Here is a 113020-nt window from a genome sequence, read left to right on the forward strand (position 1 = left end):
TCGTGCCAGCCGCGGTCGACGGAGATGACCGTCGACCACCGCCGGTCCGACGAACTGGCTCCCGTGCCGCGGGTGTACGAGTCGCCGTAGAACGACACGACCGGACCATCGGCGGGCATCGGGGTCGACACCTCGGCGGAGGGTGAGGCGGGCGCGCACGCGACCAGACCGAGCATGACGGATGCCGTGACGGCGGCGATCCGCAGGAGTCTGGTGCGCATCTGACCATTCTCGTCGGCGCCGCGGGACGCGGGGCCTTCTCAGGTCGGCTGCGGATCGCCCTCGCCCGCGAGCCGTGCCACGTGCTTCTCGATGCGCGCGGCCCGCGTCTTCGCGGTCGCGGCCGTGACGACCGGGTGCAGCACCGAGTACCGCTCCGCCTTCGTCAGCGCGGCGAACGCACGGGCCGCCGCGGGGGAGGCGTCGAGCGCGTCCTGCAACTCGGGCGGCACCTCGATGTCGGCGGAGCCCGCGTAGGCGCGCTCCCATCTTCCGTCGGCCTGCGCGCGCGCGATCTCGTCGGCGCCGCGCGGTCGCAGGCGCCCCTCGTCGGCCAGTCGGGCGACGATGTCGACGTTGCGCTTCGACCACATCGACCGGGCACGGCGGGGAGTGAAGTGCTGGCGGAAGGTCGCGGCATCCCGAGACTGCTTGCGCCCATCGATCCAGCCGCTGCAGAGAGCCTCGTCGAGGGCCTGCGCGTAGGTGAGGGTGGTCGGCTCGACGGTGCCCTTCTTGGCGAGAACGAGCCACACGCCGTCGCTGGTGGCCTCGTGCGCGTCGAGCCACGCGCGCCACGCGGCGGCGTCGTCGACGGTGAGCTCGGGTGCCTCAGCCATGATCTCTCCTCGGTGCGCGTGTACGTCGGACCCTAGCGGTCGCCTCCGACATCGCCCTATCGGAGTGCGGTCGCCGGGGCAACCGGCCTCCTGCCGCGCCCCCAAGCAGCGAGCATGTGGGAATGCGATGTGTGACCTACGCCGGCGAGACCGTGACCACGACCGACGACGTGGCGGAGGCGCTCGTGCAGCTCACCGCATCGATCGCCGCCGAGGGGCAGGCCGAGGCCGTGAGCATTCCCATCGTCACCGAGCACGGCGAGCAGGAAGAGGCCGAACTCGTGATCGGCGTGGGCAACGACGTCTTGAGCGCCCCCAACGACGACTGGTCGGGAGACGAACCCGATTTCTCGTGGGCCGCGCACGAGCTGCGCCAGCACAAGCGTTTCCCTCAGGCGCCCGCGGTCGCCGTCGAGCCGCTCGATGAGGGCGCCAACCCCGACGCGTTCTGGGACCCCGACCTCGAGGGCTTCACCCGCGCCTGACACCCATCTGCCGGGGGAGCTCGTCAAGCCCACCTCGGGCGCCCGATGCAGTCGTAGCGTGAGGCATCCACGTCGGAGGCGACCGGTTCATCGTCCCGACGGCGGAGCCCCGGACAGTCCGGGTGGTGCAGCCGTTTCGCGGTACCGCCCGGACGCTCTCCGGCATCCGGCACGATGGACCCATGCAGCACTCTCTCGTCACCGGCGCCTCGCGCGGAATCGGCCGGGCCATCGCCATCGCCCTCAGCACGCGCGGTGACCGCGTGGCCGTGCACTACGGCAGTGATCGCACCGCCGCCGAAGAGACGCTCGCGCAGCTGCACGGCGAAGGGCACGTGCTCGTGGCGGGAGATCTGTCCGACCCCGCCGTGGCCGCAGGGGTCGTCGCCGAGGCGCTGTCGGGTCTCGGGCGCATCGACGTGCTCGTCAACAACGCCGCGATCGCGCCGAACGCCGAGACGTCGCACCCGATCGCCACGACCGACTTCGACGCGTGGCATCGCGTGTGGGAGCGCATGGTGGCCATCGACCTGGTCGCCCCGGCCGACGTCTCGTTCCTCGTCGCACGCTCGATGATCGACCGCGGCATCGAGGGCGCGATCGTCAACGTCGGCTCGCGCGGGGCGTTCCGCGGAGAACCCGAGTTCCCCGCCTACGGCGCGGCGAAGGCGGGACTGCACGCGATGGGTCAGTCGCTCGCGGTCGCCCTCGCGCCGCACGGCATCTCGGTCACCACGGTCGCGCCGGGCTTCGTCGGCACCGACCGGCAGCAGACGAAGCTCTCGGGCGAGGGCGGCGACGGCATCCGGTCCCAAAGCCCCTTCGGCCGCGTCGCGGAGCCCGAAGAGGTGGCGGATGCCGTGGTCTACCTCAGCTCACCCGGCTCGCAGTGGGCGTCGGGTGCGATCCTCGACCTGAACGGGGCGTCGCACCTGCGCACGTGAGCGTTACTGCGACATCTCCCGGTCGAGGCGGTCGAGCAGGGACTCGAGGGCGACCTCGAACTCCTCGTCGGCGCGATCCTCGCTGAGCAGCGGGCGCAGGCGCATCACCTGCGGCAGGTCGTCGACCTCGCGCTCGCCGTCGCCCTGCGGAAGGTCGGCATCGCCCTCGTCGAGGGGCTCCTCGATCGGCCCCGTCTCGGCGCCGCGGACGGCCGCCTCGAGCAGCAGCTGACCCAGCAGGAAGCTGCTGAACGCCCGGTAGGCGTCGACGGCCTGCTGGTCGCTGAAGCCGAAGTCGATCAGCGACGCGAGGAAGATCTCGACCACCTCGACGCTGCGCAGCGGCGGTCGCAGCCAGGGCGCGGCGGGGTGGCGGGTCGCGATGAGCGGGAAGGCCCGCGGGTGCTCGACCGCGACGCGGCGCACCTCGTGCGCGGTCACCTGCATGAATCGCTGCCAGCTGTCGCCCCGGGCATCGCGCAACGCCGCGGTGAGCCCCGTCATGAGCACGTCGACCACGCCCTCGAGCAGGTCTTCGCGCCCGTTCACGTAGCGGTAGAGCGACATGGCTTCAACGTCCAAGGCTTTGGCGAGGTTGCGCATCGACAGCCCGGCCAGGCCATCGTCGTCGATCCGCTCCAGAGCGCACGCGATGATGGCCTCGCGGCTCAGCCGGGGCGTGGCCGAGTCGGTGACATCTCGTGTGTGGCGGATCATGTGGCTTCCCGATGGTGTGGGTATCCATGGTGACGCGTCGAGGGGGCAGGCTCGGGTCTGCTTGCGCGATGCCGCATCCGTGGGCTAGACCCGAGCCTACCGCCGCGTTCAGAGTCGTCATCCGGCTCACGCGGCCTGGACGACCCGTCGCCCGAGCGCGCGCACGATGAGCCCCGCCACCGCTGCGCCGACGATCGGCGCGACGATGAACACCCATAGCTGCGACACGGGCAGCGCGCCGCCGTACACGGCCGTCGCGATCGAGCGCGCCGGGTTCACCGAGGTGTTCGAGATCGGGATGCTGATGAGGTGGATCAGCGTGAGCGTCAGGCCGATGCCGATGGGGGCGGAGGTGACGTACTCCTTCTTCGCGGTGATCGAGAGGATGACGGCGACGAACACACCCGTCAGCACGGCCTCGACGACGAAGACGGAGGGCAGGCCGTAGCCGCCCGGGCTGCCCTCGCCGAAGCCGTTCGAAGCGAAGCCCGACGACTGCGCCGCGGCGAACGCGCCGTCCTTGCCCGAGAGCACGAGCGCGAGCACGCTCGTGGCGACGACGCCGCCGAGCAGCTGCGAGAGCAGGTAGCCGGGCACGTGACGGGCGTCGGTGCGGCCGGCGATGAGCAGACCCAGCGTCACCGCCGGGTTGAAGTGTCCGCCGGAGATGTGGCCGACCGCGGCGATCCCGGCGACGAGCGTCAGACCGAACGCCAGAGCGACGCCGAGGAATCCGACGCCCGCTTGGTTGTCGTCGGCGCTCGGGAAGTTGGCGGCGAACAGCGCCGTGCCGACTCCGCCCAGCACGAGCAGGAAGGTTCCGAAGAACTCGGCGGCGTAGCGAGCCAGTGACGACCACTGCGGGGCGTGCTGGGCGCGTTGCTCGACCGTCGAGTCCTCGACGGCGACCGGTTCGTTTCGTTTTTCGATCTTCTTCTTACCCATGACCGGGCGCTCCTTCCGTGGCCGGCGGTGCACCGGCATCGCGTTGTGGACGTGGCCAGCCAGGGATTCGTCACGCGCGGATTTCTCTTCCGCGCGCCACTGCCACACGACCACGATGACCGCCCGCGGCGCGATGGTCGCGGTCTTGACCGTCGCGCCAGCGCTGGGATATACACCGTAAGCCTATTCAGTTCGATGCACACACGCGAGCGCCGTGCAACCCCCGCGTGACGTATCGGGCACCCGGTACGTCTGATCTGTGTAAGCGAAATCGTCGCCTCGGATCCCCGGGTCGTCATGCTCGAAAGGAACCGCCATGGCTGAGAACACCCCCGCCCCCACCGACACCCCCGCTGCGCGCAACGTCCCCCGCGCCGCCTCCCGCGTGAACCGTCCGCTCGGCGGTCGCGGCCCCGAGGAGCGCACCGAGGGCACCACCACGATCGCCGACGGCGTCGTCGCGAAGGTCGCCGGCATCGCGGCCCGCGAGGTCACCGGTGTGTACGCCCTCGGTGGTGGTGGAGCCCGAGCGTTCGGCGCGATCCGCGACGCCGTCAACGCCACTGACCTGACGCAGGGCGTCAAGGTCGAGGTGGCCGAGACCCAGGCCGCCGTCGACGTCACGATCGTCGTGGAGTACGGCGCGCAGATCCAGGAGGTCGCCGACCAGGTGCGCGCCCGCGTGGCCGGATCGGTCGAGCGCATCGTCGGACTCGACGTGGTCGAGGTCGACGTGGCCGTCGACGACGTGCACGTGCCGGGCGACGAGGACGACGACGACGAGTCGCGCGTCCACTGACCCCTCGGGGGCGGAGTCGTCCGGCCGCCAGGCCACGGCATCCGCCCCCTCCCTCTTCTCGGGTTCGCCCCGCGCGCCCGTCACCGACCTCGCCGATCGAAAGGACTCGACATGATCGACCCGTCTTTCCCGTCGCTTCTGATCCCGGATGCCGCGACCGCACGCCCCGCGCGCTGGACGCGCAGCGAAGGAGGCCTGTCGTGAAGACGTCGAGCCGTGTCTTCGTTTGTCGCCCGCGCGGCGTCTACATCGCCACCGGTGTGGGCCTGGTCGTCGTCGTGCTGATCGCGCTCGGGCTCTTCCTGCCGCTGACGGGACTCCTCGCCGCCACCACCGCCAGCACGGCGGGACTCGTGCCCTTCCCCGTGTTGAGCGTCACGGGCGTGACGCTGCTGGGTGTCCTGCTCGTGGCGGGTGCGCTGCTGCTCGCCCTCACCCGCCGCCGGCCCGCCGCCGCGTGGGTGTGGAGCGTGCTGGCTGTGCTGGTCGCCCTCGCGGTGACGGTGTTCCCCCTCGTGGCCGTGGCCGTGGGGTCGGCCGACCGCGCCGCCGACATCGGGCCGATCATCGGCGACCTGTGGGGCCGGCTGTCGGGTCTGCTCCCCTCGTAAGCGGGACAGGTCTGCGCGAATCGGTCGCGACCGGTTGCGGTTCGCCTCGGCACGGGGTTGCCTGGAGCGATGGCCGTCGCGTTGTGGATCACCGCCCTGTTCATCGGGGCGACCCTCTGGCTGGCGTCGGTGCTGGTCGTGACGACCGCCGCTCCCGACGAGCGGTTCCCGTGGGAACGCAATCCGTCGAACCGACGTGCGGCCAGCATCTCGCTGCGCGTCGCGGGCATGCTCTTCATCGTGTTCTCAGTGTCGTGGGGCATCGCGCCCCTCGCGGGCTACTGGGGGGCGTTGCCGTTGCTGGCGGCGTTCGCCCCGGCGACACTCGCGATCATCCTGCACAACACGTCGGTGTCGCGGCGGGCGGCGCGGGTGGATTGACGCCCACCGCGCCGGCTGATCGACTGGACAACGTGCCGCATCGGCGCGGAGAGGCGTGACCCATGAACCCCGTGCTCGTCATCATCGACATCCAGCGCGACTACTTCCCCGGTGGTCGGCATCCCCTCGTCGGTCCGGATGCCGCGGCCGAGGCGGCCTCCGCGGTGCTCGCCCATCAGCGCGACCAGGGCGACCCCGTGATCCACGTGCGCCACGAGAGCCCCGAAGGCGGCGGCTTCCTCGAGGTCGGCACGCCCGGCGCCGAGATCGACGACCGCGTCGCCCCGATCGGCGAGGAGGCCGTGATCGTCAAGCACGCCCCCAACTCGTTCGTCGGCACCGACCTGCACGACCGGCTGCAGGGGCTGGGCGAGCGCCCCGTGCTCGTGGTCGGCATGATGACGAGCATGTGCGTCGATGCCACGGTCCGCGCCGCCATCGACCTCGGCTACTACGTGTCGGTGGTGGCCGACGCGTGCGCCGCACCCGACCTGTCGTACGGCGGAACCGACGTCGACGGTGCGACCGTGCACGCGGCGTTCGTCGCCGCGCTGGCGGGCGCCGGGGCGACGATCGTGACGAGCGCGGAGGTCGTCGCCGCGGCGTGAGTCGCTCAGCGTCGAGAAGCCTCCGCAGCCAGCGAGCGCTGGAGTGGTCCGTAGTGGGCCACGACCGCGCGGCGGTAGGCCTCGACGTCGCCCGCGAGTGCGGCGTCGAGCATCTCCCCGTGCGCGACGGCCGTCTGCCGGATGTCGTCGGGCATCGGGATCTCGAGCAGCGGGATGACCGCGGTGTGCACGTCCCAGAAGGCCCCCACCAGCTGCTCGGCCAGGCGGTTGCCGGTGGCGGCGAAGAGCTTGGTGTGGAACGCGCGGTCCGCCTCGAGGAAGCTCTCGCCACGCTCGGCGCGCTGCACCATCTCGGCGACCAGGGCCCGAAGGGCGTCGGCATCCGCCTCGCCCGCATGGGTCCGCTCGACGACCAGCTCGGCGAGAGCGAGATCCAGGGCGACGCGCACCTCGACGACCTCGCGTAGGGCCTCCATCGAGCCGTCGGGCGAGAGAACGCCGCGGAAGACCAGTGCTTCGACCATGGGGTCGAGTGACATGCCTCCGACGAACGTGCCGTGGCCGTAACGCACCTCGACGATGTCGAGCGTCGCAAGGGTGCGCATCGCCTCGCGGACGGACGACCGGGAGACGCCGAGGGTCTCGCACAGCTCCGCTTCCGTCGGGAGCAGGTCGCCGGGCTTGAGGTCGCGGGTGAGGATCAACTGCTTGATCTGATCCGCTGTCGTTGACCTGCGCATGCGCGACGCGTTTCGGTCGGCCATGACCATTCGGTGCTCCATCCCCCTGAAAGGCACCGCCCGAGGGCGGCTTCGATTCGGCTTTGTGTTTCGCCGACATTCGTGAGTATAGTGCGTCAGACGTCAGATGTCCTCACGACGCCCGAACCATCCACACAGGAGTGACCATGTTCCGAAACCCCCTGCGCCGACGCACGCGCCGGGCGACCGCGCTGCTCGCCGGCGCGGTCGTGGCCAGCGTCGCGCTCGCCGGGTGCGGCGCGGGCGGCACCCCCGCCGCCGACACTGCGACCGATGCCCCGATCGACCCGAACGCCACCATCGAGGCCGGCATCTCGTACTCGCTCAACGGCAGCTTCGACCCGATGGTCGCCTCGGGCGCCGTCACGGTCGCCGCCAACTGGCACATCTTCGAGGGTCTGGTCGACCTCGATCCCGTCACCAAGCAGCCCTATGCCGCGCTCGCCGCCGACCTGCCGGTGCAGAAGGACGACACGACCTACGACATCGACCTGCGCGAGGGCGCGACGTTCCAGAACGGCGAGCCCGTCACCGCCGACGACGTCGTCTTCAGCTACCAGCGGGTGCTCGACCCGGCGAACGGATCGCTGTTCACTTCCTACGTCGACTTCATCCAGTCGGTGACCGCGGTCGACGCCGACACGGTCGAGATCACCACCAAGTACCCGTTCTCGCTGCTCAACGAGCGGCTCGGCATCGTCAAGATCGTCCCCAAGGCGCTGGTCGAGAGCGAGGGGGCCGAGGCGTTCGGCAAGACCCCCGTCGGCTCGGGCCCGTACTCGCTGGTCTCGGCCGTTCCCGAAGACAAGATCGTCTTCGCGAAGTACGACGGCTACAACGGCCCGCGTCCCGCGAAGGCCGCCGGGATGAACTGGAACCTGCTCTCCGACTCCGCCGCGCGGGTGACGGCGATGTCGTCCGGCACGATCCAGGCCATGGAGGACGTGCCCTATATCGACGCCGACGGGCTGGCATCCACTGCCGACGTCGAGAGCGTCCAGTCGTTCGGCCTGCTGTTCATGATGTTCAACACCCAGGCGGCACCGTTCGACGACGTGCGCGTGCGTCAGGCGTTCCACTACGCCCTCGACATGGACAAGATCATCGCGACCGGCATGCTCGGCAACGCCACCGCGGCGACCTCGTTCCTGCCCGAGGGGTACGCGAACTATCACGAGGCCTCGACCGTCTACTCCTACGACCCCGACAAGGCGAAGGAGCTGCTCGCCGAGGCCGGCGCTCAGAACCTTTCGATCACCCTGCTGTCGACCGACACCGGCTGGGTCAAAGAGGTCGCGCCCCTGATCAAGGAGTCCCTGGATGCCGTGGGCGTGAACGTCACGCTCGACATCGGTCAGTCCTCTGCGCAGTACGCGAAGGTCGACGCGGGCGAGTACACCGCCATGATCGCGCCCGGCGACCCCTCGGTCTTCGGCAGCGACCCCGACCTGCTCATGAACTGGTGGTACGGCGCCAACGTGTGGACGCAGAAGCGCACGCACTTCGCGGACCAGCCCGAGTACGCCGAGCTCCAGGGCCTTCTCGACCAGGCCGTGCAGCAGACCGGCGACGAGCAGCAGCAGACGTGGAACAAGGCGTTCGACCTGCTCGCCGACCAGGCCGTCCTCTACCCGCTGTTCCACCGCAAGCTGCCCACCGCCTGGAACGGTCAGCAGCTCGTCGGCTTCCAGCCGGTCCCCACGACCGGCCTGTCGTTCCTCGACGTGGGCGTCGCCGCCCAGTGATCCCGGTGGGGGCGCGCCCTGCGCGCCCCCACCCCTCCCCGCTCAGGAAGGAGCGGTCCGTGTCGCACACGCTCCGCCTCATCGGCCGCCGGCTGCTGCAACTGCCGCTGATGATCCTCGGCATCACGTTCCTCGTCTTCTTCGTGATGTCCTTCTCCCCGGTCGACCCGGCGCGCAATGCGCTGGGCGAGACCGCCTCCCCGGATGCCCTCGAGGCGTACCGCGACGCCAACGGTCTGAACGATCCGCTGTTCGTGCGCTACGTCGCTTTCCTGCTCGGGCTCCTGCGCGGAGACCTCGGCACGTACTCGGCGCGATCGCTGCCGGTGGGCGACGAGGTGGCCCGTGCGTTCCCCGTGACGTTGTCACTCACCTTCTTCGGCCTCGCCATCGCCGTCGTGCTGGCGTTCGTGCTCGGCGTGCTCGCGGCGGTCTACCGCGACCGGTGGCCCGACCAGCTCATCCGCGTGATCAGCGTCTCGGCCCTGTCCACGCCGTCGTTCTGGCTGGCCATCCTCATGATCCAGCTGTTCACCCTGCAGTTGCGTCTGCTGCCGGCATCCGGTCCCCTTCCGAACTTCCTCGACGATCCCGGGGGATGGGTCGCCCGCATGACCCTGCCCGCCGTCGCTCTGGCGATCCCCGTCATCGGACAGCTCTCGCGCGTCGTGCGCACCTCGATGGTCGAGGAGCTCGACCGCGACTACGTCCGCACCGCGCTCGGCGCCGGGATTCCGCGCGTCATCGTCGTCGCGCGCAACGTGCTGCGCAACGCGCTGATCACCCCCGTGACCGTGCTGGGTCTGCGCATCGGCTACCTGCTCGGCGGGGCCGTGGTGATCGAGGTCATCTTCGCCATCCCCGGCATGGGCACCCTCATCCTCAACGGCGTGACCAACAACGAGCCGAATCTCGTCCAGGGCGTGACCCTGGCCGTCGCCCTCGCCTTCGTCGTCATCAACATCGTCGTCGACCTGCTCTACGTCCTCATCAATCCCCGAATCCGGGCGGTGTAACCCCATGCGTCGCACATTGACCGAGCGCTTGTCGCTCCCCGGGCTGCGGTTCGGCCGCCTCCCGATCGGCACCACCATCTGCCTCGCCGTCATCGCGGTCATCGCGCTCGTGGCCGTCTTCGCGCCCCTCGTGGCGCCCTACGACCCGCTCGCGTCGGGGCCGGCTGTGCAGCCGCCCGGGCCGGAGCACTTCTTCGGCACCGACCGCCAGGGCCGCGACATCTTCTCGCGCCTGGTCTACGGCGCGCGCTACTCGCTCTCGATCGGACTGGGCGCCACCATCGCGGCTCTCGTCGCCGCGGCGGTGCTCGGCACGATCGCCGCGACCGCTCCCCGCCTCATCGCCGAGACGCTGATGCGCGTCATGGACGTCATCATGTCGTTCCCCGGCATCGCCCTCGCCGCGGTGTTCGTGGCCGTGTTCGGTCGATCGCTCCCCGTGCTGATCCTGACGATCGCCTTCCTGTACGTGCCGCAGCTGACGCGCATCGTGCGCGCCAACATCCTCGACCAGTACGGCGAGGACTACGTGTCGGCCGTCCGGGTGATCGGATCCTCGACGCCCCGCATCATCGTCAAGCACGTCGCCCGCAACACCCTGGCACCCGTGCTCGTGTTCGCGACCGTCCTCGTGGCCGATGCGATCGTCTTCGAGGCGTCGCTGTCGTTCCTGCAGGCGGGCGTGCCCGATCCCGAGCCCTCGTGGGGCAACGTGATCGCCGCCGGCCGCAACCTGCTGATGGCGGGCGCGTGGTGGGCGACGTTCTTCCCCGGCATCCTGATCATGCTGACGGTGCTGTGCCTCAACATCGTGTCCGAGGGACTGACGGATGCCATGGTCTCGCCGAGAGCACGCAAGATCACCGCCGACGCCGCCTCCACCGACGAGGCGACGACCGACCTCGAGAAGGCGGAGGCCCCCGGCCCCGATGACGTCGAGGCGCAGCCCGTCGATCCGCTCGAGGAAAGGGTCACGGCCGGCACCTCCCTCGCGGCGACGGCCGCACTCGACCGTCGGCTCGACGACCTGCGCGAACGAGAACTCGAGCGCGGCGAGCGGATGCCCTTCCGCTCCGACGCCGCGCCCCTGCTCGAGGTGCGGAACCTCTCGATCGGATTCCCCCGTCACGGCGACGTGAACGTCGTCGACGACGTGTCGTTCACGGTCCGCCCCGGAGAGACGATGGCGCTGGTGGGCGAGTCGGGCTGCGGCAAGTCGATCACCTCGCTCGCGATCATGGGTCTGCTCGACCCGAAGGCGCGCATCGCGGGTCAGATCCTCTTCGACGGCAAGGACCTGCTGACGATGACGCCGGGCGAGCGCAACGCTCTACGCGGCCACGACATCGCGATGATCTACCAGGACGCGCTCAGCTCGCTGAACCCGGCGATGCTCATCCGCTCGCAGATGAAGCAGCTCACCTCGCGCGGCGGCACCCGCAGCGCCGAAGACCTGCTGCGACTGGTGGGACTCGACCCCGAGCGTACGCTCGCGTCGTACCCGCACGAGCTCTCGGGCGGTCAACGTCAGCGCGTGCTCATCGCGATGGCGCTCACCCGCAACCCGCGCCTCGTGATCGCCGACGAGCCGACCACCGCGCTCGACGTCACGGTGCAGGCGCAGGTCGTCGAGCTGCTGAACCGGCTGCGCGAAGAGCTCGGCTTCGCGATGGTGTTCGTCTCGCACGACCTGGCCCTGGTGGCCGAGCTCGCGCACCGCATCACCGTCATGTACGCCGGCCAGGTGGTCGAGCAGGCGCCCACGCACGATCTGCTCGTGCAGCCCCTGCACGAGTACACCCGGGGACTGCTCGGATCGGTGCTCTCGATCGAGTCCGGCTCCGACCGTCTGCACCAGGTGCCGGGCACCGTGCCCTCGCCGCGCGACTTCCCGAAGGGCGACCGCTTCGCCCCGCGGTCGTCGAATCCGGAGCGCGGTCGCGGCGTCAGCCCCGTGCGCCGCCGGGTGGACGGTACCGACCACTACTACGCCGCGCATCCCGACGATGCGCCCGTCGCCCCCGTAGGAGGTGTGCGATGACCGATCCCGTCATCGAACTGAGAGACGTGCACGTGCGCTTCTCGACCCGTCAGTCGGGACTGTTCCGCAAGAGCTACGTCGACGCCCTCGCCGGCGTCTCCCTCGCGGTGCACCGCGGATCGACCCTCGGCATCGTCGGCGAGTCGGGCTCGGGCAAGTCCACGGCCGCGAAGGTGCTGATCGGCCTCGAGAAGCCGACCTCGGGAGAGGTGGTGTTCGCCGGTCGACCGGTGCGCGACTTCTCCACCCGGGTGCGGCGCGAGCTCGGCGGCATCCTGTCGGTGGTCTTCCAAGACCCGGCGACGGCTTTGAACGCCCGCATGACCGTGCGCGATGCGCTGCTCGATCCCATGCAGGTGCACCGCATCGGCAGCCCGAACGAGCGGCAGAAGCGCGTGAAGGAGCTGATCGGCCTGGTCGGGCTGCCCACCTCGGCGCTCGACGCCCTGCCCGGCCAGCTCTCGGGCGGTCAGCGCCAGCGCGTCGCGATCGCCCGCGCCCTCGCCCTCAACCCGCAGGTGATCGTCGCCGACGAGCCCACCTCGGCGCTCGACGTGTCGGTGCGCGCACAGATCCTCAACCTGCTCACCGACCTCAAGCGCGATCTGGGCCTGGGCATGGTCTTCATCTCGCACGACATCCAGACGGTGCGCTACCTCTCCGACGAGATCGCCGTCATGCACAAGGGCCGCGTCGTCGAGTTCGGCTCCGCCGCCGACGTCTTCGACGCCCCCGCCGACCCCTACACCCGCTCGCTGCTGGGCGCCGCGCCTTCGCTGCTCGCCTGACCACAGAAACACGGATCCCCTCATGAGCCACTCGTCCTCCACGACCCGCTTCTCCGGCGTCGTCCCTCCCGTCGCCACCCCCCTGCGCGCCGATCGCTCGATCGACCACGCCTCGCTCGAGCGTCTCGTCGACCACCTCATCTCCGCCGGCGTCCGCGGCCTGTTCGCCCTCGGCTCGACGGGCGAGACCGCCTACTTCACCGACGACCAGCGCGTCGAGATCGTCCGCACGATCGTCAGCGCCACCGCCGGTCGCGTGCCGATCATCGCGGGCGCGATCGAGCTCACCGCTCCGCGCATCACCGAGACCGCCCGCCGGCTCACCGCCGAGGGCGTCGACGCGATCGTCACGACCGCCCCGCTGTACACGCTGAACTCTCCGACCGAGATCGCCGGTCACTTCCGCGCGATCGCCGCGAAGATCGACGCGCCGCTGTGGGCCTACGACGTGCCCGTGCGCGTGCACACGAAGCTGCCCCTCGCCCTGCTGCTCGAGCTCGCCGCCGACGGCGTCGTGCACGGTGTGAAGGACTCCTCGGGCGATGACGTGGGCTTCCGCCGCCTGGTCGCCGCCAACGCCGAGGTCGGTCGCCCCCTGCAGCTGCTCACCGGCCACGAGGTGGTCGTCGACGCGATGGCCCTCGCGGGTGCCGACGGCGTCGTGCCGGGTCTGGCGAACGTCGAGGCGGAGGGATACGTACGCCTGTGGGATGCCGCCGAGCGCGGCGACTGGGACACCGCCCGTGCCGAGCAGGAGCGCCTCAACCGCATCTTCGACATCGTGTTCCAGCCGCGCGGGCTCTCGGGCGACGCCACCGGCGTGGGCGCGTTCAAGGCCGCGATGGCCGCGCGCGGGCTGATCGACGAGGCCTTCATGGCCGACACCGTCGAGAGCCTCGACGCCGACGCCGTGGCATCCGTGCGCGAGGTGCTCTCACGCGCCGGAGTCCTCCCCGTCGCGGTCGCGTGATGGCCGACGCCGTCGCCGCCGTCGACATCGGCGGAACGAAGACGACCGTCGCCCTCGTCGACCCCCGCGGCGAGATCGTCGACCGGGCGACGGCGACGACCCCCGGCCGCGTGGGCGGGGCGGCGATCGTCGGCCTCGTGGCGGCTTTGGCCACGTCTCTCGCCGAACGGCACGGCGCCTCGCTCCGCGGCGTCGGCGTGGGCACGGCCGGCGTGGTCGACACCTCGACCGGCACGATCGTCTCGGCCACCGACACCCTGAGGGGATGGGTCGGGATGCCGCTGCGCTCCGCCCTGCGCGCAGCCCTCGGCGATCACCTCGAAGCGTCGGCTCCCATCTCGGTGCAGAACGACGTCGATGCGCACGCGCTGGGCGAGTACCGTTTCGGCGCCGGCCGCGAGGCGTCGAGCCTGCTGACGGTCGCCGTGGGCACCGGGGTCGGCGGCGGAGTCGTCATCGACGGCCGGTCCTGGAACGGCGCGCACCACGTCGCGGGCGAGATCGCCCACATGCCCACCCCGGGAGCCGAGCACCTGCGCTGCCCCTGCGGGCGGATGGGGCACCTCGAGGCGATCGGCGGAGGCCTCGGCCTGCTGCGGCACTACCGCTGGCTCGGGGGTGACCCCGCCGTCGCCGACACCCGTGCGGTCGCGGCCCGTGCGGCCGACGATCTCACCGCAGGTCGCGCGATCGCCGATGCGGCCGCGGCCGTGGGCCGGGCTCTCGCGGGGGCGGCGACCCTGCTCGACCCCGAAGTCATCGTGGTCACTGGCGGGGTCGCCGACATCGGTCCGGTGTGGTGGCACCCGATGGAGGCCGCGTTCCGCGCGAGCGTCATCGACGCGCTCGCGGCCGTTCCGGTGCGCCCCGGCGCGCTGGGCGCCGACGCTCCCCTGCGCGGGGCCGCGGCCTCCGCGTGGGCCGACGTGGCGGTGGCGGCATGAGCGCCGGCACCGAAGCGCACGCCACGGGCCCGCGCAGCACCGACCCGCACAGCACCGACTCCCGCGGCACCGACCCGCGCAGCACCGACCCGCGCGGCGGCTCGCGCGCCGAGCTCGGCACGACCGGCCTGCTCGAGACCCTGCGCGACGGGCTGATCGTGTCGTGCCAGGCCTACCCCGGCGAGCCGATGCGCGACCCCCGCACGATGGCGCAGATCGCCCGCGCGGCGGTCGTCGGCGGCGCCGCGGGCGTGCGCCTGCAGGGCCTGGACGACATCCGTGCGGCGAGCGACGTCGGCGTGCCCGTCGTGGGTCTGTGGAAGGACGGCGATGACGACGTGTTCATCACCCCGACCCTCGCTCACGCGCGCGCCGTCGCCGAGGCCGGAGCGCACATCGTCGCGATCGACGGCACGCGCCGCACCCGGCCCGACGGGCGCACCCTGGCCGAGACGATCGCCGAGCTCAAGGCCGCGCACGACGTGCTCGTGATGGCCGACTGCGGCTCGCTCGACGACGCGCTCGCCGCGGAGGCTGCGGGAGCCGACCTCCTCGGCACCACCCTGTCGGGGTACACGGGCGAGCGTCCGAAGACCGCGGGCCCCGACATCGACCTGATCGCCGCCGTGGTGGCCGCCTGCACGCGACCCGTCGTCGCCGAGGGGCGCATCCACACCCCGGCCGACGCCCGCCGCGCGAAGCATGCCGGAGCCTTCGCCGTGTGCGTCGGCACCGCGATCACCCACCCCTCCACCCTGACCTCGTGGTTTGTCCAGGCGCTCGGCGCCCCGGCGGGCGGGACCCCGGCGCGCGACACCTCCGTGCGCGATGTCTCCGAGCGCGATGTCTCCGAGCGCGATGTCTCCGCGAGAGAGAAGAAGAACTGATGGAAGTCGTCATCACCACCCCCGACGAGATCGGCGACCTCATCGCCGACGAGATCGCCGCCCTCGTGGCATCCGCCCCCGAGACCGTCCTCGGTGTCGCGACCGGCTCGAGCCCCCTGCGGGTCTACGAAGCCCTGGGCCGCCGGGTCTCCGCGGGCGAGCTCTCGCTCGCTCGAGCGCGTGCCTTCACCCTCGACGAGTACGTCGGCCTGCCCGCCGGACACCCGGCGCGCTACGACGCCGTGATCCGCGAGGAATTCGTCGCCCGCGTCGACATCGACCCCGCGGCCGTCCGCGGACCCGACGGCGACGCCGACGACCTCGACGCGGCGTGTCGGCGGTACGAGCACGAGATGCGCGATGCCGGCGGCATCGACCTGCAGATCCTCGGCATCGGCACCGACGGGCACATCGCCTTCAACGAGCCCGGATCCTCGCTCGCCTCGCGCACCCGCGTGAAGACCCTCACCGCGCAGACGCGTCTCGACAACGCGCGGTTCTTCGACGGCGACCTCGACGCCGTGCCTCGCCACTGCCTCACGCAGGGACTCGGCACGATCCTCGAGGCGCGACGCATCGTGCTCGTGGCGACGGGAGAGGCGAAGGCGCCGGCCGTCGCCCAGCTCGTCGAGGGCGCCGTGTCGGCGCGCTGGCCAGGCACCGTGCTGCAGCACCACCCGGACGTGACGGTGTTCGTCGACGAGGCGGCCGCATCGCAGCTCGAGCTCTCCGACTACTACCGCGACACCCGCGCGCACCGGTCGCTGGTCCAGTGACCCCCGTCCTGGTCAGCGCCTACGCGGCATCCCCGGCGTTCCGCGCGTGGGACCCGCACCTCGAGGGCGAGCTCATGGCGGGGCTGTGCGCCCTGCCCGAGGTCTCCGGTCTCGAGGTGCCGTGGCTCGGCGGCATCCATCCCCACGACGAGGAGTGGTTCCTGCGCGAGCTGCCGGCGATCGAGCTGGCGGTCACGCCCCTGCCCTGGGTGATGGGCCGCTGCGCCGCCATGCCCGGGTACGGTCTGGCCTCGCCCGACGACGCCGGTCGGCGGGCTGCCCTCAACGACCTCCAGCGCGTCCGCGGCGACGTCCATCGACTCGCGGAGCGCAGCCGCGCGCGGGTTACCACCGTCATGCTCCACTCCGCGCCGCGCGGGGGCGGCTCGGTGGAGGCCCTGAGATCCGCGCTCGACGAGCTCGCCGCGTGGGATTTCGCGGGCGCCCGGCTCGTGATCGAGCACTGCGACGCCGACACCGGGGTGCACCCCTTCGAGAAGGGCTTCTTGTCGGTGGATGCCGAGATCGACGCGATCCGCGCGAGCGGCGCCCCCGTCGGGGTGTGGATGAACTGGGGTCGGTCGCTCATCGAGACCCGCGACCCCGCGGCGGTCAGCGCGCAGATCGCGCGGGCGGAGTCATCGGGCCTGCTGGCGGGGCTCTCCCTGTCGGGAGCCGCAGCCGTCGACGGGCCGTACGGAGCCGCCTGGGCCGACGCGCACCTTCCCTTCGCTGAGGTCGATCCCTCCTCGCGGTCGCTGCTGACCTGCCCCGCCGCGGTCGACGCCCTGGGCGCCGCCGGCGCGGTCGACCGCCTCGGCCTCAAGGTGAGCCGTCACCCCGACGACCGCAATTCCGTCGACGTGCTCGGCACGGTCGCGGCGAACCTGGGCGCGATGCTCCGGACCGCGGCATCCGCCCCCACGCCGACCGCGGCATGAGCCTGCTCCTGCGCGACGCCCGCGTCGTCACCGGTGCCTCCGCCGAGATCGACCGTGGCTGGGTGCACCTCGCCGACGGCCTCGTACACGAGGCCGGGGCGGGGGATCCGCCGCCCGCGGTGGTCTCGGCAGCCGTCGACGTCGTCGACGCCCGAGAGGTGGCCGGTCCCGGGGCTCTCGTGACCCCCGGCCTCGTCGACATCCACGCCCACGGTGGGGGCGGCTCCGCCTTCGAGGATCCGGATGCCGCGGCCGCGGTCGACCGCATCCTCGGGGTGCACGCGGCTCACGGCGTCACGCGGGTGGTCGCCTCGCTCGTGAGCGCAGCGCCGCTCGCCCTCGAGCACACCATCGGTGGGCTGAGCGCCGCCGCCCGGCCCGGGCTCCTCGGCATCCATCTCGAGGGCCCCTGTCTCGACGTCGACCACCGCGGCGCGCACGCCCCCTGGGCGCTGCGGAATCCGGCCTCCCTCGACGTCGAGCGCCTGACCGCCGCCGGGACCCTCGTGCAGATCACGATCGCGCCCGAGCTTCCGGGCGCCCTCGACCTCATCCGGGCGTTCGTCGCGGCGGGGGTGCGCGTCGCGGTCGGGCACACGGGAGCCGACACCGCGACGACCCGCCGGGCGATCGCGGCCGGGGCGACCCTGCTCACGCACGCGTTCAACGCCATGCCGCCATTGCACCATCGCGCCCCGGGGCGGGTGGGTGCCGCCCTCGCCGACGAGGCCATGACCCTCGAGCTCATCGCCGACGGCACCCACGTCGACCCGTCGCTATTCGCCCCGCTCTTCCGCGCGGCCCCCGGCCGCATCGCCCTCGTCAGCGACGCCATGGCGGCCGCCGGTTCCCCCGACGGCGACTACCGGCTCGGCGACCTCGCGGTGACCGTCTCGGGCGGGATCGCGCGCCTGCGCGACACCGACACGATCGCCGGTTCGACCCTCACCCTCGACCGCGCGGTGCGTGGCGTCGTGGCAGCGGGCGTCCCCCTCGTCGACGCCGTCGCCGCGGCGACCCGCGTGCCCGCGGGCGCGATTGGGCGCGACGACCTGGGGCTCTTGCAGCCCGGATGCCGCGGCGACGCCGTGCTGTGGAGCGAGGACCTCGAGCCGGTCGCCGTCTGGCGCGACGGCATCCGCCTCTCCTGACTCCGAGACGACGAATCGCCCCCGACCAGCGCCGGGGGCGATTCGCGTATGCGCGTCAGCGGACGGCGACCTGTCCGCCCGTCACCGAGATCGAGCGCGTGGTCGCTCCCGAGGCCGACAGCGACCAGACGGTGTCGGCGACGAAGTAGCCGCGGTCGAGGTCGGCTTGCGTCACGGTGTGCCGCGGGGTGGTGCAGCTGTAGGCGGCGTTCGCGGCGAGGTTCGTCCAGCGGCAGTTGCCCGCGTTCGGCGGCAGGAACGGCGAGAAGTCCCCGCTGGTCGGGGTGACGGTGATCGTCGCCGACGACGTGTTCTGCACGCGGAACGTGTAGGGCACCTGCTCGCCCACCTGATACGGCGAGGTCGCGAGGTTGCGCGAGCCGTCGGCGCGGGCGCCCGTGATCGTGGCGGTCAGCGCGGCGGCCGGGGCGGTGACGGAGACGGCGGTCTGGCTCACCCGGCCGTCGCTCGCGGTGAACACGGCGGGGATGCTCTGCGCCCCCGCGGCGCCGGATGCCGCGGTGAGGCTGACGTTCACCGTCCGCGACGCGCCCGCGGCCAGGGTCGACACGGCGGTGCTGCCGGCCGTCCACCCGCTCGGCGGAGTGAGGGTCACGGTCCCCGACAGCGCCGTGGACTCCTGGTTCGTCACCGTGACCGGTACCTGCAGGGTCTGCCCCGGCTGCACCGTCTGCGCGGGTGCCGACAGGGGAGCGCACGCGTAGTTCAGCCAGGCCTCGTCGAACGTCGACAGCTGCATGTCGTTGGTGTAGCTGCGCTCCCACAGCACGCCGAGTCGTCCGGCGTCGAGGACCGTGGCGCTCGAGTAGGCGAAGAACCCGGTCGTGAGGCTGCGCAGGCCGGGCCACGTCTGGCCGTCGTCGCACGACACCCGTACCGCGCCGTTCACGCGGTCTCCGTTCGCGCCGTTGTTCGCGTTCGTGAAGACGAGCTTCTTCGCGTCGGCCGAACCCGCCGGGGCGTCGGGGTGCAGCCGGATGATCGAGGCATTGTTGGTCGGGTCGGGCAGTTCGGCGTCAGCCGTCACCGCACCGAACGTGGCGCCGCCGTCGGTCGAGATCGCGGTCTTGCGCAGGCGCCCGTTCGCGCTGTCGCGCGAGTTGAGCATCACGCGGCCGTCCGAGAGTTCGACGACCTTGTTCTCGTCCATGCCCGTGCCGACGTTCGCGCCCTTGATCCAGCTCGCTCCGTGGTCGTCGGAGTACACCGAGTAAGCCTGGATCGCGGTCGATCCGTTCGACTGCAGCACAGTGCCGGCGTACTGCTGGATCAGGCGGCCCGCGTGCGACCCGTACCGCAGCTGGATGCCCTCGCCCGAGGTCGCGAACGTGCCCTTGATGTCACCGGCGACAGGGCTGGAGGAGCCGCCGACCGCGGGCTTGGTCACGTTCGTGATGAGTCGCGGGGCGCTCCAGGTGACCCCGCCGTCGTCGGAGTGCGCGACGGCGGAGCTCAGGATGTTGCGGTCGCTGTCGTTGTTGCCGTAGCCGCTGCTCTGGAAGCTCACGTCCTTCGAGTACACGAAGAACGCGAAGACCCGGCCGGTCTCGCGGTCGGTCACGTAGCTGGGGTCGGAGTACCCGAACTTCGGCCCTGACGCGTCTGCCGCCTTGCCCGCGGCGATGACCGTCTGCGGGCCCCAGGTCGCGCCGTTGTCGGTGGAGCGCCGCTGCACGATCGAGTTGGGGTTCGGAGCGTCCGCCGCGCTGCCCGGACGCGCGTCCCACGCGGCGAGGACGACACCGTCCCCGAGGTGCGTGAGCGCGGGGATCCGGTAGAAGAAGTTCGCCGAGGTGCGGTCGGCGGCGAGGTTCTGGGCGCTGTACGACCCCGGTGCCGCCGTGGGGTCGGTCGGGTTTCCGGATGCCGCGTGCGCCGGCGCCACGAACGCTGCGGCCAGCAGCGCGCCGATCGTGGCGCCGATGCAGAGGGCTCTGCGGGTGCGAAGGAGGGGGAGGAGGGCGGGCTTCATCGTCGACGCCTTTCGTTGGGGAACTGACATCAGAGGTCAGATGTCCAAAGATAGGCGGATCGTAGATGCCGGGGCAAGGGATCGGCGCGAATCGCGCTCGTCGCTGTCTCGCGTGACGGCTTCGAAGGGGCTGACGGGAATCGTCCCCACCGCCTCTCCACGCGCCGCTGCGCAGCGCGCGGAGCCTCTGGCGGCGTGGGCCCACCCGCTGCGGTTCCGGTTCCTACGGCACCCACGCGAAAGGCCCGCCACACCGCCGATGGCGGTGAGTCGGGCCTTCTGAGGGGCTGACGGGAATCGAACCCGCGCTATCTGCTTGGGAAGCAGAAGTTCTGCCATTGAACTACAGCCCCGTGCGCCTTGCGGCAGCCCGGCCAGCATAACAGCGTCGTGGTCGCATCCCTCGGCATCCGCCCCCGAAACCGCCTCCGCCGGCGAAACCGCACCCGTTCGTCGAGCGCGCATTCCCTTGCGTGCAACGGCATGCGTTCTCGGCGAACGGATACGTCCTCGCGCGCCACACGCGAGACGAATGCCGGTCATGTCGATGCGGCGCAAGCGGGGTGAAACCCGACAGCGCGAGCGCGGGCCCCGCCCGTAGGCTGTGGGCGTGCTGCTCTCCGATCGCGACATCCGGACCGAACTCGACGCGAAGCGCCTCGGCCTCGAGCCCTTCGACCCGGCCATGGTCCAGCCCTCGAGCGTCGACGTACGGCTCGACCGCTACTTCCGGTTGTTCGACAACCACAAGTACCCCTTCATCGATCCGGCCGAGGATCAGCCCGAGCTCACCCGTCTGATCGAGGTCGACCCGGACGAGCCGTTCATCCTTCACCCGGGGGAGTTCGCACTCGGATCGACCTTCGAGCGCGTGACGCTGCCCGACGACATCGCCGCCCGTCTCGAGGGCAAGTCGTCGCTCGGGCGGCTGGGCCTTCTGACCCACTCGACCGCAGGCTTCATCGACCCCGGCTTCTCGGGACACGTCACCCTCGAGCTGTCGAACGTCGCGACCCTGCCGATCAAGCTGTGGCCCGGAATGAAGATCGGCCAGGTCTGCTACTTCCGCCTCACCTCGCCGGCCGAGAACCCGTACGGCTCGGGCCCCTACGGCAACCGCTACCAGGGTCAGCGCGGTCCGACCGCGTCGCGCTCGGCGCTGAACTTCCACCGCACCGACGTCGGCTCGACCGACGCCGGATCCGCGGGACGCTGAGCGCTGGCATCCGCCCCCAGACGCGCCGAGGCGGGTGAGACCCGGCCTCTCACGCCGTGTCTCACCCGCCTGAGCGGTTTCTCGCGGATCACTCCGCGACCGGGCCGCGCCCCGAGTCGGAGGGGGTGCCGGATGCCGTGGACTCGCGCCCGCGGCTGAACCCGGCGTCGAAGCCGCGCTCGTAGGCGCGCTGAGCCGCCCGGTGTCCGCGGCCGTGACCGCGCTCGCCGTCGCCGTGTCCGCGACCGTGGCCGAAGCCCGGGCCGAACCCGTGACCGCGCTCGCCGCGCCCGCGCCCGTGGCCGTGACCGAAGTCGGGGCCGAAGCCGTGGCCGTGGCGGGGGCCGCGCTCGCCGCGGGCGTGCTCGGCGTCGCCGTCGTGCGCGCGGGGTCCGCCGTGTCCGTGACGGCCCTCGCCGTCAGCATCGCGGTCGAAACCGCGCGCGTCGGGGTCGAAGCCGCGGCGCATGCCCGGACCGAAGGGTCCGAAGCCGCCGCGCGGGCCGAACGCCGGACCGAAGCCGCCGCGCGGACCGAACCCGGGGCCGAAGCCACGGGGCCCGCGGTCGTCACCCGACTCCGCGTCGAGGCCCAGTGCACCTTCGAGGGTGTCGAGGGCTGCGACGAGACGCTCGAGGTCGTCGGCCGGGACGTCGGCGAGCAGCGCCGAACGGTCGGCGTCCAGCCGGTCGAGGACCGCGCGGCCCTCGTCGGTGAGCGCCCAGCCGTCGTCGGTGGAGGTGATCCATCCGCGATCGGCGAGGGCGGAGACGCGCTTGCCTCCGCGGGCGAGGCGCTCGGCGACCCAGGGGGCGTCGATGCGGCCGTCGATGGCCCGCAGGAGGAAGACGGTCTTGGGGTGCAGGTCGCTGTCGCGCAGCTGCGCGAACAAGCGGTGATGCAGCGCGTGACCGACCGTCGTGAGGCGATGGGCGAGGCTGCGGGGATCCAGAGGTGTGGAGGTGTTCATCAGGGTGTCCTTTCGTGGGCGGGAGTTCCGCCGATGCATGTCATGTGACAACGGATGTACTGTGACATGTATTCCCGATACTTGTCAAGCGACATGTAAAATCGCGGCATGGCATCCGACCCCGCCGACGAGATCGCGGCCGCCCTCTCCCGACTGCGCGGCCGCCGACCACGTCCGCCGTTCCCGCCCGAGGCGCCGCACCACCACGGAGCGGGCCACGGCGCAGGGCACGGAGGACGCGGCGGACCCTGGGGTCACGGCGGTCCGCCGTGGGCAGACGCCGCCGCGGGCCGCTTCGCCGGACCCGCGCGGCTCCGCATGCTCGACGCCCTCATCGCGGCATCCGGATCGCTCTCGGTCAGCGAGATCGCCGAGGCGGTCGGCGTCGATCAGCCGCGCGCGTCACGCCTCGTGCAGCAGGCCGTGCAGATGGGTCTCGTCGAACGCGAGCCCGACCCCGAAGACGCCCGCCGCACCCGCGTGCGCCTCACCGCGCAGGGAGAGCGCCTCGTCTCCGGATTCCGCGGGCGCCGCCGTGACGCGGTGCGGTCCGCCCTGGAGTCGTTCACCGACGCCGAGCGCACCGAATTCGCCCGCCTGCTGGCGAAATTCGCCGACGCCTGGCCGCGCGACTGATCGCCGGAGCTCCGGCCGGGTTCCCGGCATCCGGATGCCGCGCACCGGGCGTCTCGGCCCGCGTGCACAACTCCTGAAATTCGGTGCGCGCCGGGGTCTGCATCCGCGTGATTCCGGGGCCGCGCCCCGTGTGGCCGACGGATCTGCCGGAGTTGTGTACGGCGAGGGGGCGGATGGACCCGCGGCCGGCGGTTCCGGATGCCGCCGGCTCAGACGATGACGGCGGGCTTCGCCTTCACCGGGAGCAGCAGCAGCAATCCCGCACCCAGGATCAGCACGATGCCCAGGATGCCGAGCCGCGTGTCGCCCGTGATGCCGACGAAGAGGGCGAACAGGCCGGGGGCGAGGAACGACACGGCGCGACCGGTCGTGGCGTAGAGGCCGAAGATCTCGCCCTCGCGCCCCTCGGGGGCGACACGGGCCAGGAACGAGCGACTCGCCGACTGCACCGGGCCGACGAAGGCGCACAGGCCGAGGCCGGTGATCCAGAACGCGGTCTGCGACGTTCCGATGAACAGCACGGCCCCGCCGAGCACGATGAGTCCGATCAGCGAGACGACGATGACCCGCTTCGGGCCGAATCTGTCGTCGAAACGTCCGGCGATGAAGGTGCTCACGCCGGCGACCACGTTCGCGGCCACAGCGAAGTACAGCACCAGGGTGGAGCTGAAACCGAACACCTGCGCGGCGATGATCGCGCCGAAGGTGAAGACCCCGGCGAGGCCGTCGCGGAAGACCGCGCTGGCCACGAGGAAGAGCAGGACCTGACGGCTGTCGCGCCAGAGCGCGCGCAGTGTTCCCCACAGCACCACGTAGGAGCGGAAGAAACCCACGCGCACCTGGCGACGGCGGGCGGGGATCTCCGGAACGCGCAGCAGCACCGGGATCGCGAAAGCGCCGAACCAGACGGCGGATGCCAAGACGGCGAGGCGGATGTTCCACCCGCCCTCCTTTGTCACGGCCAGGAGCCCGCCGGCACCGGGGTCTCCGAAGCTCTGGATGAACAGCACGAGCAACAGCAGCAAGAGCACGATGCCGCCGACGTAACCCATGCCCCAGCCGAAGCCCGAGACCCGGCCGATGTTCTCGCGAGTGGAGACCTGCGTGAGCATCGCGTAGTAGTTGACGCTTGCGAACTCGAAGAAGACGTTGCCGACCGCGATGAGCGCAGCCCCCAGCACAAGGAACGACGGCGTCCCCTCGACGAACACCATCGCCGCCATCGCGAGCACGACCAGGCCGGTGTTGATGCCGAGCCAGAGCTTGCGGCGTCCGGTGCCGTCGGATCTCTGGCCGAGCACCGGGGCCACCAGGGCCACCACGATTCCGGCGATCATCAGCGCCACGCCCACCAGGGTCGCGTTGTCGGCGAGAGCGCGCACGAGGGCCGGGTTCTTGTCGTCGCCGTTCGCCGCCGCCACGATCGCCGGGTCGACGAACAGCTGACTGGCGAGATAGGTGCTGAAGACGAACGTCGTGACCACGGCGTTGAAAGCCGCCGAACCCCAGTCCCAGAGGGCCCAGGCGATCACCGGTCGCCGAGGGGTGGTGGGGGCTTCGGTGGTGCCGGAGGAGGACATGTCGGTCACGCTGGGGTCCTTCGGTGAACGCCCGGTTCGGCGGGCGAGGCAGCCGCGCCATCGTCGGCGCACGCCCTCAGGCTAGACCTCGGCCCGCGCGCGAGCGCGGAGGAGACTACCGTGGAGTCATGGCATCCGAAACCCCCGTCGACTCCGCTGAGGCCGAGACCACTCCCGAAAAGCTCACCTTCGCCGACCTGGGACTGGATGCCGCTGTGCTCAAGGCCCTGAAGGACGTGGGCTACGAGACCCCGTCCGCGATCCAGGCCGCCACGATCCCCGTGCTGCTGCAGGGCCGCGACGTCGTCGGCCTCGCCCAGACCGGTACCGGCAAGACCGCGGCGTTCGCGCTGCCGGTGCTGTCGCAGATGGAGACCGGCCACAAGAACCCGCAGGCCCTTGTGCTCGCGCCGACCCGCGAGCTCGCGCTGCAGGTGTGCGAGGCGTTCGAGAAGTACGCCGCGCACATCAAGGGCGTCTCGGTGCTGCCCGTCTACGGCGGCCAGGGCTACGGCCAGCAGCTGTCGGCCCTGCGCCGCGGCGTCGACATCGTCGTCGGTACCCCCGGTCGCATCATGGACCACCTCGACAAGGGCACCCTCGACCTGAGCGAGCTGAAGTACCTCGTGCTCGACGAGGCCGACGAGATGCTCAAGATGGGCTTCGCCGAAGACGTCGAGACGATCCTCGCCGACACCCCCGCCACGAAGCAGGTCGCGCTGTTCTCGGCCACGATGCCGGCGCAGATCCGCCGCATCTCGGCGCAGTACCTGAACAACCCCGAAGAGATCACGGTCAAGACCAAGACCGCGACTTCGACGAACATCACCCAGCGCTACCTGATCGTGTCGTACCAGCAGAAGATCGACGCCCTCACGCGCATCCTCGAGGTCGAGAACTTCGAGGGCATGATCGTCTTCACCCGCACCAAGAACGAGACCGAGACCGTCGCCGAGAAGCTGCGCGCCCGCGGCTACACCGCCGCCGCGATCAACGGCGATGTCGCCCAGGTGCAGCGCGAGCGCACGGTCAACCAGCTCAAGAGCGGCAAGCTCGACATCCTCGTCGCCACCGACGTGGCCGCGCGCGGTCTCGACGTCGACCGCATCAGTCACGTCGTCAACTACGACCTGCCGATCGACACCGAGTCGTACGTGCACCGCATCGGCCGCACGGGCCGCGCCGGCCGCACCGGTGACGCGATCAGCTTCGTCACCCCGCGCGAGCGCCGCATGCTCACCGCGATCGAGAAGGCGACGCGCCAGCCGCTGACCGAGATGTCGCTGCCGAGCGTCGACGACGTCAACGCCACGCGCCTGACGCGCTTCGACGACGCCATCACCACGGCCCTCGAAGACACCGCCGCGATCGCGACGTTCCGCGACGTCGTCGCGCACTACGTGGCGCACCACGACGTGCCCGAGGCCGACGTGGCCGCAGCTCTCGCCGTGGTCGCGCAGGGTGACACTCCGCTGCTGCTCGAGGCCGAGGCCTTCCGCCAGCAGCGCTTCGACACCGAGCGTCCCGCCCGCGACGGCGGTTCGCGCGACGGCGGATCCCGCGACGCCGGCCCGCGCCGCGACACCTCCGGTCGCTTCGCGACGTACCGCATCGCGGTGGGTCGTCGTCAGCGCGTCGAGCCCCGTCAGATCGTCGGCGCCCTCGCCAACGAGGGCGGCCTGCGTCGCAACGACTTCGGTGCGATCCAGATCCGTCAGGACTTCTCGCTCGTCGAACTGCCCGTCGACCTGTCGAACGACACGATCGACCGCCTCGCCGACACGCGCATCTCGGGCCAGCTCATCGACCTGCGCCTCGACGCCGGCGGTCGCTCGGCCAAGCGCAGCGACCGGCCGCAGCGCCGCGATCGCGACCGCGACTGAGCCGCGTTCGCGGTCGAGACCGCGACTGAGTCACGTTCGCGGTCGAAACCGCGACTGAGTCACAGCATCCGTTCGACGCCCCCGTACCCCGTTGAGGGTGCGGGGGTGTCGTGCGTGATGGGGGTTCGTGGCGCGGGTGGCGGGTGCGGGTGTGGTGGCGGGTGCGTTTTGCGCGAGCCATGTCCCACTTTTGGTTACCTGGGGGCCGCCTGAGCCGCCATTTTTGGGACATGGTCTGCCCAGATGGGGACATGGGTGGGCGGGGGTGACCGCTCCGGTCTTTTCCGACCATGTCCCACTTTTGGCTGCCTGGGGGCCGCTCGGGCCGCCATTTTTGGGACATGGTTTGCGTAAATCGGGACATGGTCTGCACAGATCGGGACATGGGTGGAGGGATGCCGAAACACCGGGGCAGCGCGGGGCCGCCCGGGATCGCCTGGGCCGCGCGGGGCTGGACGCGCAGGGTGACCGCGCCCATCGGCATCCGGAAGTTGAGCCAATTCATATCAAGTCGCCTTGACCTCGCGGAGGGGGTCGGATAACCTTGAGTCATCGCGGCTCAACCCGCGCAGAGACTTTGACCAGAACCCCGAGTGCGGCAACGGCCGTGCTCACAAGCAAGGAGACACATATGCCACGTGCAGTGGGAATCGACCTCGGTACGACCAACTCCGTCGTGAGCGTGCTCGAGGGTGGCGAGCCCAAGGTCATCGCCAACGCCGAGGGTTTCCGTACGACCCCCTCGGTCGTCGCGTACACGAAGGACGGCGAGGTGCTCGTCGGCGAGACCGCCAAGCGTCAGGCCGTCACCAACGTCGACCGCACCATCTCCAGCGTGAAGCGACACATGGGCACCACCTGGAGCTTCGACGTCGACGGCAAGAAGTGGACGCCGCAGGAGATCTCGGCCCGCATCCTGCAGAAGCTCAAGCGCGACGCCGAGGAGTACCTCGGCGACAGCGTGACCGACGCGGTCATCACCGTCCCCGCGTACTTCAACGACGCCGAGCGTCAGGCCACCAAGGAGGCCGGTGAGATCGCGGGCCTCAACGTGCTGCGCATCATCAACGAGCCCACCGCCGCGGCCCTCGCCTACGGCCTCGACAAGGGCAAGGAAGACGAGCTCATCCTCGTCTTCGACCTCGGTGGCGGAACGTTCGACGTGTCGCTGCTCGAGGTGGGCAAGGACGACGACTTCTCCACGATCCAGGTGCGCGCCACCTCGGGTGACAACCGCCTCGGTGGAGACGACTGGGACCAGCGCGTCGTCGACTACCTCATCAAGCAGTTCAAGGACACGACCGGTGTCGACGTCTCGGGCGACAAGATCGCCCTGCAGCGTCTGAAGGAAGCGGCCGAGCAGGCCAAGAAGGAGCTGTCGAGCTCGACCTCGACCAGCATCAACCTGCCCTACCTGTCGCTCACCGACACGGGCCCCGTCTCGCTCAGCGAGACCCTCACGCGCGCCAAGTTCGAGGACCTCACCAAAGACCTCCTCGACCGCACCCGCAAGCCCTTCTCCGACGTCATCCGCGAGGCCGGCGTCAAGGTCGACGACATCGCCCACGTGGTGCTCGTCGGCGGCTCGACCCGCATGCCCGCGGTCGCCGAGCTGGTCAAGAAGGAGACCGGCAAGGACGCCAACAAGGGCGTGAACCCCGACGAGGTCGTGGCCGTGGGCGCAGCCCTGCAGGCCGGTGTCCTCAAGGGTGAGCGCAAGGACGTCCTGCTCATCGACGTCACCCCCCTGAGCCTCGGCATCGAGACCAAGGGCGGCATCATGACCAAGCTCATCGAGCGCAACACGGCCATCCCGACCAAGCGCAGCGAGACCTTCACCACCGCCGACGACAACCAGCCGTCGGTCGCGATCCAGGTCTTCCAGGGCGAGCGCGAGTTCACCCGCGACAACAAGCCGCTCGGCACCTTCGAGCTCACCGGCATCGCGCCGGCTCCCCGCGGCATCCCGCAGGTGGAGGTCACCTTCGACATCGACGCCAACGGCATCGTGCACGTCTCGGCGAAGGACAAGGGCACCGGCAAGGAGCAGTCGATGACGATCACGGGCGGCTCGTCGCTGCCCAAGGAGGACATCGAGCGCATGGTGCGCGAGGCCGAAGAGAACGCGGCCGACGACAAGAAGCGCCGCGAGTCCGCCGAGACCCGCAACCAGGCAGAGACCCTGTCGTACTCGATCGAGAAGCTGATCAAGGAGAACGACGACAAGCTCCCCGCCGAGGTCAAGACCGAGGTGCAGGGCGACGTCGACGCGCTCAAAACGGCTCTCGCCGGTGACGACGACGACGCGGTCAAGACCGCGTTCGACAAGCTGAACGCCAGCCAGGGCAAGCTCGGCGAGGCCATCTACGCCTCGTCGCAGGCCGCGGGTGACGCTTCGACAGGCTCAGCGGGCGACCCGAATGTGGGCCAGCCCGGCAACGGTGAGACGCCGAACCCCGAGGAAGACGTCATCGACGCCGAGGTCGTCGACGATGAGAACCCCGACGAGAAGAAGTAAGCGGAGACCATGGCACACAAGGACGACGAACAGCCCACGGGCTCGGGCGCCGGTCCTGACGAGACGGGGCCGGAGGAGAACACCTCCGGCCCCGCGCCGTCGGGCGACCAGCCTGAGTCTTCGGAATCGGATGCCGATGGCTTGACCATCGACGACATCCTCGGCGCCGAGCAGACGCCCGAGGCGGCCGCAGAAGGAGCCTCCGACAAGGAGGCCTCGCTGCTGATCGACCTCAAGCGTCTGCAGGCCGAGTACGCCAACTACCGTCGGCGCACCGAGGAGCAGCGCGAGCGCGAGATCGAGCGCGCCAAGGGCGAGGCCGTGAAGGGCCTGCTGCCCGTCATGGACGACCTCGACCGCGCCGCCAAGCACGGTGACCTCGTCGAGGGCAGCCCCCTCTCCGCGATCGGCGACAAGGTGCGCGCCGTGGCCGAGCGCCTCGGTGTGGTGTCGTACGGCGCCGTGGGCGACGTGTTCGACCCGCAGCAGCACGAGGCCATCTTCCAGGCCCCCACTCCCGGCGTGACCGAGACCACGATCCTCGAGGTCGTCGAGGTCGGCTACCGCCTCGGTTCGGTCGAACTGCGACCGGCCAAGGTCGTCGTCGCCGTGCCGGCCGACCCTTCGACAGGCTCAGGGACCTAAGGGGAGCTATGGCGAGTCAGGACTGGTTCGACAAGGACTTCTACAAAGTCCTCGGTGTCGACAAGAGCGTCAGCGCTGCCGATCTGAAGAAGACGTATCGCAAGCTCGCGCGCCAGTACCACCCCGACTCGAACCCGGGAGACGCGAAGGCCGAAGCGAAGTTCAAGGAGATCAGCGAGGCCTACTCGGTGCTCAACGACCCCGAGCAGCGCGAGGAGTACGACCAGATCCGGGCCATGGGCTCGGGGGCGCGCTTCTCGGCTCCCGGGGCCGGGGCGGGTGGCGGTTTCGACGACGTCTTCAGTCGGTTCGGACAGGGCCGGCAGGCGCCGTCGGGCGGCTTCGACGACTTCTTCACGATGTTCGATCAGCAGGGCGGGGGCTTCGGTTCCGGCCGGTTCGGTCAGACGACCGGCGGATTCCGCGGCTTCGGCGGGCCTCAGAAGGGCTCCGACGTCACCGCGCGCACGACGATCGACTTCGTCACCGCGGCAAAGGGAGAGACCATCACCCTCGCGGGTGAAGACAACGTGCCCTTCAAGGTGAAGATCCCCGCCGGTGTGTCCGACGGGCAGAAGATCCGGCTGCGGGGCCGCGGCCGCAAGTCGCCCGACGGCGGCGAGAGCGGCGACATCGTCGTGACCGTGGCCGTGCGTCCCCACCCGGTCTTCACGCGCGACGGACTCAACCTGCGCATCACCGTGCCCGTCACCTTCACCGAGGCGGCACTGGGCGCGACGATCGAAGTGCCGACGCTCGGGGGAGACCCCGTGCGTCTGCGCGTGGCCCCTGGCACCCCGTCGGGGCGCGTGCTCCGCGTCAAGGGTCGCGGAATCTCGACCACGAAGGGCACCGGCGACCTGCTCGCCGAGGTCCAGGTCGCGGTGCCCGCCCACCTCGACGACGCGGCGCGCGAAGCCCTCGAGCGTTTCCATGAGCTCGAACCGAAAGAGAACCCCCGCGCCGACCTGATGTCGAAGGCGCGATAAACACACGCGAGTCGCCGAGGTTCTCGGCATCCGATACGACAGGATGCCGAGAACCCGGCACCGCACCCGGCACGACGGAAGAGGTGAAGACGTGTCCGAAAGAGAGATCGACGAAGACGCCCCGATCTTCGCCATCGCCGCAGCCGCCGAGCTGTCGAACATGCACCCGCAGACGCTGCGGCAATACGACAGGCTCGGCCTCGTCGTACCCGCACGCACGCAGGGCGGTTCGCGGCGTTACTCGAGCCGTCACGTGCAGCAGCTGCGCGAGGTCGCGCGCCTGTCGGGTGAGGGCATGAGCCTTCCCGCCATCGCACGTCTGCTGGCGCTCGAGGAGCGGGTTCACGAGCTCGCGCGCCGCGTGAACGACCTCGAGCGTCAGCTCACGATCGAGCGCCAGTCGCGTCCCGGCGCCCGCGTCTTCGCGGCCGGCGCCACCGGTTCGGTCGTCACGCTGCGCCATGGGGCGCGCGTGCGCCGTGCCACCGACATCGTGCTGTGGCGTCCGCGCGACATGCACGACGACTGACCCGACCCGGCGGAGGTCCCTCAACGGGTCGAGGTCCCTGAGCGCGTCGAGGTCCCTGAGCGCGTAGAGGTCCCTGAGCGCGTAGAGGTCCCTGAGCTTGTCGAAGGGACCCGGATGCCGCGGGCGCGCGGCGCTTCGACGGGCTCAGCCACGTCTCTCGCGTCAGGCCGGATCGATCCGCAGCACGGTCGGCGCCTCGCCTAGCTGAAGATCGTCGACCACACGGATCGTGCGTGCCACGGCATCCACCGCGTCGATGACCGTGCCGAAGCGCTGGCGGTCCGAGCACACGGCGGTGACGGTCACGAAGTGCGAGCCGGTGTCCCACGTGTACGTGGCGAACGGCGGCGTCTTCGGATCGCTCGGCAGGGGCATCGCGAGCTTCTCGCCGACGCCGAGGTGCGGATTGCGGAACGACTCGGTGTCGTCGTACTCCATCGGCATCATCGCCCGCGCCGTGCGCAGCTGCGGTGTGGCCTCCTGCAGCTGCGCCATGACGACGAGCAGTTCGGGGTCGCTCTTCCACACCCACACGAGCACGCGCCCGCCCGCGCGGCGCATGAGCAGCGGCGCCGCCTGGCTCAGGATCCACGCGAAAGCCCCGCCGCCGGGGCGGGGCGCAGCGCCGGCGGCCTGATTGGCCTGGCTGAGCAGCATTCCGATCGCCGCCTTACGGTGGCGGCGGCCGCGGAATCCGAGGGAACCGGTCACGGGCACCCAGAGGTCGGCGGGAGCGTCGGCCTGCAGTCGAGACATGCGCTCAGCCTACGATCCGGGGCCTGGGAGACGGATGCCGATCGACCGCGTTCGCGACGGGAGAACGCTCCCACGGCCGGAGGGGTCGCCGATGTCGGAGGTCGGTGCCAGGCTGTAGTCCGCGGTCATCGCGACCGCGTCGATCTCTCGGAGGGCCTCGTGCTCGGCAAACTCCTCATCCGTTACCTCTCGCGCTATCGCTGGCTGCTGGTCGCCATCCTCGTCTTCCAGGCCGCGTCCGCGGTCGCGACGCTGTACCTGCCGCGTCTGAACGCCGACATCATCAACCTCGGCGTCGCCCAGGGCGACACCGGCTTCATCTGGTCGCGCGGCGGGCTCATGCTCGTCATCTCGCTCGGGCAGATCGTGGCATCCGTGATCGCAACGTATTTCGCCGCGCGGGCGGCGATGGCCGCCGGCCGCGACATCCGCCTCGATGTCTTCGAGCGCGTCAGCGGCTTCTCCGAGCGCGAGCTGTCGCAGTTCGGCGCGGGGTCGCTGATCACCCGCAACACCAACGACGTGCAGCAGGTGCAGATGCTCGCGATGATGGGCGCCACCATGCTCGTCAGCGCCCCGCTGCTGGCCATCGGCGGCATCATCATGGCGCTGCAGCAAGACGTCGGACTCAGCTGGCTCATCGCGGTGGCCGTGCCCGTGCTGGTCATCGCCGCCGGCCTCATCATCGCGCGCATGGTCCCGTTGTTCCGCAGCTACCAGACCAAGCTCGACGGCGTGAACCGCGTCATGCGCGAGCAGCTCACCGGCGTGCGCGTCGTGCGCGCCTTCGTGCGCGAGCGCATCGAAGAAGAGCGCTTCCGAGAGGCCAACACCGACATCCTCGTCGTCGGTCGCAAGGTTGGCTCGCTCTTCGTGCTGCTGTTCCCCCTCGCGATGCTCGTGCTCAACGTCACCGTGGTGGGCGTCATCTGGTTCGGGGGCATCCAGGTCGACGCCGGCGGGGTCGAGATCGGCACCCTGTTCGCCTTCATCCAGTACGTCGCGCAGATCCTCGGCGGCGTGCTGATGGCCAGCTTCATGACGGTGATGATTCCTCGCGCCGCGGTCTCGGCCGAACGCATCGGCGAGGTGCTCGACAGCCGCTCGACTCTCGAGCGTCCGGCGAACCCCGTCGAGCGCCTGCCCGAACCGGGTGCGGTCGAGTTCGACGACGTCGCCTTCGCCTATCCGGGCGCCGAGTCGCCGGTCGTCTCGGGTATCAGCTTCACGGCGCGCCCCGGCGAGACCGTCGCGATCGTCGGCTCGACCGGCGCCGGCAAGACGACCCTCGTCTCGCTCATCCCGCGGCTGTTCGACGTGACCTCCGGCGCCGTGCGCGTCGGCGGAGTCGACGTTCGCGAGGCCGACCTCGACGTGCTGTGGAAGAGCATCGGTCTCGTACCGCAGCGTCCGTTCCTGTTCAGCGGCACGGTGGCATCCAACCTGCGTTTCGGTCGCGAAGAGGCCACCGACGACGAGCTGTGGCACGCCCTCGAGATCGCGCAGGGTCGCGACTTCGTCGAAGCGATGGACGGAAAGCTCGAGGGGCGCATCGCCCAGGGCGGAACGAACGTCTCGGGCGGCCAGCGCCAGCGCCTCGCCATCGCGCGGGCGATCGTCCACCGGCCGGCCGTGCTGGTCTTCGACGACTCGTTCTCGGCGCTCGACCTGAGCACCGACGCTCGATTGCGACAAGCCCTGTGGCGCGAGCTCCCCGAGGTGACGAAGATCGTCGTCGCGCAGCGCGTGTCGACCATCACGGGCGCCGACCGCATCATGGTGCTCGAAGACGGCCGCATGGCCGGCCTCGGCACGCACGACGAGCTGCTGGCCACCAGCGCCACCTACCGCGAGATCGTCGAGTCGCAGCTGGGGGTCGAGGCATGAGCACCGCAGACGCCCTCACCGAAGAAGAACGCGCCGAGCTCGAGCTCGCCGAACAGGCGCGCCTGAACTCCGGCAGCTGGGACAGCGTCGCGCCCGGCAAGGCCTCGAACTTCGGGCCGAGCTTTCGACGCCTCATCGGCCTCCTCCGGCCGTACGCCGCCGCTTTCGTGTTCGTGTCGATCCTCGGCGCGATCGGCGTCGTGCTCGCCGTGCTCGCTCCTCGCGTGCTCGGAGACGCGACCAACATCATCTTCGAAGGCGTGGTCTCGAGGGGACTCGCTCAGCAGTTCCCCGCCGGCACCTCGCAGGCCGAGGTCGTCGACGCCCTGCAGGCCGCGGGGCAGAACGACATCGCCAACATCGTCGGCGCGATGGGCAACTTCTCCGTCGGCGCCGGCGTCGACTTCGACGCCCTGCGCGTCGTGATCGTGACGGTGCTCGCGATCTACGTCGGCTCGTCGCTGCTGTCGTGGATCCAGGGCTACGTCATCAACGTCATCATGGTCCGCACCATGTGGCGCCTGCGCGAAGACGTCGAGGCCAAGATCAACCGTCTGCCCCTGTCGTACTTCGACCGCGTGCAGCGCGGAGAACTGATCTCCCGGGTCACCAACGACATCGACAACATCACGCAGACGATGCAGCAGTCGCTCTCCAGCGCGCTCACGTCGGTGCTCACCGTCGTCGGTGTGCTCATCATGATGTTCACGATCTCGTGGCAGCTCGCTCTCGTCGCCCTCGTCTCGCTGCCGCTCATGGCGGTGATCTTCGGCGTCATCGGACCGAAGTCGCAGAAGGCGTTCGGCGAGCAGTGGAAGAAGGTCGGCCGCCTCAACGCCCGCGTCGAGGAGTCGTTCTCGGGCCACGCGCTGGTCAAGGTCTACGGCCGCGAGAAGGACGCGCGCGAGAAGTTCGAGGCCGAGAACGAGGAGCTCTACCAGGCCAGCTTCAAGGCGCAGTTCCTCTCCGGCATGATCATGCCCGGCATGATGTTCGTCGGAAACCTCACGTACGTCGGCATCGCGGTGCTCGGTGGTCTCATGGTGGCCGGCGGCCAGATCCGCCTCGGCGACGTGCAGGCCTTCATCCAGTACTCGCAGCAGTTCACGCAGCCGCTGTCGCAGCTGGGTGGCATGGCCGCGGTGGTCCAATCGGGCACCGCCTCCGCCGAGCGGGTCTTCGCACTCCTCGACGCCGAAGAGCAGGAACCGGATGCCGATGACGCCCCGACCCACACCGAGGGTCGCGGGGTCATCGAGTTCCAGAACGTGCGGTTCTCGTACTCGCCCGACCGCCCGCTGATCACCGACCTGTCGTTCCGCGTCGAGCCCGGCCAGACGGTCGCGATCGTGGGACCCACCGGTGCCGGAAAGACGACGCTGGTGAACCTGATCATGCGGTTCTACGAGCTCGACGGCGGGCGCATCCTGCTCGACGGGCAGGACATCGCCGAACTGCGCCGCGACGACGTGCGCTCGCGCACCGGCATGGTGCTGCAAGACCCGTGGCTGTTCGCGGGGTCCATCCGCGACAACATCCGCTACGGGCGCGAGAGCGCGACCGACGACGAGATTGTCGAGGCCGCGGTCGCCACGCGCGTCGACCAGTTCGTGCACTCGCTGCCCGAGGGCTACGACACCGTGCTCGACGAAGACGCCGCCAACGTCTCCGCGGGTGAGAAGCAATTGATCACCATCGCGCGGGCGTTCGTCGCCCGGCCCTCGGTGCTGATCCTCGACGAGGCCACCTCGTCGGTCGACACCCGCACCGAGCTGCTGCTGCAGCAGGCGATGGCGGCGCTGCGCGAGGGACGCACCTCGTTCGTGATCGCGCACCGTCTGTCGACGATCCGCGACGCCGACCTCATCCTCGTGATGGAGCACGGCGACATCGTCGAGAAGGGCACGCACGACGAGCTCATCGCGGTCGAGGGCGCGTACTACCGCCTGTACCGCTCGCAGTTCGAGCAGGCGGCATCCGACCTCGATGCGGTCGAGGTCGAGGCGCAGCGCGCCGCCGACCCGCAGCACGCCCCGGCGAACGACGATGCCGTGGTGGTGTCGGCGATGGCGGTCGCGGCATCCGAGGTTCCGGCGGCCGCGGGTGTCGACGGCCCGCCGCGCCCGGCACAGGGCTCACCCCTGCCCGACCGACGCCTCGACGGCGAGGGCTGACCGCCCCGCCGCACAGCACGACCACGCCCGCTCGGCCCCGCGCCGGGCGGGCGTCGTCGTGCTCGGGCGCGCGGTGCCGCGGGGGCCGCCCTGTTGCCGCGGTCTCGGTTTGGGGCGGGATCTGCACGTTGGGGCGGGAATTGTCCGCCCCGAACGGCGGAATCCGCCCCAAACCGTGGTTGGACTCACCCCGCCGCACTGCGGCCACGCAGGTCTTCGCCGCGCCCCACCGCGCTGCGGCGTTGCCGCGGTCTCGGTTTGGGGCGGGATCTGCACGTTGGGGCGGGAATCGTCCGCCCCGAACGGCGGAATCCGCCCCAAACCGGGGCTGGGTCCCGACTCTGGCCTCGCCCGCCGACCCGCGCCGCCCCCTTCACCGACCCGCTGCTCCGACCTCCGCCCCCGCCGACCTACCCTGTGGACGGTCCCCGGGAGTGCGAAGGCCGCTCCGGTAGGGTGGACCGCGCATCACCCGTACCGTGCGACCCGTCCGCCGCATAGATAGGCCTCACCCCTCGTGACCACTCCTGCGACGCCCGCCGACACCCCCGCGCCCGCCGCCGATCGTCCTCTGCGCATCCTCATCGGTGCCGACACCTTCTCGCCGCACGTCAACGGCGCAGCGCGTTTCGCCGAGCGCCTCGCCGCCGGCCTCGTGGCCCGCGGTCACGACGTGCACGTCTCCGCGCCGAGCGTCGGGCACGGCAACGCCGGCACCGCGACCGAGGTGATCGAGGGCGAGAAGATGGTGATGCACCGTCTCCCGGCCTATCGCTTCCTTCCGCACGACTGGCTGACCTTCGTGCTGCCGTGGCGCGGCAAGCACTACGCCCGCGTCGTGCTCGACGAGGTCAAGCCCGACGTCGTGCACATCCAGTCGCACATCATCATCGGCCGTGGCCTCGCCCGCGAGGCGCGCAAGCGCGGCATCCCCGTCGTCGCGACGAACCACGTGATGGCCGAGAACATCCTCGACTTCACCACTCTCCCCGACTTCCTCGACCGCATCTTCGTCAAGCTCGCGTGGGCCGACGCCGAGCGCACCTTCAAGATGACACGCGCCGTGACGACTCCGACGCGCAAGGCCGCCGACTTCCTCGAGTCGACGATCGACATCTCGGGTGTGATCCCCATCTCGTGCGGCATCGATCGCTCGAACTATTCGCCCGACCTGACGCCGCGCGATGCGAACCGCATCCTCTTCGTCGGCCGCTTGACGACCGAGAAGCACATTGACGTCGTGCTGAAGGCCCTCTCGCAGCTCGACCCCGCGCTCGACGCGAGCTTCGACATCGTCGGCGGCGGCGACCAGCGCGCCAAGCTCGAGGCGCTCGCCCAGCAGCTCGGCGTGGCATCGCGGGTCACGTTCCACGGCCACGCGTCCGAAGAAGACCTGCGCGCGCTGTACTCGCGTGCCAGCGTCTTCGCCATCGCCTCGATCGCGGAACTGCAGTCGATCGCGACCATGGAGGCCATGGCATCCGGTCTGCCGATCGTCGCGGCCAATGCCGTGGCGCTCCCGCACCTCGTGCACGACGGGGAGAACGGTTACCTCTTCGAGCCGGGCGACGCCGACGAGCTCGCCGCACGTCTGACCGATGTGCTCACGGCCGCCCCGGAGGAGCGCACGCGCATGCAGCAGGCGTCGCTCGACGCGGTCGCCGTGCACGACATCACCCGCACGCTCGACACCTTCGAGGCGCTGTACCGCGGTCGACCCCTGCCGGAGTAAGCCCGTGCACGTCGTCATGTTCGCCGACCAGCACCTGGAGTCGCTCGGCGGCGCGCAGGTGTCGATGCGCCTGCAGAAGCGTTTCCTCGAGCGCGCCGGGCACGTCGTCACCGTCGTCGCCCCGCGTCTTGCGCGCCCGGGTGCGCACGATCCCGCGTACCTCGACCTCCCCTCGATCGCGATCACTCCCGATCGCGAGTACGCGCTCACCTGGCCGGGTGTCCGCACCGATCGGTTCCTGGATGCCGAGATGGGCGCGCGACTGCCGGTCGACGTCGTCCACGTGCAGGCCGACTTCTGGGGAGCCTTCATCGGGCACCGGTACGCGGCGCGGCACGCGCTGCCGGTGGTGCACACGATGCACAACCGCGTCGACGTGGGGATCGAGGCGACGGCTCCGTTCCCCGGCCTCGTGATGCGCGCACTGAACGCCTGGGCGCGACGGGCCCTGCCGCGGGCGGCGTCGGGGCGCACAGCGCAGAATCCGACCTCTTCGGCCCGCTCGCGGACGGACGGGTGGGCGTTCCTCCACCAGCTCGCGCGCCTGTCGCGAGCGGTGACCGCCCCCTCCGGCCACTTCGCCCGCCGTCTCGAGCGCCACGGCGTCGCCTCGCGCGTCGACGTGATCTGGAACGGCATCGACGACGACGTGCTCGACGCCGCCCTCGCCGCCGGGCCCGCCGTGCGCGCCGAGGGGCGTCCGCGCTTCATCTGGCTCGGGCGCATGAGCCCCGAGAAGCGACTGCTCCCCTTCCTCGAGGCGGTCGTGGCGTCGGGCATCGACGCCGAGGTCGAGGTCGTCGGCGGGGGTGCCGAACTCGGCAAGGCGACGCGTCTCATCGAGCGCGCCGCGCCGCGGGCGACCGTGACCTTCGCCGGGCGCCTGTCGTACCCCGAGACCCTCGCCCGCCTGGCCGCCGCCGATGCGGTGGTGCAGACCTCGATCGGCTTCGAGACGCAGGGGATGACCGTCTTCGAGGCGGCCTCGCTCGGAACCCCGGCGGTCGTCAGCGACCCCGACATCGCCGCCGAGCTGGGGTCGGGAACGTGGACGGTGGCGGATGCCACGACCGCGGCCCTCGCCGAGGCGCTGGCCCGCGCGGCGTCCGACATCACCGCCGGCACCCCCGTCGTGCCGGATCCGTCGATCGCCGAGCGCTTCCGCCAGTCGTCGCGTACGGGTGCGATGGTCGCGGTGTACGAGCGGGCGGTCGCGGCCGGCCGCTGACCCGCGCCGACGCACGCGGCGCCCGGGCGTCGGACCGATGGCGGATGCCGTCGGGCCTCAGTCGGCGCGCACGACGCGCAGCGGGGCCGTGGTCGGCGATGCCACGGCGCGCTTCACCGCGGGCTCCGTGGCGACCGGGTCCGCGGCGCGGGCGGGGCGTTCCGCGCGGGAGGCGCGTGAGGGGTCGGTGGGGATGCGGCCGTAGCCGTCGGTTCGCACGACCCACACGGTCGCGACGATGCCGATGAGGGACAGGATGCCGAGAGCGATGAGATATGCCATGGCAGAAAAGCTACGTCTAGAGGAATTGCGCCCGCGAGTGGCATGATGGACGCAGTTCGTAAGATTCCTGCCACACCGGAGGTGCGCATGCGCTCGGTCGCCGTCGTCGTCCAGCCGGGGTTCGCCCCGTTCGAATTCGGTCTTGCCTGCGAGGCGTTCGGCCTCGACCGCAGCGATGACGGCATCCCGAACTTCGACTTCCGCATCGTCGCACCCGACCCCGGCGTCGTGCCCTCGAACATCGGCTTCTCGATCAACGTCGAGCACGGTCTCGAGGCAGCGGCGGGCGTCGACATCCTCGTCCTGGCCCCGATCCCGCGGTCGCAATGGGAGGCCGTCGACGAACGGGTGATCGAGGTGGTGCGCGCCGCCCATGCCCGTGGCTCATGGCTGTTGAGCGTGTGCAGCGGATCGTTCGTGATCGCGGCATCAGGAGTGCTCGATGGCAAACGGGCCACCACGCACTGGCGCTACGCCGACACGATGGCGCGCATGTATCCCGAGATCGAGGTCGATCCCGACGTGCTCTACGTGCAGTCCGGCAACATCATCACGAGCGCCGGCACCGCCGCGGGCCTCGACGCGTGCCTGCACCTGCTGCGGCAGGAGCTCGGTTCCGAGCTCGCCAACCGCATCGCCCGCCGCATGGTCGTCGCCCCCCAGCGCGACGGGGGACAGGCGCAGTTCATCGCGTCGCCCATCCCGATCGACACGTCTCTCTCGCTCGCCCCGGTGACCGAGTGGATGCTGCAGAACCTCGATGCCGAGCTCTCGGTCGACCGGCTCGCCGCTCGCGCCCACATGTCGCCGCGGACCTTCGCGCGCCGGTTCAAGGCCGACCTCGGCGCGACGCCGGCGGCCTGGCTCGCTCGCCAGCGCCTTCTGCACGCGCAGCGTCTGCTTGAAGAGACCGACCTCGGTCTCGACCGCATCGCGGCGGAGTGCGGCTTCGGTTCGGCGGCGGTGCTGCGGCAGAACTTCGCCCGAACGATGGGACTGACCCCGACCGCCTATCGGGCGCGCTTCTCGTGCAGTGGAGAACGCGCGGTGTCGCCGGAGGCCGTCCCGGCCTGAGCCCTGCCGTGCGGGAGCAGGGCGGCGGGGTATCGCGGGTGACCGGCGGGCCACCGCCCTTCTGCATGGGGTGGAACGCCGGTGGCCCGCCGGCGTCAGTTGTATCCGAGGATCACGCTCGACTCGCTCTCCCCCTCGAAGGAGGTGTCGGCGGCGATAGTGCGACTGTCGGATTCATCCACCCCTCGAGCGTGCACCGCGAGCGGAGCGCGTTCAGCGATCCTGACGGAACGCACACAGCCGCGGCGTCGCGCGCGACAGCTGTTCCGTCGTATCCGGCGTCATCTCGGCATCCATTGCCCTCCGCCCGCCGCACTGCTAAACTTGAGTCAACGCAACTCAAGTTTGCGAACAGACTTCCAGGAGACCACATGAACGCCACGCAACAGCCGGGGCAGGAGGACGCGCGTAGCGCCCTCGAGCAATTCGGCATCAACCTCACCGACCGGGCTCGCCAGGGCAAGCTCGACCCCGTGATCGGGCGCGACGGCGAGATCCGCCGCGTCAGCCAGGTGCTCACCCGGCGCACCAAGAACAACCCCGTGCTCATCGGCGAACCCGGCGTCGGCAAGACCGCCGTCGTCGAGGGCCTCGCCCAGCGCATCGTCGCGGGCGACGTCGCCGAGAGCCTCAAGAACAAAGAACTCGTCTCGCTCGACATCTCGGCGCTCGTCGCCGGCGCGATGTACCGCGGCCAGTTCGAAGAGCGCCTCAAGAGCGTCCTCAAAGAGATCACCGAGTCCGACGGACGCATCATCACGTTCATCGACGAGCTGCACGTGCTCATGGGCGCGGGCGGCGGCGAGGGCTCGGTCGCGGCCTCGAACATGCTCAAGCCCATGCTCGCCCGCGGCGAGCTGCGGCTCATCGGCGCCACGACGCTCGACGAGTACCGCGAGTTCATCGAGAAGGACGCCGCGCTCGAGCGCCGCTTCCAGCAGGTGTACGTCGGCGAGCCCACGGTCGAAGACACGGTCGCGATCCTGCGCGGCCTCAAGGAGCGCTACGAGGCGCACCACAAGGTCGCGATCGCGGATGCCGCGCTGGTCGCTGCCGCCTCGCTCTCCAACCGGTACATCCCCTCGCGTCAGCTGCCCGACAAGGCGATCGACCTGATCGACGAAGCGGCCTCGCGCCTGCGCATGGAGATCGACTCGGCGCCCCTCGAGATCGACGAACTGCGTCGCCACGTCGACCGCCTCAAGCTCGAAGAGCTCGCGCTGAAGAAGGAGAAGGACGCCGCCTCGAAGGAGCGCCTCGCCACCCTGCGCGAGACCCTCGGCGCCGAACAGGCCAAGCTCGACGAGCTGCAGGCCCGGTGGGAGCGCGAGCGCGCCTCGCTCAACCGCGTGGGCGACCTGAAGACCCGCCTCGACGCCGCCCGCGTCGATGCCGAGCGCGCGCAGCGCGAGGGCAACCTCGAGCGCGCGTCGCGACTCCTCTACGCCGAGATCCCCGCTCTCGAGCGCGAGTTGATGACCGCCGAGCGCGAAGATGCTTCGACAGGCTCAGCAACCGGTGGGAGTCGAATGGTCAATGAACAGGTGACCGACGAAGACATCGCGGCCGTCATCGCGGCGTGGACGGGCATTCCGGTCGGACGCCTGCTGCAGGGCGAGACCGAGAAGCTGCTCAACCTCGAGCGCGAGCTCGGCAAGCGCCTGATCGGCCAGCGCGATGCGGTGAAGGCGGTGTCGGATGCCGTGCGGCGCTCCCGCGCGGGCATCAGCGACCCGCACCGACCGGTCGGTTCGTTCCTCTTCCTCGGTCCGACCGGTGTCGGCAAGACCGAGCTGGCGAAGTCGCTCGCCGACTTCCTCTTCGACGACGAGCACGCCATGGTGCGCATCGACATGTCGGAGTACGGCGAGAAGCACTCCGTCTCGCGCCTGGTGGGTGCCCCTCCGGGCTACATCGGCTATGAGCAGGGCGGTCAGTTGACCGAGGCCGTGCGCCGTCGGCCGTACTCGGTCGTGTTGCTCGACGAGGTCGAGAAGGCGCACCCCGAGGTGTTCGACGTGCTGCTGCAGGTCATGGACGACGGTCGCCTGACCGACGGTCAGGGCCGCACGGTCGATTTCACCAACGTCATCCTGGTGCTCACCTCGAACCTCGGCTCGCCGATCCTCATCGATCCGACCCTGTCGATGGACACGAAGCGCGACCAGGTGCAGGCGCTCGTGCGACAGGCGTTCAAGCCCGAGTTCGTGAACCGTCTCGACGACATCGTGATCTTTCAGGCGCTGAGCCAGGACGACCTCGCACAGATCGTCGAGCTCGCCGTCGACGCGCTGCACAAGCGGCTCCGCGAGCGCCGGCTGAGTCTCGCGGTCACCCCCGACGCCCGGTCGTGGCTGGCCGAGCGCGGATACGACCCGGTGTACGGCGCCCGTCCGCTGCGGCGTCTGATCCAGACCGAGATCCAGAACCGCCTGGCGATGGCGATCCTCGCCGGAACCGTGCGCGATGGAGACGTCGTGCGGGTCGACGTGGCCAGCGACGGCGACTCGCTCATGCTCGTGAGCACCGGCCCCGCAGAAGACGAGCCGAACGGCGACGACGTGATCGAGGCCGAGATCGTCGAGTAAGACGACAGAGGAGGGATGCCGTGGCGGCATCCCCCCTCTTCGTTCGTGCGAGCCTGTGACGTGCGGAGTCCGCAGCGCGAGGCATGCCGGATGCCGGGACTCAGGCGTCGACGAGCAGCGACTCCGCGACGGTGCGGCGCTCGCGGGGAGCGAGCTCGCGCTGACGCAGGCCCTCTTCGGCGGCGTCGATGTCGCCCAGCGCGCCGACCGCGATCACGGTCACGGGGGTGAAGCGGGGGTCGATGTCGAAGGCCGCGCGCAGGTCGTCGGCAACGAATCCGCCCATCTGGTGGGTGGCGAGGCCCTCGGCGTGCGCCTGCACGGTGAAGTGCGCGGCGGCCTGGCCGGCGTCGTAGAGAGCCCAGGGGCGAGCGTCTCCCTCGGCGGTCTCGTTCTCGGCGAGCACGACCAGCAGCGCACCGGCGGCGGGCGCCCACGCCTGGTTGAAGCCCATCAGGGCCGAGACGACCTTGGCGTGGGCCTCGCCGCCGCGGCGGGCGAGGATCATGCGCCAGGGCTGGTGGTTCATGCCCGTGGGGGTCCAGCGGGCCGCCTCGAGGGCGGAACGCAGTGCTTCTTCGTCGATCGGAGTCTCGGCGTCGAAGACGCGAGTGCTCCAGCGCTCGGCGAGCACGTCGAGGATCGGGGCGTCGGTGGGGGCGGTGCGGTCGAGAACGAGTGACATGGGTACTCCTGAGGAACGGGGACGATGCCGGGACTCCATTGACCCGCACCAGTGAACGCCCACGGGCCGCCGAGTGTTCCCGTGTGAAGTTATGCGTCGCCCATGAGTCCGCGCACGCGCGGCAGGGAGCGCCCGGATGGGGCTCACGGCATCCGCGTCACTTGCTCCACGACGTGGGACCTGCGGTGCCCGCGGGGTACTCGTCGAGCGGCACCTCGTTCGCGCGCCACGCGTCGATGACCGGCTGCACGATGCGCCAGCACTGCTCGGCCGCGTCGCCGCGGACCGCGAGCATCGCATCGCCGTCGAGGATGCCGGAGAGCACCTCGCCGTAGGCCTTGAGTGCGCCCTCGCCGAGGTCGGCCGCCAACGTCACGCGCTCCAGCTCGAGCGGGTCGTCGGCACCGTTGACGTTCAGGCCGAGGCTCATCGTGTCGGGCCCGAGAGAGAAGACCAACTCCGACGGCTCGCTCTCGCCGACGAAGCCTCCGGGCAGGTGCCGCACCGGCTTGAACGTCACGGTGATGGCGCGGTGGCCCGAGCTGAGCGCCTTGCCCGAACGCAGCGTGATCGGAACGCCCTGCCACCGGGCGTTGCGCACCTCGACCGTCATCTCGGCGAGCGTCTCGGTGCCGCGCGCCGCGTCGACCCCCGGTTCGTCGACGTAGGAGGGGAAGTGGCGATCGCCGACGTCGCCGGCGGTGTAGCGGGCGCGACGGGAGTTGTGCACGGGGTCGTCGTCTCGCACGTGGGTGGCGCGCAGCACCGCCGAGGTGGCGTCGCGCAGATCGAGTTGATTGAGGGATGCCGGGGGCTCCATCGTCACGAAGGCCATGACCTGCAGCAGGTGGCTCTGGATCATGTCGACGAGCGCGCCCGCGCCGTCGTAGTAGCCCGCGCGACCCTCGAGACCGAGGGGTTCGGGATAGTCGATCTCGACGGAGCCGATGTCGTCGGCCGACCACACGCTCTCGAGGAGGCGGTTCGCGAAGCGGGCCCCGAGGAGGTTGAGCACGGTCGAGCGACCGAGGAAGTGGTCGATGCGGAAGACCTGGTCTTCGGGGACGAGCTTCGCCAGCTGCTGGTTGAGCCGGTGCGCGCTCGCCTCGTCGGTGCCGAAGGGCTTCTCGAGCGCGAGCACCGTGCCCTCGGGGATCTTCACGTCGCTGAGCGCCAGGCAGGCCTTCTCGGCGATCGCCGGGGGAACGGCGAAGTAGAGGGCGGGGCGGCCCTCGGCGTCGTCGAGGAGCTTCTGCAGGTCGGCGGCCTGGGTGATGTCGGCCTGCGAATAGGTGGTCTGCGAGACCTGGTCGAAGGCCGCCGCGGCATCCGTCGTCTCGAATGACTTCTTCACCGCCTCGCGCCAGTGCTCGCCGGTCCAGTCGTCCATGCCGGCGCCGTGCAGGCGCACCGACCGGCCGGGTTCGCGCGTGAGCAGCTGGCCCAGGGCCGGCAGCAGCAGGCGAGACGTGAGGTCGCCCGAGGCGCCCAGGATGATCAGAGTCGTGTCCGCGGCCATGCCGTCACCGTAGCGCTGTCGTCCGACACCGCCCGGGTGCTTGCAGCAGGTGCATGGATGCCACTAGCGCGACGCTCGGCCACGATGTCGGCCGTTGCTGTCACAATCCGAGGGTGACGACTCCGATCGAGGATTACGCGCTCCTCAGCAACTGCCGATCCGCCGCCCTCGTCTCGTCGCAGGGCAGTATCGACTGGTTGTGCCTGCCGCGGTACGACAGCGGGTCGATGTTCGGCGCGTTGCTCGGCGACGAGTCGCACGGCGCCTGGTCGCTGCGGCCGGCCGACCCCGACGCCCGGTCGACGCGCCGCTACGACGGCGACACGTTCGTGCTCGTCACGCGGTGGGAAACGTCGACGGGGATCGCCGACGTCTACGACGCCATGCCCGTCGACGAGGGCGTCGAGGCTGTCGTCCGCCGGGTCGTGGGGGTGGCGGGCGCGGTCGACTTCGTCAGCGAGGTGCGCCTGCGCTTCGACTACGCCCGCGCGGTCCCGTGGGTGCAGCAGGTCGGCCAGGGCGGCGAGCACGCGATCCTCGCGGTCGCCGGTCCCGACGCCGTGATCATCCGCGGCCCGCGCCTGATCGCGACCGACACCGCCCACCGCGGCCGCTGGACGACGGCGGCGGGCGAGAGCGTCGACTCGGTGCTCATGTGGGGGCCGTCGTGGCAGAAGGCCCCGGCGCCCTTCAACGTCGAGGCCGCCCTCGAGCGCACGCGCGAGTGGTGGGCGGCGTGGGCCGATCGCGTGCAGGCGGCCGGCACCCATCCCGAGCTCGTCACGCGTTCGCTCATGGTGCTGCGCGCGCTCACGCACTCCGAGACGGGTGGCATCGTGGCGGCGGCCACCACCTCGTTGCCCGAGGCCTTCGGCGGCTCCCGCAACTGGGACTACCGCTACGTGTGGCTGCGCGACGCCGCCCTCACCCTCAGCGCCTACATCGAGCACGGCTACCTCGACGCCGCGCACCGCTGGCGCGACTGGTTGCTGCGGGCGATCGCCGGCGACCCGGCCGACGTGCAGATCATGTACGGCATCGCCGGAGAACGCGACCTGCCCGAGCGCGAGATCTCGAGCCTGCCCGGGTACGACGGGGCCGCCCCGGTTCGTATCGGCAACGGCGCGGTCGACCAGTATCAGGCGGACGTCATCGGCGAGGTGATGGTCGCCCTCGATGCGGCGCGCACCGCGGGGGTCGCCGAGACGAAGTTCTCGTGGGCGCTGCAGCGCGCTCTCCTCGCGCAGCTGGTGCAATGGGTCGACCGACCCGACCTCGGCATCTGGGAGATGCGGGGTGATCCGCACTTCTTCACGCACTCCCGCGCCATGATCTGGGCGGCCTTCGACCGCGGCATCCGGGCCGTCGAAGAGGGGGGCCTCGACGGCGAACTCGACACGTGGCGACAGATGCGCGACCGCGTGCGTGCCGAGATCGACGCACGCGGCGTGCACCAGGGCGGCTGGTTCACCCAGCACTTCGACACCGACGAGGTCGACGCCTCGCTGCTCGTGCTGCCGCAGGTGGGCTTCTGCGCCTACGACGACCCGCGCATGCTCGCGACAGTGGCCCGCATGGAAGAGACGCTCATGCCCCACGGGTGGCTGCTGCGGTACCGCACCACCGGCGTCGACGGGCTGGTCGGTGACGAGCATCCGTTCCTCGCCTGCTCGTTCTGGCTGGTGGGTCAGTACGCGCACAGTGGCCGCCGCGACGACGCCGAAGCCCTCATGCACCGTCTGACCTCGGTGGCCAACGACCTGGGCCTGCTGTCCGAGGAGTACGACCCCGTGACCGGTCGACAGGCGGGCAACACCCCGCAGGCACTCTCGCACCTCGCCCTCGTGGGCGCCGCCGATGCGCTCGACAAGACCGCCCCGGGCGGGGCGTCCGGGTCGTAGAGTCGCGGCATGGACGACGACGGCGAGCTCGGAAGACTCCGGGAGCGCGTCTACGGCGCAGACGGGGGCAGTGCGACCCCCGAGATGATTGCGCGTCTCGTCGAACTCGAAGATGATGCGCGCCGGATGCCGTCGGGGGGCCCCGCCGCGGCCGACGACGTCCCGCCGCACCCGTCCACCCCGGTCACGAAGCCGGATGCCGCGGCACCGGACGCCCGGCCGAGCCCGCCCCGCGACGAGACGGGTAACCCATCCGTCGAGACCGTGGGCGCCCCGCTCGCCGGCCCCGCAGACCGCCCGCCCCGCCGCATCCTGCGCTGGACGCTCACCGCGGTCGGCGCGGCGGCTCTGGTCGGCGTGGGCATCGCGATCGGGTCGAGCATTGCCATGCCCGCGGCGACCGCTGATCCGGCCGTCTCCGACCTGCCCGAGATGGCGTTCCCGCAAACGACGGAAGACGTCATCTCGGCCGACATCATGCGCGACAGCGGCATCGACGCCGCGAGCACGCGCTACATCGCGACGATCGACGACTTCCGCATCTATCTCGCCCGGCCCGACGACGGCGACGGCCGCTGCATCGTCGCCTTCACCTCGAGCGACAACCGCCCGTGGTCGGCGGGGTGCGCCAGCGGAGCGCAGACCGGCGCCGCGGTCTTCGGCATCGATCAGAGCCTCACGGTCGCGATCGGTCAGCCCAGCGGCGACCAGGTGGCGGGCGAGCCCCTCCGCCTGTCCGACAGCGTCACGGCCTACGTGGCGCCGTAGCCCCGCGTCGCGATGCCCGTGACGCGCTGAACGAAGGAGAACGACGATGTTCCACCCCGATGGTGCGTACTCGGGTCTCGCGGTCGACGACCTCGAGGCCGCACACCGCTTCTACGCCGACACGCTCGGCATCCGCGTCGAGGTGCTCGAGGGCTCGGGCTTCCTGATGATGCACCTCGCCTCCGGCGGGCGCGTGCTCGTCTACGGCAAGCCCCACCACGAGCCGGCGTCGTTCACGGTGCTGAACTTCCCCGTCGCCGATGTCGAGGCGGCCGTCGACGATCTCCGCTCACGCGGCGTCGACACGAAGATCTACGACGACGAGAACTTCCCGACCGACTCCCGCGGCATCATGCGCGAGGGCGGACCGCTCATCGCGTGGTTCCGCGATCCGGCCGGGAACGTGCTCGCCGTGCTGGAGGAATGACCCGCGCACAGAGAAAGCGGACGGATGCCGAAGACTCCGGCATCCGCCCGCTCGAAAGACCGCGCCGGGGCCGTCAGCCCTTCAGCGCCTCGACCAGCTTCACACGGGCACCCATGCGCAGCAGCGAGTTGCGGTAGATGCGCGAGGCGACGCCGATGGCGAGCACGCACGAGACGAGCAGCACGATCAGCGACAGCACCGGCTCCCACCACTGCGCGTCGCCGAGGTACATGCGAAGCGGCATGCCGACGGGGGCCGAGAAGGGCACGTACGACATGATCGTCAGCACGACGGGGTTGTCGTTGAAGAAGATGACGAGGAAGTACGGCGCCATGATCAGCATCGTGATCGGGGTCGTCGTCGCACCGATGTTTTCCTGACGCGAGACCATCGCGGCCGCGGCGGCGAACAGCGACGCCAGCAGCACGAAGCCGAACAGGAAGAAGATCGCGAACCAGGCGATCGGCGCACCGAGGGTGTCGAGCACACCCGCCTGACCGGTCACGGCGAGACCCACCACGGCGACCGCGGCCAGCAGCACGATCTGCGCCATCGCGAGGATCGTGTTGCCGAGCACCTTTCCGGCCAGCAGCACCCGCACGGGGATCGCCGAGATGAGGATCTCGACCACGCGCGTCTGCTTCTCTTCGACCACGCTCTGCGCGATGGTGCCGCCGAAGGTCGATGCCGCGATGAGGAAGACGAGTCCGAAGCCGAGCGCGATCAGGTAGCGCAGCGCATCGGCGGCGCCCGCGCCGGGGTCGATCATGTCGACGGGCGGGGTCTCGCTCAGCTTCTGCAGCAGCGTCGAGGGCACGCTGTCTTTCACCACGACGGTGTAGTCGAACGCGGCGTCCGACGATCCCGAGACCAGGGCGGCATCCACCGTCCCGTCTTCGACGAGGGCGCGGGCGGCGTCATCGCTGTCGGCGACGGTGACGTCGAGACCCTCGAGCCCCGACACAGCGCTCTCGGTCTGAGAGGTCACGGCGACGGGGGTGCCGCTGTCGGAGGCGTTGTTGGCGGCGAAGCCGCCCCACACAACCGAGGCGAGGGCCGCGAGCACGAGGATCGCGGTCGAGATGACGAAGGCCTTGCTCCGCAGCTTCGAGCCGATCTCGCGTTCGGCGACGAGCCAGATGCTCTGCAGCTCGCTGGGGGCGGGGCGCGCAGTGGTCGGCGCGGGCGAGGGCGTGCGGGTGGGAGTCGAGGTGCTCACTGGATGACCTCCTTGAAGATCTCGGCCAGGGTCGGCCGCTGGGGAGAGAAGCTGGCGACGTCGCCGCGCTCCACCGCGCCGCGGAGCACCCGCTGCGCGATGGTGTCGTCGGCGGCGTCGAAGAGGGCGTATCCGCCGTCGAAGTCGAGCACCGTCACGCCGGGCTCTTCGCGCAGCCACCCGGCATCCGCGCGCGAGACGAGCTCGTAGCGGTGGGTCGCGTGCTGCGCGCGGAGGTCGTCGCGCGTGCCGGCGGCGCGGATCGTGCCCCCGGCGATGATCACGAGGTCATCGCACAGCCGCTCGACGACGTCGAGCTGGTGCGACGAGAACAGCACCGCAGCCCCCGCTGCCGCCTTCTCCTGCAGCACGCCCGCGACGACGTCGACGGCGAGCGGGTCGAGGCCCGAGAACGGCTCGTCGAGGATCAGCACGTCGGGCTCGTGCACGAGAGAGGCCGCGATCTGGGCGCGCTGCTGGTTGCCGAGCGAGAGCGTCTCGACCAGGTCGCCGAGGCGCTCGCCGAGTCCGAGCCGCTCGAGCAGGGCGGTGGCCTTCTGGTTCGCCTCCGCCTTGCCGAAGCCGTGCAGCCGCGCGAGGTAGGCGATGTGCTCGGCGACCTTCATCTTCGGGTACAGCCCGCGCTCTTCGGGCATGTAGCCGAAGCGCCGCCGATCCGCCGTGGTCACAGGGGAGCCGTTCAGCTCGACGCTGCCCGCGTCTTTCCCGAGCACGCCGAGGGCGATGCGCATGGTCGTGGTCTTGCCGGCGCCGTTGCCGCCGACGAAGCCGGTCAGTCGCCCGGGGGCGACGGTGAATCCCACCTCGTCGAGCACGCGGCGTCCGCCGTAGCTCTTGGTGATGCCGTCCAACTGGAGCACGGTGCATCCCTTCTCTCGATGCCTCCACGCTAGAGACGCGGATGCCGCGGCACCTCCGCCCCGAGAAGGGTTCCCGCGCTCCACCGTGAGGGGGAGGGGGCTCGACGGGGGTCCCTGAGCCTGTCGAAGGGCCCCGGAGCGCGCAACCGAGGTCCCTGAGCTTGTCGAAGGGCCCGGGACCCGAACCGCGAGGTCCCTGAGCTTGTCGAAGGGACCGGGCCCCGCGGGACCCCGCCCGTCAGGCCAGCCCGTGCCGGTGCGCGAGCACCACGGCCTGCACGCGGTCGCGCGCGCCGAGCTTCTGCAGCACGTTCGACACGTGCGTCTTCACGGTCGCCTCGCCGATGAACAGGCGCGCGGCGATCTCGGCGTTGCTGAGGGCTTCGGCGACGAGGGCGAGCACCTCGCTCTCACGCTCGGTCAGCGGCTCGCTGAGGTGCAGGGTGTCGGCGCGGCGGACGGCGGTCTCGGTGACCGTCGAGGTCGGCGCGGGGCTCGCGAAGGAGCTCCCGGATGCCACGTCGCCGGCGCCCTGCGCGGCGAAGCGTTCGATGACCCGGCGGGTGACCTCGGGGGCGAGCAGCGCGTCGCCCGCGCCGACGATCCGCACCGCCGAGACGAGCTCTTCAGGGCCGGCGTTCTTGAGCAGGAATCCGCTGGCTCCCGCCGCGAGCGCGGCGAACAGGTAGTCGTCGCGGTCGAAGGTGGTCACGATGAGGATTGCGGCGTCGGAGGCGGGATCGGCCGTCAGCAGGCGCGTCGCCTCGAGCCCGTCCATGTCGGGCATCTGTACGTCCATGCAGATCACGTCGGGGCGCAGCTCGCGCGCCGCGTCGATGGCCGCGCGACCCGAGGCCGCCTCGCCGACGACCGTGATGTCGTCTTCGAGCGACAGGATCGTGCGGAACCCCGCGCGCATCATGGCGTGGTCGTCGACCAGCAGCACCCGCAGCTCAGACACGCGACACCTCCGGGGTCAGCAGGGGCACCCGCACGCGCACCAACCATCCCCCGCGCGCGCGGGGACCGATCTCGATCGTCCCGCCCGAGGCCGCGGCGCGCTCGCGCATGCCGAGCTGGCCGAGGCCCGGCGTCGACGAACCGCGGCGTCCGGTGTTCGCGACCTCGAGCTCCACGGCATCCGGATCGAACCGGAGGCGCACGTCGGCCGTCGCATCGGGACCGGCGTGACGCCGGGCGTTCGTGAGCGCCTCCTGCGCGATGCGGTACAGGTTGACCTGCACGAGCGGCGGGGGATCGCTCGCGGCCTCGCCGATGACGGTGAGGGTCGTGGGAAGACCCGCCGCGGTCGCCTCGTCGACCAGTCCCGCGATCGAGGTGAGCCCGTGCGTGGTGGGGGCGGTGTCGGGGGCGGAGTCGCCGTCGGGCGTGCGCAGGGTCTCGAGCAGTTGGCGCAGTTCGTGCAGAGACGACCGGGCGGATCCCTCGATGCCCGCGAGGTTCTGCCGCGCGGCATCCGGATCACGATCCAGCAGCGACCGCGCCACCCCGGCCTGCACGCCCATCAGCGATACGTGGTGGGCGACCACGTCGTGCAGCTCGCGCGCGATGCGCACGCGGTCGAGGGCCACGGCCTGGGCGGCGGTCACCTCGCGCTCGGTCTCGAGTTCGGCCGTGCGCTCCTCGAGGGCGGCGCGCTCGCGCATCTGCTGGTACGAGCGGTTGCCGAAGTAGTACGCGCCGCCGAAGTACAGCGCGTTGATGAGGATGTTGAGCAGTTGGTAGGCGACGAACGGCGAGAACGCCCCGGCGCGCGAGAAGGGTCCTTCCACGCTCGGGTCGACCGGCTGCGTGGCCTCTTGGAACATCACGACGAACAGCCACGCGAACATGCCCACGATGAGGGCGATGCGCACGATCGTCGCCCGGCGACGGTTGGTCTCCCACGCGCCCACCGTGTACAGCGCGATGAACATCGCGATGTTGCCGGCGTACAGCTCGGGGATGCGGAAGGTCACCGCGAGGAAGTACGCGACCGCGACGATGACCGCGGCGATCGAGGGCCACCGCCGGCGGAAGGCGATCGGGATCGCGAGCACGGCGACGTATCCCAGCGCGACCGCGAGCGACCCCTGCTGGTCGCCGTAGATGCCGGAGACCGACGAGAGCACGGCGCTGGTCAATCCGCCCAGGAACAGCACGGCGGCGAGCACGAGGTCGTTGCGTTGCTGCGTGCGGGTGAGCCGGGCCATCCCTCCACGGTAGGGGGGAGCTCCGACACCTGCATCCCCCGTGGGGTGGAGTCAAGAGGGGCGGGAATACAGGATGCGTCGTGATGCTTGCACGTGAATAAATCCGGGCGCCAGGCGCCCCCGTCTTCTCCGAGAGGATCACCGTGACCGAGATCGGCTACATCGTCGGCAGTATCTCCAGCACCTCCATCAACCGGCGCCTGGCGAAGGCGCTCGAGAAGGTCGCCCCCGAGGGCGTGACGCTCAAAGAGATCCCCATCAAGGACCTCCCCTTCTACTCGCCCGACTACGACGGCGACTTCCCCCCGGTCGCGCGCGACTTCAAGCAGGCGATCGAAGACACCGACGCCATGTTCATCGTGACCCCCGAGTACAGCCGCTCGATCCCCGGCGTGCTCAAGAACGCCCTCGACTGGTCGGCCCGCCCGTACGGCGAGGCGTCGTTCAACGACAAGCCCACCGCGGTCATCGGCACCTCGCAGGGCGGCATCGCCACCGCGGCCGGCCAGCAGCACCTGCGCTCCGTGCTCCTGCACTACAACGCCCTGGTGCTCGGCCAGCCCGAGGGCTACATCCAGTCGACCCCCGGTCTGTTCGAAGAGGACGGCACCGTCACCGACGAGGGCACGGCCGCGTTCCTGCGCTCGATCATCGAGGCGCTCGTGACCCTCGCGAAGCGCACCGCTCCAGCCGAGGTCCCCGCGGCCTGAGGCGCGCTTTCACGACGGGGTCGGGGGTTCGCCCCCGGCCCCGTCTTAGTCAGGTCCCTGAGTCTGTCGAAGGGACCGGACGCAGCGTTCCCGGTGGCTCAGCCCCCTGTCTTTCCCCCGGGACGGCTCCCCAGCGCCTCGGCCTTCCGCCTGAGCAGCGCGGCCTCGCGCTCGTTGCGCGTAAGCCCGGCGGCGGTGAGCAGCTCCGCGCGCGCCTCGGCCGATCGCCCGAGGCGCGACAGTAGCTCCCCGCGCACCGACGGGATGAGGTGCGATCCCCGCAGGGCCCCGGCCGCAGCGAGGGCGTCCACGGGTGCGCAGCACCGTATCGCCGGCGCTCGCGGCGTAGCCCTCGGTGAAGATGAGGTAGGCGGTACTTCTCGCCTCGCGCGCGCTCCCGACGCCAGCCGTCGATCGCGCGCCGCTTCGCGACGGCGGTGAGCCACCCTCCGGGATTGTGCGGCACGCCCTCGCGCGGCCACTGCGCCAGCGCCTCGAGCAGCGCGTCGTGCGCGAGGTCTTCGGCGGTGGGGAGGTCGCCGACCACGCGCGCGAGCGTCGCGACGATGCGGGCGCCTTCGATGCGCCAGATCGCCGCGACGCGTCGCGAGAGGTCGTCGGTCACGTGGGGTCAGCGCGCGGCCTGCTCCTCGCGCCAGCCCTCTTCCTTCTGGATGTACTCGTTGTCGGCGAAGGCCGCGAAGTCGGTCTCGTCGGTGACCCGGCGCACCTCGAGCGTGTTGCCCGCGATCAGCGGAGCGCGGCGCGCCCACTCCACGGCCTCGTCCTTGCTCGACACCTCGATGATCCAGAAGCCGTTAAACAGCTCGTGCGTCTCGCCATAGGGGCCGTCGGTGACGACCGGCTCCTCGCCGCCGAACTCGACCACGAAGTTCTTGCTCATGTCTTCGGCGAGACCATCGCCGGCGACGAGCACCCCCGCGTTGACCATGGACTCGTTGTACGCGCCCATCTGGTTGATGACCTGCTCGAACGGGATCCTCTTGTACGCCGCGTACGCCTCGTCGGTGCCGCGCATGATCAGCATGTACTTCATCGTCGTCTTCTCTCGTCGGTGCTCGGGGGAACCGTTCCCCTACTATCGCGTCGAACGACGCCGAGCGGAATCGACAGGGTGCGGGAGAAAAGATTCCGGATGCCGTGGGCTCGGGTTCCGCGCGGCGCGGGCGCCTCACCGGAATCGGCCCGCCGCGCGGGAATCGGACGGCAGAGTCCGCGGCATCCGATCCCGAGGCGATCCGATGTCGCGACGGCTCGCGCGAGCCTGAGCCGGCGTTCAGCCGAAGATCATCGGCAGGTCGTCATCGTCGTCGGCGCCCGAGAGGTCGAGGTCGGCGACGACGGGCACGTGGTCGCTGGGAACCTCGCCCTTGCGCTCGTTGCGGTGGATCTCGGCGCCGTGCACCGCGTCGGCGAAGGCCTGCGAGCCGAGGATGAAGTCGATGCGCAGGCCCTCGTTGCGGGGGAAGCGCAGCTGCTTGTAGTCCCAGTAGGTGTACCCGGTGGGGATCAGCGGGCGCACGACGTCGGTGAGACCCGCGGCCTCGAAGGCGCGGAAGGCCTCGCGCTCGGGAGGGGAGACGTGGGTGGTCGCCCCCTCGACGACCGTGGGGTCGCCGTTGTCGTCGTCGGTCGGCGCGATGTTGAAGTCGCCGGTCAGGGCGAGCGGCAGATCGGGGTGGGCCGCGAGGGTGTCGGCCGTGTACTGGCGCAGCTTGTCGAGCCAGTCGAGCTTGTAGACGTAGTGCGGGTCGTCGAGTCCGCGACCGTTGGGCACGTACAGGCTCCACACGCGCACGCCGTTGACGGTCGCCCCGATCGCGCGGGCCTCCTGGGGCAGGTCGGGACCCTCTTTGCCCTTCTCGAACCCGGGCATGCCGGGGAACCCGATCTCGATGTCTTCGAGGGGCTCACGGCTCGCGATGGCGACGCCGTTCCACTGGTTCAGGCCGTGCGCGGCCACGTGGTACCCGGCTTCTTCGAACGCCGCGTACGGGAACTGCTCCGTCTTGCACTTGATCTCCTGCATCGCCAGCACGTCGATGTGCTCGCGCACGCAGAACTCGACGGTGCGGGTGACGCGGGCGCGGATGGAGTTGACGTTCCAGGTGGCCAGGCGCATGGCATCCAGCCTACTTTCGGCCGCCGACATCGGCGGCCAGAGCGACTCCGGCGTCATCCGTATGGAGCACTAAACTCGACGCCGTGACCACCGCCTCCACTCCCGAGCTCGAAGCCGACCGTCAGGCCCTCATCGGCCTCATCAAGGACGAGGCGGTGTTCCACGGCGACTTCACCCTCTCGAGCGGCAAGAAGGCGACGTACTACGTCGACATGCGCAAGCTCACTCTCGACCACCGCGCCGCTCCCGCGATTGGCCGCCTCGTGCTCGACCTGGTGAAAGACCTCGACGGCATCGTCGCCGTCGGCGGGCTCACGCTCGGCGCCGACCCCATCGCCAACGCCGTCATGCACGAGTCGGTGCATGCCGGCCGCCCGCTCGATGCGTTCGTCGTACGCAAGGAGCCCAAGGACCACGGCCGCGGCCGCCAGATCGAGGGCGCCGACGTGAAGGGCAAGCGCGTCGTCGTCGTCGAAGACACCTCGACCACGGGCCAGTCGGCGCTCAAGGCCGTCGAGGCCCTGCGCCGCGAGGGCGCGGACGTCGTCGCCGTCGCCGTGATCGTCGACCGCAAGACCGGCGCTCAGGCCGCGATCGAGGCCGAGGGCCTGCAGTGGCTCGGGTCGATCGACCTCGACGACCTGGGCCTCGCCCCGCAGTAAGCCCGCCGCGTCACCAGAACAGGCGGGTGCGACGAAAACAGGCCGATTTCGCCGGAATCGCCCTGTTCTGGTGACATGCCCTGTTCTCGTGACGCGCAGGCGCCGGATGCCAAGCCCTCACCGCCCCGAACGGTGCGACCAGCCGTGGTCAGGGCGCGTCGTCACCCGGGCCGGGGCCGTCGAAGGGGTCGCGCCGCCCGCTGCCGCGGCGGGACCGCCGCCACTGCACGATGAACGCCACGAGCGTGCCGGCGGTGATGAAGAAAGCGACGATCAGCCAGAGCGTGCGGTCATCCACGGTGTGTCTCCCTGAGGTTCACAAGCCTTCGCTGAGCCCGTCTTCGCCGTCGGCCAGGTCGCTCTCGATCGGTTCGTCGCGCACCAGCTCGGCGACCGACGCGAGGATCTCGTCGGGGCGGAACGGATAGCGCTCGATCTCGCGCTGGTCGCTGATGCCGGTCATCACGAGCACGGTGTGCAGGCCCGCCTCGATGCCGGCGACGATGTCGGTGTCCATGCGGTCGCCGATCATGCCGGTGTTCTCACTGTGGGCGCCGATGCGGTTCAGGGCCGAGCGGAACATCATCGGGTTGGGCTTGCCGACGATGTAGGGCTCTTTGCCCGTGGCCTTGGTGATCAGCGCGGCGATCGCCCCGGTCGCGGGCAGCACGCCCTCGGTCGAGGGCCCCGTGGCATCCGGATTCGTCGCGATGAACCGGGCGCCGCCGCTGATGAAGCGGATGGCCTTGGTGATGGCCTCGAACGAGTAGTTGCGCGTCTCGCCCACGACGACGTAGTCGGGGGCGGTCTCGGTCAGGATGAAGCCCGCCTCGTGCAGGGCGGTGGTGAGTCCCGCCTCGCCGATGACGAAGGCGGAGCCGCCGGGCATCTGCGACTTGAGGAAGTCGGCGGTCGCGAGAGCCGAGGTCCAGATCGACGACTCGGGCACCACGAGCCCCGAGGCCCGCAGTCGCGCGCTCAGATCGCGCGGCGTGTAGATCGAGTTGTTCGTCAGCACCAGGAACGGCGTGCCCTCGGCCCGCCATTGCGCGAGCAACTCGGATGCTCCGGCAATGGGGGTGTTCTCGTGGACGAGAACGCCGTCCATGTCGGTCAGCCAGCACTCGATGTCGCCACGCGTCCGCATGCGGCCCAGCCTAGACCCGGGTTTCGACGCCGCCGGAAAAAAGCGCGGGCGGGCCCGACCCGGAGGTCGTGGGCCCGCCCGTCCGCGGAACGCCGACTTACTTGAACGTGTCCTTGACGTTCTCGCCGGCCTTCTTCGCGTCGGCCTTGACCTGGTCGGCCTTGCCCTCGGCGGCCAGACGGTCGTTGTCGGTGGCGTTGCCGACGGCTTCCTTCGCCTTGCCCACGATGTCCTGAGCGGCGTTCTTGATCTTGTCGTCGAGACCCATGATCGGACTCCTTCTCGTTGTGTCGGCGTCTGCGACGGGTGTCTGTCGTCGCGACGGAGCGGGATGCTCGCAGGGGAGACGTATCGGGGTCGAGATTCGTCACGCCGGATCGTGAAAAAACTCGACGAGGTCGATATGCCGGAATCGGAATGCACCCGTGACGTGCGGGCTCGATCTCGTTAGGGTCGAAGGGTGGCGCGCGCAGACTGGGATCCCGAGAACCTCCCCGACCTCTCCGGGAAGACCTATCTGGTGACCGGCGCGACCCGCGGTCTCGGCTTCTTCGCGTGCGAGCAGCTCGCCGTCGCGGGCGCCCACGTGCTGCTGACCGGCCGCAGCCCGCACAAGCTGTCGACGGCCAAGGCCGCGATCCTGCGGTCGCATCCGGATGCCGCGGTCGAAACGCTCCTGCTCGACACCAGCAACATGGGCTCGGTGCGCGCCGCCGCCGCGACGGCTCGCGCCCGTGGCCGCCTCGACGGTCTGCTGCTGAACGCGGGGATCGTGCACCCGCCGAAACAGCGCGAGACGGCCGGAGGGCACGAGCTCGTCTTCGCCACGAACGTGCTGGGCCACTTCGCACTCGCCGGCGAACTGCTCAAGCCCCTGTCGACGGGCCGCGGCCGCATGGTGTGGGTGGGCAGCATGTCGACCTCGCTGTGGCGGCACGTTCCCACCGACCCCGAGCTGCGCGAGGGGTACACCCCGTGGCGCGCGTATGTGCAGTCGAAGGCGGCGACCACGGCCCTCGCACTCGAGGCCGACAAGCTGCTGCGCGCGCACGGTGTGCCGGTGCAGAGCCTGGTCGCGCACCCCGGCTACTCGACGAGCGGACGCACGCGCGGCGTCCGCGGGGTCAACGAGCCCACGCGCCTCTCGCGCTTCGTCGACAACCTGCAGGCGCCGATCACGCAGTCCAAGGAGCAGGGGGCGTGGGCGCTGGTGCGCGCGCTGGTCGATCCCCTTGCCGAGGGCGGCTCGATGTACGGCCCCGCGATGGTCGCTCGCGGCCTCCCGCGCAAGGCGACGCCCGCCCGGCGCACGCGCGCGAGCGACCTCGGCGCCGACCTGTGGCGCGCGTGCGAGACCGCGACGCACGTGCGGTGGCCCTTCGATCGGGCTCGGCGCGCGGCATCCTGACCGTCGCGCGGCGCGTCAGCGCGTGAGCCAGACCGACGTGCCCGCATCGGTCGGCAGCGAGACCTCGACGCCGTCGGCACGCACCACGGTGTCGGAGACGACCTCGAGCTCGTGCCCCACGTCGATCCCCCGCTCGACCAGGGCCCGCAGCAGTTCGGGGTCGCGGTCGCTGACACGCAGCACGCGTCCGGCGTGCCCGGCGGGCGCCTCGGCCAGCAGCACGAAGGGCTCGCGGTGCACCGCGCCATCGGCATCCGGGATCGCGTCTCCGTGGGGATCGAAGCGCGGACGCCCCAGTCGCTCGTCGATGCCCTCGAGCAGTCGGTCGCTCAGCGCGTGCTCGAGCACCTCGGCCTCGTCGTGCACTTCGTCCCACGCGTAGGCGAACTCGCGCACCAGCCACGTCTCGATCAGGCGGTGGCGACGGATCACGGCGGCCGCGCGGCGCTGGCCCGCGGCGGTGAGCGACACGGGCCCGTACGGGCGGTGGGTCACGAGGCCCTGGGCGGCGAGCTTCTTCACCATCTCGGTCACGCTCGAGGGGGCCAGGCCGAGCACTGCAGCGAGCTGCGACGGCGTGATCGCCGAATCCTGCCACTCGGTGTGGTGGTAGATCGCTTTGAGGTAGTCGTCTGACACGGGCGATTCCACGCCGTCAGCCTATCCGCCGGTGAACACCAGCCACAGAAGCACGGCGTTGAGCCCGATGAGGAAGACGGATGCCGCGACCCCGGCGGCCGTGGTGAGGGCGCGGTTGCGGTAGGCGCCCAGCACGTCGGCGCGCCGGGTGAGGACGACCAGGGGCACGAGAGCGAACGGGATGCCGAACGACAGCACCACCTGACTCAGCACGAGCGCGAGCGTGGGGTCGACGCCGAGCGCCAGGATCACCAGCGCCGGTACGAGCGTGACGAGACGACGCGCGACGAGGGGCACGCGGGCGTGAAGCAGGCCGTGCATGATCTCGGCTCCGGCGTACGCCCCGACCGAGGTGGAGGCGAGGCCGCTCGCGAGCAGGCCCACCGCGAACATGGTCGCCACGAGTGGCCCGAGTCCGTCGCGCAGGGCGGTGTAGGCACCCTCGAGGCTGTCGGTGCCGTCGACGCCGGCGAGGTTGGCGGCTGCGAGCAGCAGGATCGCGAGGTTCACGGTGCCGGCCACGGCCAGGGCGATCGTGACGTCCCACCGCGTGGCGCGCAGCAGGCGCGGTGTCGAGATGCCGCGGGCCGTCTCGAGGTCGGCGGGGGCCAGGGGCGAAGAGGGGCGGGCGGATGCCGAGACCCCGGCCGTCGCGCGCGGAGCGTCGGCGGCGGGCGGGGCGAAGCGATCGCGGGCGAGGGCGGAGTGCGCGTAGATCGCGTGCGGCATGATCGTGGCGCCGAGGATCGAGGCGGCCAGCAGCACCGAGGTCGAGTCCTCGAAGCGCGGCACGAGCCCGCCGACGACCCCGGCGGCGTCGGGTGGGGCGAAGAACAGCCCGGCCGAGAAGCCGATCGCGATGATGACGAGCAGGCCGATGAGCACGGTCTCGAACGCGCGGGCGCCCCGCCGGGTCTGCACGAGCAGCAGCGCGAGCGAGACGACCCCGGTGATGGCTCCTCCCCAGACGAGCGGGATGCCGAACAGCAGATGCAGGGCGACGGCGCCGCCGATGACCTCGGCCACGTCGGTGGCCATCGCCACGAGCTCGGCCTGCAGCCAGTACGCGCGACGCGCCCACGGCCGCTGGATCCGGCGCCCCAGCACCTGCGGCAGGCTCTCGCCCGTGACGATGCCGAGCTTCGCGGACAGGTACTGGATGAGCCACGCCATCACGTTGCCGAGCACCACGACCCACACCAGCAGGTAGCCGAAGGCGGCGCCGGCGGTCATGTTGCTGGCGACGTTGCCGGGGTCGAGGTACGCCACACCGGCCACCATCGCGGGACCGAGCAGCCACAGCACGCGTTCGGGTGCGCCTCGCTCGGTCGCCGCGGCGGGATTTTTCGGCATGCCGAAAAGTTAGCAAGATTTCGGGCGCCCGAAAAGTGGGTCGCCGACCCGCGAGCGCGCCGCATCCGCCCGGGTAGCCTGGAGGAGTGACGGATGCCGACGAGCCCACGCCGGCGCCCGCTGACGGCACCGCCGACGCGGCGCGTGCGGACGCTCCTCCGACGCACGGTGTCGGCCCGTGGCCCGGCGGACCCGATCAGTGGCCCGACGACCCCCGTTACGACCCCGAACTGCTCGCGGGCGGCGACACCCGCAACGTGGTCGACGAGTACCGCTACTGGAGCATGGACGCGATCGTGGCGGATCTGGATGCCCGGCGGCATCCGTTCCACGTCGCGATCGAGAACTGGCAGCACGACCTGAACATCGGGTCGATCGTGCGCAGCGCCAATGCTTTCCTCGCCGCCGAGGTGCACATCGTGGGCAAACGCCGGTGGAACCGCCGCGGCGCCATGGTGACCGACCGCTACCAGCACGTGCGCCACCACGAAGACGTCGCCGCCTTCGCCGCGTGGGCGAGCGAGGCGGGTCTGCCGGTGATCGCCGTCGACAACGTCGAAGGGTCGGTGCCGGTCGATCGCGCCGAGCTGCCCGAGCGGTGCGTGCTGCTGTTCGGTCAGGAGGGTCCGGGGCTGTCGGCAGAGGCGATCGCCGCCGCCACCGGTGTCGTCGAGATCACGCAGTACGGCTCGACGCGCTCGATCAACGCCGCCTCCGCCGCCGCGGTCATCATGTACGAATGGTGCCGCCGCTGGGCGTGAGCACTGCTCCCTCGGGCGCGGTCAGTCGCCCGCGGTCATCCATGCCCGACCGCGCACGCGCAGGCCGAGCGTGAGGGCCCGCGCGAGCAGGTAGACCCCGAAGAACGCGGCCGCGAGCCACGCCAGGCCCGACGCCCCGCCACCGGCGAGCGCGGCGACCAGCAGCAGCGCGGGGATGTAGGGCACGAGGTTGAGCACCCCCGCGATCGCGAGATAGCGGGCGTCGCCGGCGCCGATGAGCACGCCGTCGAGCACGAAGACGAACCCCGCGAGCGGCTGCGCGACGGCGAGCACCAGCAGCGCCGGTCGGATGAGCGCGGCGATCTCGGGGTCGCCCGTGAAGAGCAGCCCGATGACCCCGGATGCGGCCGCCACGACGGCGCCGACGATGACCCCGAACCAGACGCCCCAGGCGCTGGTTCGCCGCAGAACGCGGCCCACGGTCTCGGTGTCACGGGCGCCGAGCGAGCGACCGATGAGCGCCTGCGCCGCGATCGCCAGGGCGTCGAGGGCGAAGGCCGCCGTCGAGAAGATCGTGAAGGCGATCTGCCAACCGGCGAGCTCGGCCGAGCCCAGACCCGTCGCGACGGCGACGGTCGCGAGGAACGCGATGCGCAGGCTCACCGTGCGCAGGAACAACCACCCGCCCGAACGCACGGTGCCGCCCAGGCCGTCGCGCTGGGGGCGCAGCGTCGCGGAATGGCGTCGGGCGAGGCGGCGCGCGACCACGACGTAGGCGCCGACCATGCCCCACTGCGCCATCACCGTGCCGAAGGCCGACCCGCCGATGCCCCAACCGAAGCCGTAGATGAACAGGGCGTTGAGCAGGGCGTTCGCGCCGAAGCCGAGCCCGGCGATCCAGAGCGGCGTGACCGTGTCTTGCATGCCGCGCAGCAGGCCCGTCGCGGCGAACACCACGAGCATCGCCGGCAGACCCCACATCGAGATCGACAGGTAGATCCGGGCGTTGTCGGCGACGTCGGGTGCCGCACCGAACAGGTCGACGACGGCGGGGGTCGTCAGCGACCCGGCGATGGCCAGCACCGCGCCGAGGGCGAGCGCGAGCCACATGCCGTCGATACCCGCCGACACCGCCCGCCCCGGTTCGCCCGCCCCGAGGCGTCGAGCGACGGCGGGAGTGGTCGAGTACGCGAGGAAGATCATCAGTCCGACGATCGTCTGCAGTACGGCGCTCGCGATGCCGAGGCCCGCCAGCGGTGCGACCCCGAGGTGGCCCACCATCGCCGCGTCGACGATGAGGAAGAGCGGCTCGGCCACGAGCGCGCCCAGCGCGGGCAGGGCGAGGCGCACGATGCTGCGATTGAGCGTCTCGGGCGCGGGGGCGGTCACACACCGAGCCTAGGGTGGGCCTCCGACACCGCCGGCTGCGCCTCACCCGCCGCGCACCGCGCGCGTTCCGAGCCGCCATGGATGCGGGGCACTTATCCTGTGTGCATGACCGACACCCCCCGTTCCGGTCTCGCGCTCGACGAGCTCAGCGACGAGATCCGCCCGCAGGACGACCTGTTCCGCCACGTGAACGGCCGCTGGCTGGAGCGAACCGAGATCCCCGACGACAAGGCCCGCTGGGGCTCGTTCCACCTCATCGCCGAGCAGGCCGAGGCCGACGTGCGCACCATCGTCGAGGAGTCGCAGGACGCCGAGGCGGGCAGCGAAGCACGCAAGATCGGCGACCTGTTCGCGAGCTTCATGGACACCGAGCGCATCGAGGCCGACGGCGCAGCCCCCCTGCAGCCGCAGCTCGACCGCGTCGACGGCGTGACCGACATCCCCTCGCTCCTCCGGCTCATCGGCGAGCTCGAGCGCGACGGTATCAGCGGCCTGGTGACGCTGTTCGTCGAGCCCGATCCGGGCGACCCGACGCGCTACGTGCCCGTCGTCTACCAGGGCGGCATCTCGCTGCCCGACGAGAGCTACTACCGCCTCGACAACTTCGACGACACCCGCACCGCGTACCGCGGGCACATCGAGCGCATCCTCGAGCTCGCCGGTGTCGCGGAGGCCGCGGCATCCGCCGATCTCGTCTTCGCCCTCGAGACCGACCTCGCGGCGCATCACTGGTCGCGCGAAGACAGCCGCGACTCGATCAAGACGTACAATCTGAAGTCGTGGGACGACACGGTCGCGCTCGCGGGCGTCGACCTCGAGCCGTGGCGCGCGGGGGTCGCGCCCGGGCACGAGGACGCGCTCGCCGAGGTCGTCGTCTACCAGCCGAGCTTCATCGAGTCGCTCGGCGCCCTTCTCGTCGAGGAGCGTCTCGACGCCTGGAAGGCGTGGCTGCGCTTCAAGATCGTTCACGCGGGAGCGGCGTTCCTCTCCGAGGCGTTCGTCGCCGAGAACTTCGCCTTCTACGGCACGCAGCTCACCGGCGTGCCGGTCAACCGCGAGCGCTGGAAGCGCGGAGTGAGCCTCGCCGAAGCCGCGCTGGGAGAGGCGATCGGCAAGGTCTACGTCGAGCGCCACTTCCGTCCCGACGCCAAGGACGCCATGGACCTCCTGGTGGCGAACCTGATCGAGGCGTACCGCCGTTCGATCGGCGAGCTGACCTGGATGACCGATGAGACGCGTCAGCGCGCCCTCGCCAAGCTCGACACCTTCGTGCCGAAGATCGGCTACCCCGTTCGCTGGAAGGACTACTCCGACCTCGAGATCACCTCCGACGACCTCGTCGGCAACGTCCGCCGCGCGCACGTGTGGGAGCACGACCGTCAGCTCGCCAAGGTCGGCCAGCCGATCGACCGCGACGAGTGGTACATGACCCCGCAGACGGTCAACGCGTACTACAACCCGCTCATGAACGAGATCGTGTTCCCCGCGGCGATCCTGCAGTACCCGTTCTTCGACGCCGACCGCGACGCCGCCGCCAACTTCGGGGGTATCGGCGCGGTCATCGGGCACGAGATCGGTCATGGGTTCGACGACCAGGGCAGTCGCTTCGACGCGGACGGGTCGCTGCGCGACTGGTGGACGGATGCCGACCGCTCGGCGTTCGAAGAGCGCACCAAGGCGCTGATCGCCCAGTACGAGGCGCTCGTTCCGCAGGGGCTCTCGGAAGAGCACCACGTCAACGGCGCCCTGACCATCGGCGAGAACATCGGCGACCTGGGCGGGCTGGGCATCGCGATCGCTGCGTACCGACTGTTCCTGCAGGAGTCGGGCGAGACCGAGCCCGACGGCCCGGTCGTCGACGGCTACACCGGCATCCAGCGACTCCTGCTGAGCTGGGCGCAGATCTGGCAGCAGAAGGGCCGCGACGCCGAGACGATCCGTCTGCTGACGATCGACCCGCACTCGCCGAACGAGTTCCGCTGCAACCAGATCGTGCGTAACATCGACGCGTTCTACGAGGCGTTCGACGTCACCGAGGGCGATGCCCTGTGGCTCGACGCCGACCAGCGCGTCACCATCTGGTGAGGTCGCGTTTGTTGCTCTCCTGACGCGGAAGGAGCCACGCTCGTGGGCATGCCCCCGGTTCCCGAGCCCGCCCTGCCCGATCCCGTCGGGGGGCCGGTGGAGTCGTCTCGACGCGACGCCCCGGCCCTCCGCGGGGCCGGACGCAAGGGGCCGAAGCGTCTGCCGCGGCGCGCGGCCGCGGGGCGCCGGTCGTTCACGGCGACCCTGCGCTCGCTCGACGAGCTGGCCTCGTCGGGAGCCCGGGTGTCGGTGCGCATCGACGACCTCGACGGCGGCGCGCAGGTGCTGGCGGGCGACGACTTCCTCACCCTCCCCGTCGGGGGACTCGGGGTCGTTCCGCTGCTCATCGAGACGGCGGCCGCCTTCGAGTCGGGGCGCCTCGACGCCCTCGAGATCATCGACCGCGCCGCGGTGCAGCCGGCCGCGCACGGAGGCCTGTGGCAGCACCTCAAGGCGCCCGCCCTGCCGCTGACCGACGTGGCGATGCTCGCTGCCTCGTCGGGCGATGCCCTCGCCGTCAACGCGCTGCTGCACCGCGTCGGGTTGCAGTCGGTGCGGGCCCGTGTCGAGCAGCTGGGGCTGCGCCGCACCGCGCTGCTCGACCGTTTCCGCGACGACCGAGGACCCGACGACGCCCCGCACCTCGCGCTGTCGACGGCGCGCGAGATGGCTCAGGTCTTCGCGGGGCTCGTGAACTCGACGATCGTCTCGCCGGGGGTGAGCGCCCAGGTCGCCGAGTGGCTGAGCCTGAATCACGACCTCTCTCTCGTGGCATCCGCCACCGGACTCGATCCGTTCGCGCACGAGAACGACCAGCACGGGCTGCTGTTCGTCAACAAGACCGGCCGCGCGCCGGGCGTGCGCGCCGAGGCGGGGGTGCTCGGCGGGCCGCGGGCCGGGGTGGCCTACGCCCTGATCGTCAACTTCGACGACCTCTCGATCGCGCACCGCCTACGCGCGCACGACGCCTTCCGCGTGCTGGGCGTCGAGCTCATGGAGTACGTCTACTGACTCTCACGTGGTGAGCACGCGCCACACGCTGCGCGAGCACGACGCGGCGATCGAGGCCAGCACGATGACCGCCGCGCATCCGAGCAGCACGGGAGGTGTTCCGACGGCGTGCGCGAGCGGCCCCACGAGCACCTCGCCGAGCGGCACCGCGACGAACGAGCCGACCATGTCGTACGAGTACACCCGCGACAACGTCTCGCGGGGAACGTGCGTCTGCAGCGACTGATCCCACGCGATCGCGAACAGCTCGATCGCGAGCCCGCCCACCGCGAACGCCACGACGAGCACCGCCAGCGTCGGCTGCAGCGCCAGCATGGTCACCGGAAGACCGACGGATGCCATGCCGGCGACGCCGATGCCGAGGGCGCGCCGCGGCCGCCACCGCAGGGCGACCAGCGCGCCGACCGCGAGGCCCGCGGTCTGCGCCGCGATGACGAGACCCCACCCGGCCCGCCCGAAGGTCTCGTCGGCGACGAGGGGACCGAGCACGGTCGTCGCACCGACGAAGGCGGCGTTCAGCACGGCGAACTGCAGCACGACGATCCAGATCCAGCGGCGGCTCGCGAACTCCCGCCACCCGACGCGCAGATCGCTCCACACCGAGGCGGTCTCGCCGGGAGAGGCGGCATCCGCCCGCTCCGGAAGACGAAGGCGCGCGAACAGCAGCGCGGCGACCGCGAAGGCGGCGGCGTCGATCGCGAGGCCCCACCCGGGCCCGACCGCCGCGACGACGACGGCGCCGACCGAGGCGCCCACGATGCTGCCGCCGTTCAGCCCCAGGCGCAGCAGCGCGTTGGCGGGGCGCAGCGCGGTCGCGGGCACGGTGTCGGGCACGAGCGCCGCCGCTGCGGGCAGGCTCACGGCCGAGACGGCCCCGTTCACGATCCCGAGCAGCACGAGCATCGGGATGCCGGCGGTGCCCGTGAGCACGAGGGCGGCGATCGTCCCCTGGGTCGCCGCGGCCGCCAGCGACGAGCCGACGAGCACGGCGCCGCGCGGCAGTCGATCGGCGATCACCCCGCCGAACAGGAGCATCGCGACGTTCGCGACCGAGCGGGCGGCCACCACGAGTCCGAGGTCGGCGGCCGAGCCGGTGAGATCGAGCACCGCGAACGCCAGGGCGATGGGGGCGACCGCATTGCCGACGATGGCGGTCGTGCGGGCGGCCAGCAACCAGCGGAACGGAGCGAACGACAGCGGACCCCTCATCGCGCCCGCTTCACGGGGAAGAGGGCGGCCGTCATCGAGACGGGCTGCGTGCCCGGCGTGCGCGGTGGGCGCGCCGCGGCGTGCAACAGCGCGGACGCCTCGCCGACGTGCTGCACGATGCGACGCCACACCGCGGGGTCGACCCACAGCTCGGCGTCCGTCGAGATCGCCGGGCCGTCGATGCGCGCGCGTGCGCGCCGACGGAGTTCGTCGATCAGAGCCTCGACGTACTCCTCCTCGCTCGCGGGCACGCGTTCGCCGAGGGCGGCGTCGGGGTCGTACCGCCGCGACGATGATTCGTGACGGTAGCGCTTCGCCTCCCCACCCCGCAGTCGCACGACCTCGACGACGCGGACCAGTCCCGCCCGCTCGAGCACGCGCAGGTGGTAGCTCGCCGACGCCTGCGAGACGCCGAGTTCGCGTCCCGCCTCGGCGGCGCTGAGGGCGGCACCCGTGAGCAGGGAGAGCAGGCGGAGCCGCAAGGGGTGCGCCGTGGCGCGCAGCTCGTCGATTCGCGACATCCGGCCATCGTGGCCCGGACCGGTGACGACCGTCAAACGAGTCTTTGGGGGTCGGCGAAATGTTCCCCCTTCTGGCCCGGGAACGCAATCCCTCCTTTCCGACCATTTGCCGCTGGGACCCTGGTGGTCCTCTGACCGAGAAAGGGACCGAAGCCATGTCCGACACCACTCCCACCAGCGACCCGTTCGCCGACAACAGCGGCCCTCAGGGCCACTCGATCACCGACTGGACCGACCTCGGTCGCGAGATGTGGTCGTACCTCACCGGCCGCGGCGCCGCGGTCAACTACTCGTTCGTCGACATGACCGTCGAGGTGCCGCGCGACATCGGTCCCGACGCCCCCCGCGCCACGTGGAAGCTCAACGGCACGCTGCGCGTCACCACGAGCGACGACACCGCGGCCGGGTCCGACCCGTACCGCGGCAACTGAGAGGCGGCGCCGTCATGGTGCGCCTCGACATCGACCTCGCCTTCTCCGAGTCCGAGCAGGGGGCGGATGCCGACATCCCGCCGTTCGAGGGGACGATCACGGCCGCGGGGAGCGAGATCCGCATCGTCGTGAGCGATCCCTCGCGTCTTCCCGGCAACGGCCGACGCACGCTCGCCGAGCTGTCGACGGTGGCCGACGCGCTGGCATCCCGCGGCATCTCCGTGCAGCTGGAGGGGCCCGACGGCCCGATCCTGCAGCTCGGCGAGGTCAAGAGCAATCCGCTGCAGCGGGCCATCACGGGCTCGAAGCACATCCGGCTCGGGTCGGTCTCGGCAGTGGCGCCGCTGATGACCCGGCGCAACAAGGGCCAGGCGCTGACCTTCCCGATCCCGCCCGAGACCCCGCTGCCGCTCGTTCCCACGATCAACCGCACGGTGCGTCGACGCATCACCACGACGCACTACACGCCCGGCTCGGGGCGACCGCGCCTCATCTTCGCGGTGGGCGATTCGACCTGGGACGGCTCGCGTCCGCGCGAGTTCGACCTGCTGCCGACGAAGACGACCATCGGCTCGGGCAGCGACGTCGATCTGCAGCTGCCGGGGCTCGCGCCCCTGCACGCCGAGATCCGGCACGAGGGCGACGACGAGTACGTGCTCTACGGCTTCGACCAGGTCGGCGGTGGGGGAGCGCGCGAGCAGGGCCCCGGCCGCGACCGCGGAGGTCGCATCCTGCGCACCGGCGCGCGCATCGAGCTGGGCGACTGGCGCCTGGCGTACTTCCGCGCGGAGTTCGCCGACCACGGACGCCCCTACGGCGGCCGCCAGGGCGGCGAGCTGTCGGATCAGCGCAAGCAGCCGCCGCGCGGCGGTACCGGCCCGCTCAGTCGGGCGACCGACCCGGAGTGATCACGCGCACGTGAGGGGTCGCCCCGTGGCCCTCTCCGGCGCCGAGACTGCATCTCGCTGACGAAACCGTTGCAGCCTGCAACGCGGATGTCAGCGAGATGCAGTCTCGCGGTGCGGAGGGCGCATGACCGGCCCGCGCCGGCGTCGAGCCGCGCGGATCCGCCGGGGTCCCGGCATCCGGGATCTAGAAGACGATCGTGTGGTTGCCGTGGCGGATCACGCGGTCTTCGGCGTGCCAGAGCACGGCGCGCGAGAGCACCTGGCGCTCGACGTCGGCACCGCGACGGGCGAGTTCGGCCGAGGAGTCGGCGTGGGTCACGCGCACGGTGTCCTGCTCGATGATCGGACCCTCGTCGAGGTCGCTCGTGACGTAGTGCGAGGTCGCCCCGATGAGCTTCACGCCGCGCTGCTTCGCCTTCTTGTAGGGCTCGGCGCCGATGAAGGCCGGCAGGAACGAGTGGTGGATGTTGATCACCGGCACCCCGATCTTGTCGAGGAACTCCGGCGAGAGGATCTGCATGTAGCGCGCGAGCACGATGAAGTCGACGTTGCCAACCAGCAGCTCGAGGATTCGGGCCTCGGATGCCGACTTGTCGGGCCCCGGCGTCGACGGCACGTGGAAGAAGGGCACGCCGAACGAGCGCACGTCTTCCGCCGCGGTGGTGTGGTTCGACACGACCATCGGGATGCTGACGGGGAGGTCGCCCCGACGGTGACGCCACAGCAGATCGAGCAGGCAGTGGTCCTGCTTCGAGGCGAGGATCGCCATGCGCTTGGGCGTCGAGAGGTCGGTGAGCGTCCACTCGAGCTCGAACCCGTCGCCGAGGGTGCTCGCCAGGTCGGCTTCGATCTCGGGGAACGCGGCCGACAGGTCGGGGCGGTGGAACACCACGCGCTGGAAGTACGCGCCGCCGCGCGGGTCGTCGGAGTACTGGTCGAAGGCGACGATGTTGCCGCCCTGGCGCGCGATCAGCGCCGAGACCGCGGCGATGATGCCGGGGGTGTCACTGCCGTGCACGATGAGACAGGCGTGATCGGGCTGCAGGTGGGGGCTCGCGGAGACCATCGGACCATTATTCCGTGCGCGGGTGGCGTCGCCGACCACGCGCGGCGCCGTTGCGGGGCGTCGTTCGTGGCCCCGGGGCCATGTCTGTCGCGCCGGGGCCACTTCTGCCGCCCCGCCAACGCCCGACTCCGGCCGGAATCAGAGGCGCACGACGATCTTCTGCGCCGAGACGCCCGCGCGCTGGCGGTCGAGGGCGCCCTGTACGGCGTCGAGGCCGTCGCCGACGACGAGCGGGGCGGGCGCGGGGCGCAGCGCGCCCTCGGCGAGCATGCGCGGGACGACCTCGCCCCAGAGGCGCGGTCCCATCTCGTCGTCGCGCAGGCTGCTGCCCCAGACGAAGTTCGCGCGGATGCCGCGACGGCGGGCGTGCAGCGTCGAGCGCAGCGTGCCGAGCCCGATGCGCGCGAAGACTGGCAGCATCGCGGGGAACAGGCGGCGGCGGCCGACCAGCGCGTCCAGCGCGATCGGCGTGCTCGCCATGGCCAGCCGGTCTCCGCCGGTGCGGGCGAGGACGTCGATGCACGCGTCGGTCGAACCGGCCCCGAGGGCCACCGCGCCGACCACGGGGCGTCCGCCGACCGCCGCGACGAGCTCCGCCACGGCGGAGGGCGAACGGTGGTCGACGACGGCATCTGCTCCGAGGTCGCGCACGGTGGCCGCATTGCGGGCGGATGCCGTGGTCACGACGTCGTAGCCGGCGGCGCGGGCCAGTTGGATGGCGTTCATGCCCACGCTCGTGGAGCCGCCCCAGATCACGACGACGCCTCGAGCGGTGCCGGGCGCCGGGTCACCCGGCATCCGGAGTCCGAGGTGTGGGGATTGGAACAGTGCGCACGCCGCCGTGGACAGGCCCAGCGGGAAGACGGCGGCCTCCTCGTCGGAGAGGCTGTCGGGTGTGGGGGCGGTGAGGCGCTCGAGCAGGGTCGTGTACTCCTGGAACGCTCCCTCGCGGAGGGGATCGCGGCCCCGGTCGGTGCCGGTCGCGAGCCCCAAGACGCGCTGACACACACGGAAGCGCGTGACGGCGGCGCCGACCGCCACCACCTCGCCCGCGACGTCGGAGCCGAGCACGGCGGGGGTGCGCAGCCATCGGTAGGTGATGCGGCTGGTGCCCTGGACGACCCAGTCGACGGGGTTGACCGCCACCGCGCGCACGCGCACGAGCACTTCGTCGTCGGCGGGCGCGGGGGTGTCGAGCGTGCCGGGGGTCAGCGCGGCACGGGGTGCGGAGAGCAGGGCGGCGGCGTGCGATGTCATGGGGGGCCTTTCACGTGATGACACGGAGTGTCTTCACTCTAGACCCGATGACACTGGGTGTCGTCGCATAGAATCTCGGCATGGCCAGATGGGCACCTGACACGCGAGAGCGCCTGCGCACGGCGGCGATGCAACTCTTCGCCGAACGCGGCTTCGACGCGACCACCGTGCCCGACATCGTCGAACGCGTCGGGGTCACGCGCAGGACGTTCTTCCGCCACTTCGGCGACAAGCGCGAAGTGTTCTTCGGCGACGACGAGATCCCCCGGCTCGCCGCGGAGATGCTCGCCGCCGCGCCCGCCGACATGCCGCCGTTCGCGATCGCCTGGGAGGGGTTCCTCTCCCTCGCCGCCGACCGCTTCGAACCGCGTCGGCACGAGATCGTGGCCGCCCGCGGGCTCATCGAGTCGGAGCCCGCCCTGCGCGAACGCGATCTGCAGAAGCAGGCCGACCTGCGGGCGGCCCTGGTCGAGGGCTATCGCGCTCGCGGTGTCGAGCCCCGTCATGCTCGGGTGCTCGCGGGGGTCGCGGTGGAACTGCTGCAGACGGCCCTCGAGCAATGGGCGGCCGACGACACGGGCGCGCCCTTGCGGGATCATCTCGAGAGGGTCCGTCGCGAGATGTCGGCCGTCCTGTCCTGACGCGCCCCCACGCCACCCCGCCCGCCGATGTCGGTGACCGGGGATAGCCTTGAAGACGTGACAAGCGCCCTCCACCTCGACCGTCCGGGGTGGCGCACCTGGACGCTGTGGGGCGTCGGCGTGCTCGCCTACGTCGTGTCGATCATCAACCGCACCTCGCTGTCGGCGGTCGGAGTGGATGCCGCCGTGCGCTTCGGCGCGGACGCCTCGGCGTTGTCGATGTTCGCCGTCATCCAGCTCTTCGTCTACGGCGCGATGCAGATCCCCGTGGGCCTGCTGCTCGACCGGTTCGGCGCTCGCCCCATGATCGCGATCGGCATGGTGCTGATGGCGCTCGGCCAGCTCGTCATGGCGTTCGCGGATGCCGTGGGCATCGGCATCCTGGCCCGTGTGCTGATCGGCGCGGGCGATGCCGCGATCTTCCCGAGCGTGCTGCGCGTGATCGCCACGTGGTTCCCGGCCCAGCGCGCGCCGGTGCTCGTGCAGCTGACGGGCATCATCGGCCAGCTCGGCCAGATCGTCGCGGTCGTCCCGCTCGCGGCCCTGCTGCACGCCACGAGCTGGAGCGTCACGTTCGGCAGCGTCGCGGGACTCGGCGTGCTGTTCGCGATCCTGACCTTCCTCGTGATCCGCAACCGTCCGCCCGAACGTCGATCCGATCCGGTCGACACCTCCGTCGACACGCAGACCGGCGCCGTGCGCGTGGTGCGGTCGGCGCCCGACCTGCGACGCGGTTTCCGCGAGTCGTGGGCGCACCCCGGCACGCGCCTCGGCTTCTGGTCGCACTTCGCCGCGCCCTTCGCGGGTACGGCGTTCATGCTGCTGTGGGGCTTCCCCTTCCTCACCGCCGGCGAGGGTCTGTCTCCGGGCACCGCCTCGCTCGTGATGACCTCGCTCGTGCTCTTCAGCATTCTGAGCGGCCCCGTGATCGGGGCGCTGTCGAGTCGGCATCCGACCCGCCGTTCGCGCTGGCTCGTGCTGCCGACCGTGGTGTTCCAGGCGGTCATGTGGATCGTCGTGATCGTGTGGCCGGGCCCCGCGCCGGTGTGGCTGCTGGTGGTGCTGATGTTCGCGCTGTCGACCGGGGGACCGGCGTCGATGATCGCGTTCGATCACGCGCGCACGTTCACCCCCAGCCACCGCCTCAGCACCGCGACCGGCATCGTCAACGGCGGCGGGTTCCTCGCCGCCCTGCTGGCGATCCTGTTCATCGGCATCGCGATGGACGTGCAGGGGGCGGGCAGCCCCGACACCTATTCGCTCGACGCCTTCCGCATCGCCTTCCTGACGCAGGTGCCGCTGTGGCTCATCGGCGGCATCGCGATCGTCGTCGAGCGCGGGCGCACCATCCGCCACGTCGCGGGCACGCTGCCGCGCTGACGCCTCACCGACGGTGCGACGCCGCGGTGCGAGACTCGAGGGCATGAGCGAGATCGACATCCGCACCCTCGACACCGTCGACGCGATCCACGAGGCCGCCGGGGTTCTCGACCGGGTCTGGGGCGAGAAGGGCACGATGCCGGCGAACATCCTGCGCGCGCTCGAGCACGCGGGAAACTACGTCGTCGGCCTGTACGACGGCGAGCGCATGGTCGGCGCCTCGGCGGCGTTCTTCGGCCCGCCCTCCGCGCGGTCGATGCACTCGCACATCACCGGCGTGCTGCCGGCGTACCAGGGCCGTGGTCTCGGACGCCAGCTCAAGATCCACCAGCGCGACTGGGCGCTTCAGCGCGGGGTGGGCCACGTCACGTGGACCTTCGACCCCCTGGTCGGCCGCAACGCCCACTTCAACCTCGCCGTGCTCGGCGCGCGCGTCACCGACTACCTCGTCAACCAGTACGGCGAGATGGACGACGCGGTCAACCGCGGCGACGAGTCCGACCGGCTCCTGGTGTCGTGGGCGCTGGCTGAGCCGCCCGTACCGACGCCGGCCGATGCCGAGGTCGCCGCGGTCGTCGCCGTGCCCGACGACATCGAGGCCCTGCGTGCGAGCGACCCCGCGGCCGGGGCCGAGTGGCGCGTGCGCGTGCGCGACGAGATGCGCGAGCACCTGGCATCCGGACTCCGTATCGGCGGCTTCGACCGACGCGGCTACCTCATCGTCCGCTGACGCTCAGAGCGCGGCGGCGAGCGCCCGCCCGACGGTCCGGCCGGTGAAGATGCACTGCCCGAGGAAGGTCCCCTCGAGCGCGTTGTAGCCGTGCGCGCCGCCGCCGCCGAAGCCCGCCGCCTCGCCCGCGGCGTAGAGCCCCTCGATCGGCTGCCCTTCGGCATCCAGCGCCCTGCCCTGCAGGTCGGTCTGGATGCCGCCGAGCGTCTTGCGCGTCACGATCCACAGGCGCACCGCGATGAGCGGCCCGTGCTTCGGGTCGAGCAGGGCGTGCGGGGTGGCCGTGCGGAAGATTCGGTCGCCGAGGAAGCGGCGGCTGTTGCGGATGCCGATGGTCTGGGCGTCCTTCGAGTACGGGTTCACGAGCTCGTTGTCGCGCGCGACGATCTGGGCCCGGATGCCGTCTTCGTCGAGCAGGTCGTCTCCGCTCAGCGCGTTCATTCCGCGCACGAGTTCGGCGAGGTCGTCGGCGACCACGAAGTCGGCGCCGTGCTCCTTGAAGGCTTCCACGGGGCCGGGGGCGGAGCGGCCCAGGCGCGTGCGCAGCAGCAGGCCGAGGTCGCGGTCCGTGATGTCGGGGTTCTGCTCCGAGCCCGAGAGGGCGAACTCCTTCTTCACGATCGTCTGGTCGAGCACGAACCACGAATAGTCGTAGTCGGCGATGTCGGGGGTCGTGCGCAGGATCTTCAGCGTGCCGAGGGTGTCGTAGCCCGGCAGCCCCGGCGCGGGCAGGCGTCGTCCGCGCGCGTCGAGCCACATCGACGAGGGGCCGGGGAGGATCCGGATGCCGTGCCCCGGCCACACGGGATCCCAGTTCTGCAGCCCCTCGGTGTAGTGCCACATGCGGTCGCGGTTCACCAGGCGCACGCCCTGCTCGGCGGCGATGTCGAGCATGCGCCCGTCGACGTGCGCGGGGACGCCGGTGACCATCTTCTTCGGCGGAGTGCCCAGTCGCTCGGGCCACCAGCGGCGCACTCGGTCGTGATCGCCGCCGATGCCACCCGTGGCGATCACCACGGCCTGGGCCTGGAGGGTGAAGGAGCCGACCTCATCGCGCGACGACGAGACGCCCCGCGGGGCCTCGTCGGGGGCGAGCACGGCTCCTGAGACGCCGGTCACACGACCGTCGGTGAACTCCAGCCGGTCGACGCGGTGCCGGAAGCGCAGCGTCAGCCCGCGGACGTCCGCCGCCTCGCGCGCCCGGTCGGCGAACGGCTCGGAGATGCCGGTGCCGGTGCCCCAGGGCACGTGGAAGCGGGGGACCGAGTTGCCGTGTCCGCCGGCCGATCCGGCGCCGCGCTCGGCCCACCCGACGACGGGGGTGAACCTCACACCTTGCTCCTGCAGCCACGGGCGGGCCTCGCCGGCAGCGAACTCGACGAAAGCGCGGCCCCACTTCTCGGCCCACTCGTCTTCGGGGTGATCGCCGTCGAGGCGGTCCCAGCCGGCCGAGCCCTGCCAGTCCTGCCACGCGAGGTCGAGAGAGTCCTTGACGCCGAGCCGACGCTGCATGGGGGTGTCGACGAGGAAGATGCCGCCGAACGACCAGAACGCCTGCCCGCCCAGGTTGGCGCTGTTCTCCTGATCGAGGAGCACGACCTTCTTGCCGGCGCGCACGAGCTCGGCGCACGCGACGAGACCCGCGAGCCCTGCCCCGACGACGATGACGTCTGCGTCCACGACTCCTCCTCGACTCGCGGGACCTTCGCGAGAAGGCTATCGAGCCGCGGGGGTCACTGCTCCGAGATGGGGGTGTCCTTCTCGGCTGCGGGGTCGCCCTGGCCCGGCCCCGGGCGCACCGCGGCGTCGTCGCGCACGTCGATGCGGGTGACGCCGTCGTGCTCGCTGACGTCGAAGCGCGGCGCGGCGTCTTCTTCGGTCGCCTTGGGCGCGCTCGTCAACTGGTCGTGACGGTTCTCTTCGAAGCTCTTCTCATCGCTCACGGTGGTCACTCCTTCTCGCCGGCCGAACGCCACGCGTCCGACTCCATGTGCGAGCCCGCCTGCGGGCCCATGTGCAGCATTCCGCCGTCGACGACCCAGCTGGCCCCCGTGACGTAAGCGCTCTCGCGCGACGCGAGGAAGCGGATGACGTCGGCGACCTCCTCGGGCTTCCCGGGGCGACCCAGCGGGATGCCGGGGCGGTGGGTGCGCTCGGCGTCTTCGGCCGACATGTCGTTGATGGGGGTCGCGATCTCGCCCGGGGCGACGGCGTTCGCGGTGATGCCGTACTGGCCGAGCTCGAGGGCCATCGCCTTGATGAGGCCGCCGACGCCGTGCTTGGCGGCGACGTAGGGGGCCGATCCGACGCGCGGCTGGTGCTCGTGCACGCTCGACACGACGATGAGGCGTCCGCCGTTGCCCGCGGTTACCATGCGGCGGGCCGCGGTGTGCAGGGCGAGGAACGCGCCGTCGAGGTTGAGAGAGATGTCGGTGCGCCAGGTGTCGAAGTCGAGGTCGAGGAAGCTTCCTCCGATGCCGCCTCCGGCGTTGTTGACGAACACGTCGAGGCCGCCGAGTTCGTCGGCCATGGCATTCACGGCATCCGGGACCGCGTCGAAATCGGTCGCGTCGAACTGCGCGACGATCGCCTTCGCGCCGCGCTCGCGCACGGCGGCGGCGGTCTCTTCGGCGCCGTCCTTGTCGGAGTGGTAGGTGACGGCGACGTCGATGCCGGCGGAGGCGAGGGCGAGGGCGGTGGCCGCGCCGATGCCGGAGTCGGAGCCGGTGACGATCGCGTGGCGGGGGGTGAAGTCGGCGCTCATGAGGGCGACGCTACGCGCGCGCCCCCCGCTGGCCCGCAGCCTTGCCACGGCTGGAGCGGGGCGTTACGGTCGCGGCTGCCCGTCTCGCGTGCACAACTCCGGAAATGGCCCCGATTCCGTCCCCGTTCTCCGCCGTCCACGAGCGTGCGGCCCCGATTCTCCGGAGTTGTGCACGCCGCACCCTCCTCCCAGACGGGCGCTAGCCTGCCGTCATGCCGCTGATCCGCCCCGCCGCGCCCGTGACCCTCGATGCCGTGGAACTGCGCGTGCTGCACATGCCGCTCGTGTCGCCCTTCACCACCTCGTTCGGCACCGAGACGGTGCGCGAGGTGATCGTCGTGACCGCCGAGACGCCCGACGGCCGCGGCTGGGGAGAAGTGGTGACGCAGTCCGAACCGTCGTACTCCAGCGAGTACACGCAAGGCGCGTGGGACGTGCTCACCCGATTCCTCGCCCCGGCGCTGCTGGAGCGTCGGACCGTGGCGCCCGAGGAGGTCGCCGGAGCGCTGCACCACGTCGTCGGCCACCGCATGGCCAAGGCCGGTCTCGAGCTCGCGGTGATCGACGCGGCCCTGCGCGCCGAGAACCGCAGCTTCAGCGAGTACGTCGGTGCCGAGAAGGATCGGGTGCCCTCGGGCGTCTCGGTCGGCATCCAGAGTGACCCGCAGGCTCTCGTCGAGGCCGTCAGCGGCTACCTCGACGAGGGTTACGTGCGCATCAAGATCAAGATCAAGCCCGGTCGCGACATCGACGACACGGCCGCCGTGCGCGCGGCCTTCGGCGGCATCCCGCTGCAGGTCGACGCCAACTCCGCCTACACGCTGGCGGATGCCGACACCCTCGCCGAACTGGACCGCTTCGACCTGCTGCTCATCGAGCAACCCCTGCAGGAAGACGACCTGGTCGATCACGCGACCCTCGCGAAGCGCCTGTCGACGCCCGTCTGCCTCGACGAGTCGATCGTGAGCGACAAGGCCGCCGCCGACGCCCTGGCCCTCGGCTCCGCCGCGATCATCAACATCAAGGCCGGTCGGGTGGGCGGGTACCTCGAGGCCGTCGCGATCCACGACCGCGCGCTCGCTGCGGGCGTCCCCGTGTGGTGCGGCGGCATGCTCGAGACCGGCATCGGCCGCGCCGCCAACGCCGCCCTCGCGGCCCTGCCCGGATTCACGCTGCCGGGCGACATCTCGGCATCCGCCCGCTTCTACACCCGCGACATCGTGACCGAGCCCGCGGTGATCGACGACGGACACGTGCGCGTACCGACCGGTGCGGGGCTCGGTGTCGAGATCGACGAGGCCGCGCTGGAGGCGTTCACCGTGCGCCGCGAGCGGATCACGCGGTGACGCCCGGCGGGCGACCAGGCGGGCGCGGGCCGCTTCGATAAACTGGTGCCTGCGCTCTCGCGCTCGATCCCCACACCTTTTCCGACCATTGGAGCCACCGTGGCCGAACAGTCCCGCCTCGACAAGGTCATCGCCCTCGCCCGCCATCGCGGATTCGTCTTCCAGGCCGGTGAGATCTACGGCGGTTCGCGCTCCGCATGGGACTACGGCCCCCTCGGCACCGAGCTCAAAGAGAACATCCGCCGACAGTGGTGGCAGACCTTCGTGCGCGGCCGTGGCGACATGGTCGGCCTCGACTCGAGCATCATCCTCCCCAAGCGGGTGTGGGAGGCCTCGGGTCACGTCGCGACCTTCACCGACCCGCTCGTGGAGTGCCTGCACTGCCACAAGCGCTTCCGCGCCGACACCCTCATCGAGGACTTCGAGGCCCGCAAGGGACGCAAGGCCGAGAACGGCCTCGCCGACGTGCCCTGCCCCAACTGCGGCACCAAGGGCCAGTACACCGAGCCCAAGTCGTTCTCGGGCCTGGTGAAGACCTACCTCGGCGTCGTCGACGACGAGTCGGGCCTGTACTTCCTGCGCCCCGAGACCGCGCAGGGCATCTTCGTGAACTTCTCGAACGTGCTCACGGCGTCGCGTCGCAAGCCCCCGTTCGGCGTCGGCCAGGTCGGTAAGGCCTTCCGCAACGAGATCACCCCCGGAAACTTCATCTTCCGCACGCGCGAGTTCGAGCAGATGGAGATCGAGTACTTCACCCCGCCGGCCGAGGCGAACGAGTGGTTCGAGCACTGGGTCGAGGCGTGCTGGAACTGGTTCATCGAGCTCGGCATCGACCCCGAGAACATGAAGCGTTTCGACGTGCCCGAAGATGACCGCGCGCACTACTCCGCCGGCACGATCGACGTCGAGTACCGCTTCGGCTTCCCGGGTAAGGAGTGGGGCGAGCTCATGGGTGTCGCCAACCGCACCGACTACGACCTGAAGAGCCACTCCGAGGCCTCGGGCCAGTCGCTCACGTTCTTCGACCAGGCCTCGGGCGAGAAGTACACGCCCTACGTCATCGAGCCCTCGTTCGGTCTGACCCGCGCGATGATGGCCTTCCTCGTCGACGCGTATCGCGAAGAAGAGGTGCCCAACGCCAAGGGCGGCACCGACACCCGCACGGTGCTCAAGCTCGACCCGCGCCTCGCTCCCGTCAAGGTCGCCGTGCTGCCGCTCTCGCGCAACGAGCGCCTGTCGCCGCTGGCCCGCGAGGTCGCCGACACGCTGCGCGCGGCCGGCTGGAACATCGACTTCGACGATGCCGGTGCGATCGGCCGCCGCTACCGTCGTCAGGACGAGATCGGCACGCCCTACTGCGTCACCGTCGACTTCGACTCGCTCGACGACAACGCCGTGACGGTGCGCGACCGCGACACCATGGGCCAGGAGCGCATCGGCCTCGACGCGCTGCACGGCTACCTCTCGGAGCGCCTGCGCGGAGCCTGATCGCCCGTTTCACGCCGCTTTCGCGGCGGAGCATGTACCGGATGCCGTGACCTCGAGGCCGCGGCATCCGGTTTCTCTTTCCGTGGGTGCGGGTGGCGGTCCGCGGACAACCCCCGGGCAGGTCGGAGGTCTTCGCTAGCCTGGGGCGACGACCGACGCCGAGGGGGCACGATGACGGAAGTCGATCACGGGGGAGCACTGCCGGGCATCGCCTGGCCCACGCAGCCGGGGGCGCTCGTCGACACCTCGCGCTGCCCGTCGTGCTTCGCACCCATCACGACCTCGCCGTGCCCGCGCTGCGAGCTCGACCTGACCGATGCGCGCACCGCGCGCGTTCTCGACCTGTCGCGCCGCATCGTCGAGCTGGTCGACGAGCGGGCCGACGCCCTGTTGCGGATCCACCGCGACGCGGTTCCGGTGGCTGCTGCGGGTGCGGCGGACGAAGAGTCCCCGGTCCCGTCGATACCGCTCGCGCCGGCGTCCACGCTGGTGCCGGAGGCGGGTCCTGCGCCCGGGGCGGGGCCTTCATCCGGGGCCGCGCCCGAGCCCGCGCCGCCGGAGGAGCTGCATCCTGTGCTCCCCGCCGCGGCAGCCACCGCGGTGTGGGAGCCGCCGACCGTCGTCACGGCCGCCGCGCCGGCTGTCGAGGCCGCGCCCGGCTCCGCGCCGCCTGTCGCTGCTGCGCCCGGCTCCGCGCCGCCTGTCGCTGCTGCGCCCGGCTCCGCGCCGGCTGTCGCTGCTGCGCCCGCCGCCGCGCCGCCCGTCGCTGCCGCGCCCGCCGCAGCGGCATCCGGGTCCGTGCCGCCGTCCGCCGCTGTACCGCCGGTCGTGCCGCCGCCCGGCGTGGCACCCCCCGTTTCCGACCCCGCCCGGCCGCGCCGCTCGGGCGTGCAGGTGTTCCTGCTCTCGGTCGGCGTCGTGCTGCTTGCGGTGGCCGCGGCGTTCTTCCTGACGGTCGCGTGGATCAACGGCGGCCTCGTGCTGCGCTCGATCGTCATCGCGCTCGTCACGGCGGGCGTGATCGCCACGGCATCGATCCTGCGGCGGCGCGGACTCGGCGCAACCGCCGAGGGCATCGCGCTGCTCGGCATTGCCTTCGTCGGGCTCGATGTATGGGCCGTGCGCGCGAACGACCTGGGGGCGACGGCCGACGTCGACGCCGCCGTCTACTGGGGCGCCACGACGACGGTCGCCGGCGTCGTGTTCGTGGGGTGGGCGCGTCGGTCGCGCCTGCGCGCCCCGCTGTCGGCCGCGGTCTTCGCCCTCGCGGTCGGTCCTGCGATGCTGGCCGCGGGCCTGCTCACCCGCGACGCGGCGTTCGGCTGGTGGGCCTGGGGACTGGTGCTGGTGGTCGTGGCTCTCGCGGCCCCCTTCGCCCCTCGGCTCGCCCGCCCTCGCATCGCGCTGACGGTCGAGACGGCGATCGTGCGCGGCCTCTCCGCCCTCGGCGCGATAGTCGCCCTCGCGATGTCGCTGCTCGTCGACCCCGCCAACACCGCGACCCCCGTGATCCTCGCGGGTGCCCTGGCCCTCGCCCTCGCCGTGCACGCGTGGTCGTTCGCGCGGCAGGGGGCCGCGCGGCTCGCGCCGCTGGCCGCGGTCGCGGCCGTGCTCGCCCTCGGCGTGGGCATCGCCGGCACCGTCGCCCGCGCCGCCGATGCGACGCTGGCGGCGACAATGCCCGTGCTCGTCGCGGGCGCCGTGGCGCTCGTGCTCGACGTCGCCGCGCGGCGCAGCGCCGCCGGTGTGGGTCGCACGACCCTGCACTCGGCCGCTCTGTCGGCCGCCGTCGCCGCGGGCCTGGCCGCTCTCGTGCCCCTCGGCTGGGCGCTGCTGTCGTTCGGGGCTCCGCTGCGGTGGGTCATCGCGATCTTCGGGCGATCCGCCCTCGAGGCCGATGCTCCGGATGCCACGTCGACCGCCGCCGTCATCGCCCTCGTGGCGCTGGTCGCCCTCGCGATCCTCGTGTGGCGGATCTTCGGGGGCTGGGCCGAGCGTCGCGGCCTCGCGCTCGGCATGGCCGCGACCGTCGCGCTGCTCGCGGGACCGCAGCTGCGCGTGCTGCTCCTCGTCGTGGTCTGGTACCTCGCGATCGCGGTCACGGCTGTCGTCGTGCTGCGGCGTCGCCGCGGTGACATCGGCCTCGCGGCAGTGGTCGGCACCCTGGCTCTCGGCACGGGGTGGCTGCTGTCGTTCTCGTCTCCTCTCGCCTGGGCCCTCGCAACGGTCGTCGCCCTGGGAGTGCTCGCCGCCGTCGCGGGGGCGCATCCGACGCTGCGCGTGCCCTCGACCGTCGCCGTGGTGCTGTTCGCCGCGGTCAGCGCTCTGTTCGCACCGACGGCGCTCCGTTCCGGAACCGGAGTGGTGATCGAGGGCGCCTCTCCCTTCACGGTCGCCCTCGCCATGGGCACCCTCGCGCTGCTCATCGGGGTGGTCCCGCTCGCTCGCCGGCTCGGTCTCGACTCCGCCCAGCGCGAGGCGGGGGCGCTCACCGCTCTCGCGGTCGTCGTCGTGGCGGGTGCCCTCGCCCTGCTCACGCGCTTCGTCGCGGCGGCGGACGACTGGCGACTCGATCTCGCCGGCATCGTCCCCGCCGCCCGCGCGATCGACGTGTGGCTGCTCGCCTCCGCCGCCGTCGCGGCCGCGGCGTGCGCGGTGGTGGTCTCGCCGCCGTATCGGTCGTGGCGCGTGGCCCGCCCCGCCTCCGCCGTGCTGGTGCCGCTGCTGGTCGCGACGGCCGCCGGCGCCGTGCTCCGACTCGTCGACGCGGATCCGCTCGCGCGGGCGGTCGTGCTGGGGGCGATCGCCGTGATCGCGGCGGCGGTGGCCCTGCGGGCCCTCCGCGACGATCGGCCGGTGCGCGTCTTCCTCGACGCGGGCACGGCGATCGTGGTGCTCCTCTCGATCGTCGGCGTCCCCTCCGACGGCGTCCGCTGGATTCCGCTGCTGCTAGCCGCCGTGACCGCCGTGCTGTGGGCGACGGATGCCGACGGCCTCTTCACCTCGCGTGGAGCGCGTCGGCACCTCGTCTGGCTCGCGCTCGTCTTCGGGGCCGTCGCCCTGTGGACGCGCCTGTTCTGGGCGGACGCCGAACCCGTCGAGCTCTACACGCTTCCCGTCGGCCTCGCGCTGCTCGCCCTCGCGGCGGGACACGAACGCGCGCGGCGCCTCGTCGCGGGGCGCTCGGCCGCCGTCCCCGCGGTCATCGCCGCGTCGGGTACGACGCTGGCCCTCGTGCCCACGGCTCTCGCCGACCCGGCCGATCCGACCCGCGCGGTCGTCATCGCCCTGGTCTCGGTCGCCGTCCTCGTGCTCGGAGCCTGGTTGCGTCCGCCGCGCACTCCCGACGAGCTCCCCGTGGCGGTCGGCTCCGCCGGGGCGCTCGCCCTCGTGCTGCTCACGGTCTCGCAGATCGGGCACGCCATGTTTCGACCGGACCTGGGCCTCGTCGATCTCGTCGTGCTCGTCACGGCCGCGGCGATCCTGGCCGCCGCTGCGGGGCTGGCCCGCCGCGCGTCGACGTGGGCCCCGGCGATCGCGCGAGCCGTAGCGGTGACGGCGGTGATCGTCTTCGCGCTCGGTGAGACCGTGCTGGTCGCGGCCGGTGAGGGGGCGATCGTCCGCGCCGTCGGTGCCGTCGCGCTGATGGGTGCGCTCGGCGTCGTCGGCCTTCGTCTCGCTCGTCCCGTGCTGGGGGCTCCGCTCGCCGGTGCGGCTCTGGGGGGAGCGGCCCTCGTCGCCCTCGTCGGCGTCGCTGCCGACGTGCGGCCGATCGAGTGGATGACGGTGCCCCTCGCCCTGGCGTGGGTCGCCGGCGCGCTGCTGTCGCGCTCCCGCCCGCTCCCGCCCGTCCTCGTCGCGCTGGCCGCGGTGGGCCTCGCCGTCGGACTCCTGCCCTCGGCCGCGCTCGCGGACTCGTCGCTGGTGCGCGCTCTCATCGTGATGGTCGCGGCGGTCGCGGTCGCGGTCGTCGGGGCGGCGCTGCGGCTGCGCGGCGCGCTCGCGCCGCTCGTCGTGCCCGTCGTGGTGGTCGGTTCACTCGCCCTCGCCCTCGCCGCCTCCCTGCGCGCCGTGCGAGAGCTCACCACCCCGCTCTTCGACGTCTGGATGCTCGTCGCCACCGTGCCCCTGGTGGGAATCGCGGTGCTGCTCGTTCTGCATCGCCGCGATGTCACGCGGGCGCTACCGACCGCCCTCGTCATCGCGGCTCCGGCGGTCGCGGTCGTGCTCTCGATCCTCCGGCTCTCGGCGACCGGCGAAGGTTCGCTGCGGCTGGTCGTCACCCTCGCCGCCGTGCTCGCCATTGGGCTGTGCTGGCGCGCTTCCTCGGCGATGCTCGTCTTCTGGTCGACCTTCGGAGCGGCCGCGGTCCTCGCCGTCGCGGCGTTCGCGATCGGTGCCGCCGACCCCGTCGAAGCGGCCACCGCTCCGCTCGCGATCGCCCTGGTCGTCCACGGCATCCGTTCGCTTCGACGCCGTCCGCCCCTGCGCACCTGGCCGACCCTCGGCCCCGGTCTCGTTCTGCTGCTGGTGCCCTCGTTGCTGTTCGACTTCACGGCCGACAACGCGCTGTGGCGCGCGATCGCCCTCGGCGTCGTGGCCCTCGCGGTGCTGTTGGCGGGGGTGCGTCTTCGGTGGCAGGCTCCGGTGCTGCTCGCCGGCATCGTGCTCATCGTGCATGCCGTCGCGCAGCTGTGGCCGTGGATCTCGGCTCTCTATGTGAGCGCGTCCGGCCTGCTGTGGGTCTGGATCGGCATCGCCGGAGCCGTGCTCATCTTCGTGGCGGCCACTTACGAACGGCGCATCCGCGAGCTCAAGGCGGTGGCTCTGGCGATCCGGTCGCTGCGCTGAGCCGGCGGGCCGCCGAGGAATGAGCCGGATCGGTCGACCGCAGCTTCATCGCCTGGGGAGGGAGTCAGCCCTTCGCTTCCTTCGCGGCGGCCTTCGCGGCGCGCTTGTGCTCGCGCACCTTCGTCAGTGACTCCGGGCTCACGATGTCGGCCACCGAGCGGAACGACCCTTCTTCGCCGTACGGCGCGGAGGCCTCGCGCCACCCGGCGCCGTCGAAGCCGCGCTGCTTGCCGAGCAGGGCGAGGAAGATCTTCGCCTTCTGCTCGCCGAAGCCCGGCAGGGCCTTCAGGCGCTTCAGCACGGTCTTGCCGTCGGGGTCGTCGCGCGTCCAGAGGTTCTCGGCCTTGCCGTCCCAGTCCTGCTCGATCGCCGCGCAGAGCGCCCGCACGCGCCCCGCCATCGATCCCGGGTAGCGGTGGACGGCGGGCGACTGCGAGAACGCGGCGGCGAACTCGTCGGGATCTTGATGAGCGATCGCACCTGCGTCGACCGACCCCGTGCGCTCCTGGATCTTCAGCGGGCCCGCGAACGCCGTCTCCATGGCGACCTGCTGGTCGAGCAGCATGCCGATCAGCAACGCGAGCGGATTGGTCGACAGCAGCTCGTCGGCGGCCGGGTCGTCGGTGATGCGCAGGCTCATGCGTTCATTCTCCCGCGCACCCGAGCGCGCGGGGCGCTCGCGCGCTCGACGGCGCGCTCGGGGGGAGTCGACTGTGCCCGAAATCGCCGAGACTGCAACTCGCTGACAAAGGGGGCGTCACCCTGCAGCGGAGATGTCAGCGAGATGCAGTCTCGCGCTCTGAGCGATTTCGCGCTCCCGTGACCCGGCACCCCGCGCCCCCGGTTGTGCGCTCAGGCGGGTTCCGCGATCCACTTGCGGGCGAAGGGCACGGCATCCATCTCGAGCAGATCCTCGGCCGCCTCGCTGATCTGCACCTCGAAGTGCGCGACGCTCCCCGGCTTCAGCCGCTTCACGAGCGAGCCGTCGACGCGGCGGATGACCGTCTCGGTCACCGAGGGCGCGTCGTCCTCGATGTGCAGCAGGCCCAGGGCGAACGTCGCCACCCAGCGCAGCGCGTTGCCCCGGCGGGGTTCGCCCGCGACGACGTAGACCTCGGATGCCGGAGTGCTCACGGCATCCATCCTGCCCGAGGGGGGAGTCAGCCCGCGTCGGCGATCTCGCCGCGCGCGGGAGCGACGGGCTCGGCCACTTCGATGCCGAACAAGGCCGACAGCGCGTCGATGTACTCGTCGGCGCGACCGGTCTCGGCGAGCTGGTGCGCCCGTGTGGTCGGGGTGTGCAGCAGCACGCCGACGAGGTGGCGCAGGGCCTGCTCGGTCTGGCCGTTCTCGTCGCCGCGGGCGCGCACACGGGCGACCTCGGTGTCGAGCACCCCGAAGACGTGGGCGCGCAGGGCGACGACGGCGGGGGTGATGTTCTTGCGCTCGCCGACCGAGGTGAAGCGGCGGGCGGCGTCGCGCACGAGGTCGCGCGCGGCATCCGTGGCCTGGAGCTCTTCGAGCGGGGCGTGCAGGCGGATGGTCTCGAGGTCGAGCAGGTCGACACCGGGCACGGTGGCCACGTCGGGGTCGACGTTGCGGGGCAGGCCCAGGTCGATCACGAGGCGACGCGCGGTGTGGTCGACGGGGCATACGCCGGTGCTGTCGTCGACGGCGGTCTCGTAGGCCCCGCGTCCGGCGGCGAATGTCGCGGCGCTGACGACGTGGTGCTCGCTCGTGGTGCAGGTGATGACGAGGTCGGCGTGCGCGACGGCCGAGGGGAAGGTCTCGGCCGAGATCGCGCGCAGCCCGTGCTTCGCGGCGAACTTCGCGGCGCGGCCCGAGGGGGAGTGCACCGAGATGTCTTCGGCGCCCTGGTCGCGCAGGGCGGCGACGGTGGCGGCGGCGTAGGCGCCGGTGCCCACGAGCAGCACGCGCAGGGTCGACCAGTCGGCGATGCGGCTGTCGGCGAGCTCGAGGCCCAGGCGCACGAGCGAGCGGCCCGCGCGACCGATCGCGGTGTGGTTCTTCACGCCGCGCTGCGCCTCGGAGGCGCGCTGGAACAGGCGCTCGAGTTCGGCGGAGGTGGTGCCGAGCTGACGTGACTCGGTGAGTGCGCGACGCACCTGACCGGCGATCTCGCCCTCGCCGACGACGACGGATTCGAGACCGGATGCCACCGAGAACAGGTGCTCGGCCACGTCGTCGCCACCGAGCACGGTGTATGACCCCTCGAGCTCGCTCGCGGGCACGCCGGTGGCGGCTTCGATCGCGCTCAGGGTGGCGTCGATGCCGAGGGCGACGGCCGCGGTGACGGGCTCGTCCATGTCGACGTAGGCCTCGAAACGGTTGCAGGTCGCGACGACGACCGCACCCTGCACGAGATCGTCGTGCGCGGCAATCAAGGGAGCGACGGGGGTGCTGGGTACGCTGAGCCGCTCGAGGAGCTCGAAGGGCGCGGTCTTGTGACTCGCGCTGACGCACAACAACACGTGGATATTCTACGCCCGGCCTCCTCGGGGTATTCCGGGTGGCCTCTCGACGTCAAGGCATCGCCCTCGCGCTCAGGGGTCGGATGGGAGGATGGATGCCATGGCCACACCCGACGCGCCCCTTCTCCGTGCCCTCCGCGGCGACCGTCCCGAACGCCAGCCCGTGTGGTTCATGCGCCAGGCGGGTCGCTCCCTTCCCGAATACCGCGAGCTGCGAGTGGGCACGCGCATGCTCGACGCGTGCCTGACGCCCGACCTCGCCGCCGAGATCACGCTGCAGCCGATCCGTCGACATGACGTGGATGCCGCGATCTTCTTCAGCGACATCGTGGTGCCGTTGCGGCTGGCTGGTGTCGACGTGGTCATCGAGCCGGGGCGCGGTCCGGTGTTCGCCGATCCCGTGCGCACCGCCGCCGACGTCGAGCGCGTCACCTCGATCGATCCGGCCGAAGTCGCCGCCGCGGCCGACCCGATCCGCGAGGCCGCCCGCCGGGTGACGGCCGAGCTGAGCGACCAGGTGCCGCTCATCGGCTTCGCCGGCGCTCCGTTCACGTTGGCCGCGTACCTCGTCGAGGGCGGTCCCTCGAAGGAGCATCTGCGGGCCCGCGGCATGATGCACGCCGATCCGCAGTCGTGGCACCGTCTCGCGGGGTGGCTGGCGAAGGTGTCGCGGGCGTTCCTCGACGCGCAGATCGACGGCGGCGCCCAGGCGGTGCAGCTGTTCGACTCGTGGGCGGGATCCCTCTCGACTGCGACCTTCCGCGAGTTCATCGCGCCGCACTCCACCGAGGCGCTCGAGGGCATCGAGGGGCCGCGCATCCACTTCGGCGTCGGCACGGGCGCCTTCCTCGACGACATGCGCCTGGGGGGCCTGGCCGACGCCGTCGGCGTGGATTGGCGGATGCCGCTCGACGAGGCGGCCGCGATCGTCGGCCCCGACGTGACGCTGCAGGGCAACATCGACCCCGCGCTCCTGGGGGCGCCGTGGCCCGTGCTGGCCGCCCACGTCGACGACGTGCTCGCCCGCGGACGTGCGGCCCGTGCCCACGTGCTCAACCTCGGTCACGGCGTCCCGCCCGACACCGACCCCACGGTGCTGACGCGCATCGTCGCCCGGGCCCACGGAGAAGACGCGTGAGCGAGTCCCTCGACCGGCTCGTGCGCCAGGCCCATGACACGCACGTCGTCGTGATCGGCGGCGGCGTCTCGGGCCTCGTCGCCGCGCGCGAGTGCGCGAAGGTCGGGCTGCGCGTGACGGTGCTCGAGGCGACCGACGTGCTCGGCGGCGTCGTCCGCTCGGCCGAGGTCGGTGGAATGACGCTCGACGTCGGTGCCGAGAGCTTCGCGACGCGCGGCGGGATCGTGCGCGGGCTCCTCGACGAGCTCGGTCTCGCGGGCGAGGTCGTCTCGCCGAACCCGGCCGGTGCGTGGGTCGCGGGCGTGCCCGGGGTCGGGGCGGCGCCCCTCCCGAAGGGCGGGGTGCTCGGCATCCCGGACAATCCCTTCGCCCCCGACGTGCGACGCGTGATCGGCTGGCCGGGTGCGTGGCGCGCCTATCTCGATCGCCTGCGTCCGCCGCTCACGATCGGCCACACGCACAGCCTCGGCAAGCTCGTGGGCTCGCGCCTGGGCGCGCGGGTGCTCGACCGTCTCGTTGCGCCGGTCACCAGTGGGGTCTACTCCGCGCGGCCCGACGACATCGACGTCGATCTCGCCGCTCCCGGCCTCAACGCCGCGCTCACGCGCGTCGGGTCGCTCACCGGTGCCGTGGCCGAGCTCCGCGCGAGCCGCCCCGCCGCGCGTCCGGCCGACGCTCCGGCATCCGACGTGCCCGTCGCGACAGGGGCGGGCAAGGCTCCCGCGCCGGGCGGCGCCGTGCAGGGGATCGTCGGGGGCATGTCGCGCCTGGTCGACCGGCTCGTCGAGGTGCTCGAAGAGGCCGGGGTCGAGCTGCGCCGCGGTGTGGCCGCCGAGAAGCTCGAGCGCACGAGCGACGGCTGGGCGGTCGTCACCTCGGTCGACGAGAAGCCGCTCGCGGCGCGCGCCGTGCTCGTCGCCCTCCCCGAGGGCCCGGCCCGCGAACTGCTCGCCCCCGTCGTGACGGGCCTCGAGATCGGCGACCCGGTCGCTCCCGTCGTCGAGGTGGTGACGCTGGTGGTGAACGCCCCGGTGCTCGACGCCGCTCCGCGCGGAACCGGAGTGCTCACGGTGCCCGGCAGCCACGTCGCCAAGGCGATGACGCACTCGAGCGCCAAGTGGGACTGGGTGCGCGACGAGGCCGAGCCCGGCGTGCACGTCGTGCGCGTCTCGTTCGGCGCGCAGGGCGAGGAGCCCGCCACGGCGGCACTCGACGACGCCTCCGCCGCCGACCTGGCGCGCACCGAGGCCGCGGCGATGCTGGGCGTGGAGCTCCCGGCATCCGCCCTGATCGACTCCCACCGGGTGCGGTACGTGCAGTCGCAACCCGCGGCCACGATCGGCCGCGCCGCCGCGACGTCGGCCGCGCGCGCCGCGGTCCGTGCCGTCGACGGCCTCGGTGTCACGGGCGCGTGGGTGTCGGGCACGGGGCTGGCGCAGGTCATCCCCGACGCGCGCGACGAGGCCGACCGCGTGCGCAGCGCCGCTCTCTGGCGCACCTGAGCGCCCGCGCCCTCGTGCATGGGCGTCGTGCTGTCAAGGGCGGATGCCGGACGCGGCATACGTGACTACTGTGAGAGTCGACCAGCACTCGATCGAGCGTGAGGAGACCCCATGAGGGGCAAAGCAGCACTCGTCGTCGGACTCGTGGCGGGCTACGTGCTCGGAGCACGCGCCGGCCGCCAGCGGTATGAGCAGATCAAGACGCAGGCCGGCAAGGTCTGGGACCAGCCCGTCGTGCAGGGACAGGTGGAGAAGGTCAAGGCGTTCGGCGTCTCGGCCCTCAAGTCCGTCCCCGGCGTGGTGTGGAAGGGCGCGAAGTCGGTCACCGGTGCCGCCAGCGGCTCGGGCACCGTGCAGGAGCGCGCCGAGCGCGCCGGTCGTGCCGCGAAGCAGTCGGCCCACGAGGTCGCCGACGTGGTCGAAGACTCCGTCGACGACGCCAAGCGCGCCGAGAAGTCCGCCACCACGCGCGCCAAGGCAGCTCAGGGTGGTTCCGGCGCGTCCGGGAGCTGACCGCATGACCACTCCCCGCGGATTCCGCGATCGTTCCGACGACAGCCTGTTCACGCTGATCGGGGACATCCCCGAGCTCGTGCGCAACCTCGTCGTCGCCGAGATCAACGGTGCCAAGGCCTGGGCGCAGCGCACGGCGAAGGACGCCGGGATCGGCGCCGGTTGGTTCGTGGGCGCCCTCATCGTGGTGTTCTGGGCCATTCCGGTGTTCTTCGCCTTCGTCATCGCCGGGCTCTCGTCGTGGTGGCCGGTGTGGCTGTCGGCGCTCGTCGTGTTCGCGGTGATGATCGTGATCACGGCGATCCTCGCTCTGCTCGGATACCTGCGGTTCAAGAAGCTCGCGAACCGCGAGAACCCCGGCACGGCCATCTCCGAAGACGTCCGCATCGTGAAGGAGGCCCGCGATGAGTATTGATCGCCCCGTCCCCGTTCCCCGCACCGCGGTCCCGCTGGGCATCACCGACCCCGTGAAGTCGGCTCGCGCCGAACTCCGCGCGGCCCTGGCAGCGATCGAAGTGAAGGCCAACGCCCCGCGTCGCGCGAGCGAAGCCGTCGAGCGCAAGGTGCAGGAGTTCCGCACCAAGGCGCAGCAGAACCCCGAGGTGGCCATCGCGGCCGTCGCCGGTGCGGCGGCCCTCGTCGGCCTCGCCGTCTGGGGTCTCGTGCGCGCCTACACGCGCTGATCCGTCTCGAAGCGGCCCGTGTCCTCCCGGACCGGGCCGCTTCGGCGTTCGCGCGGGGAGTCCTGCGGTGGTTCACCGCCGAGTCAACGGGTTTGGACCCCTGCCCCGACGAGACGAGACTAGGAGCATGTCCGATGACAGCTCCTCTTCCGTCTACACGCTCTGGGCCGTGTTCCGCCGCGACCCCGAGAACCCCGTCGTCGCCTCCGAGGCGACCGAGCTGGCCGACCTGGTCTCGCTCATCGAGGCCGACGGCGTCACCGTCCGCGGCTTCTACGACGTCAGCGGCCTGCGCGCCGACGCCGACCTCATGGTCTGGCTGCACGGCGAAGACCCCCAGGCGCTGCAGCGCGATCTGCGCCGCCTGCGCCGCACCGAGCTGCTGAAGAACCTCCTGCCCACGTGGAACGCGATGGGCGTGCACCGCGACGCCGAGTTCAACCGCTCGCACGTGCCCGGCTTCCTCCGCGGCATCGAGGCGCAGCAGTGGCTGTGCCTCTACCCCTTCGTGCGCAGCTACGAGTGGTACCTGCTGCCCGAGGCGGAGCGCCGCGAGATGCTCATCGAGCACGGCAAGAAGGGCTCCGCCTACAAGGGCGTCATCGCCAACACGGTGGCCTCGTTCGCCCTCGGCGACTACGAGTGGCTCCTGCCGATGGAGGCCGACGTGCTCACCGACCTCGTCGACATGATGCGCGACCTCCGCTACACCGAGGCCCGTCGTCACGTGCGCGAGGAGGTGCCGTTCTACACGGGCCGTCTGGTCTCCCTCGACGAGATCCCCGAGATCCTCCAGTGAGCGCGCCTCTGCGCCTCGGCACCCGCCGCAGCACCCTGGCGATGGCGCAGTCGCAGATGGTCGCCGACGCCGTGGCCGCGGCATCCGGTCGCCCCGTCGAACTGGTCCCGATCGTGTCGGAGGGCGACGTCAACCGCGCGTCGCTGTCTCAGCTGGGCGGGCGCGGCGTCTTCGCCAACGGTCTGCGCGAGGCGCTCGCCGCCGATCGATGCGATTTCCTCGTGCACTCGCTGAAAGACCTGCCGACGCAGCAGCCCGACGGCCTGGTGATCGCCGCGACCCCGACGCGTGAAGACGCTCGCGACGTCGTCGTGACGCGCGACGGTGTTCCCCTGGGCTCTCTCGCCCCGGGCGCGCGGGTGGGCACGGGTTCGCCCCGCCGCATCGCTCAGGCCTCGCGGCACAACCCGCGCCTCGACATCCGCGACATCCGCGGCAACGTCGACTCGCGCCTCGCGCGCGTGCGCGACGGCGAACTGGATGCCGTGATCCTCGCCGCCGCCGGCTTGTCGCGGCTCGGGGGAGACCTCGGCGGTCTCGAGGCCGAGGCCCTGGGCCTGTCGGAGTGGCCCACGGCTCCCGGCCAGGGATCGCTCGCCGTCGAGACGCGCACCGACATCGACCCCGAGATCCTCGCGGCCCTCGCGCAGCTCGACGACGAGGACACCCGGGTCGCGATCACCGCGGAACGCACGGTGCTCTCGGCGCTCGACGCCGGGTGCAGCGCCCCCGTCGGCACGCACGCCTCGCTCACCGAGGGTGATCTGCGGCTGCGGGCCGTGGTCTATGCGCTCGATGGAACGCAACGGATCGGCATCGACCGAACCGTGCGTCTCTCGCCGGGGTATGGTGGGGAAACGGGCAGTGGCAATGGAGCGGATGCTGCCGACGACGGGGGAACGATCGCGCGAGCGGCGCGAGCGGGCCGAGAAGCCGCGCGTCGGTTGCTCGAACGTGGGGCGGCCGACCTGGTACCACGAGAGTCGACCACATGAATGAAGGCCACTGGAACACGCCGAACCCCTCGACGGGCGGCGTGCCCAAACCTCTGTCCGGTCGACGCGTGCTCGTGCCGCGCGGAGGCCCCTGGGGCGACGGCGTCGCCGCCAGCCTGCGTCAGCTCGGAGCCGTTCCGGTCATCGCTCCGCTGATCAACTTCGCGCCGACGAACGACCAGGCCACCCTCGACCAGGCGCTCGCCGACCTCGCCGACGGCGCCTTCGACTGGCTGACCCTGACCAGCGCCACCACCGTCGACGTGCTCTACGCCTACAAGGCCGTGATCCCCGCGCAGACCAAGGTCGCCGTCGTGGGCGAGACCACGGCCGCGGCGATGCAGGCCGTCGGCTACCACGTCGACCTCGTGCCCGAGCGTGACAACTCCGCACAGGGCATGGCCGAGCAGATGATCGCGATCGAGACCGAGCCGCGCAACGTGCTGACCCTGCGCAGCGAGATCGCCAAGCCCGTGCTCACGCGCCTGCTCATCGAGGCCGGGCACAACGTGCGCAGCGTCGTCGCGTACCGCACGGTGGGCGTGCCCGTGACCGAGAAGATCGCGGCCGACGTCACCTCGGGTCGCATCAACGCCATCCTGGTCACCAGTGGCTCGGTCGCGGAGCAGGTCGTCGACCAGTTCCCCGAGATCCCGGCATCCACCGTCATCGCCGCCATCGGCCCCCGCACCGCCAAAGACGCCAAGCGCGCCGGTCTGAGCGTCGACGTGGTGGCCGAGACCCAGACCGTCGACTCCCTCATCGAAGCCGTCGCCCGCTTCCCCCTGCACTCCGACGAATCGACCTCATGAGCTTCCCCGAGCACCGCCCGCGGCGCCTGCGCCGCACCCCCGCCGTCCGTCGTCTCGCTCGCGAGACCCACCTCGTGCCCTCGCAGCTCGTGCTGCCGATGTTCGTGCGCGAGGGCATCACCGAGCCGAGCCCGATCGGTTCGATGCCCGGCATCGTGCAGCACTCGATGGACTCCCTCCGCCGCGCGGTCGCCGAGGCCGCCGAGCAGCGCATCGGCGGGGTGATGCTCTTCGGCGTGCCCGAGGTGCGCGACGCGGTGGGCTCCGGCGCCGACGACCCGAACGGCATCCTGAATCGCGCCACCGAGGCCGTGGTGGCCGAGGTCGGCGATGCGGTGGTCGTGCAGACCGACCTGTGCCTCGACGAGTTCACCGATCACGGGCACTGCGGCGTCCTCCGTGACGACGGGGCCGTCGACAACGACGCGACCCTCGAGCGCTACACCGCGATGGGCCTCGCCCAGGCGCGCGCGGGCTCGGCGATGCTGGGGCTGTCGGGGATGATGGACGGCCAGGTCGGCGCGGTGCGCGAGGCGCTCGATGCCGAGGGCTTCACCGACACGTTGATCCTCGCCTACTCGGCGAAGTACGCGGGGGCGTTCTACGGCCCGTTCCGCGAGGCCGTCGACTCGCAGCTGAAGGGCGATCGCCGCTCGTACCAGCTCGACCCCGGCAACGGCCGCGAGGGCGTCCGCGAAGCGCTGCTCGACGTCGAAGAGGGCGCCGACGTCGTCATGGTCAAGCCGGCGCTGCCGTATCTCGACGTGCTCGCCGACGTGAAGGCCTCGGTCGACGTGCCCGTGTGGGCGTACCAGGTGTCGGGCGAGTACGCGATGGTCGAGGCGGCTGCGGCCCACGGCTGGATCGACCGCCAGGGCGCGATCATGGAGAGCCTGCTCGGCATCCGTCGCGCCGGCGCCGACGCGATCCTGACGTACTGGGCGGTCGAGGCCGCCCGCTGGCTCCGCGCCGAGCTCTGAGCTGTCTCCTCTCACACGCGAGGGGTCCCTTCTCGTCGCCTGGACGGCGTCGAAGCGACACTTTTCGACCCCTCACTCAGGGGCGCCCGGAAGAATGGATGCCATGACCGATCTCAACGACCAGTGGTTCGCTCGCGCCAAGGACGTCATTCCGGGCGGAGTCAACTCGCCGGTGCGCGCGTACGGCTCCGTGGGCGGCACGCCGCGGTTCGTGCAGTCGGCGTCCGGCCCTCGGATCACGGATGCCGCGGGTCGCGAGTACGTCGACCTCGTCGCCTCGTGGGGTCCGGCCCTGCTCGGCCACGCGCACCCCGAGGTGGTCGGGGCGGTGCAGTCCGCGGCATCCCGCGGTCTGTCGTTCGGTGCTCCGACGGGGGCCGAGGTCGAACTGGCCGATCTCGTCGCGCAGCGCGTGCAGGTCGGAGACCTGAAGCCGATCGAGAAGGTGCGTCTGGTGTCGACCGGAACCGAGGCGACGATGACGGCGATCCGTCTCGCGCGCGGCGTGACCGGTCGCGACCTGCTGATCAAGTTCGCCGGGCACTACCACGGCCACTCCGACGGCCTGCTGGCCGCCGCCGGATCGGGCGTCGCGACCCTCGCCCTGCCCGGGTCGGCCGGTGTTCCCGCGCCCATCGCCGCGCAGACGCTCGTGCTGCCCTACAACGACCTCGATGCGGTGCGCGAGGTGTTCGAGGTGCACGGCGAGAACATCGCCGCGATCATCGTCGAGGCCGCCTCGGCCAACATGGGCGTCGTCCCGCCGCTCCCCGGCTTCAACGCCGCCCTCGCCGACATCGCGCACAGCCACGGATCCCTGCTGATCATGGACGAGGTGCTCACCGGATTCCGCGTGCACCCGGCCGGTTTCTGGGGTCTGCAGGCCTCGCAGGGCGAGCGCTACCTGCCCGACATCCTCACGTACGGCAAGGTCATCGGCGGCGGCATGCCGCTGGCGGCCCTCGCTGGTCGCGCCGAGATCATGGACCACCTCGCGCCCCTCGGCCCCGTGTACCAGGCGGGCACGCTGTCGGGGAACCCGCTGTCGGTGGCCGCCGGTCTCGCGACCCTGCGCCTGGCCACTCCCGAGGTCTACGCCGCGGTCGACGCCGCGGCCACGCAGGTCGCCGATGCGCTGAACGCGGCGCTGACGGCCGAGGGCGTCGTGCACGCCGTGCCGCGCGCGGGCTCGTTGTTCGGCGTCGCGTTCCTGCCCGAGATTCCCCTCGACTATGCCACGGCGCTCACGCAGCAGTCCTACCGGTACGCGCCCTTCTTCCACGCGATGCTGGATGCCGGGGTCTCGCTGCCCCCGAGCGTGTTCGAAGCCTGGTTCCTCACCGCCGCCCACGACGAGGTCGCCCTCGAGCGCGTGCTCGAGGCGCTGCCGGTCGCGGCGAAGGCTGCCGCGGAGGCGCTGGATCCGACGCTGCTCGCGCAGTAGCCGGGATCATCCTCGAGGAGGACCCGTTTCGTCCGTTGCGATGATGTGCGACGGATGCCGTGCGGCGAGGCTGGAACCATGCTTCCCGCACCTCCCGCACCGTCCGTCCTCTCGCCGCTGTTGTCGCGGCTCGCGGCGTGGTGGCCGACGCCGATGGCCCCGCGTCGGCGTCGCGCGACGTGGCAGCCGCTGCGTGGCGGTGCCGCGGTCGATGCCCGGTCGAGCTGAGCGACACCGGTTCCGGTCGATCGCCCTCCGTGCGGCTGGAAGACTGAACCAATGCTTCCTCCCCAGCCCCGTGTCGTCGTCCTCGCCGGTGGAGTCGGGGGGTCGAAGTTCACCCTCGGCGTCCGCGCGGCCCTCCGCCGGCTGAACGCCCCCGAGGCCACCGTCGTCGTCAACACGGGCGACGACCTGTGGCTGTCTGGTGTGCGTCTGCAGCCCGACGTCGATTCGATCACGTACGCCCTGGCCGGCGTCAACGACACGGAGCGCGGCTGGGGTCGGGCCGGTGACACCGAGCGCGTCAACGAAGAACTCCAGGCGTGGGGCGCGGGCTGGCCGTGGTTCACGCTCGGCGATCTCGACCTCGGCACGCACCTGGCGCGCACGGGGTGGCTGCGCGACGGACTCACCCCGACCGAGGTGCTCGCGCGCATGGCGCAGCGGTGGCCGCTCGGCATCCGGATGCTCCCCATGACCGACAGCGAGGTCGACACCCACGTGCTGCTCGACGACGGCGGGCGCCTGCACTTCCAGGAGTGGTGGACGCGCCACCGCGCGAAGCTCACCCCCCGTGCCTTCGAGAACCCCGGGATCGCGGATGCCGTGCCCGCGCCGGGCGTCGCCGAGGCCATTGCGGCGGCCGATGTCGTCCTGATCGCACCGTCGAACCCCGTCGTATCGATCGGTCCGATCCTGGCGGTTTCAGGGATCCGGGATGCCGTGCGGCAGACGTCGGCGAAAGTGGTCGGCGTCTCGCCGATCATCGGCGGGCGGGTCGTGCGCGGCATGGCCGACGTCTGCCTGACCGCGATCGGGGTCGAGACCTCCGCCGCGGCCGTCGCCCGGCACTACGGCGCGCGGTCGGCGGACGGCGTGCTCGACGCGTGGCTGCTGGCTGAGGAGGACGCGGCGGGGGCACCAGAGGTGGAGGCCGCGGGGATCCGCGCCGTCGTCACCCCGCTGTGGATGCGCGACGAGGCGACCTCGGCCGCGATCGCGGAGGCAGCGCTCGGGGCCTGAGGCTCCGGCCCGGTCAGGCCGCAGCCGCAGACAGCACCGCCGACGTCCGCGGACCCACGCCGAGCGCCACGGCCTCGGACAGCTGGGCCGCCGTATCGACGTCGCGGTGCAGCGTCGAGTCGCGCTCCACGGCCAGATCGGTGCAGCCGAGTAGCCGGTGACGGGCGGCGGAATCGGGGCCGAAGGCCGAGACCCACACCGCCCCGGCGCGGGCGGTGACGAGCGTAGAGCCCGTGCCCTCGGCATCCGTCACCAAACCCCGTTCGACGGATGCCGCGAGCTCGAGCGCGGCGTCGAGATCAGCGGGGCGCAGGGCGGGGACGTCGCCGAGTAGCGCGGCCCGCGGGACGCCGACCCCGGCCGCCTCGGCGCCGAGGGCGATGGCGGCGTCGAGACCGCGGGTGTCGCCCTCGGGCACCACGGCGACGGTGCGCGAGCGGCGGAACTCGGAGCGGACGCCCTCATCGTCGGTCACGACGATGACGCGCGACACCAGATCGGCGGCGGCCGCGGCGACGATGGTGTCGAGCGCGATGGCGCGCGCGAGGGTCTCGCGGTCGGTGCCGACGTCGGTGAGTCGGGTCTTGCCGACCGCGGCGGGCTTCACCGGCACGACGATCGTCCAGCCGGAGGTGTCAGGAATGCTCATCGGCTCCATTGTGTGCCGACCGTCCGACATTCGCGTGCGGGGGTGGCGGGGTGCCGCGAAATGTGCAGCCCCGCGCCACCCCGGCGCCTCACGCGAACCGCTTGCGCAGGCGGGGCAGGATCTCCTCGCCGTACATGTGCAGGAACTCCTTCTGGTCGTGCCCGGGGTCGTGGAACACGAGGTGGCGGAAGCCGAGGTCGACGTACCGCGCGATGCGCTCGACGTGCTCGTCGGGGTCGGTCGAGACGATGAAGCGCGAGGCCGCGCGCTCGATCGGCAGCTCGTTCGCGAGGCGCTGCATCTCGATCGGGTCGTGCACGCTCATCTTCTCTTCGGCGGTGAGCGCGAGGGGGGCCCAGAAGCGGGTCTTCTCCATCGCGGTGTCGTGGTCGGGGTGGTATGACACCTTCACCTCCATGAGGGTGTCGACGTCGTCGCGCGACCGGCCGGCCTTCGACAGGCCGTCGTCGAGGGCGGGCAGCAGCTTCTCGGTGTAGAGCTCGGGGTCTTTGCCGCTCGTGGTGATGTAACCCTCGGCGATGCGGCCGGCCAGACGCGTGGCCGCGGGTCCCGAGGCGCCGATGTAGATCGGCACCTTCTGCTCGGGGCGATCGTAGATCGTGGCGTCCTTGACCGAGTAGTACGTGCCCTCGTAGGTGACGCGCTCGCCGGCCCACAGCTCGTTGATGATCGTGATGGCCTCTTTGAGGCGCTGGAAGCGCTCGGGCGGCTCGGGCCACTCGAGACCCAGGGTCACCTCGTTGAGCGCCTCGCCGGTGCCGACGCCCAGCACGACGCGGCCGGGGTACATCACGCCGAGGGTCGCGAACACCTGCGCGATGACGCCGGGGTGGTAGCGGAAGGTCGGGGTGAGAACGCTCGTGCCGATGATGACGCGCTCGGTGCGCGCGCCCAGGGCGCCGAGCCAGGGCAGAGCGTTGGGGGCGTGACCGCCGTCGTGCATCCACGGCTGCAGGTGGTCGGAGAGGAAGACGGAGTCGAAGCCGACCTCCTCGGCCAGCACGCCGAATTCGAGCAGCTCGTTGGGCCCGAACTGCTCGCTCGAGGCCTTGTAGCCGAATCTCAGGGGAACGCTCATGAGTCTCCTTCTGCGTGACGCGCGCACGGGCGTGCGCGAGGTGGTCAGCTGCGCACGGGGGTGTGCGCGGGTTCGAACTCCGACCCGTCGGCGCCGGTGAGGCGCTCCCGGAACGACTGCACGGTGCCCGGCCACAGCAGGGTGAGCCGGCCCGAGCGGGCGTCGACGTACCAGTTGCGGCATCCGCCGGTCATCCAGGGAGTGGATGCCGCGGCGGCATCGATCTCCGCGGTGTAGGCCGCTTCGGCCTCGGGGCGTACGCGCAGCACCCGCTCGGGGCGGCGATCGCGTTCGGAGAGGGCGCGCACCACGTAGGCGGCCTGCTCTTCGGCCATGAGCACGGCGGAGTTGTGGCCGAGGCTCGCATTGGGGCCGTTGAGCACGAACAGGTTGGGGAACCCGGAGACGACGGTCGAGCCGAACGAGGTCATCCCCTCGGCCCAGTGCTCGGCGAGGGTCTCGTCGTCGCCGCGCACGAGGTCGGCGTACGGCTGCTCGGCCGAGGCGAACCCCGTCGCGAGCACGAGCACGTCGGCCTCGTATCGCTCGCCGCTCGCGGCGGTCAGCGTCGAGCCCTCGACGGAGGCGAGCTCCGTGGGTTCGAGGGTCACGGCATCCGACGCCACCGCCGGGTAGAACGCGTCGGAGAGCAGCACGCGCTTGCAGCCGAAGGCGTAGTCGGGGGTGAGCGCGGCGCGCAGCGCAGGGTCGGCGACCTGCGCGCGCAGGTGCGCGAGGGCGGCGTCGCGAGCGGCGGCGGATGCCACGGCGTCACCCGACCGCGAGGCGAAACGCTGCTCGCCCTCGGCGTAGAGCTCGGCCCGCAGGCAGGCCAGGGCGCCGGGGTTGTCGGCGAGGCGTTCGCGCTCGGCGAGGGGGATGTCGCCCCCGCCGCGGGGGACGATCCACGCGGGGGTGCGCTGGAAGAGCGTGACGTGCGCGGCGCGACGCGCGAGCTCGGGCACGAGCTGCACGGCGCTGGCCCCGGTGCCGACGACGGCGACCCTCTTGCCCGTGAGGTCGACGTCGTGGTCGTACCGCGCGGAGTGGAACAGCGGCCCCGCGAACGACTCGAGCCCGGGGATCGTGGGGACGAACGGCTCGGTGAGGCGCCCGCACGCGAGCACGAGCGAGCGGGCGAGAAGCTCTTCGCTGCCGGTGTCGATGCGCCAGACCGACGTCTCGGCGTCCCACGCGGCGCCGAGCATCGGCGTGCGCAGTCGCAGCTTGTCGCCGAGCCCTTCGCGGGCGGCGACGTCGCGCAGGTAGGCCTGGATCTCGCCACCCGGCGCGAAGGTGCGCGACCAACCCGCGTTGGGGTGCGCGGCGAGGCTGTACAGGTGCGCGGGCACGTCGCACGCCACGCCGGGGTAGGTGTTGTCGCGCCAGGTGCCGCCGACGTCGGTCGCGCGCTCGAGCACGATCACGTCGTCGCGGCCCGCTCGTCGCAGGGCACCGGCCATCGCGAGGCCCGCGAACCCGGCCCCGACCACGACCGTGTCGATGATCCTCATGCGGGATGTCCGTCGCCCGGTCGGGGGGCGACCTGGTAGTCGGTGGTCCGCAGGCGGAAGGGACGCATGAGGCTCCGCGCGATGCGTTCGGCTGCCGCGACCGGCAGCTCGAGGCCCTGCTCGATGCCGGTGTCGGGCCGCACGCGACCGTCGGAAAGGGTGCCGCCGAGGTCGTCCCCGCCGGAGCGCAGCAGCACGGCCGCGGCCTCGCGGCCGACGCGGGTCCACGGGATCTGCACGTGGGAGATGCTCCCCGACAGCGCGAGGCGCGACACGGCGACCATCGCGCGATGCTCGTCGAGGGGGCTGCGACCCTCGACGAGGGCGACGTCTCCACCCGGCAGGGGGATCGGCACGAACTCCGCGAAGCCGTGGGTCTCGGCCTGGATCTCGCGCAGGCGGCGCAGGTGCGCGATGCGCTCCTCGGCGGTCTCGACGTGCCCGTAGAACAGCACCGAGGTCGAGCGGAAACCGGCGCGGTGGGCGGCGGTGATACCCTCGACCCAGCGCTCGATCTCGAGGTCGCCCGGGGCGACGAGGGCGCGCACGCGCTCGCTGAGGATCTTCACACCCGTGCCGGGGACGGTGTCGACGCCGGCCTCGCGCATGGCTGCGAGCGCGCCGTCGAGCCCGAGCCCGCCGCGGTCGGCGAGGTCGCGCACGTCGAGCGGTCGGTACGCGTGCACGTGGATGCCGGGAGCCCCGCGCTTCACCGCCCGCACGAGGTCGAGATAGCCCGAGGCGTCTTCGTCGGGTCGGAGCGCCCCCTGGATGCAGATCTCGGTCGCACCGAGGTCGGCGGCATCCCGTGCGATCTCGGCGGCATCGTCGAGGTCGAACTCTCCCGCGCCGGTGCGGCCGGCGCGACGGAACCCGCTCGAGGTGAGGTTGCGGTTCTGCACGAGGGTGATGGGCTCGCCGACGGTGTACCGGCGCGCGTCGTCGGCGGCGGCGGTGAGCTCGTCGAGCTCGGCGCCGGTGGCGCGAAGCAGCCTGGCCCAGTCGTCGTCGCCGAGGTCGAGAGGGGCGGATGCCGCCCGCTCGGCCAGGCGCTTCACGCCGGGGTCGACGACACTCGCGCCCGGCGCCCCCGCGGCAGCCGGTGCGGCCGCGGGCTTCACATCGGCCGCGAGTCCCGTGGCATCCGCCAGGGCGCGAAGCGGAGCGTGCAGGGCCGGGTCGATCCAGCGATCGGCGTCGCCCACGTACTCGGGGTGCGCGGTCAGGCGCTCGAGAAGGACGTATCTCTGCGCCGCGGTCTGCGCGGCGAGGTCGTCGATCTGCGGCCACGGGCGCTCGGGGTTGACGTGGTCGGCGGTCAGGGGTGACACCCCGCCCCAGTCGTCGATCCCCGCTTCGATCAGCAGCCCCAGTTCGCGCGGGTCGGAGAGGTTCGGCGGCACCTGGATGCGCATGTCGGCGCCGAACACGAGTCGCGCGACGGCGACGGCTGCCAGATAGTCGTGCATGTCGGCATCCGGAGCGCCCTGCATCGCCGTGCGGGGCTTCGCGCGGAAGTTCTGCACGATGACCTCTTGCACGTGCCCGTGCCGGTCGTCGCTCTCGCGCAGGGCGACCAGCGACTCGGCGCGGTCGCGCACCGTTTCGCCGATGCCGACGAGGATGCCCGTGGTGAACGGGATGCCGGCGGCCCCGGCGTCGTCGATGACCTTTAGCCGCAGTGCGGGGTCTTTGTCGGGCGAGCCGAAGTGCACCTGGCCGGGCTCTTCGAACAGGCGGCGCGAGGTGGTCTCGAGCATCATGCCCATCGACGGGGAGACGGGTCGCAGGGCGGCGAGCTCATCGGGGTGCATGACGCCGGGGTTGGCGTGCACGAGCATGCCCGTCTCGGCGGTGATGAGTCGGGCGATGTGCGCGACGTAGTCGATGGTCGAGGCGAAGCCGTGCTCGTCGAGCCACGCGCGGGCTTCGGGCCAGCGCTCTTCGGGGCGGTCGCCGAGGGTCAGCAGTGCTTCTTTGCAGCCCATCGCCTGCCCCTGGCGCACGACGGTGAGCACCTGCTCGGGGCTCATGTACGCGGGCTTGCGCAGCAGGTTGAGCTGGCCGGGGGTGTCGACGAAGACGCAGTAGTGGCAGCGGTCGCGGCAGAGGGTCGTGAGCGGCACGAACACCTTGCGCGAGTAGGTGATGACGCGGGGACGACCGGCGTTCTCGAGCCCCTCGTCGCGCAGTGCCGAGGCCACGCGGAAGAGCGCGGGGAGCGGGGCGTGGAGGAGCGCCTCGGTCTCGTCGACATCGGGGCGATACCCCGTGGAGATCGCCGCCAGAAGATCGTCGATCGACGCGCCTCGGGCCGGTGCGACTCGCGGCGCAACGCTGCCCGTGCTCATTGGTCAAGGCTATCCCGCACCTCCGACATCGGGGTCGCGGGGTGCGGGCGGGTGATCGTTGTGCTCCTGTGAGGTGCCACGCCGATGGGGCGCGCTCACCGCTGGCAGGATGGATGCATGGTGACCCTGCTGCTCGATTCGACGCAGCTCGAGGTCGTGCTGTCGGCGACCGAGCGAGCGCTCTCCTTCCGCAAGAGCAACATCGTCGTGCCCCGTGAGAGCATCGACCGCGTGCAGCTGACCGACGACGCGTGGACGTGGATCCGCGGCGTGCCGAACCCCGGGATCAACCTGCCGGTCGCCGTGGGCGCGGGCACGTGGAAGTCGGCCGGGGGCAACGACTTCGTCATCATCCGCGGGCGCAAGCCCAGCGTGGTCGTCGACCTCGTCGGTCACGACGAATTCGAGCGTCTGGTACTCACCACCAAGCACGGCGTGGCGCTGCTGAAGGCGCTGCGTCTCGACGTGGCATCCGAGCCCGAAGACGTCGCCGACATCGTCGCCTGACCTCCGTCCGGCTCCGGCCGGAAGCTACGACGTGAACTGCGCGATCGTGTCCCACGCGAGCTTGACGATGAGCAGCGACAGCGTCACCAGGAACACGATGCGCACGAAGCCGCTGCCGCGACGCGTGGCCATGTGGGCGCCGATGAAGCCGCCCGTGACGTTGAGCACGGCCATCGCGAGGCCCAGCACGAGGATGACCTCGCCGTGCACCCCGTACACCGCGAGGGCGGCGAGGTTCGTGGTGAGGTTGGCGATCTTGGCGTTGACGCTCGCCTGCAGGAAGCCGTAGCCGAGCACGCCGACGATGAGGATGACGAAGAACGACCCGGTGCCGGGGCCCAGGATGCCGTCGTAGAACCCGACCGCGAGTCCGATGGCCGCGGCGCGCCAGGCGATGGCGCGCGCCGCCGTGTGGCGTGGTTCGTGGTGCAGGCCCATCTTCGGCTTGAACAGCGTGTAGAGGCCCACGGCGACGACGGCGACGAGCACGATCGGTGTCAGCACCTCGCGCGGGACGTAGCGCGAGAGGGCCGCGCCCACCGTCGATCCGGCGAAGGCGCCGATCACGAGGGGCGCGAGAAGCACCAGCTGCACCCTGATCTTGCGCAGGTACACCCAGCTCGCCGAGAGGGTGCCGAAGAACGACGACAGCTTGTTCGTGCCGAGGATGAAGGGCGTCGCAACGTCTTTGGGGACCGCGATCACCAGTGCGGGGAGCTGGATGAGCCCGCCCCCGCCGACGACCGCGTCTACCCAGCCGGCGACGCCGGCGGCGACCAGCAGCAGCACGAGGGCTCCGACCGAAACGGGGAGCCACTCGGCGATCACCGGTCCATCGAGCACGCTCGATTGTCGCCGACCCCGGCGGGCCTGCCAAATGCGGGTGCGCGGCGCGGCCGGACGTTCGACCGGCGCGAGCCTGCGGGGTTCAGTCGATGTCGCGGCGCCAGGTGGTGAAGAGCCCGATCACGAGGAACAGCACGGCGTAGCCGAGCAGGGCGAGCCCGCCGACCCACCACTCGAGCGTCGCGGTTCCGGCGGCCGACATCGTGGCGAAGATCGTCTCGCCGACCAACGCGTCGCTCGCCGCGCTCGGGAACCACTTGACGATGTCGCCGAACCCCTCGACGACACCGCCGACGGTGCGGACGATCGGCTCGATGAACAGCGTCACGGCCAGCACGATCACGATCGCGGCGACCTGGTTGCGCACGACCGTGCCCACCCCGATGCCCACGAGGGCCCACAGCATGAACGCCAGGATCATGCGGCCCACGAGCACCCAGGTGTCGGACGAGCCGAGCTGCGTGTCGATGCCGAAGATCCCCAGCACGACGGCGCCCGCGCCGACCGAGGCGATGACGCCCAGGATGCCGTAGAGCAGGCCCACGACGATGCCCACGGCGAACTTGCCGCCGAGCACGACGCCGCGCCGAGGGGTGGCCAGGAACGTGGGGGTGAGCGTCTTGTGGCGGAACTCGGTGGTCACCATGAGCGTGCCGACGAGAAGGGGGAAGACGTAGCCCACGGCGGTCGCCGAGCTGTAGACGAGGCGCGGGACGGCCGCGGCGGCGAGGGCCGGGCCGGTCGCGCCGCCGAGCTGTCCCGATGCGACGCCGCCGAAGACGAAGGCGAGCACACCCGCCGTGAAGGCCACGTACGCGACGAGCACGATCGCGAGCACCCACCATCCGGCGGTGGAGAACTGCTTCGTGTACTCGGAGCGGGTGGATGCCAGGAGCGTCATCGCTGCCCCTCCTCGTTCTCGTGCGCCGGAGCGTCGGGTCGCGGGACGATGTCGATCACGCCGGTCGAGGCGACCGCGTACGAGCGCCGGGGGCTCTCGGCAGCGGGCGCGGATGCCACGCGGGTCGTCGCGCGCGGCGGGGCCATCACGGCGACGAGGGCGGTGGAGGGACGGGGGTCGTCGGCGTCGTCGGGGTCGTCCGAGGGGGTGGATGCCGCGGACTCGGCGACCACGGGCTGCGCGACGGGCGGCTCCGTGACGGCCGACGGGTCGTTCGGGGTCGCGGCATCCGGAACCTCGTCCTGCGAGGTCGGTGCGCCGGCACTCGCGTGCACGCGCACCCCGCTGACCAGCTCGAGGAAGATGTCTTCGAGGCTCGCACCCTTGCTCTGCAGGTTCGACAGGGCGACGCCGTTCGACGCCGCCAGCGCGCCGATTCCGATGGGGTCGTGGTGGCGGATCGTGAAGCCGTTGCGCAGCAGCTGGTACTCGATGCCCTGTTCGTCGAGCACGCGCGAGAGCGCGGGGCGGTCGGTCGAGTCGACGACGGTCGAGAACTCGTCGGGGTCGGCGAGGTCTTCGATGCCGCCCTGGAAGACCAGGCGGCCGCGCGAGATGATCAGCAGCGCGTCGACGGTCTGCTGCACCTCGGCGAGCAGGTGCGACGAGATCAGGACCGTGCGCCCCTCTTCGGCGAGGTGGCGCAGCAGCGAGCGCATCCAGCGGATGCCCTCGGGGTCGAGTCCGTTCGAGGGCTCGTCGAGCACGAGCACGCCCGGGTCGCCCAGGAGGGCGGTCGCCAGCCCGAGGCGCTGACGCATGCCGAGCGAGAAGCCGCCGACGCGGCGCCCGGCGACGTCGGCGAGTCCGACCAGACCCAGCACCTCGTCGACGCGGGCGCGGGGGAGCCCGGCGGCCTGCGCGTAGGCGGTGAGGTGCTTGGCGGCGGAACGGCCGGGGTGGAAGCTCGAGGCCTCGAGGGCCGCGCCCACGCTCTGCAGGGGGTTCTCGAGGTCGACGTAGCGCTTGCCGCCGATGGTCGCGGTGCCCGAGGTCGGGCGCACGAGACCGAGCAGCATGCGCAGCGAGGTGGTCTTGCCGGCGCCGTTGGGGCCGAGGAAGCCGGTGACCTGGCCGGGCTCGATGCGCGCGGTGAGGTCGTCGACCGCCGAGACCGCGCCGAACCGTTTGGTGAGCCCGGCGAGCTCCAGGACCTGTCCGTCGGGCATACGGCACCTTTCATTCCGCGGGTGTTCAGACCATCTTCCCCGATCGGAGGCGGAAAAACCGTCATCGGGGGTCGGGACCGCCGAGATCGGTCTGTGTAACGTGGCATCGTGCACGCACAGCGAACCGACGACGACAGCGTCCTCGTGGGGGGTCGTGGCGGCCTCGGTCACCTCACGCTCAACCGGCCGCGCGCGATCAACGCCCTCGATCTCGACATGATCCGCGCGCTGAACGTGACGCTGGACCGCTGGGAGCGCGACACCGACGTCGACGTGATCCTGCTCGATGGTGCCGGTGACCGGGGCTTCTGTGCCGGCGGCGACGTGCGGGCGCTGCACGAGATGGTCGTGGGCGGCCGGGTCGACGAGGTGCACGCGTTCTTCCGCGAGGAGTACGCGCTCGACCACCGCATCGCCACGTCGGCCAAGCCCTTGGTCGCCATCGCCGACGGCGTCTGCATGGGCGGGGGCATCGGTCTCGCCGGTCACGCGGCGATCCGCATCGTGACCGAGCGTTCACGACTGGCCATGCCCGAGACGCGCATCGGGTTCACCCCCGACGTAGGCGGATCGTGGCTGCTGGCCCGGGCTCCCGGCCGACTCGGCGAATACCTCGCCCTCACCGGGGGGACGATGGATGCCTCCGACGCCCTCTACGCCGGCTTCGCCGACCACATGGTCCCGACCGCGCACCTCGAGGCGCTGTACGAGGCGCTCGAGAATCGCGCCGACCCCTCGAGCCCCACCGAACTCGTGCTGCTGTTCGACGAGACGCCCGAGCCGTCGCGCTTCGAGACCGCGCGCGAGTGGATCGACGACGCCTTCGCCGCCGACGACGTCGCGGGAATCGTGGAGCGGCTGCGCGCCCGCCCCGAGACCGAGGCGCACGAGACGGCCGAGCTGCTGGCGGCCTCGGCTCCCACGGCCCTCGCCGTCACGCTCGAGGCGGTGCGCCGGGCCCGTGCCCTGCCGTCGCTGCGCGCGGCGCTCGCTCAGGAGTACGGCCTCGTGCTGTGGTTCGCGTTCACGCAGCCCGATCTCGTCGAGGGCATCCGCGCGCAGGTGGTCGACAAGGACCGCTCGCCGTCGTGGTCGCCTGCGCGGCACGAGGACCTTCCCGCCGACCGCGTCGCCGAGGCGTTCGCGTACCAGCCGGAGCCGGAGCTGTGGTGAGGCCGGGGCGGTCATGACCGCGCGGCGACGCTGGTCGATCGGTCGGGCCCTCGACGGGTTCTTCTTCGTCTTCGCCGGCCTCGCCGCCATCTGGCTCGCCTACCTGAGCTTCACCGCGTCGTTCTCGCTCGGCTGGGCGGGGATCGCGATGGTGATCGCCTTCTGGGTGCTGCTGGCGTATCTCGTCCTGCCGCGGCTGCATCGCATCCTGACCGCGGTGTACGTGCCCGACTACTTCATGGGGCGCACCCGCACCTCCGACGGGCTGCTCGGCGATCCCGTCAACCTCGCGTTCCAGGGCGAGCGGGAGGCGATCGAGGCGGTGATGGCCGCCGCCGGGTGGATCGCCGCCGACCCCGTCAGCCTGCGCTCGTCGTGGCGCATCATCACGTCGACGCTTCGTCGGCGCAGTTACCCGCGGGCTCCGGTGAGTCCGTTGTTCCTGTTCGGGCGGATGCAGGATCTCGCCTACCAGCAGGAGGTCGCCGGGTCGCCGGCCCAGCGCCATCACGTGCGGCTGTGGAAGTGCCCCGACGGGTGGCTGCTGCCGGGCGGGCGTCGGGTCGACTGGCTCGCGGCCGGCACCTTCGACCGTGCGGTCGGTCTGTCGTTGTTCACCCTGCAGGTGACCCACCGCATCGACGCCGACACCGACATCGAGCGCGACCACATCGTCGGCTCGGTCCGCGCGGTGCCGGGGGTGACGGTCGACGTGATCCGCGACTTCTCGACCGGCTATCACTCGCGCAACGGCGGCGGCGACAGCATCACGACCGACGGGGATCTGCCGATCGTCGATGTTTCGGCGGTCGGCGTCTCGGCGGTCGACGTCGCGGCGGCGGAGGCGGGCACGTGAGCGCCCGGCGGGCCCCGCACAAGCGCGCCGCGTTCGAGCCGCTCGCCCCGGCCGTCACGGGTGCTTCCGACATGCACCGGCCCGCGGCCACCGTCGCCGGGGCGGTGCTGGTGTTCCTGCGTGCCGCCGCGGGCATGCTGTGGGCGCTCGGCGTCGCGTTCGAACTGCCGCCGTGGCTGCAGGCGGTGGCCGCGGCATCCGGAGACGCGTCCGACGGCTCGAGCCCCCTCACCCTCGCCGACTTCGACACGACGCCCGGGGTGTTCCTCGGCGTGCTCGGCTTCGTCGCGTTGGTGCAGGTGGTCTTCGGCTCGTTCGTGCTGGCGGGTGGAAACGTCGCGCGCGTCGTCGTCATGGTCATCTCGACGCTGTCGATCATCGGGTCGTTCATCGGCTGGTGGGAGTTCGGGCAAGACATCACCGTGCGCACGACCCTGCTCACGCTGAGCCTCGACATCCTCGTGCTGCTCGCCCTGTCGAGCCGCGACGCGGCGGCGTACGCGCGACGGCTGCGGCGGCGACGGCGCGAGCGGCGGCGCGATGGGTCGCGCACTCCATCTTCTCGGCGGGCGGTCGGGGCTCCCTCAGACTCGGCGGGATAGCCTGAAGGATGCCGCGCCCGTGCGGCAGGACGGATGACGCCAGTGTTCGACAGCCCCATGTCGCTTTCGGCATACGAGGTGCTCCGCGTGGCCGCCGACGTCGACGACGAAGGACTGCGCCGCGCCTACCGGGTGCGTCTGCGCGAAACCCACCCCGACACCGGGGGAGACGCCGCCCTCTTCGTGCAGGTGCAGCGCGCCTGGGAGCTCATCGGCACCCCCGAGGCGCGCGATGCGTACGACCGGGGACGCGGATCGAGCTCAGGGTCGGGTGCGACCGAATGGGGCGCCGGCTCCTCGGCATCCGCCCCCTCGCGCCCCGCCGACACCCGCCCGCGCGCGCGGTCGCACGGGCAGCCCGGTGGCTGGCGACGAGAGCGCTACCTCGATCTGATCCGCGAATGGGTGGGCCGCGGGGTCGACATCGCGGATCCGTATGATCCCGCGCTCGTGCGCTCGGCTCCCCCCGAGATCCGGCACATCCTGGCCGATGCGCTCGCCGAGGAAGAGACCGCGCGGCTCGTCTCGGAGCTCGGCATGGGCTACACCGTGTGGCACGACGTGTTCGCGGATCGCGACGGGCGCGATCCCGAGCAGAAGCTCGACCACCTCGTGCTCGGTCCGAGCGGCCTCTACGCGATGCTGAGCGAGGACTTCGGCGGCCCGGTCGGCGTGCGTCGCGGCGAGATCACCGGTCCGAACGTGTTCGGCTCGCCCGTGACCCAGCTCGTCTCTCGTGCACGCGTGATCGCCCGGTCGGCCGGCGTGCGGTTCAGCGGGGCGATGATCGTGCTGCCCGACGACGACGTGCTCGACGCAGTCACCGACCTGGGCAAGGTGCGCGGCACCCCCGTCGCCCTGGTCACCCGCAGCGCCCTGACGACCCTGTTGCGCCGCGGCATCACCGGAGCGCGGGAGGTCGGCGGCACGGAGCTGTTCGACATCCGCACCCGGCTGCAGCAGCGCGTGCGGCACGTCTGAGCGTCGCGACCCGGCCCCGGCGGTGCGCCGACGCCGTGGGCATGCCTAGGGTGGGGGCATGAGTACCGACGAGACCTCGGGTGCCTCGGCATCCGACGAGATGAAGCGAAAGTTCAAAGAGGCGCTCGCGAAGAAGAACGGCGCCCAGCAGTCGGGTCAGGCGCACCTCGACGGCCACTCGGCCGTGCAGGGCACGCACGCAGCCGTCACCAAGCGCGAGTTCCGACGCAAGAGCGGCTGAGCACCACGCTCGGCGCGGGAGGGGGCGGATGCCGATTCCGTCATCTCCCGCGCGAGAGCGGGGCCTCGAAGAAGTCCCTTTCGAGCGCCATCGAGCGGTCGTAGGCCGTGGCCATCGCCGCCCGCTCGGCCGGCGAGGCGCACCGTGCGGCGGCATCCACGAGCGTCGACGCGCGCGCCGATGAGGCCGCGAACTCCTCGTCGCCGTATGCGGTGAGCCAATCGGCGTAGGCGTGATCGGCGTCGAAGGTGCTGCGCCAGCGCGCCCCGATGTCGGTGTACAGCGCGAAGCACGGCAGGATCGCGGCGACCAGCACGGCGTAGGAGCCCGTGGTCGAGGCCGTGTGCAGGTGATCGGTGTACGCGAGGGTCGACGCCGCGGGTGACGGTCCTCGCGGATCGACATGCGCCTGATGCAGTGCCGCCTCCTCGTCGAGGCAGGACACCGACGCGGTCGCCCAGAAACGCTGTTCGTCGACGGTGGGAGCGAGGGCCGCCGCCCGGGCCAGCACGCGGGAGTACTCGCGCAGGTACAGAAGGTCCTGACCCAGGTACCAGGCGAAGGCGTCTCGGTCGAGGGATCCGGATGCCAGGCCGCGCACGAATCCGCACGCGTCGACAGCGGTGCGCACATCTGCCGTCGCCCGCCACCGCTCGGCGCTGAACGACACGTCGAGGTCGATGTGCGGACGCAGCTCGTGCAGATGGTCGATGGGGCCGTTGCCGCGTCCGACATGCAGGTGCTCGGCGTTCTCGAGCGCACCCGTGAGCCAGCGCTTCGCGCGGGTCAGCGCGTCCGGCCACGACAGGCCGGACGCGGCGAGAGTGGCCATCGCCGACGACAGTGAGCACCCGGTGCCGTGCGTGTGGCGGGTGGCGACGCGGACCCCTGCGACCTCGTGCACGCCGGTCGCGTCGACGATGGCATCCGGACTCTCGGCCCCCGTGAGATGGCCGCCCTTCAGCAGCACGCGGGTCTGCGCGCTCGCCGCCAACGATCGGGCCTGAGCGACGGCGGCGTCCCACGTCGTCGCGCGGGGCTCGCCCACGAGCACGGCCAATTCGGCGAGGTTCGGGGTGACGAGATCGGCCCGACGGCAGAGCGACCGAACGGCGTCTTCGGCGTCGGTGTCGAGCAGGCGGTCGCCGCTGGTGGCCACCATCACGGGGTCGAGAACGACGAGGGGCGGTCGGACCTGCGCGAGCCAGGCATCGACGACCGCGACGATCGGAGCCGAGCCGAGCATGCCGATCTTCACGGCGTCGATCTCGACGTCGTCGCTCGCCGCTCGCAATTGCGATTCGAGGAACTCCGTCGGAGGAACGTGCACCGCACGCACGCCGCGGGTGTTCTGGGCGACCAGAGCGGTGACCACGGCCATGCCGTATCCGCCGAACGCGGCGATCGACTTGAGGTCGGCCTGCACGCCGGCACCGCCGGTCGGGTCTGTGCCGGCGATGCTCAGCACACGCACGCTCATGCGTCGGCCGCCCACGCGGCGCGCAGGGCGCGGACGACCGATCCCGGGTCGTCTGCTGCGCACACGGCCGATACGACGGCCACACCCGCCGCTCCGGCCCCGCGCAGCGCCGCGACGTCGCCCTCGCCGATGCCGCCGATCGCGACGCAGGGAAGAGGGGTGGATGCCGCGATCTCGGCGAATCCCCCGATGCCGAGCGGAGTGGGATGGTCGGGCTTGGTCTGCGTGGCGCGGATCACGCCGACGCCGAGGTAGTCGACGGTCCGCGCGGGCAGGGCATGTGCCACCGAGAGGTGCGCGGGGGTGTTGGCGGTCCAGCCGATGAGGGCGGCGGGACCCAGGAGGGTTCGCGCGGCGTCGACGGGCAGGTCGCTCTGGCCGAGGTGGACACCGTCGACCTGCGCACCGCGCGAGCGTGCGGCGAGCACCACGTCGAGGCGGTCGTCGACGACGAAGGCGCAGCGCCCGGCGATGACGTCGGCGAGGTCGAGGGTGCGGGCGAAGAGCTCTCCGCCCGTCGCGATCTTCTCGCGCAACTGCACGACCGTGACTCCGGCAGAGACCGCGGCATCGACGATGTCGCGCAGACGGGGGAAAGGCACGCGGTGGTCGGTGACGAGGTGCAGCGACAGGTCGGGCATCATCGACCGCCTCCGGTACGTGCCTCGAGATCGTCGGGGCTGAGGGTGGCGAGTTCGTCGAGGAACGCCACCGCGAACGAACCGGGCCCCCGTGAGGAGAGGGCCGCGCGTTCCGACGCCGCCGCCCATACGGTGCTCGCAGCGACGGCGGCCTCGAACGGTGCGGTGACGGCGGCGAACGCGGCCATCGCCGCGCCGAGGGCGCATCCCCCTCCGGTGACCTGGGTGAGCAGGGCGCTGCCCCCGACGATCCGCGTCTCGCGATCGGCATCCACGATCAGGTCGATCTCTCCCGACACCGCGACCGTCGCGCCGGTGCGTCCTGCGAGGGCGACGGCCGCGTCACGCGCGTCGCTGGGGGAGTCGGTCGCGTCGACTCCGCGGCCGCCCGCCCCTGTTCCCGCCAGGGCGAGGATCTCGGAGGCGTTGCCGCGGATGATCGCCGGTCGCGCCGCGAGCAACTCGTGCGCCAGCGCCGTGCGCACGGGGAGGGCTCCGACGGCGACCGGATCCAGCACCCAGGGGGTGCCGGCGACGACGGCCTCGCGTGCCGCGTCGCGCTGCTCGGCAGTCGGGGTGCCGAGGTTCACCAGCACGCCCCCGGCGATCCCGGCGAACATCCCGGCCTCGCCGGGGATGTCGCACATCGCGGGAGCCGCGCCGAGAGCCAGGAGTGCGTTGGCGGTGAAGTTCGTCACCACCGCATTCGTGATGCACTGCGTGAGCGGCGCGGCTCGGCGCACGGCCTCGAGGGCCTCTGCGGGGGTGGACGGAGACGACGACGTGCGAACGACCATTCGCGACATCCCTTCGCTAGTACGAACTAGATCAGGTTCGACGGGTGTGTTCTCAGCCCTGGCGGGCACCCCGTGTCACTGCGGGC

At 71.4% G+C, this 113020-nt stretch carries 107 protein-coding genes, 1 tRNA gene, 1 pseudogene and 1 riboswitch (1 of these 110 running past the window's edge); of the genes and pseudogenes, 63 read left to right on the forward strand and 46 right to left on the reverse strand.

Going from position 1 to position 113020, the window contains the following annotated elements:
* On the reverse strand, nt 1–221 hold the 5' end (the start) of the coding sequence (locus FS769_RS07290) for an SGNH/GDSL hydrolase family protein (protein ID WP_260979714.1). The gene continues 481 nt to the left of window position 1, outside the view; only the first 221 of its 702 coding nucleotides appear in the window; the start codon lies at nt 219–221; its stop codon lies off the left edge, out of view.
* A 39-nt stretch (nt 222–260) separates the two neighbouring features.
* The gene (locus FS769_RS07295; RefSeq protein ID WP_144831371.1) at nt 261–839 is read right to left on the reverse strand and encodes a YdeI family protein; all 579 of its coding nucleotides are present in this window, start codon (nt 837–839) and stop codon (nt 261–263) included.
* 122 nt (nt 840–961) lie between these two features.
* On the opposite strand from FS769_RS07295, the gene FS769_RS07300 reads away from it, so the two are divergent.
* Nucleotides 962–1324: a hypothetical protein gene (locus FS769_RS07300; RefSeq protein WP_144831374.1), complete on the forward strand. Its 363-nt coding sequence runs from the start codon at nt 962–964 to the stop codon at nt 1322–1324.
* A gap of 182 nt (nt 1325–1506) precedes the next feature.
* Nucleotides 1507–2268, forward strand: coding sequence for an SDR family NAD(P)-dependent oxidoreductase (locus FS769_RS07305; protein ID WP_144831377.1), 762 nt, complete (start codon nt 1507–1509; stop codon nt 2266–2268).
* A 3-nt stretch (nt 2269–2271) separates the two neighbouring features.
* Here the strand turns inward: FS769_RS07305 and FS769_RS07310 are convergent, their stop codons facing one another.
* Together FS769_RS07310 and aqpZ are read right to left on the reverse strand one after the other, a co-directional pair.
* A complete protein-coding gene (locus FS769_RS07310; RefSeq protein ID WP_144831379.1) occupies nt 2272–2985 on the reverse strand; it encodes a TetR/AcrR family transcriptional regulator C-terminal domain-containing protein in 714 nt (237 codons plus the stop codon).
* Nucleotides 2986–3111: 126 nt separating this feature from the next.
* Nucleotides 3112–3930, reverse strand: a complete 819-nt coding sequence (gene aqpZ / locus FS769_RS07315) for an aquaporin Z (RefSeq protein WP_144831382.1) — start codon at nt 3928–3930, stop codon at nt 3112–3114.
* A gap of 316 nt (nt 3931–4246) precedes the next feature.
* Between aqpZ and FS769_RS07320 the strand changes: the two genes are divergently transcribed.
* The 4 genes from FS769_RS07320 to FS769_RS07335 all read left to right on the forward strand — a co-directional run bounded on the left by FS769_RS07320 (nt 4247) and on the right by FS769_RS07335 (nt 6329).
* Nucleotides 4247–4729, forward strand: a complete 483-nt coding sequence (locus tag FS769_RS07320; protein WP_144831385.1) for an Asp23/Gls24 family envelope stress response protein — start codon at nt 4247–4249, stop codon at nt 4727–4729.
* A 200-nt stretch (nt 4730–4929) separates the two neighbouring features.
* Nucleotides 4930–5340 (forward strand): MFS transporter permease, encoded by a 411-nt coding sequence (locus FS769_RS07325; RefSeq protein ID WP_144831388.1) that lies wholly within the window; start codon nt 4930–4932, stop codon nt 5338–5340.
* Between the two features lie 69 nt (nt 5341–5409).
* Nucleotides 5410–5721 carry a hypothetical protein gene (locus tag FS769_RS07330; RefSeq protein WP_144831391.1) on the forward strand — a complete coding sequence of 104 codons (312 nt, stop codon included), beginning with the start codon at nt 5410–5412 and terminating at the stop codon, nt 5719–5721.
* A 62-nt stretch (nt 5722–5783) separates the two neighbouring features.
* Entirely contained in the window at nt 5784–6329 is a 546-nt protein-coding gene (locus tag FS769_RS07335) for a cysteine hydrolase family protein (protein ID WP_144831394.1), read from the forward strand.
* A gap of 5 nt (nt 6330–6334) precedes the next feature.
* Here the strand turns inward: FS769_RS07335 and FS769_RS07340 are convergent, their stop codons facing one another.
* On the reverse strand, nt 6335–7030 hold the full coding sequence (locus FS769_RS07340; RefSeq protein ID WP_144831397.1) for a FadR/GntR family transcriptional regulator: 696 nt from the start codon (nt 7028–7030) through the stop codon (nt 6335–6337).
* A 167-nt stretch (nt 7031–7197) separates the two neighbouring features.
* Between FS769_RS07340 and FS769_RS07345 the strand changes: the two genes are divergently transcribed.
* The 10 genes and pseudogenes from FS769_RS07345 to FS769_RS07390 all read left to right on the forward strand — a co-directional run bounded on the left by FS769_RS07345 (nt 7198) and on the right by FS769_RS07390 (nt 18310).
* Entirely contained in the window at nt 7198–8796 is a 1599-nt protein-coding gene (locus FS769_RS07345; protein ID WP_144831400.1) for an ABC transporter substrate-binding protein, read from the forward strand.
* A 110-nt stretch (nt 8797–8906) separates the two neighbouring features.
* Nucleotides 8907–9812 (forward strand): ABC transporter permease, encoded by a 906-nt coding sequence (locus FS769_RS07350; protein WP_396652412.1) that lies wholly within the window; start codon nt 8907–8909, stop codon nt 9810–9812.
* 4 nt (nt 9813–9816) lie between these two features.
* Complete coding sequence (locus FS769_RS07355) at nt 9817–11853, forward strand: dipeptide/oligopeptide/nickel ABC transporter permease/ATP-binding protein (RefSeq protein WP_144831406.1); 2037 nt, start codon at nt 9817–9819, stop codon at nt 11851–11853.
* A complete protein-coding gene (locus FS769_RS07360; protein WP_144831408.1) occupies nt 11850–12641 on the forward strand; it encodes an ABC transporter ATP-binding protein in 792 nt (263 codons plus the stop codon). The genes FS769_RS07355 and FS769_RS07360 overlap by 4 nt, the downstream gene beginning before the upstream one ends.
* A gap of 22 nt (nt 12642–12663) precedes the next feature.
* Nucleotides 12664–13611 carry a dihydrodipicolinate synthase family protein gene (locus FS769_RS07365; protein WP_144831411.1) on the forward strand — a complete coding sequence of 316 codons (948 nt, stop codon included), beginning with the start codon at nt 12664–12666 and terminating at the stop codon, nt 13609–13611.
* Nucleotides 13611–14555: an ROK family protein gene (locus tag FS769_RS07370; protein ID WP_144831414.1), complete on the forward strand. Its 945-nt coding sequence runs from the start codon at nt 13611–13613 to the stop codon at nt 14553–14555. Before FS769_RS07365 ends, FS769_RS07370 begins: the two co-directional genes overlap by 1 nt.
* Before the next feature lie 128 nt (nt 14556–14683).
* A pseudogene (locus FS769_RS07375) lies at nt 14684–15343 on the forward strand (N-acetylmannosamine-6-phosphate 2-epimerase); the annotation flags it as partial.
* Nucleotides 15344–15441: 98 nt separating this feature from the next.
* Nucleotides 15442–16218 (forward strand): glucosamine-6-phosphate deaminase, encoded by a 777-nt coding sequence (nagB, locus tag FS769_RS07380; RefSeq protein ID WP_144831421.1) that lies wholly within the window; start codon nt 15442–15444, stop codon nt 16216–16218.
* Nucleotides 16215–17159: a DUF4862 family protein gene (locus FS769_RS07385; RefSeq protein WP_186325451.1), complete on the forward strand. Its 945-nt coding sequence runs from the start codon at nt 16215–16217 to the stop codon at nt 17157–17159. Before nagB ends, FS769_RS07385 begins: the two co-directional genes overlap by 4 nt.
* Nucleotides 17156–18310 carry an N-acetylglucosamine-6-phosphate deacetylase gene (locus FS769_RS07390; protein WP_144831427.1) on the forward strand — a complete coding sequence of 385 codons (1155 nt, stop codon included), beginning with the start codon at nt 17156–17158 and terminating at the stop codon, nt 18308–18310. Before FS769_RS07385 ends, FS769_RS07390 begins: the two co-directional genes overlap by 4 nt.
* Nucleotides 18311–18365: 55 nt before the next feature.
* Here FS769_RS07390 and FS769_RS07395 read toward each other — a convergent pair whose 3' ends face one another.
* Nucleotides 18366–20303, reverse strand: coding sequence for an exo-alpha-sialidase (locus FS769_RS07395; protein ID WP_144831430.1), 1938 nt, complete (start codon nt 20301–20303; stop codon nt 18366–18368).
* Between the two features lie 282 nt (nt 20304–20585).
* Nucleotides 20586–20656 (reverse strand) — tRNA-Gly (locus FS769_RS07400).
* Nucleotides 20657–20913: 257 nt separating this feature from the next.
* Between FS769_RS07400 and dcd the strand changes: the two genes are divergently transcribed.
* Nucleotides 20914–21519, forward strand: a complete 606-nt coding sequence (gene dcd / locus FS769_RS07405; RefSeq protein ID WP_144831433.1) for a dCTP deaminase — start codon at nt 20914–20916, stop codon at nt 21517–21519.
* Nucleotides 21520–21607: 88 nt separating this feature from the next.
* On the opposite strand, the gene FS769_RS17055 is transcribed toward dcd, so the two are convergent.
* Nucleotides 21608–22489: a MarR family winged helix-turn-helix transcriptional regulator gene (locus tag FS769_RS17055; RefSeq protein ID WP_144831436.1), complete on the reverse strand. Its 882-nt coding sequence runs from the start codon at nt 22487–22489 to the stop codon at nt 21608–21610.
* A 108-nt stretch (nt 22490–22597) separates the two neighbouring features.
* On the opposite strand from FS769_RS17055, the gene FS769_RS07415 reads away from it, so the two are divergent.
* Entirely contained in the window at nt 22598–23125 is a 528-nt protein-coding gene (locus tag FS769_RS07415; protein WP_144831438.1) for a MarR family winged helix-turn-helix transcriptional regulator, read from the forward strand.
* A 209-nt stretch (nt 23126–23334) separates the two neighbouring features.
* Here the strand turns inward: FS769_RS07415 and FS769_RS07420 are convergent, their stop codons facing one another.
* A complete protein-coding gene (locus tag FS769_RS07420) occupies nt 23335–24705 on the reverse strand; it encodes an MFS transporter (protein ID WP_144832019.1) in 1371 nt (456 codons plus the stop codon).
* A 128-nt stretch (nt 24706–24833) separates the two neighbouring features.
* Between FS769_RS07420 and FS769_RS07425 the strand changes: the two genes are divergently transcribed.
* From FS769_RS07425 to FS769_RS07445, 5 genes are all read left to right on the forward strand, one after another.
* The gene (locus FS769_RS07425; RefSeq protein WP_144831440.1) at nt 24834–26588 is read left to right on the forward strand and encodes a DEAD/DEAH box helicase; all 1755 of its coding nucleotides are present in this window, start codon (nt 24834–24836) and stop codon (nt 26586–26588) included.
* 631 nt (nt 26589–27219) lie between these two features.
* Nucleotides 27220–29106 carry a molecular chaperone DnaK gene (dnaK, locus tag FS769_RS07430; RefSeq protein WP_144831443.1) on the forward strand — a complete coding sequence of 629 codons (1887 nt, stop codon included), beginning with the start codon at nt 27220–27222 and terminating at the stop codon, nt 29104–29106.
* Nucleotides 29107–29115: 9 nt separating this feature from the next.
* A complete protein-coding gene (locus FS769_RS07435) occupies nt 29116–29751 on the forward strand; it encodes a nucleotide exchange factor GrpE (RefSeq protein ID WP_144831446.1) in 636 nt (211 codons plus the stop codon).
* 8 nt (nt 29752–29759) lie between these two features.
* Nucleotides 29760–30740 (forward strand): DnaJ C-terminal domain-containing protein, encoded by a 981-nt coding sequence (locus FS769_RS07440; protein WP_144831449.1) that lies wholly within the window; start codon nt 29760–29762, stop codon nt 30738–30740.
* 91 nt (nt 30741–30831) lie between these two features.
* Nucleotides 30832–31269, forward strand: a complete 438-nt coding sequence (locus FS769_RS07445) for a heat shock protein transcriptional repressor HspR (protein WP_144783965.1) — start codon at nt 30832–30834, stop codon at nt 31267–31269.
* A 162-nt stretch (nt 31270–31431) separates the two neighbouring features.
* Here FS769_RS07445 and FS769_RS07450 read toward each other — a convergent pair whose 3' ends face one another.
* Nucleotides 31432–32025 carry a hypothetical protein gene (locus FS769_RS07450; RefSeq protein ID WP_144831452.1) on the reverse strand — a complete coding sequence of 198 codons (594 nt, stop codon included), beginning with the start codon at nt 32023–32025 and terminating at the stop codon, nt 31432–31434.
* Nucleotides 32026–32184: 159 nt separating this feature from the next.
* Between FS769_RS07450 and FS769_RS07455 the strand changes: the two genes are divergently transcribed.
* The 4 genes from FS769_RS07455 to FS769_RS07470 all read left to right on the forward strand — a co-directional run bounded on the left by FS769_RS07455 (nt 32185) and on the right by FS769_RS07470 (nt 39046).
* On the forward strand, nt 32185–33912 hold the full coding sequence (locus FS769_RS07455; protein ID WP_144831455.1) for an ABC transporter ATP-binding protein: 1728 nt from the start codon (nt 32185–32187) through the stop codon (nt 33910–33912).
* Nucleotides 33909–36086: an ABC transporter ATP-binding protein gene (locus FS769_RS07460; protein WP_260979715.1), complete on the forward strand. Its 2178-nt coding sequence runs from the start codon at nt 33909–33911 to the stop codon at nt 36084–36086. Before FS769_RS07455 ends, FS769_RS07460 begins: the two co-directional genes overlap by 4 nt.
* Before the next feature lie 517 nt (nt 36087–36603).
* Nucleotides 36604–37818 carry a glycosyltransferase gene (locus FS769_RS07465; protein ID WP_144831458.1) on the forward strand — a complete coding sequence of 405 codons (1215 nt, stop codon included), beginning with the start codon at nt 36604–36606 and terminating at the stop codon, nt 37816–37818.
* Nucleotides 37819–37822: 4 nt separating this feature from the next.
* Nucleotides 37823–39046, forward strand: a complete 1224-nt coding sequence (locus FS769_RS07470) for a glycosyltransferase (protein ID WP_144831461.1) — start codon at nt 37823–37825, stop codon at nt 39044–39046.
* Nucleotides 39047–39103: 57 nt separating this feature from the next.
* Here the strand turns inward: FS769_RS07470 and FS769_RS07475 are convergent, their stop codons facing one another.
* Nucleotides 39104–39328 (reverse strand): hypothetical protein, encoded by a 225-nt coding sequence (locus FS769_RS07475; protein ID WP_144831464.1) that lies wholly within the window; start codon nt 39326–39328, stop codon nt 39104–39106.
* An 87-nt stretch (nt 39329–39415) separates the two neighbouring features.
* Between FS769_RS07475 and FS769_RS07480 the strand changes: the two genes are divergently transcribed.
* Together FS769_RS07480 and FS769_RS07485 are read left to right on the forward strand one after the other, a co-directional pair.
* Nucleotides 39416–40402, forward strand: a complete 987-nt coding sequence (locus FS769_RS07480) for a GlxA family transcriptional regulator (RefSeq protein WP_144831465.1) — start codon at nt 39416–39418, stop codon at nt 40400–40402.
* A gap of 371 nt (nt 40403–40773) precedes the next feature.
* A complete protein-coding gene (locus FS769_RS07485) occupies nt 40774–42990 on the forward strand; it encodes an ATP-dependent Clp protease ATP-binding subunit (RefSeq protein ID WP_144831468.1) in 2217 nt (738 codons plus the stop codon).
* Nucleotides 42991–43090: 100 nt separating this feature from the next.
* Here FS769_RS07485 and FS769_RS07490 read toward each other — a convergent pair whose 3' ends face one another.
* Nucleotides 43091–43675, reverse strand: coding sequence for a nitroreductase family protein (locus tag FS769_RS07490; RefSeq protein WP_144831470.1), 585 nt, complete (start codon nt 43673–43675; stop codon nt 43091–43093).
* A gap of 157 nt (nt 43676–43832) precedes the next feature.
* The gene (locus tag FS769_RS07495) at nt 43833–45194 is read right to left on the reverse strand and encodes a glucose-6-phosphate dehydrogenase (RefSeq protein WP_144831473.1); all 1362 of its coding nucleotides are present in this window, start codon (nt 45192–45194) and stop codon (nt 43833–43835) included.
* A gap of 113 nt (nt 45195–45307) precedes the next feature.
* Here FS769_RS07495 and FS769_RS07500 point away from each other — a divergent pair, with 113 nt between their 5' ends.
* The 3 genes from FS769_RS07500 to FS769_RS07510 are packed head-to-tail and all read left to right on the forward strand — an operon-like array spanning nt 45308 to nt 48290.
* Entirely contained in the window at nt 45308–47095 is a 1788-nt protein-coding gene (locus FS769_RS07500) for a glycoside hydrolase family 15 protein (RefSeq protein ID WP_186325452.1), read from the forward strand.
* Nucleotides 47096–47104: 9 nt separating this feature from the next.
* Nucleotides 47105–47863, forward strand: coding sequence for a hypothetical protein (locus FS769_RS07505; protein ID WP_144831480.1), 759 nt, complete (start codon nt 47105–47107; stop codon nt 47861–47863).
* Between the two features lie 46 nt (nt 47864–47909).
* Nucleotides 47910–48290, forward strand: a complete 381-nt coding sequence (locus tag FS769_RS07510) for a VOC family protein (protein ID WP_144831483.1) — start codon at nt 47910–47912, stop codon at nt 48288–48290.
* 73 nt (nt 48291–48363) lie between these two features.
* Here FS769_RS07510 and FS769_RS07515 read toward each other — a convergent pair whose 3' ends face one another.
* The 4 genes from FS769_RS07515 to FS769_RS07530 all read right to left on the reverse strand — a co-directional run bounded on the left by FS769_RS07515 (nt 48364) and on the right by FS769_RS07530 (nt 52603).
* On the reverse strand, nt 48364–49509 hold the full coding sequence (locus tag FS769_RS07515; RefSeq protein WP_144831486.1) for an ABC transporter permease: 1146 nt from the start codon (nt 49507–49509) through the stop codon (nt 48364–48366).
* Nucleotides 49506–50390, reverse strand: coding sequence for an ABC transporter ATP-binding protein (locus tag FS769_RS07520; protein ID WP_144831489.1), 885 nt, complete (start codon nt 50388–50390; stop codon nt 49506–49508). Before FS769_RS07520 ends, FS769_RS07515 begins: the two co-directional genes overlap by 4 nt.
* Nucleotides 50391–50628: 238 nt before the next feature.
* The gene (locus FS769_RS07525; protein ID WP_144831492.1) at nt 50629–51351 is read right to left on the reverse strand and encodes a response regulator transcription factor; all 723 of its coding nucleotides are present in this window, start codon (nt 51349–51351) and stop codon (nt 50629–50631) included.
* Nucleotides 51344–52603, reverse strand: a complete 1260-nt coding sequence (locus FS769_RS07530; protein ID WP_144831494.1) for a sensor histidine kinase — start codon at nt 52601–52603, stop codon at nt 51344–51346. The genes FS769_RS07525 and FS769_RS07530 overlap by 8 nt, the downstream gene beginning before the upstream one ends.
* 137 nt (nt 52604–52740) lie before the next feature.
* Between FS769_RS07530 and FS769_RS07535 the strand changes: the two genes are divergently transcribed.
* Nucleotides 52741–53313 carry an NADPH-dependent FMN reductase gene (locus FS769_RS07535; protein ID WP_144831497.1) on the forward strand — a complete coding sequence of 191 codons (573 nt, stop codon included), beginning with the start codon at nt 52741–52743 and terminating at the stop codon, nt 53311–53313.
* Between the two features lie 49 nt (nt 53314–53362).
* On the opposite strand, the gene FS769_RS17230 is transcribed toward FS769_RS07535, so the two are convergent.
* From FS769_RS17230 to FS769_RS07550, 3 genes are all read right to left on the reverse strand, one after another.
* Nucleotides 53363–53938, reverse strand: coding sequence for a sigma factor (locus FS769_RS17230; protein ID WP_396652409.1), 576 nt, complete (start codon nt 53936–53938; stop codon nt 53363–53365).
* A 6-nt stretch (nt 53939–53944) separates the two neighbouring features.
* Complete coding sequence (locus FS769_RS07545) at nt 53945–54370, reverse strand: YciI family protein (RefSeq protein WP_144831500.1); 426 nt, start codon at nt 54368–54370, stop codon at nt 53945–53947.
* 240 nt (nt 54371–54610) lie between these two features.
* Nucleotides 54611–55456 carry an exodeoxyribonuclease III gene (locus tag FS769_RS07550; RefSeq protein WP_144831505.1) on the reverse strand — a complete coding sequence of 282 codons (846 nt, stop codon included), beginning with the start codon at nt 55454–55456 and terminating at the stop codon, nt 54611–54613.
* Nucleotides 55457–55539: 83 nt separating this feature from the next.
* On the opposite strand from FS769_RS07550, the gene pyrE reads away from it, so the two are divergent.
* Nucleotides 55540–56118, forward strand: a complete 579-nt coding sequence (gene pyrE / locus FS769_RS07555) for an orotate phosphoribosyltransferase (RefSeq protein WP_144831508.1) — start codon at nt 55540–55542, stop codon at nt 56116–56118.
* 148 nt (nt 56119–56266) lie between these two features.
* Here the strand turns inward: pyrE and FS769_RS16800 are convergent, their stop codons facing one another.
* The 3 genes from FS769_RS16800 to FS769_RS07565 all read right to left on the reverse strand — a co-directional run bounded on the left by FS769_RS16800 (nt 56267) and on the right by FS769_RS07565 (nt 57533).
* The gene (locus tag FS769_RS16800) at nt 56267–56416 is read right to left on the reverse strand and encodes a hypothetical protein (protein ID WP_186325453.1); all 150 of its coding nucleotides are present in this window, start codon (nt 56414–56416) and stop codon (nt 56267–56269) included.
* A gap of 18 nt (nt 56417–56434) precedes the next feature.
* Nucleotides 56435–57265, reverse strand: a complete 831-nt coding sequence (locus FS769_RS07560) for an HAD-IIA family hydrolase (RefSeq protein WP_144831512.1) — start codon at nt 57263–57265, stop codon at nt 56435–56437.
* A gap of 97 nt (nt 57266–57362) precedes the next feature.
* On the reverse strand, nt 57363–57533 hold the full coding sequence (locus FS769_RS07565; protein ID WP_144831515.1) for a CsbD family protein: 171 nt from the start codon (nt 57531–57533) through the stop codon (nt 57363–57365).
* Between the two features lie 192 nt (nt 57534–57725).
* Between FS769_RS07565 and FS769_RS07570 the strand changes: the two genes are divergently transcribed.
* A complete protein-coding gene (locus FS769_RS07570; RefSeq protein WP_144831518.1) occupies nt 57726–58673 on the forward strand; it encodes an SDR family NAD(P)-dependent oxidoreductase in 948 nt (315 codons plus the stop codon).
* Nucleotides 58674–58688: 15 nt separating this feature from the next.
* Here the strand turns inward: FS769_RS07570 and FS769_RS07575 are convergent, their stop codons facing one another.
* Together FS769_RS07575 and FS769_RS07580 are read right to left on the reverse strand one after the other, a co-directional pair.
* The gene (locus FS769_RS07575) at nt 58689–59324 is read right to left on the reverse strand and encodes a metal-dependent transcriptional regulator (RefSeq protein WP_144831522.1); all 636 of its coding nucleotides are present in this window, start codon (nt 59322–59324) and stop codon (nt 58689–58691) included.
* A 9-nt stretch (nt 59325–59333) separates the two neighbouring features.
* A complete protein-coding gene (locus tag FS769_RS07580; protein WP_144831525.1) occupies nt 59334–60665 on the reverse strand; it encodes an Nramp family divalent metal transporter in 1332 nt (443 codons plus the stop codon).
* Between the two features lie 86 nt (nt 60666–60751).
* Between FS769_RS07580 and FS769_RS07585 the strand changes: the two genes are divergently transcribed.
* Entirely contained in the window at nt 60752–61426 is a 675-nt protein-coding gene (locus FS769_RS07585) for an RNA methyltransferase (protein ID WP_144831528.1), read from the forward strand.
* A 21-nt stretch (nt 61427–61447) separates the two neighbouring features.
* Here FS769_RS07585 and FS769_RS07590 read toward each other — a convergent pair whose 3' ends face one another.
* Nucleotides 61448–62776: an MATE family efflux transporter gene (locus FS769_RS07590; protein WP_144831531.1), complete on the reverse strand. Its 1329-nt coding sequence runs from the start codon at nt 62774–62776 to the stop codon at nt 61448–61450.
* Between the two features lie 105 nt (nt 62777–62881).
* On the opposite strand from FS769_RS07590, the gene FS769_RS07595 reads away from it, so the two are divergent.
* Nucleotides 62882–64861 (forward strand): M13 family metallopeptidase, encoded by a 1980-nt coding sequence (locus tag FS769_RS07595; protein WP_144831534.1) that lies wholly within the window; start codon nt 62882–62884, stop codon nt 64859–64861.
* A 48-nt stretch (nt 64862–64909) separates the two neighbouring features.
* Nucleotides 64910–65872, forward strand: coding sequence for a serine hydrolase (locus FS769_RS07600; RefSeq protein ID WP_144832021.1), 963 nt, complete (start codon nt 64910–64912; stop codon nt 65870–65872).
* Nucleotides 65873–65875: 3 nt separating this feature from the next.
* Here the strand turns inward: FS769_RS07600 and FS769_RS07605 are convergent, their stop codons facing one another.
* Together FS769_RS07605 and FS769_RS07610 are read right to left on the reverse strand one after the other, a co-directional pair.
* Nucleotides 65876–67081 carry an MFS transporter gene (locus FS769_RS07605; protein WP_144831537.1) on the reverse strand — a complete coding sequence of 402 codons (1206 nt, stop codon included), beginning with the start codon at nt 67079–67081 and terminating at the stop codon, nt 65876–65878.
* Nucleotides 67078–67602, reverse strand: coding sequence for a helix-turn-helix domain-containing protein (locus FS769_RS07610; RefSeq protein WP_144831540.1), 525 nt, complete (start codon nt 67600–67602; stop codon nt 67078–67080). Before FS769_RS07610 ends, FS769_RS07605 begins: the two co-directional genes overlap by 4 nt.
* Before the next feature lie 155 nt (nt 67603–67757).
* On the opposite strand from FS769_RS07610, the gene FS769_RS07615 reads away from it, so the two are divergent.
* A complete protein-coding gene (locus tag FS769_RS07615; protein ID WP_144831543.1) occupies nt 67758–68033 on the forward strand; it encodes a hypothetical protein in 276 nt (91 codons plus the stop codon).
* A gap of 14 nt (nt 68034–68047) precedes the next feature.
* Nucleotides 68048–68941: an FHA domain-containing protein gene (locus tag FS769_RS07620; RefSeq protein ID WP_260979716.1), complete on the forward strand. Its 894-nt coding sequence runs from the start codon at nt 68048–68050 to the stop codon at nt 68939–68941.
* A gap of 184 nt (nt 68942–69125) precedes the next feature.
* Here FS769_RS07620 and purU read toward each other — a convergent pair whose 3' ends face one another.
* Both purU and FS769_RS07630 read right to left on the reverse strand, forming a co-directional pair.
* On the reverse strand, nt 69126–70007 hold the full coding sequence (gene purU, locus FS769_RS07625) for a formyltetrahydrofolate deformylase (RefSeq protein WP_144831546.1): 882 nt from the start codon (nt 70005–70007) through the stop codon (nt 69126–69128).
* A gap of 138 nt (nt 70008–70145) precedes the next feature.
* Nucleotides 70146–71264, reverse strand: a complete 1119-nt coding sequence (locus FS769_RS07630) for a zinc-binding alcohol dehydrogenase family protein (RefSeq protein ID WP_144831549.1) — start codon at nt 71262–71264, stop codon at nt 70146–70148.
* Nucleotides 71265–71344: 80 nt separating this feature from the next.
* Here FS769_RS07630 and FS769_RS07635 point away from each other — a divergent pair, with 80 nt between their 5' ends.
* From FS769_RS07635 to FS769_RS07645, 3 genes are read left to right on the forward strand one after another with little or no spacing between them, the layout of a single operon-like run.
* Complete coding sequence (locus tag FS769_RS07635) at nt 71345–71905, forward strand: TetR family transcriptional regulator (protein ID WP_144831551.1); 561 nt, start codon at nt 71345–71347, stop codon at nt 71903–71905.
* A gap of 57 nt (nt 71906–71962) precedes the next feature.
* Entirely contained in the window at nt 71963–73285 is a 1323-nt protein-coding gene (locus FS769_RS07640; protein WP_230703820.1) for a nitrate/nitrite transporter, read from the forward strand.
* Between the two features lie 43 nt (nt 73286–73328).
* A complete protein-coding gene (locus FS769_RS07645) occupies nt 73329–74015 on the forward strand; it encodes a GNAT family N-acetyltransferase (protein WP_144831558.1) in 687 nt (228 codons plus the stop codon).
* Nucleotides 74016–74018: 3 nt separating this feature from the next.
* Here FS769_RS07645 and FS769_RS07650 read toward each other — a convergent pair whose 3' ends face one another.
* Genes FS769_RS07650 through FS769_RS07660 form a run of 3 tightly spaced genes read right to left on the reverse strand, consistent with a single transcriptional unit; the run spans nt 74019 to nt 76779 of the window.
* On the reverse strand, nt 74019–75695 hold the full coding sequence (locus tag FS769_RS07650; protein WP_144831561.1) for an FAD-binding dehydrogenase: 1677 nt from the start codon (nt 75693–75695) through the stop codon (nt 74019–74021).
* Between the two features lie 53 nt (nt 75696–75748).
* The gene (locus FS769_RS07655) at nt 75749–75958 is read right to left on the reverse strand and encodes a multidrug transporter (RefSeq protein ID WP_144831564.1); all 210 of its coding nucleotides are present in this window, start codon (nt 75956–75958) and stop codon (nt 75749–75751) included.
* A gap of 5 nt (nt 75959–75963) precedes the next feature.
* Nucleotides 75964–76779, reverse strand: a complete 816-nt coding sequence (locus FS769_RS07660) for an SDR family oxidoreductase (RefSeq protein ID WP_144831567.1) — start codon at nt 76777–76779, stop codon at nt 75964–75966.
* 212 nt (nt 76780–76991) lie between these two features.
* On the opposite strand from FS769_RS07660, the gene menC reads away from it, so the two are divergent.
* From menC to FS769_RS07675, 3 genes are all read left to right on the forward strand, one after another.
* The gene (gene menC / locus FS769_RS07665) at nt 76992–78125 is read left to right on the forward strand and encodes an o-succinylbenzoate synthase (RefSeq protein ID WP_144831570.1); all 1134 of its coding nucleotides are present in this window, start codon (nt 76992–76994) and stop codon (nt 78123–78125) included.
* Between the two features lie 99 nt (nt 78126–78224).
* Entirely contained in the window at nt 78225–79613 is a 1389-nt protein-coding gene (locus tag FS769_RS07670) for a glycine--tRNA ligase (RefSeq protein ID WP_144831573.1), read from the forward strand.
* Nucleotides 79614–79784: 171 nt separating this feature from the next.
* Nucleotides 79785–84464, forward strand: coding sequence for an SCO7613 C-terminal domain-containing membrane protein (locus FS769_RS07675; protein WP_144831575.1), 4680 nt, complete (start codon nt 79785–79787; stop codon nt 84462–84464).
* Between the two features lie 64 nt (nt 84465–84528).
* On the opposite strand, the gene FS769_RS07680 is transcribed toward FS769_RS07675, so the two are convergent.
* The 3 genes from FS769_RS07680 to FS769_RS07690 form a co-directional block, all read right to left on the reverse strand.
* A complete protein-coding gene (locus tag FS769_RS07680) occupies nt 84529–85104 on the reverse strand; it encodes an HhH-GPD-type base excision DNA repair protein (RefSeq protein WP_144831578.1) in 576 nt (191 codons plus the stop codon).
* 212 nt (nt 85105–85316) lie between these two features.
* A complete protein-coding gene (locus FS769_RS07685; RefSeq protein WP_144831581.1) occupies nt 85317–85598 on the reverse strand; it encodes a hypothetical protein in 282 nt (93 codons plus the stop codon).
* A 26-nt stretch (nt 85599–85624) separates the two neighbouring features.
* A complete protein-coding gene (locus FS769_RS07690; protein ID WP_144831584.1) occupies nt 85625–86956 on the reverse strand; it encodes a glutamyl-tRNA reductase in 1332 nt (443 codons plus the stop codon).
* Between the two features lie 100 nt (nt 86957–87056).
* Here FS769_RS07690 and hemE point away from each other — a divergent pair, with 100 nt between their 5' ends.
* From hemE to cofD, 11 genes are all read left to right on the forward strand, one after another.
* A complete protein-coding gene (gene hemE, locus FS769_RS07695) occupies nt 87057–88094 on the forward strand; it encodes a uroporphyrinogen decarboxylase (RefSeq protein WP_144831587.1) in 1038 nt (345 codons plus the stop codon).
* Complete coding sequence (locus FS769_RS07700; RefSeq protein WP_144831590.1) at nt 88091–89596, forward strand: NAD(P)/FAD-dependent oxidoreductase; 1506 nt, start codon at nt 88091–88093, stop codon at nt 89594–89596. Before hemE ends, FS769_RS07700 begins: the two co-directional genes overlap by 4 nt.
* A 111-nt stretch (nt 89597–89707) precedes the next feature.
* Nucleotides 89708–90109, forward strand: coding sequence for a hypothetical protein (locus FS769_RS07705; RefSeq protein ID WP_144831593.1), 402 nt, complete (start codon nt 89708–89710; stop codon nt 90107–90109).
* Nucleotides 90110–90113: 4 nt separating this feature from the next.
* On the forward strand, nt 90114–90524 hold the full coding sequence (locus tag FS769_RS07710) for a phage holin family protein (protein ID WP_144831596.1): 411 nt from the start codon (nt 90114–90116) through the stop codon (nt 90522–90524).
* The gene (locus FS769_RS07715; RefSeq protein WP_144831598.1) at nt 90514–90792 is read left to right on the forward strand and encodes a hypothetical protein; all 279 of its coding nucleotides are present in this window, start codon (nt 90514–90516) and stop codon (nt 90790–90792) included. The genes FS769_RS07710 and FS769_RS07715 overlap by 11 nt, the downstream gene beginning before the upstream one ends.
* A 127-nt stretch (nt 90793–90919) precedes the next feature.
* On the forward strand, nt 90920–91591 hold the full coding sequence (gene hemQ, locus FS769_RS07720) for a hydrogen peroxide-dependent heme synthase (RefSeq protein WP_144831601.1): 672 nt from the start codon (nt 90920–90922) through the stop codon (nt 91589–91591).
* Complete coding sequence (gene hemC / locus FS769_RS07725) at nt 91588–92586, forward strand: hydroxymethylbilane synthase (protein ID WP_144831604.1); 999 nt, start codon at nt 91588–91590, stop codon at nt 92584–92586. Before hemQ ends, hemC begins: the two co-directional genes overlap by 4 nt.
* Complete coding sequence (locus FS769_RS07730; protein WP_144831607.1) at nt 92583–93398, forward strand: uroporphyrinogen-III synthase; 816 nt, start codon at nt 92583–92585, stop codon at nt 93396–93398. The genes hemC and FS769_RS07730 overlap by 4 nt, the downstream gene beginning before the upstream one ends.
* Nucleotides 93395–94378: a porphobilinogen synthase gene (gene hemB / locus FS769_RS07735; protein ID WP_144831610.1), complete on the forward strand. Its 984-nt coding sequence runs from the start codon at nt 93395–93397 to the stop codon at nt 94376–94378. Before FS769_RS07730 ends, hemB begins: the two co-directional genes overlap by 4 nt.
* A 103-nt stretch (nt 94379–94481) precedes the next feature.
* Entirely contained in the window at nt 94482–95822 is a 1341-nt protein-coding gene (gene hemL, locus FS769_RS07740; RefSeq protein ID WP_144831613.1) for a glutamate-1-semialdehyde 2,1-aminomutase, read from the forward strand.
* A 279-nt stretch (nt 95823–96101) separates the two neighbouring features.
* Nucleotides 96102–97067 (forward strand): 2-phospho-L-lactate transferase, encoded by a 966-nt coding sequence (gene cofD / locus FS769_RS07745; RefSeq protein ID WP_144831616.1) that lies wholly within the window; start codon nt 96102–96104, stop codon nt 97065–97067.
* Between the two features lie 13 nt (nt 97068–97080).
* Here cofD and cofC read toward each other — a convergent pair whose 3' ends face one another.
* From cofC to cofG, 4 genes are all read right to left on the reverse strand, one after another.
* On the reverse strand, nt 97081–97716 hold the full coding sequence (gene cofC / locus FS769_RS07750; RefSeq protein ID WP_144831619.1) for a 2-phospho-L-lactate guanylyltransferase: 636 nt from the start codon (nt 97714–97716) through the stop codon (nt 97081–97083).
* Between the two features lie 88 nt (nt 97717–97804).
* Nucleotides 97805–98815, reverse strand: coding sequence for a glucose-6-phosphate dehydrogenase (coenzyme-F420) (gene fgd, locus FS769_RS07755; protein WP_144831622.1), 1011 nt, complete (start codon nt 98813–98815; stop codon nt 97805–97807).
* Between the two features lie 44 nt (nt 98816–98859).
* Nucleotides 98860–100329: an NAD(P)/FAD-dependent oxidoreductase gene (locus FS769_RS07760; protein WP_144831624.1), complete on the reverse strand. Its 1470-nt coding sequence runs from the start codon at nt 100327–100329 to the stop codon at nt 98860–98862.
* Nucleotides 100326–102680 (reverse strand): 7,8-didemethyl-8-hydroxy-5-deazariboflavin synthase CofG, encoded by a 2355-nt coding sequence (gene cofG, locus FS769_RS07765; protein WP_144831627.1) that lies wholly within the window; start codon nt 102678–102680, stop codon nt 100326–100328. Before cofG ends, FS769_RS07760 begins: the two co-directional genes overlap by 4 nt.
* A 117-nt stretch (nt 102681–102797) precedes the next feature.
* On the opposite strand from cofG, the gene FS769_RS07770 reads away from it, so the two are divergent.
* A complete protein-coding gene (locus FS769_RS07770; RefSeq protein WP_144831630.1) occupies nt 102798–103187 on the forward strand; it encodes a hypothetical protein in 390 nt (129 codons plus the stop codon).
* Between the two features lie 24 nt (nt 103188–103211).
* Here FS769_RS07770 and FS769_RS07775 read toward each other — a convergent pair whose 3' ends face one another.
* From FS769_RS07775 to FS769_RS07785, 3 genes are all read right to left on the reverse strand, one after another.
* Nucleotides 103212–104030, reverse strand: a complete 819-nt coding sequence (locus FS769_RS07775; protein ID WP_144831633.1) for a TSUP family transporter — start codon at nt 104028–104030, stop codon at nt 103212–103214.
* Between the two features lie 85 nt (nt 104031–104115).
* Nucleotides 104116–104934, reverse strand: coding sequence for an ABC transporter permease (locus FS769_RS07780; protein ID WP_144831636.1), 819 nt, complete (start codon nt 104932–104934; stop codon nt 104116–104118).
* A complete protein-coding gene (locus FS769_RS07785; RefSeq protein ID WP_144831638.1) occupies nt 104931–106163 on the reverse strand; it encodes an ABC transporter ATP-binding protein in 1233 nt (410 codons plus the stop codon). The genes FS769_RS07780 and FS769_RS07785 overlap by 4 nt, the downstream gene beginning before the upstream one ends.
* A gap of 108 nt (nt 106164–106271) precedes the next feature.
* Between FS769_RS07785 and FS769_RS07790 the strand changes: the two genes are divergently transcribed.
* Genes FS769_RS07790 through FS769_RS07810 form a run of 5 tightly spaced genes read left to right on the forward strand, consistent with a single transcriptional unit; the run spans nt 106272 to nt 110016 of the window.
* Nucleotides 106272–107336, forward strand: a complete 1065-nt coding sequence (locus FS769_RS07790) for an enoyl-CoA hydratase/isomerase family protein (protein ID WP_144831641.1) — start codon at nt 106272–106274, stop codon at nt 107334–107336.
* 13 nt (nt 107337–107349) lie between these two features.
* Complete coding sequence (locus FS769_RS07795; protein WP_144831644.1) at nt 107350–108192, forward strand: LssY C-terminal domain-containing protein; 843 nt, start codon at nt 107350–107352, stop codon at nt 108190–108192.
* Nucleotides 108189–108794 carry a hypothetical protein gene (locus FS769_RS07800; RefSeq protein WP_144831648.1) on the forward strand — a complete coding sequence of 202 codons (606 nt, stop codon included), beginning with the start codon at nt 108189–108191 and terminating at the stop codon, nt 108792–108794. The genes FS769_RS07795 and FS769_RS07800 overlap by 4 nt, the downstream gene beginning before the upstream one ends.
* Before the next feature lie 42 nt (nt 108795–108836).
* Nucleotides 108837–109775: a DnaJ domain-containing protein gene (locus tag FS769_RS07805; RefSeq protein ID WP_144831651.1), complete on the forward strand. Its 939-nt coding sequence runs from the start codon at nt 108837–108839 to the stop codon at nt 109773–109775.
* A gap of 58 nt (nt 109776–109833) precedes the next feature.
* Nucleotides 109834–110016 (forward strand): DUF5302 domain-containing protein, encoded by a 183-nt coding sequence (locus FS769_RS07810; RefSeq protein ID WP_144831654.1) that lies wholly within the window; start codon nt 109834–109836, stop codon nt 110014–110016.
* Nucleotides 110017–110056: 40 nt separating this feature from the next.
* Here the strand turns inward: FS769_RS07810 and thiD are convergent, their stop codons facing one another.
* From thiD to thiM, 3 genes are all read right to left on the reverse strand, one after another.
* Nucleotides 110057–111496, reverse strand: a complete 1440-nt coding sequence (gene thiD, locus FS769_RS07815) for a bifunctional hydroxymethylpyrimidine kinase/phosphomethylpyrimidine kinase (RefSeq protein WP_144831657.1) — start codon at nt 111494–111496, stop codon at nt 110057–110059.
* Nucleotides 111493–112137: a thiamine phosphate synthase gene (gene thiE, locus FS769_RS07820; protein ID WP_144831660.1), complete on the reverse strand. Its 645-nt coding sequence runs from the start codon at nt 112135–112137 to the stop codon at nt 111493–111495. The genes thiD and thiE overlap by 4 nt, the downstream gene beginning before the upstream one ends.
* Nucleotides 112137–112934, reverse strand: a complete 798-nt coding sequence (gene thiM, locus FS769_RS07825) for a hydroxyethylthiazole kinase (protein WP_144831662.1) — start codon at nt 112932–112934, stop codon at nt 112137–112139. The genes thiE and thiM overlap by 1 nt, the downstream gene beginning before the upstream one ends.
* Nucleotides 112926–113017: riboswitch (TPP riboswitch) on the reverse strand. (Overlaps the previous gene by 9 nt.)
* Nucleotides 113018–113020: the final 3 nt, after the last annotated feature.

It is taken from the genome of Microbacterium sp. BH-3-3-3 (assembly GCF_007679045.1).
GTDB classification, from domain to species: Bacteria; Actinomycetota; Actinomycetes; order Actinomycetales; family Microbacteriaceae; genus Microbacterium; species Microbacterium algihabitans.

Coding starts and splice junctions, on each gene's coding strand:
- FS769_RS07770 (WP_144831630.1), top strand. CDS start 102,798: ATGGTGACCCTGCTGCTCGATTCGACGCAGCTCGAGGTCGTGCTGTCG.
- menC (WP_144831570.1), top strand. CDS start 76,992: ATGCCGCTGATCCGCCCCGCCGCGCCCGTGACCCTCGATGCCGTGGAA.
- FS769_RS07475 (WP_144831464.1), bottom strand. CDS start 39,328: ATGGCATATCTCATCGCTCTCGGCATCCTGTCCCTCATCGGCATCGTC.
- FS769_RS07330 (WP_144831391.1), top strand. CDS start 5,410: ATGGCCGTCGCGTTGTGGATCACCGCCCTGTTCATCGGGGCGACCCTC.
- FS769_RS07355 (WP_144831406.1), top strand. CDS start 9,817: ATGCGTCGCACATTGACCGAGCGCTTGTCGCTCCCCGGGCTGCGGTTC.
- FS769_RS07350 (WP_396652412.1), top strand. CDS start 8,907: ATGATCCTCGGCATCACGTTCCTCGTCTTCTTCGTGATGTCCTTCTCC.
- FS769_RS07595 (WP_144831534.1), top strand. CDS start 62,882: ATGACCGACACCCCCCGTTCCGGTCTCGCGCTCGACGAGCTCAGCGAC.
- FS769_RS07560 (WP_144831512.1), bottom strand. CDS start 57,265: ATGCGGACGCGTGGCGACATCGAGTGCTGGCTGACCGACATGGACGGC.
- FS769_RS17055 (WP_144831436.1), bottom strand. CDS start 22,489: ATGAACACCTCCACACCTCTGGATCCCCGCAGCCTCGCCCATCGCCTC.
- FS769_RS07675 (WP_144831575.1), top strand. CDS start 79,785: ATGACGGAAGTCGATCACGGGGGAGCACTGCCGGGCATCGCCTGGCCC.
- FS769_RS07795 (WP_144831644.1), top strand. CDS start 107,350: ATGACCGCGCGGCGACGCTGGTCGATCGGTCGGGCCCTCGACGGGTTC.
- FS769_RS07660 (WP_144831567.1), bottom strand. CDS start 76,779: ATGAGCGCCGACTTCACCCCCCGCCACGCGATCGTCACCGGCTCCGAC.
- thiM (WP_144831662.1), bottom strand. CDS start 112,934: ATGGTCGTTCGCACGTCGTCGTCTCCGTCCACCCCCGCAGAGGCCCTC.
- FS769_RS07295 (WP_144831371.1), bottom strand. CDS start 839: ATGGCTGAGGCACCCGAGCTCACCGTCGACGACGCCGCCGCGTGGCGC.
- FS769_RS07580 (WP_144831525.1), bottom strand. CDS start 60,665: ATGCCGAAAAATCCCGCCGCGGCGACCGAGCGAGGCGCACCCGAACGC.
- aqpZ (WP_144831382.1), bottom strand. CDS start 3,930: ATGGGTAAGAAGAAGATCGAAAAACGAAACGAACCGGTCGCCGTCGAG.
- FS769_RS07345 (WP_144831400.1), top strand. CDS start 7,198: ATGTTCCGAAACCCCCTGCGCCGACGCACGCGCCGGGCGACCGCGCTG.
- FS769_RS07370 (WP_144831414.1), top strand. CDS start 13,611: ATGGCCGACGCCGTCGCCGCCGTCGACATCGGCGGAACGAAGACGACC.
- FS769_RS07425 (WP_144831440.1), top strand. CDS start 24,834: ATGGCATCCGAAACCCCCGTCGACTCCGCTGAGGCCGAGACCACTCCC.
- FS769_RS07485 (WP_144831468.1), top strand. CDS start 40,774: ATGAACGCCACGCAACAGCCGGGGCAGGAGGACGCGCGTAGCGCCCTC.
- cofC (WP_144831619.1), bottom strand. CDS start 97,716: ATGAGCATTCCTGACACCTCCGGCTGGACGATCGTCGTGCCGGTGAAG.
- hemL (WP_144831613.1), top strand. CDS start 94,482: ATGACCGATCTCAACGACCAGTGGTTCGCTCGCGCCAAGGACGTCATT.
- hemQ (WP_144831601.1), top strand. CDS start 90,920: ATGTCCGATGACAGCTCCTCTTCCGTCTACACGCTCTGGGCCGTGTTC.
- FS769_RS07620 (WP_260979716.1), top strand. CDS start 68,048: ATGGTGCGCCTCGACATCGACCTCGCCTTCTCCGAGTCCGAGCAGGGG.
- FS769_RS07645 (WP_144831558.1), top strand. CDS start 73,329: ATGAGCGAGATCGACATCCGCACCCTCGACACCGTCGACGCGATCCAC.
- FS769_RS07505 (WP_144831480.1), top strand. CDS start 47,105: ATGGACGACGACGGCGAGCTCGGAAGACTCCGGGAGCGCGTCTACGGC.
- FS769_RS07635 (WP_144831551.1), top strand. CDS start 71,345: ATGGCCAGATGGGCACCTGACACGCGAGAGCGCCTGCGCACGGCGGCG.
- FS769_RS07730 (WP_144831607.1), top strand. CDS start 92,583: ATGAATGAAGGCCACTGGAACACGCCGAACCCCTCGACGGGCGGCGTG.
- FS769_RS07680 (WP_144831578.1), bottom strand. CDS start 85,104: ATGAGCCTGCGCATCACCGACGACCCGGCCGCCGACGAGCTGCTGTCG.
- FS769_RS07810 (WP_144831654.1), top strand. CDS start 109,834: ATGAGTACCGACGAGACCTCGGGTGCCTCGGCATCCGACGAGATGAAG.
- FS769_RS07480 (WP_144831465.1), top strand. CDS start 39,416: ATGCGCTCGGTCGCCGTCGTCGTCCAGCCGGGGTTCGCCCCGTTCGAA.
- FS769_RS07390 (WP_144831427.1), top strand. CDS start 17,156: ATGAGCCTGCTCCTGCGCGACGCCCGCGTCGTCACCGGTGCCTCCGCC.
- FS769_RS07360 (WP_144831408.1), top strand. CDS start 11,850: ATGACCGATCCCGTCATCGAACTGAGAGACGTGCACGTGCGCTTCTCG.
- FS769_RS07785 (WP_144831638.1), bottom strand. CDS start 106,163: ATGCCCGACGGACAGGTCCTGGAGCTCGCCGGGCTCACCAAACGGTTC.
- FS769_RS07610 (WP_144831540.1), bottom strand. CDS start 67,602: ATGTCGCGAATCGACGAGCTGCGCGCCACGGCGCACCCCTTGCGGCTC.
- thiD (WP_144831657.1), bottom strand. CDS start 111,496: ATGAGCGTGCGTGTGCTGAGCATCGCCGGCACAGACCCGACCGGCGGT.
- FS769_RS07510 (WP_144831483.1), top strand. CDS start 47,910: ATGTTCCACCCCGATGGTGCGTACTCGGGTCTCGCGGTCGACGACCTC.
- FS769_RS07415 (WP_144831438.1), top strand. CDS start 22,598: ATGGCATCCGACCCCGCCGACGAGATCGCGGCCGCCCTCTCCCGACTG.
- FS769_RS07305 (WP_144831377.1), top strand. CDS start 1,507: ATGCAGCACTCTCTCGTCACCGGCGCCTCGCGCGGAATCGGCCGGGCC.
- FS769_RS07545 (WP_144831500.1), bottom strand. CDS start 54,370: ATGAAGTACATGCTGATCATGCGCGGCACCGACGAGGCGTACGCGGCG.
- dnaK (WP_144831443.1), top strand. CDS start 27,220: ATGCCACGTGCAGTGGGAATCGACCTCGGTACGACCAACTCCGTCGTG.
- FS769_RS07550 (WP_144831505.1), bottom strand. CDS start 55,456: ATGCGCCTGGCCACCTGGAACGTCAACTCCATCCGCGCCCGCGTCACC.
- FS769_RS07435 (WP_144831446.1), top strand. CDS start 29,116: ATGGCACACAAGGACGACGAACAGCCCACGGGCTCGGGCGCCGGTCCT.
- FS769_RS07490 (WP_144831470.1), bottom strand. CDS start 43,675: ATGTCACTCGTTCTCGACCGCACCGCCCCCACCGACGCCCCGATCCTC.
- FS769_RS07300 (WP_144831374.1), top strand. CDS start 962: ATGCGATGTGTGACCTACGCCGGCGAGACCGTGACCACGACCGACGAC.
- hemE (WP_144831587.1), top strand. CDS start 87,057: ATGGCCACACCCGACGCGCCCCTTCTCCGTGCCCTCCGCGGCGACCGT.
- purU (WP_144831546.1), bottom strand. CDS start 70,007: ATGGTCTCCGCGAGCCCCCACCTGCAGCCCGATCACGCCTGTCTCATC.
- FS769_RS07630 (WP_144831549.1), bottom strand. CDS start 71,264: ATGACATCGCACGCCGCCGCCCTGCTCTCCGCACCCCGTGCCGCGCTG.
- fgd (WP_144831622.1), bottom strand. CDS start 98,815: ATGAGCGTTCCCCTGAGATTCGGCTACAAGGCCTCGAGCGAGCAGTTC.
- FS769_RS07715 (WP_144831598.1), top strand. CDS start 90,514: ATGAGTATTGATCGCCCCGTCCCCGTTCCCCGCACCGCGGTCCCGCTG.
- thiE (WP_144831660.1), bottom strand. CDS start 112,137: ATGCCCGACCTGTCGCTGCACCTCGTCACCGACCACCGCGTGCCTTTC.
- FS769_RS07310 (WP_144831379.1), bottom strand. CDS start 2,985: ATGATCCGCCACACACGAGATGTCACCGACTCGGCCACGCCCCGGCTG.
- FS769_RS07530 (WP_144831494.1), bottom strand. CDS start 52,603: ATGGCCCGGCTCACCCGCACGCAGCAACGCAACGACCTCGTGCTCGCC.
- FS769_RS07705 (WP_144831593.1), top strand. CDS start 89,708: ATGAGGGGCAAAGCAGCACTCGTCGTCGGACTCGTGGCGGGCTACGTG.
- FS769_RS07335 (WP_144831394.1), top strand. CDS start 5,784: ATGAACCCCGTGCTCGTCATCATCGACATCCAGCGCGACTACTTCCCC.
- hemB (WP_144831610.1), top strand. CDS start 93,395: ATGAGCTTCCCCGAGCACCGCCCGCGGCGCCTGCGCCGCACCCCCGCC.
- FS769_RS07420 (WP_144832019.1), bottom strand. CDS start 24,705: ATGTCCTCCTCCGGCACCACCGAAGCCCCCACCACCCCTCGGCGACCG.
- FS769_RS07440 (WP_144831449.1), top strand. CDS start 29,760: ATGGCGAGTCAGGACTGGTTCGACAAGGACTTCTACAAAGTCCTCGGT.
- FS769_RS07760 (WP_144831624.1), bottom strand. CDS start 100,329: ATGAGGATCATCGACACGGTCGTGGTCGGGGCCGGGTTCGCGGGCCTC.
- FS769_RS07340 (WP_144831397.1), bottom strand. CDS start 7,030: ATGCGCAGGTCAACGACAGCGGATCAGATCAAGCAGTTGATCCTCACC.
- FS769_RS07460 (WP_260979715.1), top strand. CDS start 33,909: ATGAGCACCGCAGACGCCCTCACCGAAGAAGAACGCGCCGAGCTCGAG.
- FS769_RS07450 (WP_144831452.1), bottom strand. CDS start 32,025: ATGTCTCGACTGCAGGCCGACGCTCCCGCCGACCTCTGGGTGCCCGTG.
- nagB (WP_144831421.1), top strand. CDS start 15,442: ATGGAAGTCGTCATCACCACCCCCGACGAGATCGGCGACCTCATCGCC.
- cofG (WP_144831627.1), bottom strand. CDS start 102,680: ATGAGCACGGGCAGCGTTGCGCCGCGAGTCGCACCGGCCCGAGGCGCG.
- FS769_RS07365 (WP_144831411.1), top strand. CDS start 12,664: ATGAGCCACTCGTCCTCCACGACCCGCTTCTCCGGCGTCGTCCCTCCC.
- FS769_RS07615 (WP_144831543.1), top strand. CDS start 67,758: ATGTCCGACACCACTCCCACCAGCGACCCGTTCGCCGACAACAGCGGC.
- FS769_RS07565 (WP_144831515.1), bottom strand. CDS start 57,533: ATGGGTCTCGACGACAAGATCAAGAACGCCGCTCAGGACATCGTGGGC.
- FS769_RS07320 (WP_144831385.1), top strand. CDS start 4,247: ATGGCTGAGAACACCCCCGCCCCCACCGACACCCCCGCTGCGCGCAAC.
- FS769_RS07395 (WP_144831430.1), bottom strand. CDS start 20,303: ATGAAGCCCGCCCTCCTCCCCCTCCTTCGCACCCGCAGAGCCCTCTGC.
- cofD (WP_144831616.1), top strand. CDS start 96,102: ATGCTTCCTCCCCAGCCCCGTGTCGTCGTCCTCGCCGGTGGAGTCGGG.
- FS769_RS07600 (WP_144832021.1), top strand. CDS start 64,910: ATGCCCCCGGTTCCCGAGCCCGCCCTGCCCGATCCCGTCGGGGGGCCG.
- FS769_RS07495 (WP_144831473.1), bottom strand. CDS start 45,194: ATGGCCGCGGACACGACTCTGATCATCCTGGGCGCCTCGGGCGACCTC.
- FS769_RS07780 (WP_144831636.1), bottom strand. CDS start 104,934: ATGACGCTCCTGGCATCCACCCGCTCCGAGTACACGAAGCAGTTCTCC.
- FS769_RS07710 (WP_144831596.1), top strand. CDS start 90,114: ATGACCACTCCCCGCGGATTCCGCGATCGTTCCGACGACAGCCTGTTC.
- FS769_RS07605 (WP_144831537.1), bottom strand. CDS start 67,081: ATGAGGGGTCCGCTGTCGTTCGCTCCGTTCCGCTGGTTGCTGGCCGCC.